General features: G+C 60.0%; 106 protein-coding genes (1 of these 106 cut by a window edge). 43 read left to right on the top strand and 63 right to left on the bottom strand.

Going from position 1 to position 113,039, the window contains the following annotated elements:
• The 3 genes from ltnD to B9Z47_RS01040 form a co-directional block, all read right to left on the bottom strand.
• A protein-coding gene (gene ltnD, locus B9Z47_RS01050; RefSeq protein ID WP_108329414.1) for an L-threonate dehydrogenase crosses the window boundary here: on the bottom strand, window positions 1–777 show its 5' portion. The gene continues 138 nt to the left of window position 1, outside the view; only the first 777 of its 915 coding nucleotides appear in the window; its start codon is at window positions 775–777; its stop codon lies beyond the left edge, outside the window.
• 52 nt (window positions 778–829) lie between these two features.
• Complete coding sequence (locus tag B9Z47_RS01045; RefSeq protein WP_108329413.1) at window positions 830–1,804, bottom strand: tripartite tricarboxylate transporter substrate binding protein; 975 nt, start codon at window positions 1,802–1,804, stop codon at window positions 830–832.
• 265 nt (window positions 1,805–2,069) lie between these two features.
• On the bottom strand, window positions 2,070–2,546 hold the full coding sequence (locus tag B9Z47_RS01040; RefSeq protein ID WP_108329412.1) for an OsmC family protein: 477 nt from the start codon (window positions 2,544–2,546) through the stop codon (window positions 2,070–2,072).
• 1,080 nt (window positions 2,547–3,626) lie between these two features.
• On the opposite strand from B9Z47_RS01040, the gene B9Z47_RS01035 reads away from it, so the two are divergent.
• From B9Z47_RS01035 to B9Z47_RS01025, 3 genes are read left to right on the top strand one after another with little or no spacing between them, the layout of a single operon-like run.
• Window positions 3,627–4,466, top strand: coding sequence for a class I SAM-dependent methyltransferase (locus B9Z47_RS01035; protein ID WP_233253601.1), 840 nt, complete (start codon window positions 3,627–3,629; stop codon window positions 4,464–4,466).
• Between the two features lie 13 nt (window positions 4,467–4,479).
• The gene (locus tag B9Z47_RS01030; protein WP_108329411.1) at window positions 4,480–7,698 is read left to right on the top strand and encodes a 4Fe-4S double cluster binding domain-containing protein; all 3,219 of its coding nucleotides are present in this window, start codon (window positions 4,480–4,482) and stop codon (window positions 7,696–7,698) included.
• A gap of 21 nt (window positions 7,699–7,719) precedes the next feature.
• Entirely contained in the window at window positions 7,720–8,439 is a 720-nt protein-coding gene (locus tag B9Z47_RS01025) for an SDR family NAD(P)-dependent oxidoreductase (RefSeq protein WP_108329410.1), read from the top strand.
• 114 nt (window positions 8,440–8,553) lie between these two features.
• On the opposite strand, the gene B9Z47_RS01020 is transcribed toward B9Z47_RS01025, so the two are convergent.
• Complete coding sequence (locus B9Z47_RS01020; protein WP_108329409.1) at window positions 8,554–8,871, bottom strand: NIPSNAP family protein; 318 nt, start codon at window positions 8,869–8,871, stop codon at window positions 8,554–8,556.
• A 175-nt stretch (window positions 8,872–9,046) separates the two neighbouring features.
• On the opposite strand from B9Z47_RS01020, the gene argE reads away from it, so the two are divergent.
• Window positions 9,047–10,267: an acetylornithine deacetylase gene (gene argE / locus B9Z47_RS01015; protein WP_108329408.1), complete on the top strand. Its 1,221-nt coding sequence runs from the start codon at window positions 9,047–9,049 to the stop codon at window positions 10,265–10,267.
• A gap of 47 nt (window positions 10,268–10,314) precedes the next feature.
• A complete protein-coding gene (locus B9Z47_RS01010; protein ID WP_108329407.1) occupies window positions 10,315–11,283 on the top strand; it encodes a tripartite tricarboxylate transporter substrate binding protein in 969 nt (322 codons plus the stop codon).
• Between the two features lie 51 nt (window positions 11,284–11,334).
• Here B9Z47_RS01010 and B9Z47_RS01005 read toward each other — a convergent pair whose 3' ends face one another.
• From B9Z47_RS01005 to B9Z47_RS00990, 4 genes are all read right to left on the bottom strand, one after another.
• Window positions 11,335–11,778: a universal stress protein gene (locus tag B9Z47_RS01005; protein WP_108329406.1), complete on the bottom strand. Its 444-nt coding sequence runs from the start codon at window positions 11,776–11,778 to the stop codon at window positions 11,335–11,337.
• Window positions 11,779–11,937: 159 nt separating this feature from the next.
• Window positions 11,938–12,669: a cytochrome b/b6 domain-containing protein gene (locus B9Z47_RS01000; RefSeq protein ID WP_108329405.1), complete on the bottom strand. Its 732-nt coding sequence runs from the start codon at window positions 12,667–12,669 to the stop codon at window positions 11,938–11,940.
• A gap of 26 nt (window positions 12,670–12,695) precedes the next feature.
• Window positions 12,696–13,202 carry a diheme cytochrome c gene (locus B9Z47_RS00995; protein ID WP_108329404.1) on the bottom strand — a complete coding sequence of 169 codons (507 nt, stop codon included), beginning with the start codon at window positions 13,200–13,202 and terminating at the stop codon, window positions 12,696–12,698.
• Window positions 13,203–13,269: 67 nt separating this feature from the next.
• Entirely contained in the window at window positions 13,270–13,695 is a 426-nt protein-coding gene (locus tag B9Z47_RS00990) for a DUF1924 domain-containing protein (protein ID WP_108329403.1), read from the bottom strand.
• Window positions 13,696–13,865: 170 nt separating this feature from the next.
• On the opposite strand from B9Z47_RS00990, the gene B9Z47_RS18820 reads away from it, so the two are divergent.
• From B9Z47_RS18820 to B9Z47_RS00975, 3 genes are read left to right on the top strand one after another with little or no spacing between them, the layout of a single operon-like run.
• Window positions 13,866–14,276, top strand: a complete 411-nt coding sequence (locus tag B9Z47_RS18820) for a PepSY domain-containing protein (RefSeq protein ID WP_233253600.1) — start codon at window positions 13,866–13,868, stop codon at window positions 14,274–14,276.
• Window positions 14,277–14,320: 44 nt separating this feature from the next.
• Entirely contained in the window at window positions 14,321–14,980 is a 660-nt protein-coding gene (locus B9Z47_RS00980; protein WP_108329402.1) for a response regulator transcription factor, read from the top strand.
• A complete protein-coding gene (locus B9Z47_RS00975) occupies window positions 14,977–16,434 on the top strand; it encodes a sensor histidine kinase (protein WP_108329401.1) in 1,458 nt (485 codons plus the stop codon). Before B9Z47_RS00980 ends, B9Z47_RS00975 begins: the two co-directional genes overlap by 4 nt.
• Window positions 16,435–16,711: 277 nt before the next feature.
• Here B9Z47_RS00975 and B9Z47_RS00970 read toward each other — a convergent pair whose 3' ends face one another.
• The 6 genes from B9Z47_RS00970 to B9Z47_RS00945 form a co-directional block, all read right to left on the bottom strand.
• Window positions 16,712–17,290: a YceI family protein gene (locus tag B9Z47_RS00970; RefSeq protein WP_108329400.1), complete on the bottom strand. Its 579-nt coding sequence runs from the start codon at window positions 17,288–17,290 to the stop codon at window positions 16,712–16,714.
• Window positions 17,291–17,349: 59 nt separating this feature from the next.
• On the bottom strand, window positions 17,350–17,916 hold the full coding sequence (locus tag B9Z47_RS00965) for a YceI family protein (protein ID WP_108329399.1): 567 nt from the start codon (window positions 17,914–17,916) through the stop codon (window positions 17,350–17,352).
• Between the two features lie 24 nt (window positions 17,917–17,940).
• Window positions 17,941–18,483, bottom strand: a complete 543-nt coding sequence (locus B9Z47_RS00960) for a cytochrome b (protein ID WP_108329398.1) — start codon at window positions 18,481–18,483, stop codon at window positions 17,941–17,943.
• 21 nt (window positions 18,484–18,504) lie between these two features.
• On the bottom strand, window positions 18,505–19,290 hold the full coding sequence (locus B9Z47_RS00955) for a dioxygenase (protein ID WP_108329397.1): 786 nt from the start codon (window positions 19,288–19,290) through the stop codon (window positions 18,505–18,507).
• A 326-nt stretch (window positions 19,291–19,616) separates the two neighbouring features.
• On the bottom strand, window positions 19,617–20,507 hold the full coding sequence (locus B9Z47_RS00950) for an NAD(P)-dependent oxidoreductase (protein WP_108329396.1): 891 nt from the start codon (window positions 20,505–20,507) through the stop codon (window positions 19,617–19,619).
• A gap of 18 nt (window positions 20,508–20,525) precedes the next feature.
• The gene (locus B9Z47_RS00945; RefSeq protein ID WP_108329395.1) at window positions 20,526–21,959 is read right to left on the bottom strand and encodes an aldehyde dehydrogenase family protein; all 1,434 of its coding nucleotides are present in this window, start codon (window positions 21,957–21,959) and stop codon (window positions 20,526–20,528) included.
• A gap of 78 nt (window positions 21,960–22,037) precedes the next feature.
• On the opposite strand from B9Z47_RS00945, the gene B9Z47_RS00940 reads away from it, so the two are divergent.
• The 4 genes from B9Z47_RS00940 to B9Z47_RS00925 all read left to right on the top strand — a co-directional run bounded on the left by B9Z47_RS00940 (window position 22,038) and on the right by B9Z47_RS00925 (window position 25,727).
• On the top strand, window positions 22,038–22,925 hold the full coding sequence (locus B9Z47_RS00940; protein WP_108329394.1) for a LysR family transcriptional regulator: 888 nt from the start codon (window positions 22,038–22,040) through the stop codon (window positions 22,923–22,925).
• 92 nt (window positions 22,926–23,017) lie between these two features.
• Window positions 23,018–24,454 carry an NAD-dependent succinate-semialdehyde dehydrogenase gene (locus B9Z47_RS00935; RefSeq protein ID WP_108329393.1) on the top strand — a complete coding sequence of 479 codons (1,437 nt, stop codon included), beginning with the start codon at window positions 23,018–23,020 and terminating at the stop codon, window positions 24,452–24,454.
• Between the two features lie 14 nt (window positions 24,455–24,468).
• Window positions 24,469–25,125 carry a pyroglutamyl-peptidase I gene (pcp, locus tag B9Z47_RS00930; protein ID WP_108329392.1) on the top strand — a complete coding sequence of 219 codons (657 nt, stop codon included), beginning with the start codon at window positions 24,469–24,471 and terminating at the stop codon, window positions 25,123–25,125.
• Window positions 25,126–25,298: 173 nt separating this feature from the next.
• Window positions 25,299–25,727, top strand: coding sequence for a c-type cytochrome (locus B9Z47_RS00925; protein WP_108329391.1), 429 nt, complete (start codon window positions 25,299–25,301; stop codon window positions 25,725–25,727).
• On the opposite strand, the gene B9Z47_RS00920 is transcribed toward B9Z47_RS00925, so the two are convergent.
• Window positions 25,696–26,763, bottom strand: coding sequence for an oxygenase MpaB family protein (locus B9Z47_RS00920; RefSeq protein WP_108329390.1), 1,068 nt, complete (start codon window positions 26,761–26,763; stop codon window positions 25,696–25,698). The two genes, B9Z47_RS00925 and B9Z47_RS00920, sit on opposite strands and share 32 nt — an antisense overlap.
• Window positions 26,764–26,952: 189 nt before the next feature.
• Between B9Z47_RS00920 and B9Z47_RS00915 the strand changes: the two genes are divergently transcribed.
• The gene (locus B9Z47_RS00915) at window positions 26,953–27,570 is read left to right on the top strand and encodes a hypothetical protein (protein WP_108329389.1); all 618 of its coding nucleotides are present in this window, start codon (window positions 26,953–26,955) and stop codon (window positions 27,568–27,570) included.
• A 3-nt stretch (window positions 27,571–27,573) separates the two neighbouring features.
• On the opposite strand, the gene B9Z47_RS00910 is transcribed toward B9Z47_RS00915, so the two are convergent.
• Together B9Z47_RS00910 and B9Z47_RS00905 are read right to left on the bottom strand one after the other, a co-directional pair.
• Window positions 27,574–28,101: a lipocalin family protein gene (locus B9Z47_RS00910; protein WP_108330010.1), complete on the bottom strand. Its 528-nt coding sequence runs from the start codon at window positions 28,099–28,101 to the stop codon at window positions 27,574–27,576.
• Window positions 28,102–28,234: 133 nt separating this feature from the next.
• Window positions 28,235–29,029, bottom strand: coding sequence for an SDR family oxidoreductase (locus B9Z47_RS00905; RefSeq protein WP_108329388.1), 795 nt, complete (start codon window positions 29,027–29,029; stop codon window positions 28,235–28,237).
• Window positions 29,030–29,100: 71 nt separating this feature from the next.
• Here B9Z47_RS00905 and B9Z47_RS00900 point away from each other — a divergent pair, with 71 nt between their 5' ends.
• The gene (locus B9Z47_RS00900; protein WP_108329387.1) at window positions 29,101–29,973 is read left to right on the top strand and encodes an oxaloacetate decarboxylase; all 873 of its coding nucleotides are present in this window, start codon (window positions 29,101–29,103) and stop codon (window positions 29,971–29,973) included.
• Between the two features lie 27 nt (window positions 29,974–30,000).
• Entirely contained in the window at window positions 30,001–31,020 is a 1,020-nt protein-coding gene (locus B9Z47_RS00895; protein ID WP_108329386.1) for a tripartite tricarboxylate transporter substrate binding protein, read from the top strand.
• A gap of 28 nt (window positions 31,021–31,048) precedes the next feature.
• On the opposite strand, the gene B9Z47_RS00890 is transcribed toward B9Z47_RS00895, so the two are convergent.
• Window positions 31,049–31,822, bottom strand: coding sequence for a FadR/GntR family transcriptional regulator (locus B9Z47_RS00890; RefSeq protein ID WP_108329385.1), 774 nt, complete (start codon window positions 31,820–31,822; stop codon window positions 31,049–31,051).
• Window positions 31,823–32,035: 213 nt separating this feature from the next.
• Here B9Z47_RS00890 and B9Z47_RS00885 point away from each other — a divergent pair, with 213 nt between their 5' ends.
• Entirely contained in the window at window positions 32,036–33,736 is a 1,701-nt protein-coding gene (locus tag B9Z47_RS00885) for an FAD-dependent oxidoreductase (protein ID WP_108329384.1), read from the top strand.
• An 18-nt stretch (window positions 33,737–33,754) separates the two neighbouring features.
• The gene (locus tag B9Z47_RS00880) at window positions 33,755–34,009 is read left to right on the top strand and encodes a DUF2783 domain-containing protein (protein WP_108329383.1); all 255 of its coding nucleotides are present in this window, start codon (window positions 33,755–33,757) and stop codon (window positions 34,007–34,009) included.
• A gap of 323 nt (window positions 34,010–34,332) precedes the next feature.
• Here the strand turns inward: B9Z47_RS00880 and B9Z47_RS00875 are convergent, their stop codons facing one another.
• From B9Z47_RS00875 to B9Z47_RS00855, 5 genes are all read right to left on the bottom strand, one after another.
• Window positions 34,333–35,100 (bottom strand): IclR family transcriptional regulator, encoded by a 768-nt coding sequence (locus B9Z47_RS00875; RefSeq protein WP_108329382.1) that lies wholly within the window; start codon window positions 35,098–35,100, stop codon window positions 34,333–34,335.
• 80 nt (window positions 35,101–35,180) lie between these two features.
• Complete coding sequence (locus B9Z47_RS00870) at window positions 35,181–36,152, bottom strand: tripartite tricarboxylate transporter substrate binding protein (protein WP_108329381.1); 972 nt, start codon at window positions 36,150–36,152, stop codon at window positions 35,181–35,183.
• A gap of 10 nt (window positions 36,153–36,162) precedes the next feature.
• Entirely contained in the window at window positions 36,163–37,770 is a 1,608-nt protein-coding gene (locus B9Z47_RS00865) for a bifunctional 3-(3-hydroxy-phenyl)propionate/3-hydroxycinnamic acid hydroxylase (RefSeq protein WP_108329380.1), read from the bottom strand.
• Entirely contained in the window at window positions 37,767–38,636 is an 870-nt protein-coding gene (locus B9Z47_RS00860; protein WP_108329379.1) for an alpha/beta fold hydrolase, read from the bottom strand. The genes B9Z47_RS00865 and B9Z47_RS00860 overlap by 4 nt, the downstream gene beginning before the upstream one ends.
• A gap of 7 nt (window positions 38,637–38,643) precedes the next feature.
• Window positions 38,644–39,189 (bottom strand): VOC family protein, encoded by a 546-nt coding sequence (locus B9Z47_RS00855; RefSeq protein WP_108329378.1) that lies wholly within the window; start codon window positions 39,187–39,189, stop codon window positions 38,644–38,646.
• Window positions 39,190–39,616: 427 nt separating this feature from the next.
• Between B9Z47_RS00855 and B9Z47_RS00850 the strand changes: the two genes are divergently transcribed.
• Window positions 39,617–39,925, top strand: a complete 309-nt coding sequence (locus tag B9Z47_RS00850) for a c-type cytochrome (protein WP_108329377.1) — start codon at window positions 39,617–39,619, stop codon at window positions 39,923–39,925.
• A 10-nt stretch (window positions 39,926–39,935) separates the two neighbouring features.
• On the top strand, window positions 39,936–41,270 hold the full coding sequence (locus B9Z47_RS00845; protein ID WP_108329376.1) for an FAD-dependent oxidoreductase: 1,335 nt from the start codon (window positions 39,936–39,938) through the stop codon (window positions 41,268–41,270).
• Window positions 41,271–41,294: 24 nt separating this feature from the next.
• Here the strand turns inward: B9Z47_RS00845 and B9Z47_RS00840 are convergent, their stop codons facing one another.
• The 5 genes from B9Z47_RS00840 to B9Z47_RS00820 all read right to left on the bottom strand — a co-directional run bounded on the left by B9Z47_RS00840 (window position 41,295) and on the right by B9Z47_RS00820 (window position 46,833).
• Window positions 41,295–42,206 (bottom strand): ribose-phosphate diphosphokinase, encoded by a 912-nt coding sequence (locus B9Z47_RS00840; protein WP_108329375.1) that lies wholly within the window; start codon window positions 42,204–42,206, stop codon window positions 41,295–41,297.
• Window positions 42,207–42,219: 13 nt separating this feature from the next.
• Window positions 42,220–43,830: a thymidine phosphorylase family protein gene (locus B9Z47_RS00835; protein WP_369911569.1), complete on the bottom strand. Its 1,611-nt coding sequence runs from the start codon at window positions 43,828–43,830 to the stop codon at window positions 42,220–42,222.
• Window positions 43,831–43,896: 66 nt separating this feature from the next.
• Window positions 43,897–45,096, bottom strand: a complete 1,200-nt coding sequence (locus B9Z47_RS00830; RefSeq protein WP_108329374.1) for a Bcr/CflA family efflux MFS transporter — start codon at window positions 45,094–45,096, stop codon at window positions 43,897–43,899.
• A gap of 1 nt (window position 45,097) precedes the next feature.
• The gene (gene metW / locus B9Z47_RS00825; RefSeq protein WP_108329373.1) at window positions 45,098–45,682 is read right to left on the bottom strand and encodes a methionine biosynthesis protein MetW; all 585 of its coding nucleotides are present in this window, start codon (window positions 45,680–45,682) and stop codon (window positions 45,098–45,100) included.
• Window positions 45,679–46,833: a homoserine O-acetyltransferase gene (locus B9Z47_RS00820; RefSeq protein ID WP_108329372.1), complete on the bottom strand. Its 1,155-nt coding sequence runs from the start codon at window positions 46,831–46,833 to the stop codon at window positions 45,679–45,681. The genes metW and B9Z47_RS00820 overlap by 4 nt, the downstream gene beginning before the upstream one ends.
• Before the next feature lie 189 nt (window positions 46,834–47,022).
• On the opposite strand from B9Z47_RS00820, the gene B9Z47_RS00815 reads away from it, so the two are divergent.
• Complete coding sequence (locus B9Z47_RS00815; protein WP_108329371.1) at window positions 47,023–47,838, top strand: formate/nitrite transporter family protein; 816 nt, start codon at window positions 47,023–47,025, stop codon at window positions 47,836–47,838.
• A 176-nt stretch (window positions 47,839–48,014) separates the two neighbouring features.
• On the opposite strand, the gene B9Z47_RS00810 is transcribed toward B9Z47_RS00815, so the two are convergent.
• Complete coding sequence (locus B9Z47_RS00810) at window positions 48,015–48,581, bottom strand: TMEM165/GDT1 family protein (protein WP_108329370.1); 567 nt, start codon at window positions 48,579–48,581, stop codon at window positions 48,015–48,017.
• A gap of 170 nt (window positions 48,582–48,751) precedes the next feature.
• On the opposite strand from B9Z47_RS00810, the gene B9Z47_RS00805 reads away from it, so the two are divergent.
• Together B9Z47_RS00805 and B9Z47_RS00800 are read left to right on the top strand one after the other, a co-directional pair.
• Window positions 48,752–49,954, top strand: a complete 1,203-nt coding sequence (locus tag B9Z47_RS00805; protein WP_108329369.1) for an ammonium transporter — start codon at window positions 48,752–48,754, stop codon at window positions 49,952–49,954.
• Window positions 49,955–50,183: 229 nt separating this feature from the next.
• Complete coding sequence (locus tag B9Z47_RS00800; RefSeq protein WP_108329368.1) at window positions 50,184–50,723, top strand: RNA-binding protein; 540 nt, start codon at window positions 50,184–50,186, stop codon at window positions 50,721–50,723.
• 99 nt (window positions 50,724–50,822) lie between these two features.
• Here the strand turns inward: B9Z47_RS00800 and lptC are convergent, their stop codons facing one another.
• From lptC to B9Z47_RS00785, 3 genes are read right to left on the bottom strand one after another with little or no spacing between them, the layout of a single operon-like run.
• On the bottom strand, window positions 50,823–51,434 hold the full coding sequence (gene lptC / locus B9Z47_RS00795; RefSeq protein ID WP_108329367.1) for an LPS export ABC transporter periplasmic protein LptC: 612 nt from the start codon (window positions 51,432–51,434) through the stop codon (window positions 50,823–50,825).
• On the bottom strand, window positions 51,431–52,009 hold the full coding sequence (locus B9Z47_RS00790; protein WP_108329366.1) for an HAD family hydrolase: 579 nt from the start codon (window positions 52,007–52,009) through the stop codon (window positions 51,431–51,433). The genes lptC and B9Z47_RS00790 overlap by 4 nt, the downstream gene beginning before the upstream one ends.
• 1 nt (window position 52,010) lies before the next feature.
• Complete coding sequence (locus B9Z47_RS00785; RefSeq protein WP_108329365.1) at window positions 52,011–52,988, bottom strand: SIS domain-containing protein; 978 nt, start codon at window positions 52,986–52,988, stop codon at window positions 52,011–52,013.
• Between the two features lie 138 nt (window positions 52,989–53,126).
• Here B9Z47_RS00785 and B9Z47_RS00780 point away from each other — a divergent pair, with 138 nt between their 5' ends.
• The 3 genes from B9Z47_RS00780 (at window position 53,127) to B9Z47_RS00770 (ending at window position 56,289) form a co-directional block, all read left to right on the top strand.
• Window positions 53,127–55,112 (top strand): monovalent cation:proton antiporter family protein, encoded by a 1,986-nt coding sequence (locus B9Z47_RS00780; RefSeq protein ID WP_108329364.1) that lies wholly within the window; start codon window positions 53,127–53,129, stop codon window positions 55,110–55,112.
• 3 nt (window positions 55,113–55,115) lie between these two features.
• Complete coding sequence (locus tag B9Z47_RS00775; protein WP_108329363.1) at window positions 55,116–55,670, top strand: adenine phosphoribosyltransferase; 555 nt, start codon at window positions 55,116–55,118, stop codon at window positions 55,668–55,670.
• An 82-nt stretch (window positions 55,671–55,752) separates the two neighbouring features.
• The gene (locus B9Z47_RS00770) at window positions 55,753–56,289 is read left to right on the top strand and encodes a 2,4'-dihydroxyacetophenone dioxygenase family protein (protein WP_108329362.1); all 537 of its coding nucleotides are present in this window, start codon (window positions 55,753–55,755) and stop codon (window positions 56,287–56,289) included.
• Between the two features lie 95 nt (window positions 56,290–56,384).
• Here B9Z47_RS00770 and B9Z47_RS00765 read toward each other — a convergent pair whose 3' ends face one another.
• The 12 genes from B9Z47_RS00765 to rpmH form a co-directional block, all read right to left on the bottom strand.
• The gene (locus tag B9Z47_RS00765) at window positions 56,385–57,344 is read right to left on the bottom strand and encodes a branched-chain amino acid ABC transporter permease (RefSeq protein WP_108329361.1); all 960 of its coding nucleotides are present in this window, start codon (window positions 57,342–57,344) and stop codon (window positions 56,385–56,387) included.
• 4 nt (window positions 57,345–57,348) lie between these two features.
• Complete coding sequence (locus B9Z47_RS00760) at window positions 57,349–58,233, bottom strand: branched-chain amino acid ABC transporter permease (protein ID WP_108329360.1); 885 nt, start codon at window positions 58,231–58,233, stop codon at window positions 57,349–57,351.
• 36 nt (window positions 58,234–58,269) lie between these two features.
• On the bottom strand, window positions 58,270–59,484 hold the full coding sequence (locus tag B9Z47_RS00755) for an ABC transporter substrate-binding protein (protein ID WP_108329359.1): 1,215 nt from the start codon (window positions 59,482–59,484) through the stop codon (window positions 58,270–58,272).
• A gap of 25 nt (window positions 59,485–59,509) precedes the next feature.
• Entirely contained in the window at window positions 59,510–60,220 is a 711-nt protein-coding gene (locus B9Z47_RS00750; protein ID WP_108329358.1) for an ABC transporter ATP-binding protein, read from the bottom strand.
• Window positions 60,213–60,989 (bottom strand): ABC transporter ATP-binding protein, encoded by a 777-nt coding sequence (locus B9Z47_RS00745; protein WP_108329357.1) that lies wholly within the window; start codon window positions 60,987–60,989, stop codon window positions 60,213–60,215. Before B9Z47_RS00745 ends, B9Z47_RS00750 begins: the two co-directional genes overlap by 8 nt.
• Window positions 60,990–61,313: 324 nt before the next feature.
• Entirely contained in the window at window positions 61,314–62,096 is a 783-nt protein-coding gene (locus tag B9Z47_RS00740; RefSeq protein WP_108329356.1) for an SDR family NAD(P)-dependent oxidoreductase, read from the bottom strand.
• 51 nt (window positions 62,097–62,147) lie between these two features.
• Entirely contained in the window at window positions 62,148–63,125 is a 978-nt protein-coding gene (locus B9Z47_RS00735; RefSeq protein WP_108329355.1) for a fatty acid desaturase family protein, read from the bottom strand.
• Window positions 63,126–63,251: 126 nt separating this feature from the next.
• The gene (mnmE, locus tag B9Z47_RS00730) at window positions 63,252–64,664 is read right to left on the bottom strand and encodes a tRNA uridine-5-carboxymethylaminomethyl(34) synthesis GTPase MnmE (protein WP_108329354.1); all 1,413 of its coding nucleotides are present in this window, start codon (window positions 64,662–64,664) and stop codon (window positions 63,252–63,254) included.
• Window positions 64,665–64,726: 62 nt separating this feature from the next.
• Window positions 64,727–66,421: a membrane protein insertase YidC gene (yidC, locus tag B9Z47_RS00725; RefSeq protein WP_108329353.1), complete on the bottom strand. Its 1,695-nt coding sequence runs from the start codon at window positions 66,419–66,421 to the stop codon at window positions 64,727–64,729.
• Window positions 66,418–66,690, bottom strand: a complete 273-nt coding sequence (yidD, locus tag B9Z47_RS00720; RefSeq protein WP_108329352.1) for a membrane protein insertion efficiency factor YidD — start codon at window positions 66,688–66,690, stop codon at window positions 66,418–66,420. Before yidD ends, yidC begins: the two co-directional genes overlap by 4 nt.
• Window positions 66,687–67,124 carry a ribonuclease P protein component gene (locus tag B9Z47_RS00715; protein WP_108329351.1) on the bottom strand — a complete coding sequence of 146 codons (438 nt, stop codon included), beginning with the start codon at window positions 67,122–67,124 and terminating at the stop codon, window positions 66,687–66,689. The genes yidD and B9Z47_RS00715 overlap by 4 nt, the downstream gene beginning before the upstream one ends.
• Before the next feature lie 67 nt (window positions 67,125–67,191).
• The gene (rpmH, locus tag B9Z47_RS00710; RefSeq protein WP_005798102.1) at window positions 67,192–67,326 is read right to left on the bottom strand and encodes a 50S ribosomal protein L34; all 135 of its coding nucleotides are present in this window, start codon (window positions 67,324–67,326) and stop codon (window positions 67,192–67,194) included.
• Between the two features lie 241 nt (window positions 67,327–67,567).
• Between rpmH and dnaA the strand changes: the two genes are divergently transcribed.
• The 5 genes from dnaA (at window position 67,568) to fghA (ending at window position 75,069) form a co-directional block, all read left to right on the top strand.
• A complete protein-coding gene (gene dnaA / locus B9Z47_RS00705) occupies window positions 67,568–68,968 on the top strand; it encodes a chromosomal replication initiator protein DnaA (protein ID WP_199226232.1) in 1,401 nt (466 codons plus the stop codon).
• A 149-nt stretch (window positions 68,969–69,117) separates the two neighbouring features.
• Window positions 69,118–70,227, top strand: coding sequence for a DNA polymerase III subunit beta (gene dnaN, locus B9Z47_RS00700; RefSeq protein ID WP_108329349.1), 1,110 nt, complete (start codon window positions 69,118–69,120; stop codon window positions 70,225–70,227).
• Between the two features lie 86 nt (window positions 70,228–70,313).
• A complete protein-coding gene (gyrB, locus tag B9Z47_RS00695) occupies window positions 70,314–72,917 on the top strand; it encodes a DNA topoisomerase (ATP-hydrolyzing) subunit B (RefSeq protein WP_108329348.1) in 2,604 nt (867 codons plus the stop codon).
• A 206-nt stretch (window positions 72,918–73,123) separates the two neighbouring features.
• Window positions 73,124–74,245 carry an S-(hydroxymethyl)glutathione dehydrogenase/class III alcohol dehydrogenase gene (locus B9Z47_RS00690; protein ID WP_108329347.1) on the top strand — a complete coding sequence of 374 codons (1,122 nt, stop codon included), beginning with the start codon at window positions 73,124–73,126 and terminating at the stop codon, window positions 74,243–74,245.
• Entirely contained in the window at window positions 74,242–75,069 is an 828-nt protein-coding gene (gene fghA / locus B9Z47_RS00685) for an S-formylglutathione hydrolase (protein ID WP_108329346.1), read from the top strand. The genes B9Z47_RS00690 and fghA overlap by 4 nt, the downstream gene beginning before the upstream one ends.
• A 148-nt stretch (window positions 75,070–75,217) precedes the next feature.
• Here fghA and B9Z47_RS00680 read toward each other — a convergent pair whose 3' ends face one another.
• Both B9Z47_RS00680 and B9Z47_RS00675 read right to left on the bottom strand, forming a co-directional pair.
• Window positions 75,218–76,246 carry a type II toxin-antitoxin system HipA family toxin gene (locus B9Z47_RS00680; RefSeq protein ID WP_108329345.1) on the bottom strand — a complete coding sequence of 343 codons (1,029 nt, stop codon included), beginning with the start codon at window positions 76,244–76,246 and terminating at the stop codon, window positions 75,218–75,220.
• A gap of 93 nt (window positions 76,247–76,339) precedes the next feature.
• Complete coding sequence (locus tag B9Z47_RS00675) at window positions 76,340–76,708, bottom strand: helix-turn-helix domain-containing protein (protein ID WP_108329344.1); 369 nt, start codon at window positions 76,706–76,708, stop codon at window positions 76,340–76,342.
• 295 nt (window positions 76,709–77,003) lie between these two features.
• Between B9Z47_RS00675 and fic the strand changes: the two genes are divergently transcribed.
• Window positions 77,004–78,128 (top strand): protein adenylyltransferase Fic, encoded by a 1,125-nt coding sequence (gene fic, locus B9Z47_RS00670; protein ID WP_108329343.1) that lies wholly within the window; start codon window positions 77,004–77,006, stop codon window positions 78,126–78,128.
• Between the two features lie 85 nt (window positions 78,129–78,213).
• Here fic and B9Z47_RS00665 read toward each other — a convergent pair whose 3' ends face one another.
• The 3 genes from B9Z47_RS00665 to B9Z47_RS00655 form a co-directional block, all read right to left on the bottom strand.
• Window positions 78,214–78,645: a hypothetical protein gene (locus tag B9Z47_RS00665; RefSeq protein ID WP_146185739.1), complete on the bottom strand. Its 432-nt coding sequence runs from the start codon at window positions 78,643–78,645 to the stop codon at window positions 78,214–78,216.
• Window positions 78,646–79,052: 407 nt separating this feature from the next.
• Entirely contained in the window at window positions 79,053–80,114 is a 1,062-nt protein-coding gene (locus B9Z47_RS00660; RefSeq protein ID WP_108329341.1) for a Fic family protein, read from the bottom strand.
• A 192-nt stretch (window positions 80,115–80,306) separates the two neighbouring features.
• Window positions 80,307–80,768, bottom strand: a complete 462-nt coding sequence (locus B9Z47_RS00655; RefSeq protein WP_108329340.1) for a DUF3427 domain-containing protein — start codon at window positions 80,766–80,768, stop codon at window positions 80,307–80,309.
• Between the two features lie 439 nt (window positions 80,769–81,207).
• Here B9Z47_RS00655 and B9Z47_RS00650 point away from each other — a divergent pair, with 439 nt between their 5' ends.
• The 6 genes from B9Z47_RS00650 (at window position 81,208) to B9Z47_RS00625 (ending at window position 92,718) form a co-directional block, all read left to right on the top strand.
• Window positions 81,208–81,957 (top strand): macro domain-containing protein, encoded by a 750-nt coding sequence (locus tag B9Z47_RS00650; protein ID WP_146185738.1) that lies wholly within the window; start codon window positions 81,208–81,210, stop codon window positions 81,955–81,957.
• 145 nt (window positions 81,958–82,102) lie between these two features.
• A complete protein-coding gene (locus tag B9Z47_RS18815; RefSeq protein ID WP_108329338.1) occupies window positions 82,103–84,004 on the top strand; it encodes a hypothetical protein in 1,902 nt (633 codons plus the stop codon).
• A complete protein-coding gene (locus B9Z47_RS00640) occupies window positions 84,001–85,527 on the top strand; it encodes a hypothetical protein (RefSeq protein ID WP_108329337.1) in 1,527 nt (508 codons plus the stop codon). The genes B9Z47_RS18815 and B9Z47_RS00640 overlap by 4 nt, the downstream gene beginning before the upstream one ends.
• Window positions 85,524–90,977, top strand: a complete 5,454-nt coding sequence (locus B9Z47_RS00635) for an FtsK/SpoIIIE domain-containing protein (protein WP_369911561.1) — start codon at window positions 85,524–85,526, stop codon at window positions 90,975–90,977. Before B9Z47_RS00640 ends, B9Z47_RS00635 begins: the two co-directional genes overlap by 4 nt.
• A 50-nt stretch (window positions 90,978–91,027) precedes the next feature.
• Window positions 91,028–91,504, top strand: a complete 477-nt coding sequence (locus B9Z47_RS00630; protein WP_158271594.1) for a GIY-YIG nuclease family protein — start codon at window positions 91,028–91,030, stop codon at window positions 91,502–91,504.
• Complete coding sequence (locus tag B9Z47_RS00625) at window positions 91,504–92,718, top strand: DNA sulfur modification protein DndB (protein ID WP_108329335.1); 1,215 nt, start codon at window positions 91,504–91,506, stop codon at window positions 92,716–92,718. The genes B9Z47_RS00630 and B9Z47_RS00625 overlap by 1 nt, the downstream gene beginning before the upstream one ends.
• Window positions 92,719–92,770: 52 nt before the next feature.
• Here B9Z47_RS00625 and B9Z47_RS00620 read toward each other — a convergent pair whose 3' ends face one another.
• From B9Z47_RS00620 to B9Z47_RS00600, 5 genes are all read right to left on the bottom strand, one after another.
• Window positions 92,771–93,610 (bottom strand): phosphoadenosine phosphosulfate reductase family protein, encoded by an 840-nt coding sequence (locus tag B9Z47_RS00620; protein WP_108329334.1) that lies wholly within the window; start codon window positions 93,608–93,610, stop codon window positions 92,771–92,773.
• Complete coding sequence (locus tag B9Z47_RS00615) at window positions 93,603–96,950, bottom strand: ATP-binding protein (RefSeq protein WP_108329333.1); 3,348 nt, start codon at window positions 96,948–96,950, stop codon at window positions 93,603–93,605. The genes B9Z47_RS00620 and B9Z47_RS00615 overlap by 8 nt, the downstream gene beginning before the upstream one ends.
• Window positions 96,943–97,872: a DUF4007 family protein gene (locus tag B9Z47_RS00610; protein WP_108329332.1), complete on the bottom strand. Its 930-nt coding sequence runs from the start codon at window positions 97,870–97,872 to the stop codon at window positions 96,943–96,945. The genes B9Z47_RS00615 and B9Z47_RS00610 overlap by 8 nt, the downstream gene beginning before the upstream one ends.
• 239 nt (window positions 97,873–98,111) lie before the next feature.
• Window positions 98,112–98,888 carry an HNH endonuclease gene (locus B9Z47_RS00605; protein WP_108329331.1) on the bottom strand — a complete coding sequence of 259 codons (777 nt, stop codon included), beginning with the start codon at window positions 98,886–98,888 and terminating at the stop codon, window positions 98,112–98,114.
• A 25-nt stretch (window positions 98,889–98,913) separates the two neighbouring features.
• Entirely contained in the window at window positions 98,914–99,336 is a 423-nt protein-coding gene (locus B9Z47_RS00600) for a hypothetical protein (RefSeq protein WP_108329330.1), read from the bottom strand.
• A 136-nt stretch (window positions 99,337–99,472) separates the two neighbouring features.
• On the opposite strand from B9Z47_RS00600, the gene B9Z47_RS00595 reads away from it, so the two are divergent.
• Window positions 99,473–99,967: a chlororespiratory reduction 6 domain-containing protein gene (locus B9Z47_RS00595; RefSeq protein WP_053169143.1), complete on the top strand. Its 495-nt coding sequence runs from the start codon at window positions 99,473–99,475 to the stop codon at window positions 99,965–99,967.
• A 21-nt stretch (window positions 99,968–99,988) separates the two neighbouring features.
• On the opposite strand, the gene B9Z47_RS00590 is transcribed toward B9Z47_RS00595, so the two are convergent.
• Window positions 99,989–101,044 (bottom strand): STAS-like domain-containing protein, encoded by a 1,056-nt coding sequence (locus B9Z47_RS00590; protein ID WP_108329329.1) that lies wholly within the window; start codon window positions 101,042–101,044, stop codon window positions 99,989–99,991.
• 63 nt (window positions 101,045–101,107) lie between these two features.
• Between B9Z47_RS00590 and B9Z47_RS00585 the strand changes: the two genes are divergently transcribed.
• Window positions 101,108–101,404, top strand: coding sequence for a hypothetical protein (locus B9Z47_RS00585; protein ID WP_108329328.1), 297 nt, complete (start codon window positions 101,108–101,110; stop codon window positions 101,402–101,404).
• A 39-nt stretch (window positions 101,405–101,443) separates the two neighbouring features.
• On the top strand, window positions 101,444–101,653 hold the full coding sequence (locus B9Z47_RS00580; RefSeq protein ID WP_146185737.1) for a hypothetical protein: 210 nt from the start codon (window positions 101,444–101,446) through the stop codon (window positions 101,651–101,653).
• A gap of 16 nt (window positions 101,654–101,669) precedes the next feature.
• Here the strand turns inward: B9Z47_RS00580 and B9Z47_RS00575 are convergent, their stop codons facing one another.
• The 5 genes from B9Z47_RS00575 to B9Z47_RS00555 form a co-directional block, all read right to left on the bottom strand.
• Window positions 101,670–102,434 carry a nucleotidyl transferase AbiEii/AbiGii toxin family protein gene (locus tag B9Z47_RS00575; protein WP_108329326.1) on the bottom strand — a complete coding sequence of 255 codons (765 nt, stop codon included), beginning with the start codon at window positions 102,432–102,434 and terminating at the stop codon, window positions 101,670–101,672.
• Window positions 102,427–103,224, bottom strand: a complete 798-nt coding sequence (locus B9Z47_RS00570; RefSeq protein WP_108329325.1) for a DUF6088 family protein — start codon at window positions 103,222–103,224, stop codon at window positions 102,427–102,429. Before B9Z47_RS00570 ends, B9Z47_RS00575 begins: the two co-directional genes overlap by 8 nt.
• Before the next feature lie 249 nt (window positions 103,225–103,473).
• Window positions 103,474–103,896: a DUF3293 domain-containing protein gene (locus B9Z47_RS00565; protein ID WP_158271593.1), complete on the bottom strand. Its 423-nt coding sequence runs from the start codon at window positions 103,894–103,896 to the stop codon at window positions 103,474–103,476.
• Window positions 103,897–103,930: 34 nt separating this feature from the next.
• Complete coding sequence (locus B9Z47_RS00560) at window positions 103,931–104,611, bottom strand: hypothetical protein (protein ID WP_146185736.1); 681 nt, start codon at window positions 104,609–104,611, stop codon at window positions 103,931–103,933.
• 111 nt (window positions 104,612–104,722) lie between these two features.
• Window positions 104,723–104,992 (bottom strand): hypothetical protein, encoded by a 270-nt coding sequence (locus B9Z47_RS00555; RefSeq protein WP_108329322.1) that lies wholly within the window; start codon window positions 104,990–104,992, stop codon window positions 104,723–104,725.
• Between the two features lie 369 nt (window positions 104,993–105,361).
• Between B9Z47_RS00555 and B9Z47_RS00550 the strand changes: the two genes are divergently transcribed.
• Window positions 105,362–106,783 (top strand): Fic family protein, encoded by a 1,422-nt coding sequence (locus B9Z47_RS00550; protein ID WP_108330007.1) that lies wholly within the window; start codon window positions 105,362–105,364, stop codon window positions 106,781–106,783.
• A 6-nt stretch (window positions 106,784–106,789) separates the two neighbouring features.
• Here B9Z47_RS00550 and B9Z47_RS00545 read toward each other — a convergent pair whose 3' ends face one another.
• Window positions 106,790–107,470 (bottom strand): metallophosphoesterase, encoded by a 681-nt coding sequence (locus tag B9Z47_RS00545; RefSeq protein ID WP_108329321.1) that lies wholly within the window; start codon window positions 107,468–107,470, stop codon window positions 106,790–106,792.
• 121 nt (window positions 107,471–107,591) lie between these two features.
• Entirely contained in the window at window positions 107,592–108,680 is a 1,089-nt protein-coding gene (locus B9Z47_RS00540; protein ID WP_108329320.1) for an alkene reductase, read from the bottom strand.
• 211 nt (window positions 108,681–108,891) lie between these two features.
• Here B9Z47_RS00540 and B9Z47_RS00535 point away from each other — a divergent pair, with 211 nt between their 5' ends.
• Window positions 108,892–109,503: a PolC-type DNA polymerase III gene (locus tag B9Z47_RS00535; protein WP_108329319.1), complete on the top strand. Its 612-nt coding sequence runs from the start codon at window positions 108,892–108,894 to the stop codon at window positions 109,501–109,503.
• Between the two features lie 142 nt (window positions 109,504–109,645).
• On the opposite strand, the gene B9Z47_RS00530 is transcribed toward B9Z47_RS00535, so the two are convergent.
• Window positions 109,646–110,113, bottom strand: a complete 468-nt coding sequence (locus B9Z47_RS00530; protein WP_108330006.1) for an Lrp/AsnC family transcriptional regulator — start codon at window positions 110,111–110,113, stop codon at window positions 109,646–109,648.
• Between the two features lie 102 nt (window positions 110,114–110,215).
• On the opposite strand from B9Z47_RS00530, the gene mdeB reads away from it, so the two are divergent.
• A complete protein-coding gene (gene mdeB, locus B9Z47_RS00525) occupies window positions 110,216–112,852 on the top strand; it encodes an alpha-ketoglutarate dehydrogenase (RefSeq protein ID WP_108329318.1) in 2,637 nt (878 codons plus the stop codon).
• Window positions 112,853–113,039: the final 187 nt, after the last annotated feature.

Genomic DNA, 113,039 nt, shown 5'->3' with positions numbered 1-113,039 from the left:
GCTGGCACGCGCCATGTCGAGCACGATGCCCAGATCCTTCACAAAAATGTCCACGGCCGACAGCGGTGTGTAGTCGGCCGCCAGCACATGGGCCATGCGGTTTTCAAACATCCAGCTGTTGCCCGCGCTGTTGGTGATCACCTCGTACAGGGCGGCCGGGTCCACACCCTCGCGCATGCCCAGCGCCATGGCTTCGGCAGCGGCCGCGATGTGCACGCCCGCCAGCAGCTGGTTGATGATCTTGACCTTGCTGCCCGCGCCTGCGCTGTCGCCCAGCTTGTAGACCTTGGCGGCCATGGCGTTCAAGAAGGGCTCGGCCACGGCATAAGCCTCAGGCTTGCCCGCGGTCATCATGGTCATCTGGCCAGAGGCGGCCTTGGCCGCGCCGCCCGAGATGGGCGCGTCCACATAGCGCAGGTCCATGGCCTCCAGCCGCGCTTCGAGTGCCACCGACCAATTCGGGTCCACGGTGGAGCACATCACGAACACGCTGCCCGGCTTCATGCTGGCCGCGCAACCAGACATGCCATCGGGGGTGGTGCCGTCGCCAAACAGCACGGCTTCGGTTTGTGCGGCATTGACCACCACCGACACCACCACGTCGCACGCAGCACCCAGCGAGGCCAGCGAGTCGTGCGCCGTGCCGCCCGCATTCGTGAACGCCTCGGCCACCTCGCGGCGCACATCAAACACCTGCACGCTGTGCCCAGCGCGGCGCAGCGATGCGGCCATGCCCGAGCCCATGGCCCCTAAACCGATCAATCCTACTGTCGTCATGTCATTTCTCCAGAGTAAAGCGCCCAACGCGCATGTAGTCCCATTGCGGGTGTCAATCCAGCGTGATCTTGGCGAAAGCCGCCACTTTTTTCCACTGCGTGGTGTCAGCCTGCATAAAACTGGCCAGGCCTTGGGCGTTGGCCCAAGCGGGCTCTGCGCCGGCTTTGAGCATGGCCGCCCTCACCTCGGGCTGGCTGGCCACACGTTCCAGCGCTTGTTCCAGCTTTTGCGCAACCGGTACAGGCAGGCCCGCAGGCGCTGCCACACCGAACCAGGCAAACACCTGGTAGCCCTTCATGCCCGCTTCTTCCATGGTGGGCACATTGGGCAAAGCGCTGCTGCGCTGGGGCGTGGTCACGGCCAGGGCTTTGAGCTTGCCGCCGTTGATCAGGCCCAGCGCCGAGGGCAGGTTGTCGAACATCATGTTCACTTCGCCCGCCATCAAGCCCGTGAGACCTGCGGCCGCACCCCGGTAAGGGATATGTGTGACGAACGCACCCGACTGGCTTTTGTACAGCTCGGCGCTCAGGTGCAGCGAGGTGCCCTGCCCGTTCGAGGCGTAATTGAGCTGACCTGGTTTGGACTTGGCCAAAGCCGTCAATTCAGCCAGGCTGTTGATGCCCGCAGTCGGGTTGACCACCAGCACATTGGGCACGCGGCCCAACAACGCCACCGGGACAATTTGCTCGGGCTTGTAAGGCAGTTTGCTGTACAGCGCCGGGCTGATGGTGAGCGGGGGGGAAGCCATGAGCAAGGTGTAGCCATCGGCCGCCGCACGCGCCGCCTCGGCCGCACCCAGATTGCCACCCGCACCGGGCTTGTTGTCAATGACGATGGGCTGGCCCAACTCCAGCGCCAGTTTGGGTGCGACCAGCCGGGCCATGTTGTCGATCAGACCGCCGGGCGGAAAAGGCACCACCAGCTTGATGGATCGGGCGGGCCAAGTTTGGGCCGAAGCGGTGTTGGCCAGAAATGGCGAGGTGGCGACCAAAGCAGCGGCCGCTGCGATCCAGTTTCTGCGTTGCATGGGGTGTCCTGATGCGAATTGATCAGGTCATCATACAAATTTTGAATGGACTTCGCATCAGGGAGATCACGGGGCAAGTGTGGGTGTGGGCACATTTTGGGCATGGGTCAACGACGGCTCCCAGCCTGAACCAGTGATCCATCCAAAATGGGGGTGCCGTCAATTTCTAGGGTCTGCTTGAGGCTGGGAGCAGACATTCAATCGTCGCAAGTGACTGTCCACGGCCGACTCGTTGCGGACCTTGGAAGGCGTTATTCGTAAAGGCTTATCGGGCGACTACAGTGAAAGTCGGCTCATAGCTCACGGGAAAATTAACTGATCGAGCAATAAAGCAAAAGTCATGAACTTTATGGTGAAGTTCGCCAGCAAATTCCAAATCTGCGCCTTCTTGCACCGAAATTTTCGGACGGAGAACTGCAGCAAGAAACCGTCCTGCTCCATTCGGCAGAGTCTCGCCATGGCCAATCGGATCGTCACGGTAGCCTGTAACAACGATCCCAGCATTGCTCGCAAGGTGTAAATACCAAAGCATGTGGCATGCGGACAAAGCCGAAATCAGGAGATCTTCAGGATTCATCTTGGCTGGATCACCACCAAGGAGAGGATCATTCGAACAATGAATGATGTCCTTGCTGGGCAAGGCAATATCCCAAGTCCGGTCGTAACTTTTGTAAGCGCGAGTTCCTTCTCCCCGGTTTCCAGTCCAGACAATCGACGATGCGAAATCGTGTAGCTTTGCCATGTCTTGTCCTTTTCATTTGCAGCAATAGTTTCCAACTACTTTGGTTTATAGCTTAGTCCATGCCGTATCGAAGGGGCCTGTCCACCCGATCTCGCTGCGGCCTGCCGGAACTTCCGGTTCTGACCTACAGCTGCAGCTCCGCTTGCAACGATCGCTGACCGCAAACGCTGCAACGCAGGCACAGCTTTCGTTGGCTTCCAAGCCCGAAGGCGTGAGCCCAATAGCTGACATGTCATCGAGTTTCAGCAACGCACGTCATGCCCACCCAAGCACCACATCGGGCACGCACGAGCGGGTTGACAGGCCCCCAAACGCCAAGCCCAACTTGACGTTGGGGTTGGCTTGTCTCAATTGACAATGGCTTGAGAAACCAGATTTTTCATCAGTGTGCGATAGCTGGCACGCAATAGACTGGGGGACTGTGTCATCTAGACAGCGCACAATTTTTCTTTGGGTTCAGCCCAGAAAAATGTCCCTGCAAATCCAGCCCACATGAACTCGCCTGCCGAGCCATGCACAGTGGCAATACCGCAAGCAGCAGCCATTTATGCCCACACTGCCAGCACCGCCCTGGTCATTGCCTGGTGTTTTGGAGCCGTCGATCAAAACGTTGGGCGCACCCGTCAACGGGTCCTTGGCAAACGCCTCAGCCAAACGCGATGCATTGGCCGCAGGTACATGAAACCTGTGTCCTTCATTGATCAAAAGGGACACTGGGACGAAAAACCTTGGCTTTGGTTTACGCGTCTTTGACGGTGTATTGGCGGTGAGTTCGCCACAGGCCATGCCCGAGGTGTGCCTCAACAAGTCTTCAATCGTGGGCGCACTTTTGGCGGGCACCCTTTTGAAGGTCACTGCACCCGATACGGGATGGACGGAACGCCCTCCGAGTAGACCCGCTTGCCATTGCGATCAATCCTGCTGGATCGGGCCTTGGCAACTGGCCGGTGTGGATCGACACAGCCGGTCCTGTCACCCCCACAGCTGCCTTTGCTCAGAAATCCGGTACCCTCCAAAACCTCAGAACACCCTTGCCCTGTCCGGTTCCGCCCATGCACCGATTCACCCGCGTTTGGCCCCTTGTGGCCATGTTGCTGCTGCAAGCCTGCACCAGCCTGCACCAGCCTGCCGCCCGAAACCTACACCCCCAAACTGGGACAAATGGGCAAGGATGTGATGTGGCTGCCCACCCGTGATGAGTTGGTCATCCAAATGCTGACGGCCGCGCGGGTTGGCCCCGATGACGAAGTGGTGGACCTGGGCGCAGGAGACGGCAAGATCCCGATCGCGGCGGCGCGGCAGTTTGGGGCGCGGGCCTGGGGCATTGAGTACAACAAAGACCTGGCCGCACTGGCTCAGCGCAACGCGCAGCGCGCGGGGGTGGCCGACCGGGTGCGCATCGTGCACGGCGACATCTTCAAAGAAGACTTTTCCAAAGCCACGGTGGTCACCCTGTACCTGCTGGAAGAGTTGAACGCGCAGCTGCGCCCCACGATTTTGGCCATGCGCCCGGGCACGCGGGTGGTGTCCAACACCTTCTCGATGGGCGACTGGGAGCCGGACCAGGTGATCCGTGTGGGCACGAACACCGGCTATTTCTGGACCGTGCCCGCCGTGGTGGCGGGCCAGTGGACGCTGCAAGGTCTGGACCGCCGTGGCCCGGCGCGGCTGCAGCTGACGCAGCGGCACCAGCGCGTGGGCGGCACCCTGGCCTGGGGCGCGCAGGTGCAGCCCGTGCTGGGTGCCCGCATGGACGGTGCCGATTTGCATTTCAGCTTCGTCAATGGCGACGGGCAGTTGCAGGCCGCCAAGCTGCAGGTGCAAGGCCAGACCCTGAACGGCGAGCTGGTCGGGCCTTACGGCATGGTCGAGGTGCAGCCCGAGGTGGTGAAGGTTTTGGGTCAACGGGTTGGTCATTAAAAGGACTCTGAGCATGCGCTTGTTTTCGTACCGCGACCGCCCCGTGCACTTGGGGCCCTACCCGCTGGAGCGCCTGCGCCGCACCACCGCAGCCCCCGACGACAGTGCGCTGCCGCCCATGCAGGCATTGCGTTTTGCGCACGACGACCCCGAGTCGATGGCCCATGCCATGGCGCGTTACATGGCCATGTTCGACCTGGTGCGCGATGGGGCCGTGAACCCGCAAGTTGGCGAGATCCCGGCCGAGCCCGACGAACGCGCCCGGCACCTGAAGGCCGCGGGTTATTACTTTGACGCCTCGATGATGGGCATTTGCGCGCTGCCCGCGAGCGCCTGGTTGGCCGAGCCGATCCGCAACCCCGCCGTGCCTGCCTTGGGCGAAGAGTTGGCACAAAGCCAGCCCGCCAGTTTTGCGGCGGGCATGGACATGATCTTGGCCGATGTGCTGGAGTCGGCCCGCACGGTGCATGGGCCGATAGCGCACCACAGCCACGCCATCGTGATCCTGGTGGAATTTGCGCGGGACCCGAAACCCGATGAGCCCGGCTGCGACTGGCTGGCCGGCACACAAGCGCCCCGCGCCGCTGTGCTGGCGGCGCAAACGGCCGTGCTGCTGTCGAGTTATTTGCGCATGCTGGGCCACGAGGCCCGCGCCCACAGCGCCAGCTGCAGCGATGTGGACTTGGCCCGCCTGGCCTTGGCCGCAGGCCTGACCCTGCCCGATGGCGGCAACCCCTATGTGGGCCAACGCTATGCCCTGGCCGCCGTCAGCACCACTTTGGCGCTGGCCCCGGATCAGGCTCTGGCACCCCAGCAAAACCGCTGGCAAAGCCACGGCCCCGCCTGGTGGCTGGGCCAGGGCACCTTCAAAGGCGCATTCCACCGCGACGCTTATGCCCGGCGCGAGTTTCGCCAAGGGGCGCACCCGTTTGAAACGCTCAAACGCCAAGACACGCCCACCACCTTCATCGACCACGACCGGGTGCCTCGATTCCCAAAGCGGGCCGACTTTTTTGCACGCGCCTTGTTTGGCGACCTGGGCAAGTCGGTGCAAGACGACGCCAAGAACGCGCACTACGTGATGAAAAGCCCCATCGGGGCCTGTGCCCGTCGGGCACTGGGCGCATTGCTGCTCTTGCAGTTTGGCCCGGCGCGTGGCCCAGTGGCCACCAGCACTCAAGACCCGCAGCGCAACGCCGACAAGCTCAAAGCCGCTTCTTACTATTTGGGCGTGGACGCGGTGGGCCTGTGCGCCGTGCCCGAATGGGCCTATTACTCGCACGACGCGGGCGGCAACCCCATGCCGGCCTACCACGCCAACGCGCTGAATTTGTTGATCGACCAAGGCCACGAAACCATGGAAGGCGCGAGTGGCGACGACTGGATTTCGGTGGCGCAGAGCATGCGGGCTTATTTGCGGTTTTCGTTGATGGGCGGCATCTTGGCCGAGCAGATTCGGCGGCTGGGTTATTCGGCCCGGGTGCATTCGGTGCTCGACGGCGATGTGCTGCAGCCGCCTTTGTTGCTGCTGTCGGGTCTGGGCGAAGTCAGCCGCATTGGCGAGGTGATCCTCAACCCGTTTTTGGGCCCGCGCCTGAAAAGCGGCAGCGTGACCACCGACATGCCCATGGCCCCCGACCGGCCCATCGACTTTGGCTTACAAAGCTTTTGCGAAAGCTGCAACAAGTGCGCCCGCGAATGCCCGTCTGGGGCCATCACCGCAGGCCCCAAGCTGATGTACAACGGCTACGAGATCTGGAAAAGCGACGCCGAAAAATGCGCCCGCTACCGCATCACCAACGCGGCAGGCGGCATGTGCGGGCGCTGCATGAAAACCTGCCCCTGGAACCTCGAAGGCCTGCTGGCCGACAGCCTGTGGCGGCAAGTGGCCATGAAGCTGCCCGCCGCCGCACCGGCGCTGGCGCGGCTCGATGACCTGCTCGAGCGCGGCAGCATCAACCCGGTCAAAAAATGGTGGTGGGACATCGAGCTGGACAAGCGCACGGGACGCTATGTGCAAGCGCAACAAACCCACCAGCGCAGCCTGCAAAAAGACCTGGCCCTGCGCTACGAAGACCAGACCCTGGCCGTGTACCCGGCCGACAAAATGCCGCCGCCTTACCCGGTGACCTACCCGGTCAACCGCGAAGAGGGCATTGCCCGCTACCAGGCCTTGCTCACGCCCGCGCAATACCAAGCCCGCTTGGCAGCAGGCCAGACCGAGGGCTTGGCCCCAGGGCCGCAGCCCTTGCCGGCCGAGCCCCCCGTGTTTCCGGTGGTGCTGCACAAACGCGAAGAGATGGCCGAGGGCCTGGCGCGTTACGAGTTCAAAGCGCCCGATGGCCGCGAGCTGCCTGCCTTCACGGCGGGCGGGCACATCGACGTGGTGATCGCCCCCGAATACCAGCGCCCCTACAGCCTGGCGGGCGACCCGGCCGACCGCAGCCGCTATGTGCTGGGCGTGCTGCGCGAGGCGCCCGAAGCTGGTGGGCGCGGCGGCTCGGCGCTCATGCACCGGGCCTTTCGCGAAGGACGCCGAGTGTTTGTCTCGCGTCCGGTCAACCACTTTGCGCTGCACGAAGACGCCACCCACAGCTGGCTGATGGCCGGGGGCATTGGCGTGACGCCCATGATCGCCATGGCGCACCGGCTGCACGCTTTGGGCAAGCCTTTTGACTTTCACTACAGCGCAGCCAGCCGAAAGACAGCGGGCTTTCTGAAAGACCTGGCCCAAGCGCCCTGGCGTGATCGGGTGCAGTACCACTTCAAGGACGAAGGCCAGCGCGCTGACTTGATGCAGCTGCTGCCTGAGTTTGCGCCGGGCATGCATGTCTACACCTGCGGTGCGCCGCGCTTCATGGACGGCGTGTTCGAGGCCGCCACCGCACACGGCTGGCCGGGGGACGCCCTGCACCGCGAATACTTCAGCGTGCCCGAAGCCGATGCCTGGGTGAACCAGCCGTTTGAGCTGCTGTTGCAAAAATCAGGCCGTCGCCTGCAGGTGCCCGCCGAGCGCAGCGCCACAGACGTGCTGGCCGATGCGGGCCTGGCCATCGATGTGAAATGCAGCGACGGCCTGTGCGGGGTGTGTGCTGTGCCTTACGATGCCCAGGCGTCAGGCGAGGTAGAGCACCGCGACTTTGTGCTCAGCCAAAAAGAGCGGCAGCACAAAATCATCCTGTGCTGCTCACGCGCCAAGCAAGCAAAGGGCATCATTGCCCTGGATTTTTAAAAACGACAAGGGAGTGATTTCATGGACACGGTCAAAAAAGTTTTCATCACCGGCGGCACCAGCGGCATTGGCGCGGCCATTGCCCGGGCTTTTGCCGCCACCGGGGCCAGCGTGACGGCCACCGGGGCCACGCCGGCCGAAGTCGAGGCGGCGCAAGCCTTGCCCGCCAACCGCCTGATCGCCTTTCATGTGCTGGATGTGCGGCACTCGGAACATGTGCGTGCCCATGTGGGGCAATTCACCGCACTGGATGTGCTGGTCAACTGTGCGGGCGTGATCCAGCGCGGCGTCGAGCACGACCCCGAGGCGTTTGCGCAGACGGTGGACATCAACCTGAACGGCACCATGCGCGTGTGCGCTGCAGCCCGCGAGGGCCTGAAGGCGCGCCAAGGCTGCATCGTCAACACGGCTTCGATGTTGAGCTTTTTCGGCAGCGGCCTCACGCCGGGTTACAGCGCCAGCAAGGGCGGCGTGGCGCAACTGACCAAGTCGCTGGCCATTGCCTATGCGGCCGACGGCATCCGTGTGAACGCGGTGGCACCGGGCTGGATCGCCACGCCCTTGACGCAAGCCTTGCAGGACGATGCCGCGCGCAACGCCCAGATCGTGGGCCGCACGCCCATGGGCCGCTGGGGTCAGCCCGAAGATGTGGCCGACCCGGTGCTGTTTTTGGCCAGCCCGGCGGCACGCTTCATCACGGGCGTGGTCCTGCCCGTGGATGGGGGTTACCTGATTCAGTGAGGCCAAAGGGCCTGAGCTGTCGGTGCGGCCTCCTGTGCCGAACGAGGTGTGAGGTCCGGTGACCCAGCGGGATGATGGGCCCTCCAGCGGCTCAGGGCTCTGGGGCTCAACGACTCAAGGCTGCGGCCCCCAGGGGGCCGACAGCATGAGCTTGTTGTTTTGCTCACGCATCAGCGGGCGGATCTTGGCGGCAAAGGCCATGAACTCCGGGTCGGCAAACACCCCGGCCCAAAACGCGCGGCGGTCGGCGTCGTCGTCGAACTTCCAGACATGGATCAGCTCATTCAATGCGCCCACATCGCCCGTGAAATAGCCCACCAGTTTTGGCGGGTGCTTGGACAGCACAGGCCAGCCCTCGTTTTTGTAGTGCGAGATGACTTCGGACATTTTTCCGACGATCACGGAATAGGTGCGCAGCTCATAAATGGCCATGAATAACTCCAGAGGTTGAATGACCCGCTCACTGTAGGCGCGCCCAGCCCCAGCGCATGTCGGCAAGGCGACGCCCTGTCGGGTTTAGCCCGAGGCCCAACAGGCCCCTGGCCCTGTAAGATCAAAATTTCCGCCCTGCCTGAGCATCCCCCTCACTTTTTGACGGACTTCCCCCATGAACGCCCCGCTTCCTCACGCCGCCCTGTCCTCGGTTCAGGCCGCCAACCTGGCCGCCCTGCCCCTGATTGAAAAATGGATTGCCTTTGCCACCGTCTCGCGTGACAGCAACCTGGCCTTGCTGGACTGGACCGAGGCTTACCTGAAGGACTTGGGCATTGCCTGCAGCCGCACCTATGACGACAGCGGCCAAAAAGCCAACCTCTGGGCCACGCTGCCTGCGCACGACGGCGAAACCCAAATCGGCGGCTTGGTGCTGTCGGGCCACACCGACGTGGTGCCGGTGGACGGCCAGCCCTGGGACACCGACCCGTTCAAGGTCGAAATCATCGGTGACAAGATGTTTGGCCGCGGCGTGACCGACATGAAGAGTTTTGGTGCCACCTGCCTGATGATGGTGCCCGAGCTGCTGAAAAGAAAACTCAAGCGCCCGATTCACCTGGCTTTCAGCTACGACGAAGAGGTGGGCTGCATTGGCGTGCGCCGCATGATTGCCGACATGCAGGCCCAGGGTTTCAAGCCTGCAGGCTGCATCGTGGGCGAGCCCACCGGCATGCAGGTGGTCATTGCGCACAAGGGCAAGCATTCGTACAAAACCACGGTGCACGGTTTTGAGGCGCACTCCTCGCTCACGCCGTTGGGTGTGAACGCGGTCGAGATCGCCTGCGAGTTTGTGGCCAACCTGAAAAGCATGCACCGCGAGCTGGTGCAAAACGGCCCGTTTGACCCCATTTACGACGTGCCCCACACCACCATCCACACCGGCGTGATCGCAGGCGGCACGGCGCTCAACATCATCCCGCGCCAGTGCGAGGTGACTTGGGAAATCCGCCACCACCACATGAACACGCCCGAAGACCTGTTTGCACGGGCCAAAGCTTTTGGCGAAAGCCTGGTGCCCGCCATGCAGGCGGTCGCACCCGATACGGGCATCACGCACGAACTCAAATCGGTGTTGCCCGGCTTTGCCACAGCGGCCGACAGCGAGATCGCGCAGCTGTGTTTTGACTGCGCCGAGGTCGACCCGGCCAGTGGCGCGGGCAAGGTGTCGTTTGGCACGGAAGCTGCTCTGTTTCACCAAGCGGGTGTGCCCACCATCGTGTGCGGCCCCGGCCACATTGCGCAGGCGCACCAGCCCAATGAGTGGGTCACGCTGGAACAACTGGCTTGGTGCGAGCGCTTCATGCGCCGCCTGGCTGACCGGGTCTGCATAGACTGATCGCGGCCTGACTTTCAACGGACAGAAAACATCACAAGGAAACACACATGATTCAACGGCGTGAACTTTTGGCGTCCAGTCTGGGCACGGCCTTGCTGTCGGCGGTGGGCCTGGCCCAGGCCCAATCCACCAAACCGGTGCGCATCGTGGTGCCCTTTGCAGCGGGTGGCGTGCAGGACATCCTGGCCCGCGCCCTGTCGCAGGAAATGGGGGCCGCTTTGGGCCAGACGGTGATCGTGGAAAACCGCGCCGGTGCGGGCGGCACCATTGGCACGGGCTATGTGGCCCGCGCCGAGGCCGATGGCACCGTGATGGTGGCCGCAGCCGCCAGCCACAACATCGCCGGATCGCTTTACACCAAGCTGGCCTACGACCCGCAAAAGGACTTCACACCCCTGGGCCACATCGGCAGCGCCAGCTATGTGCTCATGGTGCACCCCGACGTGCCCGCCAAAACAGCCGCCGAATTCATCCGCCATGCCAAAGCCAACCCCGGCAAGATGAACTACGCCACGGCCGGTGTGGGCAGCGCCACGCATTTGTCCATGGCTTACTTCAATGGCCTGGCGGGCATCGATGTGGTGCACATTCCGCTCAAAGCCACGGGCGAGGCGATCAACGAGGTCATTTCCGGGCGTGCCCAAGCGGTGATTGCCGCCAGCATTGGTGCGCTGGCGTTTGCCAAGGACAGCCGCATCCGCTTGCTGGGCGTGACCTCGCCCAAGCGCAGCAAGTACCTGCCCGACCTGCCCACCATTGCAGAAAGCGGTTTGACGGGTTACCAGTTCGATTCGTGGTTTGGTTTGCTCGGCCCCGCAGGCGTGCCCGCAGAACAGGCCACCCGCATCCACGCCGCCGTGAGCAAGCTGCTCAAGGACCCGGTGATCCTGGAGCGTCTGGACAAACAAGGCATCGAGCCACGCGACCTGAGCAATGCCGACTTTGCCAAACTGCTGGCCGCCGACTATGTGCGCATGGCGCAGGTGGTCAAGGCCTCGGGCGCGAAGATCGACTGACAACTGGGGGGGGCGCCAGCAGCCCGACTCCCGCAAATGCCGGGTGAGGGCTCAGTCAAAGCCCCGAACCAACAGCACCGGCACGGGGCAGGTGTGCACGATCTGTTCGGAGCCACTGCCCAGCAACACCCGGCCAATGCCGCGGCGGCCATGGCTGCCCACCACCACCAAATCGCCACCCCAGTCGGCGACCGCATCGGCCACCGAATGGCCCAGGCGCTGCCCCACCCGGTCCACCAGCACGGTGTCGGCGGCCACGCCCAGTTTTTTCGCGGCCGCCAGACCGTCCTGGAGGATCTTCTGCCCCGCCTGCCGCGCTTGCTGAATCAGCTCCCCCGAATACTCATACCCACTCAGCAAGGACAGCTCGTCGATGCAATGCAGCAGGCGCACATGGGCCTGGGCGTCCTGGGCCAGGCGCAAGGCATAGTCCAATGCTTTGTTGGAAGTGTGGCTGCCGTCGACCGGCACGAGGATTTTTTGAAACACGGGCATGAAGTTCTCCAGGGATGAAAGTGCGGGCGCGCGGTTCACGCCCAAGCCGCGGCCCCGAACCAACGCCGGGGCACACGGGCTGCTTCATGCTAGAAAAAGTCGCCCGGCCTGACCATCTGCCTGTGGATGGATGCGCCTATACCGGGCTATGCCTGCACGTCAGCGCCAGGCGATGACAAGCTCCCAGCCGAGGTAAGCCAACACACACAAGAGCAACAGCACCGCCAGCCAGACCCGGTTGTGCGCGATCAGGTCGGGGCCCCGGCCTTCAAGGCGTCCGGTGAGCATGGGCAGGGCCAGGTTCTTCTGACGCCAGAAACTTTGACCGGCCAGCAGCGCCAGATGCACCCCCACCAGGCTCAGAGCGGTGTTGCCAAAAAACTCGTGCAGCGATTCAAACACTTCACCCCCCCAATCGCCGCCCCATTCGTGGAAAGTGCCGTAACCGGTCAGGGTCAGTGGCAGCACCACCGCCAGCAAGGCCACCAAGGACACCGCCATCAAGAAAACGGGGGCCTGACGCCAGGCCACGGTTGGCTGTGCGCCACCGGGCGTCCAGGCGGCCCGAACGGTTTGGAGCCAAGCCCAGGCACCACTGACTTTGCGCCCCATCGTGCTCAGGCGGTAAGGCCTGGGACCCACCAGGCCATAGACCACCCGAAAGGCCAGCAAACCGGCCACGGTGTAGCCCAGCACCACATGCACCAGACGCCAGTGTTCGCTGTCGGCACTGAGGTAGGCCCCGACAAAACTCAGGGCAAACAGCCAGTGGAACATGCGCATGGGCGCATCGTTGACCAGGCGACCGCGCCCCGGGGGTGCGGTGGGGCCGTTGGCTTGGGCTTCGTGGGCTGGGGCTGGGCCAGGACGGGGAGAAGTCAAGGTGTTCATCAGGTGCTTTCAGGTTCGGTGATTTTTCAGTCGTTCCAGGCGCGGCTTTGGCGAGCGCTCAGGCCTGCGGGGCGCTGCAGGCGGTCGTCGTCAAAAAAACCCTGCTCGGTGCCGGTGTGGCAGGCGGCGCAGTTGGCGGCGGACTTGACGCTGGGCAGTTGCCAGACAGCCGCTTCGATCTTGCGGTGCTTGCGCTCGAACCAGGCCGATTTCGTCAGTCGGTCTTGCGGCGGCGCTTCGCTCACGCGCTTGTAGGTGCCCGCGTGGGTTTGCAGCCACTGGCCGATTTCGGCCACCGTTTTGGCATCCAGCGAGGCGTCGCTGCCATAGTGTTGGTCCAGCCCCTTCATGATGCGTTGCCACGATGGGGCGGGCAGCATGCCGGGCGGGTAGGCGATGTGGCAGGCCGCACATTCGGCGGTGTAAGACGGCAGGATCTTGGCGGGCATGCGCGAACCATCGGCGTGCGCGCTGGTCAGGCCCAAGCCGGCCAGCGCGATGCAGGCCAGGGTTTGCAGGATCGGGCTGCGCATGGCCCGCTGTGGTGGGTTGAAAAGTGTGCTCATCGGAGGTGCTTTCATCATGGGCGCTGGGGGCGCTTCAGGGTTTGAGGCTGGTCAGATAAGCCAGCACATCGGCTTTTTCCTGCGCGCTGCATTCGCGGCTGAGCACGTCCTTGCAGTTGCGTTTGAACCACTTGTCGACTTTGGCCGTGTCGGTGAAGGCTTTGGCATTGAAAGCCGGAGCCAAAGGCGCGATGGCTTTGCCCGTGCTGGCGTGCTTGCCCTGGGCGGTGGGCGGCGTGCCGTGGCACGAAGCGCAAGACCATTCGCCGCCTTGGCGTTGATTGAACAAGGCCTGGCCCCGGTCGACCTTGGCCGGGGCACCGGCTTGCGCCGTCCAGTGGCTCAGCTGCTGGGCTGCGGTGGTGTCGGCGGCGTGGGCTGAAAAAGCGGGCAGCGTGCACAGGCCCACCAGCGCCCAAAGGCGGCCGGTGGCCCATGTTGAGGGGGGCAAAAGGCGCATGTATTTTCTCCATTCAAAGGTTCAAGCTGAGGGGCTCGGCGTGAGGGCTCAGCGTGAGAGGCTCAGCGTGAGACCGCGACGTGTTGGCTTTATTGTGTAAAAGCCCGTTTGAACGCCAGCTGAAGCGCTTGTTCATCGTCTGTTCAGATTTCGTGCGGGACAATGGCGGTGTGAAAACCCCATTGCAAACCGCCTCCTTCTGGCCATCACGCCGTGTGGGCGGGGGTGTGAGTGGGGCTGTGCGCGCCTGGCGGCGCGTGTGGTCGCGAAAGGCTTGGCGTCTGGCTGCATGCGCGGGGCTGGCCCTGTGCGCCATGGGCCTGCACGGCGTTGCGGCGGCCAGCAACAAGGGCGACCACGAACGCGCCTTGCAGGCGGTGCAGTCGGGCCAGGTCTTGCCGCTGGGCAAAGTGCTGGCACTGGTGGAGCGCGAGCATCCCGGCCAGGTGCTGGAGGTGGAACTGGAAAGCCACGACCGGCAGTGGCAATACGAGATCAAACTGCTGCAGCCCGATGGCCGCCTGATGAAGCTCAAGGTCGATGCCCGCACGGGCGAGGTCTTGAAGCACAAAACCCGTTAAGAACTCCCTTGAGAACTCCGTTGAAAAACCGTTGAGAAAGACCCATGCGCATCTTGCTGGTTGAAGACGAACCCACTTTGCGTGAGCAACTGCGCGCCGGTCTGGCCGAGGCTGGGCATGTGGTGGAACAGGCCGACAACGGGCGCGATGCCCACTTCATGGGCGAGACCGAAGACTTCGACGCCGTGGTGCTGGACCTGGGCCTGCCGCTGATGGATGGCCTGACGGTGCTGCAGCGCTGGCGTGCGCAAGGCCGCAGCATGCCGGTGCTGATCCTGACGGCGCGTGACAACTGGCACGACAAGGTCGCGGGCATCGACGCCGGGGCCGACGATTACCTGACCAAGCCTTTTCACATGGAAGAGTTGCTGGCCCGCTTGCGCGCCCTGAACCGGCGGGCCAACGGGATGGCCTCTGCGGTGCTGCGACTGGGTGAAGTGGCGCTGGACACGCGCAGCGGCCGCGTGACCATGCAAGGCCAGACCGTGGCCCTGACCAGCCACGAGTACAAAGTGCTGGACTACCTGATGCACCGGCCTGACGCGGTGGTCTCGCGCAGCGAACTGATCGCCCACATTTATGCGCAGGACTTTGAACGCGACTCCAACACCATCGAGGTGTTTGTGGGCCGGCTGCGCAAAAAGCTGCCCGCGCTGACGATCGAGACCGTGCGCGGTTTGGGTTACCGCTTGGTGGTGGCATGAACAGTGGGCGGCCTTGGCGGCTGGGGGGCTGGGTCGGTTCCTTGCGGTTTCGCTTGTTGGCCGCTACCTTGATCGGTTTATCGCTGGCCATGGTGCTGGCGGGCGTGGTGCTCAACGGCTTGTTCCACGACCATGTGATGCGCCAGTTTGAAAAAGGCCTCACCCAGCAGCTGGACCAGTTGACGGCCCGTTTGAGCTTCGATGCACAAGGCCGCGCCGAGCTCGACGCACAGGCCTTGTCCGACCCACGCTGGCAGCGCCCTTATTCGGGTTTGTATTGGCAACTCGACGATGTGACGGTCACCCCGGTACGGCCGGGCGTGCTGCGTTCACGCTCCTTGTGGGACACACGGCTGGCTTTGCCGAGCGATGTGTTGCGCGATGGCGAAATCCACGCGCACGAATTGCCCGGCCCCGGCGACAGCCGCTTGCGCGTGCTGGAGCGCACGGTGCGGCCCGAGGCTGTGGTGGGTGACGGTGTGCGCTGGCGCCTGAGCGTGGCGGCCGATCTGAAAGACACGCACGAAGCGGTGGCGGGTTTTCAACGCGTGCTGGTGGCCTCGCTGGCGGCGCTGCTGGTGCTGCTGCTGGCAGCGGCTTGGGCGCAAGTGGCTTTGGGCCTGCGCCCTTTGCGGGCTTTGCAGCGGGGTTTGCAAAACTTGCGCGACGGCCGCGCGCCACGGCTGGCGGGTGATTTTCCGAATGAAGTGCAACCGCTGGTGAACGACTTCAACAGCGTGCTGGACCGCCACGACGAGGTGGTGGGGCGTGCGCGCACGCAAGCGGGCAACCTGGCCCATGCCCTCAAAACCCCGCTCACCGTGCTGGACCAGGCTTCGCGCCAAACCGAGACGGCGGGCCTGGCCGCGCTGGTGCGCGAACAGGTGCAGCTAGCCCGGCGTCACATCGACTGGCACCTGGCCCGCTCGCGCATGGCCGCATCCACCGGCCTGCCCGGTCAACGGGTGCCGGTGGTCCACACGCTGCAAGGCCTGGTGCGCGTGATGCAGCGCGTGCACGCCGAGCGTGAACTGACCATTACGCTGGAAGATGCCGACGAGCGCGTGCAGTTTGCCGGTGAAGCGCAGGACCTGCAGGAGATGCTGGGCAATGTGCTGGACAACGCCTGCCAATGGGCACACAGCGCGGTGCGCATTCGGGTGCAGCCCGTGGCCGGCATGGCTTCAGGTGCGATGTCGGGCGGAGTGTCAGGTGCCGCTTCAGGCATGTGCCGTGTGGCGATCGAAGACGATGGCCCCGGCATGCCCGCCGAGCAAATGCCCCGCGTCCTGCAGCGCGGCGTGCGCCTGGACGAATCGGTGCCCGGCAGCGGCCTGGGCCTGGCCATCGTGCGCGAGCTGGTGGATTTGTACGGGGGCGAGCTGCAATTGCAAACCCCGGCACAGGGCCGGGGTTTGCAGGTGACGCTGACCTTGCCCGCAGCAGCCGCGTGACAAGCAGCCCCGGCCTGCGTGCAAGGCGGCTAAGGATGGGCGAAGGTCTTGGAGGCTTGTGCGGCAAAGACGCTGCGCATGACCCCAGGAAGATCGCACCCGCAGACCACGCCCACATGAGGGTCGGCTGGCGGACATCGCGGCCAGGGACTGCGCCTGCAAGCGAAAGTTCAAGCGCTCGCCCTAACGCCTAACGCCTAACGCCTAACGCCTAACTCTCGACTCTCGACTCTCGACTCTCGACGCTAGACGCTAGACGCTCAACGCCTAACACCTCTCAGGGTGCGATGGCCTCAATGGCCACGTCGATGCGCACCTCGTCACCCACGTAAGGTGCGAATTTGCCCGCGTTGAACTCGGTGCGCTTGATGGTGGTGAAAGCGTTGGCACCCAAAGCTGGCTTTTTCATCATGGGGTGGGGCATGGCCTGGAAGCTGGTGACCGTGAGGGTCACGGGCTTGGTGATGCCTTTGATGGTCAGGTTGCCTTCGATGGCTTTGGGCTTGTCGCCTTCAAACACCACTTGGGTGGACTTGAAGGTGGCGGTGGGGAACTTCGCGGTGTCCAGGAAGTCTTCACCCTGGATGTGGCCGTTGAAATCAGCAAAACCGGTGTTGACCGTTTTCATGTCGATGGTGATGTCGACCGAGCCGGTTTTGGCCGCTGCATCCAACACCACTTTGCCACTGGTGTTGGTGAAACTGCTCAACTGGGTCGAGTAGCCAAAGTGCGAGTACGAAAAGCGCGGGAAGGTGTGCGAGCCGTCCACGTTGTAGGTCACGGGTGCGGCCAGGGCCGAGCCTGCGGCCACCGATGCGAAGGCCAAAGCGGCTGCGATTTTTTTGAACGATGTCATGGGAAAACTCCTGTTGAAAAATTGAGTGGGTTAAAAGGGGCGGAATGCCTTGAGCGGCTTCATTTGCCCAGTGTTGTGGTGATGGAAAAATGGACCTGAATGTCGTTGGCCACCACATCGAACTTGGCCCACATGCCTTCGCCGATGCTGTAGTCCGCACGCTTCATGCTGAAGCCGCCCGTCAGCAAGCCGTCTTTGCCTTGTGCGGTGTGCTTCATCGGGAACTTCACATCGCGGCTCAGGCCTTTGATGCTCAACGTGCCCTGCACTTCGTACTGGTTGGGGGCGGTTTGCTTGATCTGCTTGGCGACAAAACTGGCTTTGGGGAAAGCCGCCGTGTTGAACCACGATTTGGTCACGACTTCGTCGTCGGCTTCGCTGGAACCTGCGTCCACGCTGGCCAGCTCGACGTCAAAGCTGGCCTTGGCTTGTTCGGCTTTGGCCGGGTCGAAGTTCACCTGCGCGGCAAACTTTTTGAAGCGCCCGTCCATGGCCACGCCCATTTGCTTGTAGCTGAACGTGACGCTGCTTTTGGCCGGGACGATGGCGGTGTAAGGCACGGCCTGGGCCTGCAAGGCCAGCGCACTGGCGCTCAAGACAAGCAGGTTTTTCAAAACGGTGTTCATGTGGATTCCTTGAAACTGGGGGCATCAACGGGCAGGCAGCATGCGGCGCAGCGTGTCGTCTTTGTGAAAGAAGTGATGGAAGAACGCTGCTGCGGCGTGGCCTGCGATCAGCAGCAGCAAGCCGATGCTCAGGGCTTCGTGCAATTCGGCCAGGCTTTTGCCCAGTTCTTTGTCTTTGCCAATCAGGTCGGGGATGGGCAGCACACCAAACCAGACGGTCTGCACGCCCTTGGCCGAACTCATCAACCAGCCGCTCAAAGGGATGGCGATCATCAAGGCATACAGCGCAAAGTGACCGGCGTGGGCGGCCCATTGCATGGGGGCGGACATGTGGTCCGGCATGGCGGGCGGGCGGTGCGTGACGCGCCAGACCAAGCGCAACCAGACCAGTGCGAACACGCTCACGCCCGCCCATTTGTGCCAAGAGTAATACTGCAGCTTCTCGGGTGACAGAGGCAGGTCGCTCATGTAAAAGCCCAAGGCCAGCAGGCCGAAGATCATCAGGGCCATCAGCCAGTGCAGGCTTTTGGCGGTGCGGGTGTAATTCAGTGGGCTGGGCGTGTTCATGGGGTATTCCTTGGATCAATTTCAGTGGAATGTGTAGCCATCCATGGCGATCACATGGTCACTGATACCCCGGAAAAACGCCTGCGGCTGTGCGCCATCGCCCGCAGCGCCCAGGGCGATGAACAGCGGCAGCAGGTGCTCGTCGCTGGGGTGGGCACGCTGGCCAGAGGCTTGCTGGCGGTAGGCCAACAGGCCGGGCACATCGCGCTCGGTCATGTGGGTGTGAATCCAGTCGGCGAAGGTCTGCACATAAGCGGGTGTGGCACCGCCTTGCATGCGCACCACCATAAAGTCGCGCAGGTTGTGCGTGATGTTGCCGGAGGCCAGCACCAAAATGCCTTGCTGCGCCAGACCGGCCAGCGCCTGGCCTACGCGGTAGGCATGCTCGGGGCCCAAGTGACTTTGCACCGACAGCGGCACCACCGGCACGTCGGCGTCGGGGAACATCTGCCGCAGGGGAATCCACGCGCCGTGGTCCAAGCCACGCTGGGCGTCTTGCGCCACGGGCAGGCCAGCCGCTTGCAGGGCGGTCACCACTTGCGCGGCCACCTCGGGGCAGCCGGTGGCGGGGTATTGCATTTCGTACAGACGCGGGTCAAAGCCGCCAAAGTCGTGGATGGTCTCGGGCCGGGTGGCAAAACCGACCGTGGGCACCGCCGTTTCCCAGTGCGGGCTGACCACCACGATGGCGCGGGGCGTCCCCAGTTGCGCCGCCACCTGCGTCATGGCCCCGCCCGCCGCACCGGGATGCAGTGCAAACATGGGGGAGCCGTGGGGCACAAACAGGACAGAGCGTGGGGCGGTCATGGTGGTGGGCAATGAAAAGTTCGGTACAAGTCCGGGTTAAAGGGGTGGCGCCAAAACAGGTTGGTGTGCCACCGATGGATCGAACTTTAGGTGCTTCAATCGATTCGAAAAAGTAGCAAATCTACAAATGCTTGTTGCATTGATTGCAACAATTGATGGGCGCAACAGTTTTTTTGGTGCTGAATCAGCAGCAGGCTGCCCCTGCGCGGGATGCCGGTATCAGTAGGAGGCCGCCCCTGCGGCCGAATGCGTGCAGAGCCTTCGGCGCAGATTCGCGAGCGGGGGCTCGCTCCCACAATGAACTTCTGGGCGCGGGGGGGGCGGCTTCAGGCCTTGAGTGCGCCCTTGGCCAACTGGCCCACCAGCTCGGGCAGCAGGGTTTGCGGGTCGACTGACTGGCAGGCCGCAGCCAGCGTGGCCTGCATGGCTTGGGCGGCGGCGTCGTGCGAGCCGGTTTCGCGCGCCATGTCGGCGTAGTAGCCCAGGTCCTTGAGGGCGTTGCCCATCGAAAACCGCAGGCCCGAGGTTTCGCCGCGCAGCAGGTAGGGCTTGAGGCGCTCGAGCGCCGCGCCCCAGCCACCGCCTTTTTCCAGAACTTCGACAAACACCGCGTCGTCGATGCCCGAGCGGCGTGCGCAGGCGGCCGCCTCTGCCAGCAGCGTGACCGAGCCGAGCGAGACGAAGTTGTGCAGCAGCTTCATGCTGTGGCCGGCGCTCACGCCACCGGCATGCACGATGTTTTCGGCAAAGGTGGACAGCAGGGGGCGCACTTCTTCCAGCAGCGCCGCATCACCGCCGATCAGCAGGTTCAGGCGGCCTTGCATGGCCTCGTTGGGGGTGCGGGTCATGGCCGCGTCCATGAAACGCACGCCACGTTGGGCCAGCGTGGCCGCCACCTGCTGGGTGGACGCGGGGATGCTGGTGGAGCAGTCGATCACCGTCATGCCTGCGCGCAAGCCCGCCAGCAAACCCGTGTCACCCGCCAAAATGGCTTCGACCTGGGCCGAGCCGTTGACGCAGAGGATGACGATGTCGCTGGCTTGGGCCACCGCCTGCGCGGTGGGTGCGGTTTGGGCGCCTGCGGCGATCAGCTCGGCCAGTGGCTGGTTGCCCGGGTGCGCCATGGCCGTGAGCGCGAAGCCTTTTTTGACGATGTTGGTGGCGATGCCCAGGCCCATCAGGCCCAGGCCGATCATGCCGATGCGGGGGTTTTGCATGTGAGGCTCCAGCGGCGTTCAGCCGTGCTTGATGGTGACGGTCTTGAGCGTGGTGAAGCTGTAGAGCGCTTCGAAGCCTTTTTCGCGGCCATGGCCGCTGGCCTTGACGCCGCCAAACGGCAGCTCGATGCCGCCGCCCGCGCCATAGTTGTTGACGAAAACTTGCCCGCTTTGCAGGCGACGCGCCATGCGCAACTGGCGTCCGCCGTCCTGCGTCCACAGCGCTGCGGCGAGGCCGTATTCGGTGCCGTTGGCCAGTTCGATGGCGTGGTCTTCGTCGTCAAAGGGGCTGATGGCCAGCACCGGGCCGAAGATTTCTTCTTGCGCGATGCGGTGTTCGATCGGCACGTCGCGGATCAGCGTGGGCACTTGATAGAAACCGCCTTGGGGCGCTTCGGGCACCAGCTGGCCTTGCGCGGCGATCGGCAGGCCGTCGCTCTTAGCCAGTTCCACAAAGCTGCGCACGCGCTGCATTTGCGACTCGCGGATCAAGGGGCCGCAGTTGAGGTCCATGATGGCGGGGCCGGTTCGGGTCGCGGCAAAGGATTTCGCCAGGCGCTCGACCACCGCTTCGTACACCGGGCGGTGCACCAAGGCGCGGCTGCCGGCAGAGCAGGTTTGCCCAGCGTTTTGCACGATGGCGTTGGTCACCACGGTGGTCATGGCGTCCATGTCGGCATCGCCAAAAATGATCTGTGGCGACTTGCCGCCCAGCTCCAGCGTGACGGGTGCATGGTGTTCGGCCGCCGCCTGCACCACCAGCTGGCCCACACGGGGCGAGCCGGTGAACGACACATGGTCCACACCCGGGTGCCGCACCAGCAGGTCGCCCGCCTCGTGGCCGTAGCCGGTGACGATGTTCAGCGCCCCGGCCGGGAAGCCGACCTCGGCGGCCATCTCGGCCACACGCAGGATCGACAGGCAAGCGTCTTCGGCGGGCTTGACCACGCAGGCATTGCCCACCGCCAGCGAGGCCGCCACGCTGCGGCCAAAAATCTGCAGCGGGTAGTTCCAGGGGATCACATGGCCGGTCACGCCAAACGGTTCGCGCAGGGTGAAGACGGTGTGGCCGTTGTAGAAGGGAATGGTCTCGCCCATGAGTTTGTCGGCGGCCCCGGCATAGAACTCGAAATAACGCGCCACGGCCGTGACGTCACCGCGCGCCAGCGTGGTGGGTTTGCCGCAGTCGCGTGACTCGATGGCGGCCAGCTCGTCGATGTGCGCCAGCATGTGCTGTGACAGGCGGTGCAGCAGGCGGCCGCGCTCGGTGGCGGTCAGGCGGCCCCAGTCGCCTTGGAAGGCGTCGCGGGCGGCGTGCACGGCGCGGTCGATGTCGGCCGCGTTGCCTCGGGCAATGGCGTCGTACTGTTCGCCGGTAGACGGGTCGATCACCGGGATGTCCTGCCCAGATGCGGGCGCGACGTGCTGGTTGGCGATGTAGTGCAGTTTCATGGGGCCGATCTCCGATATTTTTCATTCAGTTTACCGCTTGCATTCGGACCACCTTGTCTTGTTGCAGAATCAGCAACAATGGACAAGCTCGATGCAATGCAAATCTTTGTGCGTGTGGCCGAGGCGGGCACCTTCACCGCCGTGGCCGACCAGCTGCAGGTGGCCCGCTCGGTGGTCACGCGCCAGATCGCGGCGCTTGAAAAGCACCTGCGCGTCAAGCTCATCACGCGCAGCACCCGCAGCCTGACCCTCACGCCCGCGGGTGCGGCCTACCTCGAAAAGTGCCGTGTGATCCTGAACATGGTGGACGCCGCCGAATCGAGTCTGGACGAAGAAAAAGCCGTGCCGCGCGGACGCATTCGCCTGGGCCTGCCCCTGAGTTTTGGCCTGCAGCGGCTGATGCCCGCTCTGCTGCAGTTTGCCAAGGCGCAACCGCACATCGAGCTGTTGATGGACTTTTCGGACCAGCGGGCCAACCTGATCGAAGAGGGCATTGACCTGTCGATCCGCATCACCGCCGACCTGCAGCCCGGCGACATCGTGCGCAGCCTGGGGCATTGCCGCTTGCTGACGCTGGCCTCGCCCGCCTACCTGTCTGAGCACGGCAGCGTGCGCCACCCCGAGGCGTTGCGTCACCACGAGTGCCTGGTTTATTCCATGAGCCCCAAGGGGGCGAGCTGGCCCTACCGCGTGCAAGGCCAGTTGCAGTCGTTTGCGGTGCGCGGCCGCATCCAGGCCAACAATGGCCTGGCTCTGGTGCAGGCCACCGCACAAGGCATGGGCATCACCTTGCAGCCCGACTTCATTGCCGAGCCCTTTTTGCAAAGCGGCGAGGTGGTCGAGATCCTGCAGGACTTTGAAGCCCCACCGCTGGGCATTTACGCCGTCTTGCCCAGCAACCGCTACATCCCGCACCGAGTGAATGTGCTGATCGAGCACCTCTCGCTTGCCCTGCAAGGGGCATGACCCTTCATCCCGTGCCGTGTCACAGTGTTGACGGCACGCGCCCGGTTTCCCGCCACAATGGCTTTTTTGTTTGTTTGCCCACTGGACGCTTTATGACTTACCCCCACACTCAACTCTTCATCAACGGCCAATGGTGCGATGCCGAAGGCGGCCGCACCTTGGCCGTGTTCAACCCCGCCACCGGCACCGAAATCGGCCGCCTGGCCCATGCCGGCATCCCCGACCTGGAGCGGGCCGCACAAGCCGCGCAAAAGGGTTTCGAGTTGTGGCGTGACACCCCAGCCAACGAGCGCAGCGCGATCATGCGCAAGGCCGCTGCGCTGATGCGCGAACGCGCCCCGCAAATTGCCGAACTCCTCACCCAAGAACAAGGCAAGCCCTTGGCCGAAGCCAAGGTCGAGGCCATGTCGGCCGCCGACATCATCGAGTGGTTCGCCGAAGAAGGCCGCCGCGTGTATGGCCGCATCGTGCCGCCACGCAACATCCAGGTGCAGCAGCAAGTCCTCAAGTTGCCCGTGGGGCCTGTGGCCGCCTTCACGCCCTGGAACTTTCCGATCAACCAGGCCGTGCGCAAGATGTCCGCCGCTTTGGCCACGGGTTGCTCCATCATCGTCAAAGCGCCCGAAGAAACGCCCGCAGCGCCCGCCGAGCTGATCCGCGCTTTCCATGATGCGGGCGTGCCTGCGGGCGTCATCGGTCTGGTCTACGGCACCCCCGCCGAAATCTCGAACTACCTGATCGCGCACCCGCTGATCCGCAAGATCACCTTCACCGGCTCCACGCCTGTGGGCAAGCAGTTGTCTGCCCTGGCGGGCCAGCACATGAAGCGCGTGACCATGGAGCTGGGCGGCCACGCCCCGGTCATCCTGGCCGAAGACGCCGACATCGCCCTGGCCTTGAAAACCGCGGGCGCGGCCAAGTTCCGCAACGCGGGCCAGGTCTGCATCTCGCCCACCCGCTTTTTGGTGCACCACAGCATTGCCGACGCCTTTGCCGAGCAGTTTGCCGCCCAAGCCCAGGCCCTGCAGGTGGGCGACGGCATGGCCGCAGGCACGCAGATGGGGCCGCTGGCCAACGATCGCCGCCTGGCCGCCATGCAGGCCATCGTGCAAGACGCCCGTGCCAAAGGTGCCAAGGTGCTCACGGGCGGCGAGCGCATTGGCACGCAAGGCAACTTCTTTGCGCCGACGGTGCTCTCGCATGTGCCGCTGGACGCCGATGTGGTGGTCAACGAGCCCTTTGGCCCGATCGCCGCGATCCGCAGCTTCGAGAAGATCGAAGACGCCATTGCCGAAGCCAACCGCCTGCCCTTTGGTCTGGCCGGTTACGCCTTCACCAACTCCATGAAAACCATGCACCAGCTCAGCCAGCGCCTGGACGTGGGCATGCTCTGGGTCAACCAACCCGCTGCGCCCTGGCCCGAGCTGCCTTTTGGCGGCATGAAGGATTCCGGTTACGGCTCCGAAGGCGGCCCTGAGGCGCTGGAGGCTTACCTCAACACCAAAACCGTGTCGATCTTCAACGCCTGAAAGGCCCGGCGCTCATGCGTGTCCTGGTGACGGGTTTCGAGCCCTTTGGCGGGCAAAGTCTCAACCCGTCCTGGGAGGTGGCCCGTGCCTTGCAGGGTGCGGTGATCGCTGGGGTGCAGGTCACGACGGTGCAGCTGCCTTGCGTGTTTGCGCAGGCGCTGCCCGCTTTGCAGCAAGCCCTGGCACAGCACCGCCCCGATATCGTGCTGGCGCTGGGCCAGGCCGAGGGGCGCTGTGATTTCTCGGTCGAGCGCGTGGCCATCAATGTCATGGACGCCCGCATCCCCGACAACGCGAGGGCGCAGCCCATCGATGTGCCGGTGATGGTGAACGGCCCTGCGGCCTACTTCAGCACCTTGCCCATCAAGGCGCTGGTGGCGGGTTTGAAGGCGGCCGGTTTCCCCGCCTCGGTGTCGCAAACGGCGGGCACCTTTGTCTGCAACCAGGTGTTTTATGCCTTGCAGCACACGCTGGCCGGGCGTGGGGTGCACAGCGGCTTCATGCACTTGCCCTTGCTGCCCGAGCAAGCCGCCTCATGGAAAGGGCCCACTCTGCCCAGCTGGCCTGCCAGCTTCCAGACCGCAGGGGTGCAGCATGCACTGGCGTTGCTGGTGGCGCACCGACAGCAGGGGCTGGGCGATGCCGCAATCAGCGGCGGCACACTGAACTGACGCCCCCTGCAGCACCCTGGCCAGCCAGCGCACGAACCGTCGCCAAGGCCCTCTACCAAATCCCGGTACATGCTTACCGGTAGCCCTATGCCGGCGATTTGGCGCGACAGCACACAGACCCTTGGCCCCGGTTTTCCGATGATGGCACTTGTTTCAGAGGAACAGGAGCCAACATGAAAAACCACACCATCAGCCAGGCGGTGATTGCCAGCCTTCTCAGCGTCACGGCCGCATCGTGGGCGCAAACCTCGGTGGGCCTGGGCCGCGCCGACTACAAGGACAACTGCGCCAGTTGCCACGGTGCAGCGGGCAAGGGCGATGGCCCGGTCCACTCGTTTTTGGTCAAGCCCCCCGCCGATCTGACCACGATCGCGCAGCGCAACGGCGGCAAGTTTCCGCAGGAGTTGATGTGGGAGGTGATCGATGGCCGCTGGTCGGGCGAGTCCGGGCCACACGGCTCGCGCGAGATGCCGGTCTGGGGCAACGAGTTCAAGGCCCGCGCCATGACCCACCCCAGCGACTCGCCGCGCACCGCCGAGTGGTCGGCACGCAACCGCATCGTGTCCTTGCTCAAGTACCTGGAGACGATTCAGCAGCCTTGAGTCCGAGTGACATGCGCTGGCGGGCACGGGCCGCCACGCCCGTGTCGGCAAAGGCCCAGGCCAGCGATGCGCCCATGCCCTGCAAGGCGGTGCGCACGGCGGCCTGTTGCAGCGGGCAACTGCGCTCACGCTGCAGCAGGTCCAGGGCCCAGTCGGGCAGCATGTCAAAAGCGGCCCGCACGATCAGGCTGACCAGGGGTCGGTCCATGGGCGCGCATGGGTAATGCTCGATCAGGGCCACCGTGTCGCGTGTGCGCTCGTCCACCCGCAGTTCGGGCCGGTAAGCCTGCAATTGCGTCAGGGCCTGATGCCGTGTCAGGGGCAGGTCGTGAGCACCCAGGCGCTCGCCAATTTGCGCCATTTCGGCAAAGTACAGGTCTTGTCTTGCCGTGGGCAAAGGCTGCAAAGACAGGTCTTGGTAAGCCCGCAAAAAGCTGGTCGTCTCGCCCAAATGCACCCAGCGGATCAGTACGGGGTCGTTGGCGACATAGGGCGTGCCATCGGGCAAGGTGCCGCGAATTTGCGCGTGGATGCGGTTGACCCGCTCGATGGTCTGCAAAGCCGCCGCCGTGCCACCGTAGGTGGTGGTGGCTACAAACAAGGCGGTGCGCCCCAGCCGTGCCTGCAACTGGGTGCGAAAACTGGAGTGGTCCCACACGGCGGCCAGCGCCCTCGGGTGCAGGGCCTGCAGCAGCAGCGACGACAACCCCCCGGTCATCATGGCCACAAAGTGCGCATGCACCTGCCAGGCGGCCGAGTCCGGGCCGAACAGGCCGGGGTCGCCCGCAGGCTGCAAAAAGTCCCGGGCATCGCCTGTGGCCCCGGTCATGGCCCGCACGCGTTGGCCCAGCTGGTCTTTGAGTTGGTTTACCAACTGCGCGTGCCAGGGCGCTCCCAGTGGGTGCCAGGCGTCCAACGCCGCGTACAAACTGCCACTCAAAGCGCCACACAAACCGCCGCTCAAAGCGCCGCTCAGGCCTTGCCCCACGGGCGTGCGCCGTGCCAACGGTGATTGGAAAAAAGAAGGTCTGACCATGGTCCATTGGTTCGCAAAATCAGCAGTGTGGTTCAGCGGGCGCTGCCGTGCAGGGTCCGGCGCAAAGGCCTTGGCCGCAGCTCACCCAATCTGCCCGAATAACCCGGCACAAAACAAGTCCATTGCACATCGCGGGTGTCTGCCGCCAGGCTGCATGACCGAACATGTCGGGCTTATTTGGAGACCCCTATGGCCTGGCTGGACTTTTTGAAAAACGGCAACGAACTGAGTGAATTGCTGATCGAGGGCAACAATCCCTACGGCGCGCAGCTGCTCAAGCAAGCCGATGTGGACCAGATGCGTGACCACATCCAGCCCGATGAACGGGTGTTGGGCTATGTGCTGGGCCGTGTGGTCCTGGCCGGGCGTGGTCTGTGGTTGTTGACCGACCGGAACCTGCTGATTTCAGAAAACGACACCGGCACGCTGGTGCACCACTTCGCCCTGAAGGACATCACCGAAGCCGAGTGTGTCAAGGGCAAATACGGTTACACCCTGCGTGTGACGGCCGCAGGCCAGCAACGCAGCGTGTACGGCGCATCAAGCCACCTGGCGGCGGTGTTTTACCGGGCGCTGGGTCAAAAAGCGCCTTGCAGCCCGGTCTACAAACCCACCGCGTTGGACGCAGACGATGTGGCCGAGGTGGTGCACCATTTCTCGGATGCCGCACTGCGCCTGCAGCCGGTGGCCTTGGTCAACGCCGATGCCCGCGCCCTGATCGCCCAGTTGGCGCAAGACGCCGCCCAACAAGGCTGGCTGCAGGCCAGTGAAGCCCAACAAGTGCGCGAGGCCGAAGCGGCGCACTGAAACTCAACGCCGGCTGGGCTCGATTTTTTTCAGGTCGAAGCCCAGGGTTTCCAGTTTGCCCAACAGGCTCAGGTAGGTTGCCGTAGACATTTGCGGCGAACGCGACAAAACCCACAAGTACTCGCGTTTGGGCTCACTGACCACCACCCATTGGTAGTCCGGGTCCAACTCGACGATCCAGTAATCGCCCCACACCAGCGGAATGAACGACAGCCACTCGGGGGCAAAGCGCACCTTCAGTTGCGCTGACGTGGGCCCGCCGATTTGCCTGGCCGCGCCCAGTGCTTCGCTCCACTCGCCTTGGTCAGTTTTGCAGCGGTTGAGCACCTGCACCCGGCCGTCGGCTTGCAGCGTGTAGGTGGCCTGCGTGCTGCTGACGCATTTCTTCTGGAACCAGTTGGGGTATTTGGCGATTTCGTGCCAAGTGCCCATGTAACGCGGCACATCCAGCGAGGGCACGGTTTGCAAGGGCTCGGGTTCGGCTTGCGCCGCCGCCATCACGGCCAGCCCAGCCAACAGGGCAAAGGCCATGCATTGGCGGGAGGTATCCAACAGGCGCTGCGCCCGTGTTTTGGCAATGGTCATGGTTTTGCGGGTTTCAAAAAAGTGGAAATGGGAGTCGGCAGGCTCAGCATGACACAGGGGCCCTGTCGGCGTCTGTGGGTTACACCACGATGGGGTTCAGTGCCCCGTCCATGCTCATGCAAATGCCGGTGATGTAACTGGCTTTGGGCGAGGCGAGAAACAGCACCGCGTTGGCAATTTCTTCGGGATCGGCCATGCGACCGAGCGGAATTTTGGCCACCGATTGCGCCATCACCTCGTCCGGGTTCAAGCCTTGCGCACGGGCGTCAGCGGCAAAGCCCTCGTGCAGTCGATCGGTCAAGGTCAAGCCCGGGTTGACCGCGTTCACACGGATGCCTTGCGCACCGTAGGCCGCGGCCAGACCGGCGCTCACCAGCATCAGTGCCGCATTGGCCGCACCGCCGGGCAGGTGGACCGGGCTGGCCACCTTGCCGCCGTTGCCCACCACATTCACCACCGCGCCTTGGCCGCGTGCGGCCATGCGCTGGAGGGTCGGGGTGATCATGTGGATGTAGGTGAAGTACTTGGCCTGCATCGCATCGGCAAAGGCCTCGGGTGTGAGTTCGGGCGCGGGCGTGCGCTTGGCCGCCCCCGCCGAATTGACCAGCACATCGACCGGCCCGAACGCGGCTTCAGCCGAATCCAGCGCGGCGAGCGCGGCCGATGCGTGGCGCAAATCGGCGGCCACGGTGTGGATGCGTGCACCGGGACTGGCGGCCAGCAGCTGCTGCTGCGCCCTTGCCAAGTTGCCCACATCATGCGAGACCAGGCTCACGCGGGCGCCCTCTGCCAGAAAGCCCTGCGCGCAGGCCAGGCCAATGCCCTTGCTGCCACCAGTGATGAGGATGTGTTTGTCGCTTAGGTGCAGGTCCATGGGGTGCTCTTCTGCTGAAATGGAAAATTCTGATCTTCACTATTTAATCACTCTGACCCAACCTTTGCGCCATGACTTCCAAAACCACTGCACTGCGTGCGCGTTTGAACCAGCCCGGCCTTGTGGTCGCCCCCGGTGTGTTTGACATGGTCTCGCTGCGCTTGGCCGACAGCTTTGGCTTTGATGCGCTGTACATGACCGGCTACGGCACCGTGGCCTCGCACATGGGTCTGCCCGACGCCGGCCTGGCCACCTACAGTGACATGGTGGGCCGCGTGACCGCCATGGCCGGTATGGCCCGCACGCCCCTGATTGCCGATGCCGACACGGGCTATGGCGGCTTGCTCAACATGCGCCACACCATCCGGGGTTACGAGGCGGCGGGTGCTTGCGCCATCCAGCTCGAAGACCAGGAGTTCCCCAAAAAATGCGGCCACACGCCAGGCCGCCGCGTCATTCCCATGGCCGACATGGTGCGCAAGATCCAGGTGGCGGTGGATTCGCGCGACTCCAAAGACTTTTTGATCATCGCCCGCACCGATGCCCGCACCACGCTGGGCCTTGATGAAGCGCTGCGCCGGGCCGAGGCTTATGCCAAAGCCGGTGCCGACATTTTGTTTGTCGAGTCGCCCGAGTCCGAAGAAGAAATGCGCCGCATTGGCCAAAGCTTTCAGCTGCCGCTGGTGGCCAACATGGTGGAGAAAGGCCGCACCCCTGTGCTGACCCGCCCCGAGCTGGAAGCGCTGGGTTACAAGATCGCCATCTTCCCGGTCACCGCCTTGCTGGCAAGCGTGCAGGCCATGACGCAGGTGTACCAGCAGTTCAAGGACACGGGCTCATCGGCCAAGGGCACCACGCCTTTGTACGACTTTGCCGATCTGACCCGGCTCATGGGTTTTGAAGATGTGTGGGCTTTTGAAAAGCACTACGCTGAACCCGATTGATTCCCCCTGAAACCCTTGGAGACAACGATGCAAAACAAGAACACGACAGGCCGCCGCCCATGGCTCAAAGCTGCGCTGAGCACCGGCCTGATGGCTGCAGCATGCGGCGGTCTGACCCTGAGCGCTGGCACGGCAGCGGCGCAAGCGGCCTACCCCGCCAAACCCATTCGCTTGGTGGTGCCCTTTGCGCCCGGCGGCGTGACCGACACCAGCGGCCGCCTGATCGCCGAGCAACTGTCCAAGCGGCTGGGCCAACAGGTGATCGTGGACAACAAGCCCGGCGCTTCGGGCAACATCGGCACGCAAATGGTGGCCGCAGCCGAGCCCGATGGCTACACCTTGCTGCTGGGTTTTGACGGCACCTTGGTCATCAACCCGCATGTGTTTCCCAAAGTCGGTTTTGACACCGCCAAAGACTTCGCCCCGATCGGCAAGATTGGGGATGCCATTTTGATTTTGGTGGCGCACCCGGGCGTGACGGCCAAGACACTGAAAGATGTGATTGCCTTGTCCAAAACCCAGTCGGGCGGCTTGTCGTACGGCACATCCGGCACGGGCGGCACGCCGCACATCGCGGGTGAATTGCTCAAACAGCGCACGGGGGCCAACCTGACGCACATCCCCTACAAAGGCGGTGGCCAGGCCATGACCGATTTGCTGGGCGGCACCATCCCGCTGGTGTACACCGCCGTGGCGGGGGCGATCTCGCACGTCAAGTCGGGCAAGCTGCATGCGGTGGCCGTGTCCAGCGCGCAGCGTGCGCCGTCCATGCCCGATGTACCGACTTTCATCGAAGCAGGTGTGCCCGATTTCGACATCAACTCCTGGGTCGGTTTGCTGGCCCCGGCCAAAACGCCCCGAGCCATTGTGGACAAGCTCAACACCGAGCTGAACGCGGTGCTGAACGACCCGGTGGTGCGCGAGCGCCTGAACACGCTGGGCATCACCGCCAGCCCCGGCGGCCCTGAGAAGTTTGGCCGCGACATGGCGCGCGACCTGTCGCGCTACGCGGCGGTGGTCAAGACGGCCAACATCAAGGCCGAGTGATCGCCCCCGGGGCAGAATGCCCGGGCGCTCAGCTGCGCAGCCCCTTGACCAAGGGTTGCGCCAGCCGTTCACCTTCCTGCACCCAGAACGACGGGTCAGCGTTACGAATGCGGTTGATGGCGTTGCCCATGTGCGTGGCGGCCGCTTGCCGGGCTTGGTCGGGGTCACCGGCTTGCACGGCCTGCAAGATGGCTTGGTGTTCGGACTGCACTTCGGCCGCAAAGTCGACCCGCCGCGCTTCGTTGGCCCGCGTGACTTGCGTGGCCCCATGCACAAACTGGCTCAGGTATTCCAGCGTCTGGATCAGGAAGGGGTTGCGCGTGGCTTCGGCAATCGCACGGTGGAAATTCACGTCCTCGGCCACACCGTTGCCACCCGCCTTCACCGCGTCATGCAGGGCCTGGACGGCTTTTTCGATGCGGCGGATGTCGCTGGCGCTGCGCCGCTGTGCGGCCAGTGCGGCCACCTCGGCCTCCAGGGCGCGGCGCACTTCCACCATCTGAATGACCGCCTCCTGCGAGGCCGCGTGCTGCGCCTCGAAGTGCAACGGTGCAATCGGCAACGTGGGTTTCACAAACACCCCGCTGCCCTGGCGCGAGTCCACCAGCCCCACCGATTTCAGGCGCGACACCGCTTCGCGCACCACGGTGCGGCTGACCTGAAACTGCTCGACCAACCGCGCCTCAGTGGGCAACTTGTCGCCGGGTGCCAGGCGGCCCTGCTTGATTTCGGCGCTCAGTTGTTCGGCCACCTGATCGGACAGGCGGGCACCGCTGGAGACGGGGGTGAAGTTCTGACTCATACGCTTGTCATACAAAAAACAAGTTCAGCTTAACTTGTCTGTCGACTTCTGGCTGTCACGCGGACGGGAGCCCGCCCATCGGGGTCAACTTTGCCCGGACATTGCCAGCCACAAGACCCTCGCTTAGAATTACGTTTAGGTAAATTCATTTATCCATAGTAAATTCATCCTGAGCACCCCAAGGTGCTTTCTGACCATTTTGGAGCTCGTCACATGGGTGCTTACGTCAACCCGATCTATCCCTACAAGTCGCCTGCCGACCTGATGGCCACACCGCCGCAGCGCAAACCGCTGATCGTCATTGGCGCAGGGCCGGTGGGCCTGGCTGCTGCCATCGACGCCCGCCTGCAGGGCTTGGACGTACTGGTGCTGGACGACGACAAAACCGTCTCGGTCGGCTCGCGGGCGGTCTGCTACGCCAAGCGCTCGCTCGAAATTCTGGATCGCCTAGGCATTGCCGACCAAGCCTGCGACATGGGCGTGAGTTGGAACATTGGCCGCACCTTCCTCGAAGAAGACGAGGTCTACCAGTTCAACCTGGTGCCCGACGCGGGCCACAAGCGCCCCGGCATGATCAACCTGCAGCAGTACCACGTTGAGGAAATGCTGATTGCCCGAGCTTTGGAACTGGGCGCTGACATCCGCTGGCAGCACAAGGTCACCGCAGTCACCCGCCATGACGACCATGCCACCCTCACCGTGGAAACGCCCGACGGCACGTTCGAGATCGAAGCGGACTGGCTGGTGGTGGCCGACGGTGCGCGCAGCCCGATCCGCCGCCATCTGGGCCTGGACATCGAAGGCCGCGTGTTCCAGGACCGCTTCTTGATCGCCGACGTGATCATGAAAGCCGACTACCCGGCCGAGCGCTGGTTCTGGTTTGACCCGCCGTTCCACCCCAACCAGAGCGTGTTGCTGCACAAGCAAAGCAACAACGTCTGGCGCATCGACTTTCAGCTGGGCTGGGATGCCGACCCTGAAGAAGAAAAGAAGCCCGAAAAAGTCATTCCGCGCCTGCAAGCCATGCTGGGCGACGACCGGCCTTTTGAGCTGGAGTGGGTCAGCATCTACACCTTCCAGTGCCGCCGCATGACCGACTTTCGCCATGGCCGCGTGCTGTTTGTGGGCGACGCGGCGCACCAGGTCTCGCCCTTTGGCGCACGCGGGGCCAACTCGGGCTTTCAGGACGCGGATGATTTGATGTGGAAACTGGGCTTGGTCATCAAGGGCCAAGCCAGCGAGAAACTGCTCGACACCTACGCGCACGACCGCCAGTTTGCGGCCGACGAGAACATCATGAACTCGACCCGCTCGACCGACTTCATCACGCCCAAGAGCCGCACCAGCAAGACCTTTCGCAACCAGGTGCTGGCGCTGGCCAAGCATTACCCGTTTGCGCGCAAGCTGGTGAATTCGGGCCGCTTGTCCATGCCGTCTTTCCTGACCGAATCGGTGCTCAACACGCCCGACACCGACGCCTTTGAAGGCCAGATGGTGCCCGGCGCACCGATGGACGATGCCCCCGTGCAAGTGAACGGACAAGACGCCTGGCTGCTCGACCAAGTGGGCAAGGGCTTTCAGCTGCTGCTGTTTGTGGACGCTGTGCCTTCGCCCGAGGTGCTGGCCCAACTCCATGCCCTGCAAGAGTCCGGTGGGAGCGTCACTCCGGGCGCGAAGACCCGGCCCTTAAAAGTCACGCCCCTCATCGTCGCATCCAGCCCCCTGAACATCCCGGGCATCCATGTGATCGTCGACAGTCAAGGCCTCGTGGCCAAGCGCTACGACGCCCAACCCGGCACCACCTACCTGCTGCGCCCGGACCAGCATGTGGTGGCCCGCTGGCGCAAGCTGAACGCCCACGCCGTGCAGGCCGCATTGGCCCGCGCCCTCGGAAGCCAGATCGGCCAGGCCTGAACCGTACCAAGGACTGACATGAACACCGACACGAACACCGACACAACCACCGCCCTGAAAACAGAACCCAACTTCCACGAAACAGGCCGCCGCTTCTTCCGTGACTTCTCACCTGGCGACGAGTTTTATGAACACCTGATCGAAGCCCACAACGGCCTGAGCGACGAACAAAGCGAAGCGCTCAATGCCCGCCTGATCCTGCTGCTGGCCAATCACATTGGGGACTTGAGGGTGTTGCGGGAGGCGTTGCACGTTGCGCGTCAAAGCGCCTGAGGACGGGGTAGCGTTGCAGCGCGTTGGATAGCTCTGCATGGCGCTGCAAGTGAGTCATTCAACCAGCAGTCAAAGTAGGCGGGTAGAGGAGTTGTTGCTGGGACCCTAAAAAAATCAGAACTCTGTGGGTCAATTTCGATCAAAGTACAAGGTTCAATGAGCCACGCCAACAACGCTTAATGATTGAGTCGGATTGAAATTTAATGAAATCAGTCACTTACGTTATGGTGCCCCACCATCATCAGTGAGTTTCAGCAGATGGCGGTTATCGAATTCGTTGGATTGAATAGCCCCGTTGCAATTCTCAGTAGGGCGGTCTGGTCTCAGTCACTGCGATGCCTCGTGATGACCTTGGCAGTTTCCAGCAAGGCGTCGCGCATCTGTTCCAAATCTTGCGCGCCCACACGAAATTTGGGGGCGACCATTGACAGACAATGCTTCACTTCATGGCCTGTGATGATCGGGACAGACACGCCGACCACCCCCTCATCGCGCTCTTCATCAGAATAGGCGTAGCCTTCGTGGGCAATTTTCTTCAGTTCGTAGAGCAAGGCATCTTTGTCAACGATCGTGCTGCTGGTGTAAGCATGTGGTCTGCTGAGGGACCATACTTGGCTGAGCTTTTCCGGTGAGGCATAGGCCAGAAACAGCTTCGCGCTCGCTGTGGCTGGCCAAGGCAAGAGGCTACCGCGAGTCGATGCCAAGCGTATCCGTTGCCGACTCTCAATGCGTTCCAGTGTGACCACATCGAAGTCGACCAGCTCATTGAACAGTACCGTTTCATTGAAACGGTCGGAGAGTTTGAGCATTTCCTCGCGCGCCAACCCGAGGTAGCTGGTTGTTGCCCTGCCGACACTTGCCAAAACTTGAATCTTTGGACCGAGCCTAAAAGAGCCATCTCCGTCTTCAAGAATGAGTTGGCTATTTTTTAGTGAGCCCAGATACCGGTACACCGTACTTCTGGGCATGTCCATTTTTTGCGCCAGTTCAAGCGCTGTCCAGGCAGGCTTTTCGTAGCTGAACAAAAGCAGAATCTCAATGACGCGGTCAGCGGTGGAGTTTGCCAATGAGGGAATCGCCGGGGCATGCATGATTTCTGTGTCCTTGTTTTCAGGTCGCCGTCATGGTAACTCGGACCCATGCGCTAGATATGCAAGTCCCGGCCCGTCAACTATTTCTTGTTCTTGTAAATTCTCTCTAATTTGTCAGCTTCCTGGGAAATCAAGGTCGCGAAGTGTTCTCGCGATGCCGGGGCGGGATACATGCCAGTGGCTTTGATTTTCTGAGCAAGCTCTGGATTGGCCAATGCTTTGTTCAAGGCATTGTTGAGCAGCACTAATTTTTCTCGCGAAGTGCCCTTGGGCGCGAGGAGTCCCATCCAGCTTTGAATGGCGAAGCCGGGATAACCTGTTTCGGCAATCGTGGGTATGGTCGGTGCCAAGGGATCACGTACGGGACCCGAAACAGCCAATGGCGTTGCACGCCCGGCTTTCTCCATTTGAATCCCTGCGCCAATGGTGGCAAACGCCAAATCAACATCACCTGCCTGGAGGGCAAGCGTTGCAGGACCCGATCCGCCATAGGGCACTTCAATCAACTCGTAGCCACCCATCTGCTGCATGTTCAAAAAAGCAAGGTAATGAGGACTGCCTTCGCCCAGCATGCCTGCGCTCATCGCGCCGTTCATCGATTTGGCTTTGGCCGTCAACTCCTGCATCGATTTGATACCGCTCTTCTTGGACGCCAGCAAAACAATTTGCAAGTTGAGAACTTGACCCACTGACTCAAAATCCTTGAGAGATTCATAGGGCAGTTTGTTGGCCAATTTTCCCAAGCGGTTCATCGCTTCGTTGATCGAATGAAAGTCCGTTACAAACAGCAAGGTATAGCCATCTGCGGGAGATTTCGCCACTTGGCTTGTGCCGATCACGCTGCTCGCACCCGCCTTGTTCTCGACAATGATGTTCTGACCCAAAATGTTTCCCATCTCTGTGGCAACGAGTCTTGCTGCCACATCGCCACCTCCGCCCGGTGCCAAAGGCACAACCATGCGTATGGGCTTGTTTGGATAGTCCTGCGCATGTGCGCTCAGGGACAGGCATGCGGCGATGGCCGCTGTCAGCAGGTTTTTGATCAGTTTCACAAATGTCTCCTTATTTCATCAACTTGAGCAAGCTTTCGACCGTTGTGTTCAGCTCCTGGGCTGAACTCACCGCCGCCACGTACCGGTCTGGCCTGAGCACAACGAATTGCCATTGGGGATTTCTGAGCAGCCAGTCGCGAAATTTGCCTTGCATGTCTTCCGCATCCAGCGATCTGGACTCAGGAGTTTTTACATGGCTTATTGATTTCGATGGACGGATGTACAGCGTCTGAAATCCCGCTTGTCGCAACTCTTCGGCATTGCGCAGGTTCAGCACTTCGGCGGGATCTTTGTTGATCCCAATCACACAGAAATTCGGTCCGATCAGATCGTCCATCTTCACCGCAGAACCATTGGCTTGCAATGTGGGTTGCATGAACAAGCGACCTACCGGGTTGTCCTTGCGGGCCACGTTCTCCGGATGATGCAAAACGATGCCATTGACATAGCGTGACATCGGTTTGAACTTCAGCTGCAACACATACTCCTTCGCACCTGGCAAGCTCTGGATGGCGCGAAAAAAGATGTCCCGGAATAATTCTGTAATACGACTGTACGGCTTGTAGAAGGAGCCAATCCAGGTTGCAAAGTTCACCATGGCCAAGGCATGCTCACGGCGTTCGCTGTTGTAGCTTTCCAAAATATGGGGGCTGACCTTCTTTTGGACGACCCAGGCCAACTTCCACGCGAGGTTGGTCGCATCGCGCAGACCCGAGTTCATGCCTTGTCCAAAAAACGGGGGCTGCAAATGAGCGGCATCGCCCGCGAGAAAAACCCGGCCAACCTGAAACTTTTCCGCGATGCGTGAATGGTGCAAGTAAATGCGTGCACGTTTCATTTCCGGCAATTGGTCGAAGTCTTTGTAATGAAGACGCATCAACTTCTCAATATTTTCTGGCTTGAGCACATCTTCATCACGTTCATCGCGCTTGAGTTGATACTCCAGCCGTCGATAACCATAAGGAAGATGGATGGAGATGCTGGGCCTGTCAGGATGACAGTGAATCGCCGTGTAGGGCGCATACAGCGGATCGTTCAGCACATCGATGACCAACCATTTATTGGCATGCGTCTTGCCGATCAGCTTCACATCGATCAAGTCCCTGATCGTGCTGCGCCCTCCGTCTGCACCTACGGCATATGCCGCCTCAATGTTGAACTTCTTTCCGCTGCTGTCTTTCGCCTGCAGCAAGACACCCGATGCGTTCTGCTGAAGGCCTTCGATCTCCATACCCAACTCGATGCGCACATTCGGGTAACGCTGCAAGCCTTTGCGCAATGTGACTTCCGTCAGTGGCTGAATGAAGAGATTGCGCCGTGGCCAACCATACGGCTGTTCGGCTGGCGCCACCTCGGCGAAGCACCGGCCTTTGGAGTTGTAATAACGCGCAGGTGCGTTTTGAACCATGTCATCCAGAAGCGCTTGTGTCAGACCGACACCTTGCCATGAACGCAGTGCCTCGTCGTCGGCGCCTACCGCACGCGGGTAGTCGAGCACCTCCAGACTGCGTTCGATCAACAGTGTGCTAACGCCATAGACACCCAGGTAGTTGGCCAGAGTCACGCCACACGGCCCCGCTCCGACAATGACAACGTCGGCTTTGATTGTTTCGCTCATGGTTTGTGCTTGTTCAGGAAATGGATGAAATGGCGGTTGAAGGTGTCGGGATCTTCAAAATGCGGCCAGTGGCCAACGTTCGGCATCTCGACATATTCCGCGTGTGGCATCAGCTGGGAAACTTTTTTCGCCGTCTCCAAATATTCGTCCTTGTCCTCTAAAGAGGCAATGACCAGTACTGGCACCTGGATGCTTGCCCACTGTGCGTCTGCGATCAGGTTTTTCTGCCGAATTTCAGGGTCTTGCAAACACAGGATGTGCATCATCGCCATCGGCATGTCAGGCTGCTGGTATATCCGCTGCCGCACGGCAATGATGTCCGGGATTCGGTTGGCCTCGTCGTGGATCAAATGATCAAAGATGGGCTTGATGTTTTCCCATGTGGGTTCATCAACAGCCTTGGTCCGTGCGCCCTTTATCCGGTTCATGTTGGCGGCATTGGCAAAGTAACCCGCTGCAGACAACAGGGTGATTGTCTCCAAACGTTCTGGATGGTTCAGCGCCAGACGCGCTGCCACCCACGATCCGAGCGAACAACCAATCACGCTCGCCTGCGTGATTTCTATGGCATCCATGAAGTCTTTGACATGCTGGGCATACACGTCCGTTTCATAGGGCATATCAGGCTTGTCGGTGTAACCGCAGCCAATCATGTCGATCGCGTAACAATCGAAGTGCTTGGACAGGGGGCCGAGATTCTCTGCAAACCCCTCCCAGCTGCCCGCTGTACCGTGCAGCATGATGACGACCGGTTTGCCCTTTTGGCCAGCGTGCGCGTAACGCGTGCGGATGTTCTTGACTGAAATCCACGATTGCTCAAATGGCACATCAATCAGTGCTGTCCAGATGCTTCTGTAGTTGTTCATGTGATGGTCATCCTTTTAGTTTCTGACGCATTTCTTCGCGCCACATTTCCAAGGGCACGCTGCCAGGCAATGCATCTGCATACCGCTGGGTATCCGCCAGGATCTTTTCTTCAGGCTCCAGCAAGTCAAGCGGCGCGCGCCATGGCTGATGCACTTGCCAAGGCGTGACGGCATAGATTTCGATTTTGTTGCCTTCAGGGTCAAAGAAATAGAAGCTCCAGCTGTTGCCATGGTGGCGCGGCTCCATGCCTTCCAATGAGTGCGGAAGGAGCATCTCGTAATAGGTCTTGAGATCTCTGAGGCTGTCCATGCGAAATGAGATCTGGTTGAGGGTGGTTGCCCCATCCATGACCCGCGAGGGCACATGCGCCAGCACAACCTGATGGTGCTCATTGTCGGAACGGGACAGGAACGTCAGTTCCGTTCCATTCAAGACCCCCTGATCGACAACGATCAAACCCAGGTACTTGGTATAGAACGCCTTCATGACTTCCATGTTTTTGACGTAGACCCCCGCATGGGTCAGTTGCGCATTTGGAATTTTCAATTTCAAATCTTTCTCATTTAATGGGAATAAAGTTCATTAAATGGGAATTATCATAATTTGTCTGACACCATCTCCATCTAGGGCAAACCCTTAGGTGGGATTTGATGGGCCAATCAGCATGCTGAAATGTCGTGCTTCAAAGAGTGCGGCACACATCGGTGAGCGCACAGACGATCAGCTGCTTGATCCGACTGACGCAAAGGCCAGCAGTGGCACTTTGGCCTGAAGCTGCACATTGGCCTGGACGGTCATGAGTGTCAAGAAACGGGTTGCCGCCACGCGTTTTTCAGACCCCATGTCTACCATGAGCCTCCCTGAGAACGCGTCCTAAACGTCACCACTGCGCTCGCTCCCCATTGATTTAAATCAACGCTTGCGGCGCTTATATTCGTCAGAATTGATAAATACGAAAATATTTATCAAAGGACGCACCATGCACACACGAACATGGATTTTGGGCGCATTGACAGCCTGGGCTTTTTTGCTGCCCGCAACCAGCCCGGCTCAGTTTGTCGCCAACGATGCCCGCCTGCTGGCATCGGGATGTTTTCAATGCCATGGCACGAACGGCAAGAGTGGGGCCTTTGATGCCTTGGCTGGCGATGGCAAGCAGGACATGCTCAACAAGCTCAACGACATGCGCAAAAAGTCGGCTGGCTCCAGCATCATGGTCCCACATGCCCGTGGATACACCTCGCAGCAATTGGACATGATTGCCGATTACTTCTCCAAACAGAAATAAGGGGACAGCCATGACAAGTCCATTTGATTTTTCGCTCAGCCGCAGACGCCTTCTGACCGCCATGGGTGCGGGGACCGCATTGGCCACCACGTTCCCGGCCTTTGGCTTGGCAGCCCCCACTAAAAAAATTGTGGTCATCGGTGGCGGCATGGCCGGTGCCACAGTGGCCAAATACCTGCGCCTTTGGAGCAACAAGACCGTCGATGTGACGATCGTTGAACCTTCGACCACCTATGTCTCCAACATCATGAGCAATCTGGTCGTCACAGGCCAGTACCTGCCTTCCCTGCTCAACTACAACTGGAGCAAGCTCGCCACCAATTACGGCGTGAAAATCGTCAAAGGCAGCGTCACCGGCGTGTCCGCCAATGGTTCAGGCTGGAATGTCAACGTGGCAGGACTGGCCACACCGCTGAGCTGTGACCGCGTTGTGGTCGCCCCCGGCATCAGCTTTGACACCGTACTGGACAACATCGCCCAACCCACGGCGGTCCTGCATGCTTGGCAAGCAGGCCCTCAAACAACCCAGTTGCGCGATTTGCTCTTCGCACTGCCACCCACGGGCACCTTCATCATGAGCATTCCGCCGGCACCTTACCGTTGCCCCCCCGGTCCTTACGAACGCGCTTGTGTGATTGCGGACTACCTCAAACGGAACAAGCCGGGCGCACGCATCGTGGTGCTCGATGCCAACCCCGATGTGATGGCCGAGCCGGCCAATTTCAAAAATGCCTTCAGCACCTTGTACGGCAATAACTTGACTTACCTGGCGGGGCGAAAAATCAAATTCATCACGGCTGGCACCGCCAACTACAGCGGAACGGTGACGGTGGACATCGTGGGCACCGGGTTTACCGAAAACCATGCCGGTGATTTGCTCAACATCATCCCAGCCCAGAGGGCCGGCTTGATCGCGCAAAGCATGGGCCTGTGTGACGACACGGGGTTCGCACCCGTCAATGGCGTCTCTTTCGAAAGCACGATCAAACCCGGCATCCATGTGATTGGTGACGCGGCTAAAACGTCTTTGCCCAAAGCAGGTCACGTCGGCAATCAAGGTGCCAAGATTTGCGCGGATGCCATCTTGCGCCTGTTTGCCAACCAGCAACCCTATGCCACGCCGACGGCGAATTCCGCCTGTTACTCGCCCCTGAGCAACACGCTGGCCTCTTGGCTCACAGCGGTTTACCAGTACGAACGACAGCCTGATTCGAGCTGGAAGTATGTGGCCCGGGACCAAATCAGCACCCAAACTGGGCCGACCGAAGCCCATGGCGCGAGCACCGGAAATTTCACCAAAATGTCCACTTGGTACAAAACCTTGATGACCGAAACTTTTGCGTGATGACGCCACCATCGCCGGAGCGTTTCACCTGTCCAGAACGCTTCCGGCCGGTTCACATGCCCTGAGCGCTTGCGCCAGCATCGACGCCAATCCCACCACATTGCTTTCATGCGCCACGCTGTCCGTGCTCCAGAACTCGCCCACGCCAGCTGCATGGATGCGCTGCAGCGCATCGCCTGCCAGCAGGGCGTGCGTCACGGCCACGTCCACGCTGGCCGCGCCTGCGGCCAGGGCCAGCGCGGCGGCGGTGGCCAGGGTGTGGCCGCTGCTGGCCACGTCGTCCAGCAGCACCACGGCCTGGCCGCGCAGGTCGCATGCGGGCAGCGCGATGCGTACAGCGCGGTCGCCTAGGCGCTCTTTGCTGCACACCGCATGTTGAAGGCCGTGGGCAGCGGCGGCTTGGGTGACCCATTGCGCTGATTCGCTGTCGGGCCCCAGCAAGAAAGCGCCGGGGCGGTGCTGCGCAATCCAGTCGCCCAGCAGCGGTGCCGCGCTGAGCGCGATGGCCTGATGGGCGGGCACCGCTTCGGCCAGGGTGGTCACCCGGTGCAGGTGCGGGTCCACGGTGATGACCGCGTCAAACATCGTGGCCAGCCAGGTGCCCACGATGCGCTGGCTCACGGCCTGGCCTGGGGCAAACGCCATGTCTTGCCGCATGTAGGCCAGGTAGGGCGCGACCAGGCTGAGGTGTTGTGCGCCCAGTTGGCGTGCGGTGGGCGAGGCCAGCAGCAGCTCGGTCAGTTTGTCATTTGGCTGGTGCAGGCTGCGCAGCAGCACCACACGCGGGGGCAAGTGCGCGGGCAGGGTCAGCTGGGTTTCGCCGTCGGGAAAGCGGTGGCGTTCTACCCGGTGCGGCACCAGCCCAGCGGCCTCGGCCAGGCGCAAGGCAGTGGGGGTCTCGTCTTCAAAGTAGAGCAATGCACCGCGTTCAGACATCCGCACACCTTCTTCAAAACTCGACAAACACATGCGGCACTTCATCGGCCTGACCCAGGGTGTAGCCGCTGGCTTTGCGGCACAGCTGCGCGGCAAATTCCAGATCGCTCGGGTAGGCGGCGTGCACGCGAAACAAAGGCGCGCCCTGTTTGACGCTGTCGCCCAGTTTGTGCAGCAGGTCCACCCCGGCGCTTTGCACTTTGGGGGCTCCGGCCATGCGGGCCACGCGGGCGATCTGCAGGTTGTCGATGCCGATCACCACGCCGTCGGCAGGGGCGCACACCTCCAGCGTGAGTGCGCCCAGCGGCGGGTGGTTGTGGTCAAACGGGCGTGCGCCTTGGGCGTTGATGATGGCCTGCATGCGGCTGAGCGCTCGGCCGGAGTCGAGGATGTCGCGTGCGATGGCAAAGCCGTCGCCGCCGCGCACATCCGGGCTGGCTTCGATCAGGCGACCGGCCAGCCGCAGCGATTTTTGCCGCAGGTCGTTGGGTGCACGCGGGTCGTTTTCGAGCACGCGCATCACGTCGCGCGCTTCGAGCATGGGGCCCACGCCCTGGCCCACCGGCTGGCGGCCGTCGGTGATCACCACTTCAAGCGACAGGTGCATGCGAGAGGCCACGTATTCAAACAACCGGCGCAGGCGCTGCGCTTCGGGCATGGAGCGCACTTTGGCGGTGGGGCCAATCGGGATGTCGAGCACCAAATGGGTGGAGCCCGCCGCGATTTTTTTGGACAGGATGGACGCCACCATTTGCGCGGGAGAGTCCAGCGACAGCGGCCGTTCGACCGCGATCAGCACATCGTCCGCGGGCGACAGATCGGCCGTGCTGCCCCAGGCCAGACAACCCCGGTGCGTGCGCACGATCTCGGCCAGCTTTTCAAAAGGCAGCTCCACATCGGCCAGCACTTCCATGGTGTCGGCCGTGCCTGCGGGCGAGGTGATGGCGCGAGACGAGGTCTTGGGGCACAGGATGCCGTAGGCCGCCAGGATGGGCACGACCAGCATCGAGGTGCGGTTGCCGGGGATGCCGCCGATGCAGTGCTTGTCGACCACCAGCGGCTCGCGCCAGTCCAGCCGGCGACCAGCTGCCACCATGGCTTCGGTCAGGAAGTAGACCTCTTCGCGGTCCATCTCGCCCCGGTTGGTGGCCACCACAAAGGCCGTGAGTTCGATCTTGGAATAGTGGTGCGCGGCGATGTCCTGCACGATGGCGTGGAAGTCTGGCTTGTCCAGCCGCTCACCGTTGATCTTGCGAAACAGCGCTTCCATCGATGCGGGCGGCTCGGCCTGAGAGACCGATGCGGTGTGCCCGTCAGGGATGCCCAAATGTTGGAAGGCGTCTTCGGACAAGCCCACTTCGCCGCAGGCCACGATGCTGTCGTCGTCCACCACATTGAGTGTGGCCAACACATGCCGCCCATTGGCCCGCACTTGTATTTTGGACAGCGCTTGAAAGCCCTCGGCGCGGTAAATGGCGCAATTGCGGTTGAGGTAGGCCACGTTTTCGCGGTAAGTGTCGATGGCCACACGGCGCAAGGACAGGGGCGATGCCCGTTCTGCAGTGCTGGCAGGCGAGGCGTTGGTGGCAGACAAGGTGAGGTTGGTTGGGGCAGGAGTGTCCATGGGTTTCAGCCTACACCGAAAACGCCCGCTGCGGCAGACCTGCCTGGCATCAGGCCTTGCAGTGGCTCAATGCCTGCGCAGAAAAAACTGCGCTGTCGCGCCGGTCAGGGCAAACGCCAGCATCATCCAGCCCAGGTTGACCGCGCCTTCGTGCGGCACCAGGCCCACCAGATAACCCCCGGTGGCCCCGGTGAGCTGCTGCATCAGGCCAGCCACGGCAGCGGCCGATCCGGCCAGCGCGGGCAGCACGCCCACGGTCCCCGCCAGCGCAGGCGGGTTGAGCAGGCCATGGCCAAAGCCCAGCAAGAGCAGCGGCAGGGCCACAGCCAAAGCCGTCTGCACGCCAAACAGCCCCAGCGCCAGCATCACGACCAGGCCGCCCAGCGTCAGGGCCTGGCCCCAGGCCATCACGCGCGATTCGCCCGCCTGCGCAATCAGCCGCGACGTCATGAAGTTGCCCAAAATGTACGAAACGGGTACGGCCATGATGAACCAGCCAATCCCGTCCGGGCCGATGCCGTAACCCTTGAGCACGATGGGTGCCCCGGCGAGGAAGGCATAAAACGTGGCGGTGGTGGCGGCGAGGATGGCGACGTACAGCAAAAAACGCGGCTCTCGCAGCAAACGGGCGTAGGCGCTGAGCATGGACCGCAGCCAGTGGCCCGGTGCAGGCGCAGGTTTGGCCACACGCGGCAAACCCAGCCATGCGGCCACCAGCAGCACCGCCGCCAACACCGCCAGCAGCACGAAGTTGGTTTGCCAGCCGTAACGCACATGGATCTGCCCGCCGATCAGCGTGGCCAGCGGCGGGCACATGCCCAGCGCCATGCCGATGTAGGCCATGACACGGGTGCGCTGTGGCCCGGTGAACAGGTCTTGCACCATGGAGCGGCTGACCACCATGCTGGCCGCGCTGCCCGCGCCTTGCAGCACACGGGCAGCGGTGAGCGTGGCGATGTCGGTGGCCAGTGCGGCCATGACCGAGGCCAGCCCCGCCACCACCAGGCCCAGCATCAAAATGGGTTTGCGTCCATGCCGGTCAGACAGCGGGCCGTACACCAGCTGCAAAGCGCCGTAGGCGACCACATAGCCACTGAAGGTCAGCTGCACATCGGCCTGGCGGGTGTTAAAAATGGTGCCCCACTCCTGCATGGAGGGCAGGCACAAGGTCATGGCCAAGAGGCCAAAGGAGATTTGCGCCAGCAAGTTGGCGATCAGCCAGGGGCTGTGGGCGGGCGAGCCCATCTTGGCTTGTGCGGTCTGCATCTCAGCCGCGCTGCAGCTTGTAGACCGCCGTGCCTGCCATCAGGTTCGGGAAGTGGCGCACTTCCTGGCCGTTTTGCAGACCGAAAGCGTCCACCACCTGCAAGTGGTTTTTGCGGACCAGGTCGCCAAAGTCGGCAAAGGTGCCCACGCGGATGTTGGGCGTGTCGTACCACTGGTAGGGCAGGCGCTTGGTCACCGGCATGCGGCCTTGCAGCACGCTCAGGCGGTTAAACCAGTGCGCGAAATTGGGGAAGGCCACAATGCCCACGCGGCCCACGCGCACCGTCTCGCGCAGCATGGTTTCGGCGTTGCGCAGGTGTTGCAGGGTGTCGATTTGCAGCACCACGTCAAACGATTGGTCGGCAAACAGGCTCAGGCCTTCGTCCAGGTTCAGCTGCAGCACGTTCACACCGCGCTTGACGCACGCGTGCACATTGGCATCGTCCAGCTCCACACCGTAGCCAGTGCAACCATTGTGTTGTTGCAAATAAGCCAGCAAGGCGCCATCGCCGCAGCCCAGGTCAAGCACGCGGGCACCGTGGGGCACCAGCCGTGCAATGGCTTGCATGATCAAGGGGTCGCTCATGCGGCACCTCCTTCGTTCAGGGCATGGGCCATGTTGTCGAAGTACGAGCGCACCACGTTCAGGTAACGCGCATCGTCGAGCAGGAAAGCGTCGTGCCCGTGCGGTGCGTCGATTTCAGCGTAGCTCACGTCGCGGCGGTTGTCGAGCAGGGCCTTGACCATCTCACGGCTGCGGGCGGGCGAGAAGCGCCAGTCGGTGCTGAAGCTGACCAGTAAAAATTTGCAGCTGGCGCGGGCCAGCGCTTTGGACAGGTCGCCGCCAAAGGCGCGGGCCGGGTCGAAGTAATCCAGCGCCCGGGTGATCAGCAAATAGGTATTGGCATCAAAGTACTCGCTGAATTTGTCGCCCTGGTAGCGCAGGTAGCTTTCAATCTGGAACTCGACTTCTTGCGTGGAGTATTTGTAGCCCGTGGCGTTGTGCGTGACGGCTTCGCGCAGCTCGCGGCCAAATTTTTCATTCATCACGTCGTCGCTCAAATACGTGATGTGGCCGATCATGCGGGCGATGCGCAGGCCGCGCTTGGGCACCACGCCGTGTTCGTAAAAGTGGCCGTCATGAAAATCAGGGTCGGTCACGATGGCGCGGCGTGCCACTTCGTTGAAGGCGATGTTCTCGGCATTCAGGTTGGGCGCGCTGGCCACCACCACCGCATGCTTGACCCGCTCGGGGTATTGCAGCGTCCAGCTCAGGGCTTGCATGCCGCCCAGGCTGCCACCCATCACGGCGGCCAGTTGTTCAATGCCCAAGGCGTCGAGCAGTCTGGCTTGCGCGTTGACCCAGTCTTCGACGGTGACCACCGGGAAGTCTGCGCCGTACACGCGTCCCGTGTCGGGGTGGGTGTTCATGGGGCCGGTCGAGCCAAAGCACGAGCCCAGGTTGTTCACGCCAATCACGAAAAATTGATCGGTGTCCAGCGGTTTGCCGGGGCCGATCATGTTGTCCCACCAGCCCACGTTTTTTGGCTGGTCGGCATAGACGCCGGCCACATGGTGCGAGGCGTTCAGGGCGTGGCAGATCAGCACGGCGTTGGACTTGTCGGCATTGAGCGTGCCGTAGGTTTCGTAGCTCAGCGAATAGCCACGGATGGACGCACCGCTTTGCAAAGGCAAAGGGGCTTCAAACAGCATGCTTTTGGGCTCGGCGATCAGCATCGAAAGTGTTCAGGTGTTCAAAAAACAAAACCCGGCTTCGCAGTCAGCTGGGCCGGGCTTCAGTGGGTTGAAACACACGCCATTTAGCTGAATTTCGGAACTCTGGTGGTTCCGGCGCCCGCAATCGGGTTCAAATCGGCGCATGGGGCGAGTATAAGGGCGAAGGCCCGGTCCATGTCAGGAGCACGCATGTCAGAACTTTATGGCTCGGACGCCTACAGTCCGGTCGAAATCGCCCGCCGCGTCGAGGGGGTTGGCGAAGCCAAGGCCCGCATGGCCGCGCTGCCGCTGGCTTTGCTGGGCGTGCTGGCCGGGGCGTTCATTGGCTTGGGGGCCATGCTGTTTGTGCTGGTCAAGTCCGACCCGACGCTGGGCTTCGCCACAAGTGCGGTGCTGGGCGGTTTGGTGTTCTCGGTGGGCTTGTTCATGGTGGTGGTCGCCGGGGCCGAGTTGTTCACCGGCAACAACCTGATAGTCATGGCCTGGGCCGATGGCCGGGTCAGCGCGGCGCAGGTGCTGCGCAACTGGGGCATCGTGTGCCTGGCCAATTTGGTGGGTGCGGCCGCTCTGGCGCTGTTGGTGTTCGCCAGCGGCCATGCCAACCTGAATGGCGGGGCGATTGGGCACAAGGTGGTTCAGATCGCCGTGGCCAAACAAGAGCTGCCATTTGTCACCGCCTTGCTGCGCGGCGTGTTGTGCAATGTGCTGGTCTGCATGGCCGTGTGGATGGCCATGGCCGGGCGCAGTGTGGTCGACAAGGCCGTGGCCGTGATGCTGCCGGTGATGGCGTTTGTGGCGGCTGGTTTTGAACACAGCATCGCCAACATGTATGTGATGCCGCTGGCCATGCTGCTGCAGCACGGCGGCCTGACGGGCTACCCCGCCGTCACCTGGAGCGGCATGCTGGGCAATCTGCTGCCCGTGATCCTGGGCAATATTCTGGGCGGTGCTTTGCTGGTGGCCGGGGTTTACCACGTCATTTACAAGCGCCCAGTGCCTGCTTGAACCCATGGGGTTCGTTGGATTTGTAGGTCGGCACCTTCAGGTCCGATATGGTCCTCACTGGTGCTGGTGATCTTGAATTCGCCCTGGCCCCATGTCGGGGCTGAAGCCACCGACCTGCTGACGATGCGTCAGGCCATGAAGGTCATGAGAGCGATGCCGTGAGCCATCAAGCCCCGTTACGTGCCCCAGCCCGACAGGGCGATCACACCCAAAATCGCAAAGATCACGGCCGAGACGATGTGCACCATGCGCAGCGGCACGCGCTTGGTGATGGCATCGCCCAGCCACACCACGGGGGCGTTGGCCAGCATCATGCCCAGTGTGGTGCCCGCGACCACCATGAACCAGGCGTTGTATTGCGCAGCCAGCATCACAGTGGCGATCTGGGTTTTATCGCCCATCTCGGCCAGAAAGAAAGCCACTACGGTGGTGAGGAACACGCCCATGCGCGGGGCGCTGTCGCTGTCTTCGTCGTCGAGTTTGTCGGGGATCAGCATCCACACCGCCATGGCGATGAAGGACGCACCCAGCACCCAGCGCAGCGCGGTCGGTCCCATCATGGTGGTGACCCAGCTGCCCACGGCACCGGCCAGGCCATGGTTGGCGAGCGTAGCCACCAGAATACCCAGCACGATGGGCCAGGGTTTGCGAAAACGGGCGGCCAGCACCAGCGACAACAGTTGGGTTTTGTCACCCATTTCGGCCAGGGCCACGATGCCGGTAGAGACGAGGAATGCTTCCATGTGAATATGCAGTGCAGAACTTCAAAAAAAGAAGAATCTTACGTGAGCGCCCTGAAAGCCCTTTGTTGACGCGCATTGATTGAGGCCTATTTCTTGCTTTTGTTTGGTGCATAAAAGGCTTTTGAGCCCTTTATGCACCAAATCAATTCAAAAATCCTCAAGAGACGTTCATGGAAGCACTGAAACAGGGCGCAGACGCGCTATTTATTTTGTTGGGCGGCATCATGGTGCTGGCCATGCACGCCGGTTTTGCCTTTCTGGAGCTGGGCACGGTTCGCAAAAAGAACCAAGTCAATGCGCTGGTCAAGATCCTGGTGGATTTTTCGGTGTCCACCGTGGTTTATTTTGTGGTGGGTTACAGCGTGGCTTACGGCACCACATTCTTTGTGGGGGCAGAGCAACTAGCTGCCAAGAACGGGTATGACCTGGTCAAATTCTTCTTTTTGCTGACCTTCGCCGCAGCCATTCCCGCCATCATTTCGGGCGGCATTGCCGAACGGGCCAAGTTCTGGCCCCAGCTGATCGCCACCGCCGTCATCGTGGGCTTTGTTTATCCCTTCTTTGAGGGCATTGCCTGGAACCAGCACTTTGGCGTGCAGGCTTGGATCAAGGCGGTCACGGGTGACGAGTTCCATGACTTTGCCGGCTCGGTGGTGGTGCACGCCATGGGTGGCTGGATCGCACTGCCGGCGGTTGTGCTGCTGGGTGCGCGTTACAACCGCTACCGCAAGGACGGCCAGGTCTCGGCGCACCCGCCGTCGAGCATCCCGTTTTTGGCCTTGGGCTCCTGGATTTTGATCGTGGGCTGGTTTGGCTTCAACGTGATGAGTGCCCAGACGCTGGACAAGATTTCTGGCTTGGTGGCGGTCAACTCGCTGATGGCCATGGTCGGCGGCACGCTGATCGCCTTGGTATTGGGCAAAAATGACCCGGGTTTTGTGCACAACGGGCCCTTGGCCGGTTTGGTGGCCGTGTGTGCAGGGTCTGACTTAATGCACCCTTTTGGTGCACTGATCACGGGTGCAGTGGCTGGTGGTTTGTTTGTGATCATGTTCACGCTGACCCAGAACAAATGGAAGATCGACGATGTTTTGGGCGTTTGGCCTTTGCATGGGCTTTGCGGCGCATGGGGCGGCCTGGCTGCGGGCATTTTTGGCAGCCACGCCTTGGGCGGGCTTGGCGGCGTCAATTTCACGGCCCAGCTGATAGGCACCGCTTTGGGGGTCCTATGGGCATTGCTGGGCGGGCTGTTGGTTTACGGTATTTTGAAAATCTCTTTGGGCCTGAAACTCAGCCCCGAAGAAGAATATGACGGTGCGGATTTGACCGTGCACAAGATCAGTGCCACGCCAGATCGGGAGGTCAGTTGGTAAAAACACCCACAGCGTGTGACAAAGCCCACACTGGCGGGTTTTGAAGGGATACCCCTTGCACTGTTTTTGGTTTTATGGCGCATAATGATTGAACTTCACTGTAAAAAATGGTGAAGTAATGTTCGCGGTGACCAGATCAGTTTCGCTTCCCTTCCGATGTTTTCAGGTTTGTTGAATGCGCTTTCGGAGCTCCATCGCTTTTATCTCTGTGTTTTGAGGAGTCCCTTTCATGGGCAACAAACTTTACGTCGGCAACCTGCCTTATTCGGTTCGCGACGGCGATCTGGAACAAGCTTTCGGTGAATTCGGTGCTGTGACCAGCGCCAAAGTCATGATGGAGCGTGACACTGGCCGCTCCAAAGGCTTCGGCTTTGTGGAAATGGGCAGCGATGACGAAGCCCAAGCCGCAATCAACGGCATGAATGGTCAGCCTTTGGGCGGCCGTAACGTGGTCGTGAACGAAGCACGCCCCATGGAAGCACGTCCCCCCCGTTCCGGTGGCGGCGGTTTCGGTGGTGGTGGCGGCTACGGCGGCGGTGGTGGTGGCGGCTACGGTGGTGGTGGCGGCGGCGGTCGTCGTGAAGGCGGCGGCGGTTACGGCGGCGGCGGCGGCGGTGGTCGTCGCGAAGGCGGCGGCGGCTACGGTGGCGGCGAAGGCGGCGGCGGTGGTTTCCGCAGCCCCTACGGTGCTGGCCCACGTGGCGGCAGCGGCGGTGCTGGTGGTGGCGGTCGCCGTGAAGGTGGCGGCGGCTACGGCGGCGGTTACTGAAATCATTTCAGGCTGATTTCAAAGTCAGCCGGTTGAAAAAACAAAGCCCTGCTATGCAGGGCTTTGTTGTTGGTGGCTACGTGACCAACGTGGGTGGTGTCATGGCTTGCCAACTGAAGGTGCCAGCACCGAACGAACACGCCCCTTGAGTTCGTATTGACCATTTCGGATGTCAAAGTCCATGGTCTGCGCATTGAACAGATCCTTGCCTCGCATGATTTCCACCGGCAAAGTCGAAATAACACGCTCCTCGTCCATCCACGCCGTCAGGGACTCACCCCTGAGTTGGATCTGTGGTCCAGTCCGATCGGCTTTTCTGACCGCTTGGGCATCGCCCATCAAAGTCACACGGTGATCGTTTTCGCTGGAGACGCCTTTTTGGGCCTGTGCCCTGAATTGGGTTCCCGCTTCGTTTTGCGCATAGATCCGAATCTCCTCAATATGCAACTCCTGACGCGCTGGGAAATGTGTGGCATTGGCACCCGTGATTTCACGGGTCAGGCGGCCTGAGGCATCGAAGGATTTGACGGTGAATTTTTCAAGCCGATAGTCGGGATCTTTGCGCAGCAACTTGTCCATGCCTTGTGGCAATATCTCAGGCATGCTTTGCACCAACCACCAACTGCCCAATGCCAAAAAAGCAAAAATGATCAAGGGCAGGTACAAAGTCAGTCGGTCCAGAGTGCGCCGGAAGGGGTCCAGCCAGCTCATGCGGAAGCACCAGGATGGTCGTTGACCCCCACTTGCGCCAGCAAGCGGGCGTAATGACCCCCAGCCACCAGCAACAGGTCGCAAAATGCACGGGCGGCACCATCGCCGCCTCGTTCGCATGTGATGTGGTGTGCGATGGCTTTGGCCTGCGCGTGTGCGTTGGCTGGGGCACAAGCGAAAGCGGCACGCTGCATGACGGGCAAATCTGGCCAATCGTCACCCATGGCGGCGGCGTGCGTCCAGTCCAACTTCAATTCACGCAAAAAGGCTTCGGCAGCAGGGCGTTTGTCTTCGGTTCCGAAGCGGGCATGTGTGATGCCCAGCGCTTTCAGACGCAACCGCAAGGGGGCCGAGTCCCGCCCCGTGATGACCACGGGTGTGATGCCCGCTTTTTGCAACAGTTTGAGCCCTTGGCCATCCAGCGTGTTGAAGCGCTTGAGGGTCTCGCCGGCTTCTGAAAAATACAGACCGCCATCGGTCAACACGCCATCGATGTCCAAAAAAGCCACGCGAATGCCTTGCGCCTGCAAGAGCAATTCAGGCGGGTAATGCAAAGCTGGGCTAAAGGGTTGCATGTCAGATCACCTTGGCGCGCATCAAGTCATTGGAGTTGATCGCCCCGCACAGGAGACCTTGCGCATCGACCACCAAAATGCTGGTGATGCGGTACAGCTCCATCATTTCAGCGGCTTCGACGGCCAATGCATCTTGCCGGATGGTGCGTGGATCGGCGTGCATCACATCGCAGGCCTTGAGGGCGCGCAAGTCAACCCCTTTTTCAATCAGGCGTCGCAAGTCGCCGTCGGTAAACACACCCAGTACGCGACCATCGACATCGGTCACCGAGGTGGCGCCCAGGCCTTTGCTGCTCATCTCGCGCATGAGTGCGGTGAACTCGGCATCCGGGCTGACTTGGGGCACATTGCTGCCTTTGCGCATCACATCGCTGACATGCGTCAAGAGCTTGCGCCCAAGTGAACCACCGGGATGGCTGCGCGCAAAGTCTTCGGGCTTGAAGCCCCGGGCATCCAATAAGGCCACGGCCAGCGCATCGCCCAAGGCCAACTGGACCGTGGTGCTGGCGGTCGGGGCCAAGTTCAGGGGACAAGCCTCCTTGTCCACCGAGCTGTCGAGCACCACATCGGCATGGCGAGCCAACGACGAGTTCAAACCGCCGGTCATGGCGATCAGGGGGACGCCCTGGCGTTTGAGCACAGGCAAGATGGCAACCAGCTCGTCGCTTTCCCCACTGTTGGAGATGGCCAGCACCACATCGACTGTCTTGATCATGCCCAAGTCACCGTGACTGGCCTCGGCCGGGTGCACGAACATGGCCGGCGTGCCTGTAGAGGCCAGCGTGGCCGCAATCTTGCGCCCAATGTGACCACTCTTGCCCATGCCCGTGACCACGACACGGCCTTGTACGCCCAGCATCATGTCCACGGCCTGCACAAAGTCCACATCCAGCCTGTCCTTGAGTTGGAGCAAAGCGGCGGCCTCAATGTCGAGGGTGGCGCGGGCCAGTTGAAGTGTTTGTAGTGGGTTTGCAGGCATGCGGCATTTTATCGGTCCGTACGCGCCAGCATCGGGTCCCATCAAGGTACTCCCTTTTTTGCCCACCTCCAAAGCGTCACAGGTGGCAATCCCACAGAAGTGCACTCGAACGACACATGGGCTTGGTACCATCGAAACATGAATGCTTTGGAGCTGACCCTCTTGTACCTTTTGGCCGCCGTGCTGGGCGTGGTGGCTTGCCGCATGCTCAAACTGCCCCCCATGCTGGGCTATCTGGCGGTGGGCGTGGTGATCGGCCCCAACGCGCTGGCGCTGGCGCAAAACTCCGATGGCGTGAAGCACCTGGCCGAATTTGGCGTGGTGTTCCTGATGTTCGTGATTGGGCTGGAGTTCAACTTGCCCAAGTTGCGTTCCATGCGCAAGCATGTGTTTGGCCTGGGCCTGCTGCAGGTGCTGCTGACGCTGGTGATCGTGACGGTGTTTTCCCTGTTTGTGACCACCATGGCCCCGACACTTTGGAAGATGGAGTGGCAAACCGCGCTGGCGCTGTCGAGTGCCATGGCCATGAGCAGCACGGCGATCGTGATCAAACTGGTGGCGGACCGTCTGGAGCTGGAGTCCGAACACGGCAAGCGGGTGATTGGCGTATTGCTGTTTCAGGATTTGGCCGTGGTGCCCCTGATCGTGATGATTCCGGCCCTGGGTGCGCCTGCCGAAGAAATGTTCTCGGCCCTGTTGCTGGCGGCGGGCAAGGCCACGGTCTTGATCACCTTGCTCATGACCGGTGGGCAAAGGGTCATGCGCTGGTGGCTCACTCTCGTGGCGCGGCGCAAAAGCGAAGAGCTGTTCGTGCTGAACCTGCTGTTGGTCACGCTGGGCCTGGCGTGGATCACCGAGATGGCGGGTCTCAGCCTGGCACTGGGGGCCTTCATAGCGGGCATGCTGATCTCAGAAACCGAATACAAGCACCAGGTGGAACTGGACATCCGGCCATTTCACGACGTGTTGCTGGGCCTGTTTTTCATCACCATCGGCATGCTGCTGGACTGGCGCATCGTGGTGGAACGGTGGCCCTTGGTGCTGCTGCTCACCACTTTGCCGGTGCTGTTCAAGCTGGGGCTGGTGACCGCACTGGCCAAGCTGACCGGTGCCCCCCATGGCGTGGCCTTGCGCACGGGGCTGTACTTGGCCCAGGCCGGTGAATTCGGCTTTGTTCTGCTCACGCTCGGATCACAAAACCAGCTGATTCCGCCCGCACTGCTCAATCCGGTACTGGCCAGCATGGTGTTGTCGATGCTGGCCACCCCTTTCATCATCATGCACAGCGACCGCATTGTCCTGAAAGTCGTCGCCAGTGAATGGCTGCAGCAATCGCTGCAAATGACCACCATTGCCCGCAAATCAATCAACACCAGCAAACATGTGATCATTTGTGGCTATGGCCGCTGCGGCCAGAACTTGGCTCGCATGCTGGAAAAGGAAAACATCCCCTACATGGCGCTGGACCTGGACCCGGACCGGGTGCGGCAGGCCGCTGCGGCAGGCGACTCGGTGGTATTTGGCGATGCCGGACGGCTGCAATCGCTGATGGCCGCGGGCCTGGCGCGCGCCAGCGCGGTGGTGATCACGTACCTGGATGTGCCCGCAGCCATGAAGGTGCTGGACCACACCCACAGCCATGCGCCGCAAGTGCCGGTGATCGTGCGCACGCAGGACGATCTCGACCTGGAAAAACTGCAGCTGGCAGGGGCTACCGAGGTCGTGCCCGAGGCGCTGGAGGGGTCGCTCATGTTGGCCAGCCATGCGCTGGCGCTGGTGGGCGTGCCCATGCGGCGCGTGATCCGCATCGTGCAAGACCAGCGCGACGCACGTTACAACCTGCTGCGCGGATATTTCCATGGTGCGGACGACGACACGCTGGACGAAATCGACCACGATCGTTTGACCACCGTGGGGCTGCCCTTGGCTTCCCCTTGGTTGGGCAAGCAGATCAAGGACCTGGCTTTCCATGCCATGGGCGTGCGCGTGGTGAACCTGCGCCGCGCCAATGGTCAGTCAGAAAAAGTGACCGATGACACCGAGCTATTCTCGGGTGACACGCTGGTGCTGTCGGGAAAATCCCAAACGTTGGCGGTGGCCGAAGAGAAACTTTTACGAGGTTGAGGCATGGACGATTTGAACGTCAACGACTATTTGAAAAGCCATATCCGCACGGTGCCCGATTGGCCTGCGCCGGGCGTGCAGTTTCGCGACATCACACCGCTGTTGCAAGACCCGCGTGTGTTCCGTGTGCTGATCGATGCTTTTGTGCACCGTTACATGCACCCGGCCTTGCGCCCTGACGTGGTGGCGGGGCTGGATGCGCGGGGCTTCATTCTGGGCTCGGTGGTGGCCTACGAGCTGGGGCTGGGTTTTGTGCCCATCCGCAAAAAGGGCAAGCTGCCCTTCACCACGGTCGAAGAAACCTACGAGCTGGAATACGGCAGCGCCACGGTAGAGCTGCACACCGATGCCGTCCAACCCGGTCAGCGTGTGGTGCTGATCGATGACCTGATCGCCACGGGCGGCACCATGATGGCGGGCAAAAAGCTGCTGGAGAAACTGGGGGCCACCGTGATCGAGGGTGCCGCCATTGTGGATTTGCCCGAGCTGGGGGGGTCTAACCGGATTCGGGCCGCGGGTTTGAAGCTGTTCACGCTGGTGTCCTTCGAGGGACATTGAGGCCAGCGGGCTGTCACGCACGGCGCTGACAAGGCGCCTGGACCGCTCTAAGCTGGTGTTTTCCACTTGGCCGGTCCTACCCATGAGCTCCAACCACACCCCGCCAGCGGCCGCCGATGACCGCGTTCCCTATGCCAAACCCCAGCCCTGGGGCATGGCTCCCGACATGGTGGTGCACAACGTTCAGACCGAAGACGAACGCCTGTGGGCCCCGGTGGGTCCGGGCATCTGGTCACGACCGCTGCACCTGAATGTGAGCGGCGGCTTTTATGTGCACCTTCTCAAAGTCAAGCGCTCGGGTCTGCTGCAGCGTCACCGGCATTCGGGCATGGTGCATGCGCATGTGCTGCGCGGCAAATGGCTGTATCTGGAGCACGACTGGGTGGCCGAAGAAGGCAGCTATGTGTTCGAACCCCCTGGTGAGACCCATACGCTGGTCGTGCCCGACGACTGTCAAGACATGGTGACCTTGTTCACCGTGCATGGCGCATTGATGTATGTCGACACGCAGGGCAACGCCATCGGGTATGACGACGTATTCACCCGGATCGAGAAATACCGCGCCCACTTCGAAGCCGTCGGGCTGGGGGCGGATTACGTGAAGAACTTCATGCGCTGAAGCGCGCATTACAGACAAGAAAGACAGTCCAAGAAAAAAACCGCCTGTCAGGGCGGTTTTTTTCTTGGGGCTTCACTTTCAGGTGAGCACCGAACTCAAAGTGGTTTCTTGAGCCAGTTGGCGATTTCGCCCACGATGCCTCGGCGGAAGGCCAGCACGCAGATCACGAAAATCACCCCCTGGATGATGGTGACCCAAGCACCCAACTGGGCCAGGTAGTTTTGCATGCTCACGATCACAGCCGCGCCAACCACAGGGCCAAACAAGGTGCCCAAGCCACCCACCAGCGTCATCAGCACCACTTCGCCCGACATGGACCAGTGCACGTCTGTCAAAGAAGCCAGCTGGAACACCAGCGATTTGGTGGCACCCGCCGTGCCGGCCAATGCGCCGGAAATGACGAAAGCGATCAACTTGTACAGATCGGTGTCATAGCCGAGCGAAATGGCGCGGTCCTGGTTCTCACGGATGGCCTTGAGAATTTGACCGAAAGGCGAGTGAACGATGCGCCAGATGAAAGCAAAACCTGCCAGAAAGATGGCCAGTACGAACATGTACATGGTGCTGTTTTGTTCGAGGTCAAAGACGCCGAACAATTTGCCACGCGGCACGCTCTGGATACCGTCTTCACCGCCGGTGAAAGGCGTTTGCAGGTAGAAGAAGAACACCATTTGCGAGAACGCCAAGGTGATCATCGCAAAGTAAATGCCTTGTCTGCGGATGGCGAGCATGCCGGTTACCAGGGCCAGCAAGGCAGAGCAGCCTGTGGCAAACAACACGGCCAGTTCGGGGTTCCAGCCCCAGACCTTGGCGGCGTGCGCGGCGGCATAACCGGCGGTGCCCAGAAACATGGCATGGCCAAACGACAACAGGCCGCCAAAGCCGATGAGCAAATTAAAGGCGCATGCAAACAAGGCAAAGCACATGACCTTCATAAGAAAGACGGGATAGACCCAAATGGGCGCGATGACCAAGGCCAGCACCATGATGGCAAAGGCCACCCACTGGTGCGTGAACGACTGGGTCTTGAAAGAGGGCGTCGAGACAGTGGTCATGGTCTTACTTCTGGGTGCCGAACAACCCGGCTGGCTTGATCAGGAGAACAATGGTCATGATGATGAAGATCACCGTGCTGGAAGCTTCCGGGTAGAACACCTTGGTCAGGCCTTCGATCAGGCCCAGACCGAAACCGGTCAGGATGGCCCCCATGATGGAGCCCATGCCGCCAATCACCACCACGGCAAACACCACGATGATGATGTCGGCACCCATGGTCGGGTTGACTTGGTAGACGGGTGCAGCCATGACGCCGGCAAACGCCGCCAGACCGACGCCAAACCCATAAGTCAGGGTGATCATGCGCGGCACGTTGATGCCGAAAGCCTGCACCAGGCTCGGATTTTCTGTTGCGGCACGCAGATAGGCCCCGAGTTTGGTCCGCTCGATCACGTACCAGGTGGACAAGCAGACCACCAACGAAGCCACGATGACCCAGGCGCGGTATTTGGGCAGGAACATGAAGCCGGTGTTGAATGCGCCCTGGAACACTTCGGGCACCGGATAAGGCATGCCCGATGAGCCGAATTCGTGGCGGAACAAACCCTGAATGATCAGCGCCAGACCAAAGGTCAGCAGCAGGCCATACAAATGGTCGAGCTTGTACAGCCGTTTGAGCATGGTGCGCTCAATGACCATGCCGGTTGCGCCCACCAGGATCGGCGTGACGATGAGCGATGCCCAGTAATTGATGCCCAGCTTGGTGAGCGAGAGATAGGCCACGAAGGCACCCAACATGTACTGGGCCCCGTGGGTGAAGTTGATGATGTTCAGCAAGCCGAAAATCACGGCCAGACCCAGTGAGAGCAGTGCGTAAAAAGAGCCGTTGATCAGCCCGATCAGCAATTGCCCGAACAGGGCTTGCGAGGGTATGCCAAAGATTTCCATTGTGGTGTTTCGACTTGCTTGAACAAAAGGACGGGATTACTTCTTGACCAGAGGGCACTCGCTCTCGGCCAAGGGGCGGAAGGCCTCGTTGGCAGGGATCGTAGCGACCAGCTTGTAGTAGTCGTAAGGCCCCTTGGACTCGGCAGGCTTCTTGACCTGGAACAAGTAGGCGGGGTGCAGTTTGCGGCCATCAGGACGCACGCTGCCTTTGCCGAACAAGGGGTCATCTGTGGGCAGCTCTTTCATCTTGGCGGCCACTTTGGTGCCATCGTCGGTTTTGGCTGCATCCACAGCCTTCAGGTAGTGGATCACGCTGGAGTACACACCGGCTTGCACCATGGACGGGTATTTGCCGCCGTTGGCTGCAGCAAAGCGCTTGGTGAAGGCTCGGGTGTTGTCGTTCAGGTCCCAGTAGAAGGTTTCGGTCAGCATCAGGCCTTGTGCGGTGTTCAGACCCAGCGAGTGAACGTCGGGCAGGAAGACCAGCAGACCGGCCAGGTTCTGGCCGCCTTTGGTGATGCCGAATTCAGCGGCTTGCTTGATCGAGTTGGTGGTGTCGCCACCGGCGTTGGCCAAACCGATGATCTTGGCTTTGGAGGCTTGAGCCTGCAGCAGGAACGAAGAGAAGTCCTGCGATGGGAAAGGTGTGCGGACTTTGCCCACCACCTTGCCGCCGTTCTTGACCACCACGGCTTCGGTGTCACGCTCCAGGGCGTGGCCAAAGGCGTAGTCGGCGGTCAGGAAGAACCAGGTGTCACCACCGCTTTTGACAATCGCCTTGCCGGTGCCGTTGGCCAACATCCAAGTGTCATAAGCCCAGTGGATGGTGTTGGCGTTGCAGGCCTTGCCGCTCAGGTCGGCAGTGGCCGAACCGGAGTTGACGTGCAATTTGCCCTTGTCAGCAGAAATCTTGGCAATGGCCAGGCCCACCGAGGAGGTGGGCACGTCGGCGATCATGTCCACCTTGTCGGTGTCGTACCACTGGCGTGCAATGTTGGAGCCCACATCGGGCTTGTTCTGGTGGTCAGCGCCCACAACTTCCACCTTGAGGGTGCTCTTGGTCGCCTTGATGTAATCCTCGACGGCCATCTTGGCGGCACTCACGGAGCCGGGGCCGGTGATGTCGGAGTACAGACCCGACATGTCGTTGAGCACGCCAATCTTGACGATGCCGTCAGAAATTTGGGCTTGTGCACCGCCAGCAAAAGCGCAGGCAGCCATGGCAGCCAGAGAAAGAAGTTTGCGTTTCATCGTGTTGTCTCCAGTTAGAAAAAAATCAGACACCCAGGTACTCGTGCAACATGCCCATCTTGGAGGACAGCTCTTGCGAGGTAAAGCTCTCCACCATCTGACCATGCTCCATCACATAAAACCGGTCGGCCAAGGGCGCGGCAAACCGGAAGTTCTGCTCGACCATGATGATGGTGAAGCCCTTGGCCTTGAGGGCCGTGATCATGCGGGCCAGCGCCTGCACGATGACAGGTGCCAGGCCTTCGGAAATCTCGTCCAGCAACAAAAAGCGTGCTCCGGTGCGCAAAATGCGACCCACAGCCAGCATTTGCTGCTCACCGCCCGACAGGCGGGTGCCGGGGCTGTTGCGCCGCTCCAGCAAGTTGGGGAACATGTCGTAAATCTCCTCGACCGACATGCCGTTGGGGGCAATGACGGGCGGCAGCATCAGGTTTTCTTCGCAAGTCAGGGCCGAGAAAATACCCCGCTCTTCAGGGCAATAACCCAGACCCAATTTGGCGATCTGGTGCGGTGCCCAGTTCACCGTCTCCTGGCCCTTGATGGTGATGGAGCCGGTGCGGCGTCCCACCAGACCCAGGATGGATTTGACGGTGGTGGTGCGGCCGGCACCGTTGCGGCCCAGCAGCGTGACCACTTCGCCTTCGTTGACGGTCATGTCCACCCCGTGCAGGATGTGCGACTCGCCGTACCAGGCTTGCAGGTTGCTGATGCGCAGGAATTCTTTGGATTCAGCCATGAGCCCCCTCCAGCTGGTTGTCGGTCGTGCCCATGTAGGCTTCCAGCACTTGGGGATTTTGCGAAACCACGGCGTAAGGTCCTTCTGCAATCACTTGTCCGCGCTGCAAGACACTGATGGTGTCCGCAATTTTGGACACCACACTCATGTTGTGCTCCACCATCAAGATGGTGCGGTTGGCACCCACCTTCTTGATCAGCTGCGTCACGCGGTCCACGTCTTCGTGGCCCATGCCCTGTGTGGGTTCGTCCAGCAGCATCAGCTCGGGGTCCATCGCCAAGGTGGTGGCAATTTCCAAAGCGCGCTTACGGCCATAGGGCAGCTCCACCGCAGTCAGGTCGGCCATGTTGCCCAAATCGACCTGGTCGAGCAATGCCATGGCCTTGTCGTTGAGCTGGTTCAGACTGCGTTCGGAGCGCCAAAAGTGCATCGAGGTGCCCGTGGCGCGTTGCAGACCAATGCGCACGTTTTCCATCACTGTGAGGTTGGGGAAAGTGGCCGAAATCTGGAAAGACCGCACGATGCCGCGACGCGCCACCTGGGAGGGTTTTTCTGGCGTGATGTCGTGCCCGTTGAACAGGATCTGTCCACGGGTCGGGATCAGGAACTTGGTCAGCAGGTTGAACACGGTGGTTTTGCCCGCGCCGTTGGGGCCGATGAGCGCATGGATGTGACCACGCTGCACATTCAGGTTGACACCATTGACGGCAACAAAACCTTTGAACTCCTTGACGAGATCGCGGGTTTCAAGAATAAATTGGCTGGACATCTGGACTGCTCTGTTTCATTGGACTGCGAAGCTCTGGAAACCAGTCGCTATTGTGCGTATGGCCTGCGCGTTAAGTGTCATGGTTATCCCGTGGTTTGTCCCACAAGTGTCTACAACGGTCCATCACTGCGCCGTCCGCCCAACTACCGTCTTGGCAGAGACAGGTTCGTATTGTCTAAATGCCCGTGTTATTGACCAGGATATTCGGACCACCCCCGCGCAGTGGCCTGCCCTGATGGGGTGTTTCCTTCCTGGCTTGACGCATCCATGGTGCGCAGTGACCGCCATGTCCTAGCGGCAGTCGAGCAAGGTACGGCCATTCACTCAACTCAGAACCATGCCGCCATCCACATGGATGCTCTGCCCCGTCATGCCACTGGATTCGGATGAACCCAAGTAGACCGCAAGACCCGCGATCTCAGTCACGTTGAGGATCCGGCCCAGAGGCACCCGTGTCAGTGCAGCCTTGACCATTTCTTCGCCGGTCATGCCCGCGCTTTGGGCAACTTGAGCCTTGAGTTCTTCCACCATGTCGGTCTGCACAAAACCGGGGCAGATCGCGTTCACCGTCACGGCGTGCGGGCTGGCCTCCAGCGCCACACAGCGCGTCAGACCAACCACCGCATGCTTGCTCACGTTGTAGGCCGACTGGTTGCGCGAACCCCACTTGCCTGCGGTGGAGGCGATGTTGACGATGCGGCCGTATCGACGCGCTTGCATACCCGGCAAGCAGGCCTGCATGAAATGCAACACGCCAAACAGGTTCACATCGAGCATGTCCTGAAAATCCTGCGGCGCGTAGTCGAGAAAGGGCTTGGCCCGGTATACCCCGGCATTGTTGACCAGCACATCGACACGCCCAAAGTGCTGTTCAACTTGCGCCACCGCGGCCAAGCAGGCGTCGCGGTCCGTCACGTTAAGAGCCAAAGTCATGATGCGCTCGGTCGGCAAGTTCAAGCCTTGCTTGATCTCCTGCAAGCGCTTCACGTCGGTGGCGATCAGGCACAGGCTGGCCCCTGCGGCCGCGTAAGCCTCGGCAATCGCACGGCCAATGCCGCGACTGGCGCCCGTGATGATGGCCACTTGTTGGTCAAGACGGTGTGACATGTTCAATCCTTTGAAAATGCGATTCAGCTCAAGGGGATCAAATGGTGGCCATCAGATGAGTTGCGCACGCTTGCGTTGATGGCCCGGCGAGCCTGGGTCGGCATCGTCATGCGGTTTGGAAACCGCTTTGCGCAACACCGCCAGATAACCTTGGGCCACCTCCATGCGCGGACCGAAACCTTGCTCGATCAGCAGGCGGTGCGCCGCAGGCAACTTCCAGCAAGGCGTGAAGACAAACAGGTGGTGTTCGAGGTGGTAGTTGACCCAATAAGGGGCCAACACCATGCGCATGCCCCAATTTGTCAGCGTCGTGCGTGTGTTGCGCAGACGGTCGTTGTTGTCGCCCACCACCGCATGCTCGGCGATATTGCGGATGCGGCTGATCACCTGATACCACGTCAGCAAAGGCAGCAGCCACAAGGCAAAGTAAGCCCACCACACGCCCGCTGCAGCTGTGGCGGCAAAGATGACGAGGTTGGTCAACGCAAAGTATTTTTCTGCCTGAAACAGTTTTTTCAAACGCTGCCAGCGGCTCGGGTCCTGGCCCATTTCCATGCGGAAAAATTCCATGCGCCGCTGGTAGCCAGTCATACCCAAAATGTCGCGCCGCATCTTGCGCCAAAAGCTTTGACGGGTGATCGGAAAGGGGGCCGACAAAATCAAGTCGGGGTCTTCGTCTTGCTGGGTGTGGCGGTGGTGGCTCAGGTGGTAAGGGCGGTACAGCGTGAGGCTCGCACCTACGGGCCAGCCACACAAAAATGCGCCCACCATGTCATTGAGTCGGGTGTTCTTGAACAGGGCTCGGTGCGCTGCATCGTGCATCAAAATTGCCAAGCCCAATTGCCTACCGCCAATGACCACGACCGAGATGATGAAACTCAGAGGATTGGGCCAAGCGATGAAAAATGCCATGGCCAACACCATGACGCCCCAAGCATGCAACACCAGATAAGCGCCCATCCCATCAGAACGGTCGCGTAAATACGCGTCTTGCTCGGCGCTGAGTGACGGTGGGGTGTTGGCGGTCATGGCAATGGGCAAGCAGTGACAAAAGCGTCATCTTGTGCCCAATTCGGCTTGGAAATAGTCTCTGTTGCGACCTTTTGGGGGCTTTCCCTGAAGGTTTGACGCGGCGTCGACACCCGCACCCGACGCTCACTTGCCGATGCAAAAACTCGAAAAAATCACGCCCAGCAGATCGTCAGCGCTGAACTCGCCCGTGATTTCATTGAGCGCGTTTTGCCCCAGCCGCAGTTCTTCGGCCAGCAGGTCCAGGTTTTGGGCTTGCGCTGCCAGGTGGGCATCGGCCATCTCCAGATGCTCGCGCACCCGGTGCAAGGCCTGCACATGGCGCTCGCGGGCAATGAACAAGCCTTCGCTGGCTTGTTGCCAACCCGCTTGTTGCAACAGTTGCTGGCGCAGTGCCTGCAAGCCTTCGCCTGTGCGGGCCGACAATGTCAGGCCGTTCTGCGGGGTGGGCACTTGCGCGGCGTCGGCCTTGTTCCACACATCGATCACCGACACGCTGGCAGGCAGGCGGCTTTGCAGGGCGGTTGCAATGTCTGTATCGGCCGTGTCGTAATCGGCCTGACCAACGCGCGTCAGGTCGTGCAAAAACAGCACCGCATCGGCGGCCTCAATCTGCCGCCAGGCGCGGGCAATGCCGATTTGCTCCACCTCGTCCACGCCCTCGCCTTCGCGCAGCCCTGCCGTGTCGATCACATGCAGTGGCACGCCTTCAATCTGTATGGTCTGCTGCACCACATCGCGGGTGGTGCCGGCAATCGGCGTGACGATGGCCAGCTCAGCACCGGCCAGCGCATTGAGCAGCGAGCTTTTGCCTGCATTGGGCTGGCCTGCGATCACCACCTTGATGCCTTCACGCAGTAGCGCGCCTTGCCGGGCTTTGCCCAGCACGGTGTGCAGCGCGGTTTGCAGTCGTGTCAGCTGCCCTTGGGCATCGGCCTTTTGCAAAAAATCGATTTCTTCTTCAGGAAAGTCCAGCGTGGCCTCCACCAGCATGCGCAGGTGGATCAGGGCATCGCGCAACAGGTGAATCTCTTTGGAAAAGTCACCCGCCAGCGAGCGACTGGCACTGCGGGCAGCCGCTTCGGTACTGGCATCGATCAGGTCGGCAATCGCCTCGGCCTGCGCAAGGTCGATCTTGTCGTTCAGAAAGGCACGCTCGGAAAACTCACCCGGCTGCGCCACGCGCAAACCGGCCAGACGCGGCTGGCCGGTGGCCGGGTCGGTCTCGGCCGCGGCTTGCAAGCAGCGCGCCACGAGCAACTGCAACACCACCGGTCCGCCGTGGGCTTGCAGCTCCAGCACGTCTTCGCCCGTGAACGAGTGCGGGGCCACAAAATGCAGCGCCAGGCCATGGTCGATGGGGCTGCCGTCGGCATCGGCAAAGGGCAAATAAGTGGCCTCACGCGCTTTCAGGTCGCGCCCGCACAAGGCCTGAATCAGCGAAGACAGGTGCCTGCCCGAGACCCGCACGATGCCCACAGCCCCGCGACCGGGTGCGGTGGCGATGGCAACGATGGGTTCTTGGTGGCGGGCAAGCATGGCGGTGAAAGATCAGACTGGGGTGAAGCAAAAAAAGGCCGCTTGCGCGGCCTTTAGGGAAGTTACTTGAACTTGGGCAGATTGAACTGCGGCGGCACGCCCATGCGGGTGTTGATCATCCACTGCTGTGCAATCGACAGGATGTTGTTCGTGATCCAGTACAGCACCAGGCCCGCCGGGAAAAAGAAGAACATCACCGAAAACACCAGCGGCATGATCCACATCAGCTTGGCTTGCATCGGGTCGGGTGGCGCGGGGTTGAGCGCGGTCTGCAGCAAGGTGGTCAAGGTCATGACCAGCGGCAAAATGAAGAACGGATCAGGTGCCGACAAGTCGTGGATCCAGCCGATCCAGGGCGCATTGCGCATCTCGACGCTGGACAACAGCACCCAATACAAGGCAATGAACACAGGGATCTGGATCATGATCGGGAAACAGCCGCCCATCGGGTTGACCTTTTCCTCGCGGTAGATCTTCATCATTTCCTGCTGCATTTTTTGCGGATCGTTTTTCAGGCGCTCGCGCATTTCCATGATCTTGGGGTTGATGGCTTTCATCTTGGCCATGCTGGCGTATGCCTTGGCATTGAGCCAGTAAAAAGCGATCTTGAGCAACAGCACCAACGCCACGATGGACCAGCCCCAGTTCTGGATGAAGCTGAACAGCTTGTCGAGCAACCAATACAAAGGCTTGGACAACATGGCCAGCCAGCCGTAGTCCTTCACCAGGTCCAAACCCGGTGCCAGGGCTTCCAGCACTTTTTCTTCTTGCGGGCCGCTGAACAGTTGTGCGCTCACGGTCTTCGACTGGCCAGGTGCCAGCTCTGCCAGCGGTGTGATCATGCCCACGGCATACAGGTTGGTGTCAACCTTGCGGACAAAGTTTTCGCGCTGAATGCCGTCGGCCAGCAGCCAGGCGGTGGCGAAATAGTGCTGCACCATGGCCACGTAACCATTGGGCGAGGACTTGTCGATTTCAGCCTTGTTCTTTTCGATGTCGCTGAATTCAACTTTGTGGTACTTTTTGGCCTCGGTGTAAACCGCAGGACCCGTGAAGGTGGAATAGAAAGACGACTCACCAGCGGGCTTGTTGCCGTCGCGCACCAACTGCAGGTACAGCTGAGGCGACACGTTGGTGGTGCCTGCGTTGATCACTTCGTGCTTCACCGCGATCGCGTAACTGCCACGCTGCAAGGTGTAAGTCTTGACCAGCTTCACCCCGTTCATCACCTCGGACTCGAAACGCAACGTCAGTTCGTTCTGACCGTCTTTCAGGCTTTTTTCGCCACTGAAACGCATGATGCTTTTGTGTGTCGGGAAATTACCGCCAATCAGGCCGGTTTGGGCGTTGTAGACACGCGTGCTGCTTTGGTCCAACAGAACAAAAGGCTTGCTGGTGTCCACAAAATCGTTGTGCTTGATGAACTCGCTGCGCGTGAGGTTGCCACCTTCAGTGTCAAAACTGAGCTTGAGCACATCGGTGACCACCTCGATCTTTTCGCTGACCAGGTTGGGCGTCGCGGCCGCGCCTGAAGGTACTTGTCCGGGTGTCACTGGCGCGGCGGTGGTGTTGGCAGAAGGAACCGCACTGGAAGCTTGCGCCGAACTGGCTGTTGCAGGGGTGTTCACGACGGCAGCCGCGCCGGGCTTGGGAAAGAACGTGGCAGGACGGCCGTTGTAGCCCTGCCACTGATCCCACAGCAAAACCATGGAAAAACCAAAAATCACCCAGAGGATGGTGCGACGGATATCGTTCATGAAGTCTTCTTTGACGAAGTAGGAGAAAACAAAGCCGTGAACAAACGCGGAGGCTGTTCTGGAATGGGGTCATCACCGCCAGCACACCAAGGGTGGCAACGCAGCAGGCGATGAAGGGTGAGATAACTGCCCGCGGCCGCGCCATGACGCTCCAGGGCCTGCAGCGAATAAGAGGAACACGTCGGCTCAAAACGGCAAGCTGATCCCAGCCAAGGGCTGAGCAGCAAACGGTACGCACGCACCAATCCCATCAGCAACCTGCGCATCATGCGGTGGTCTCCTGACGTGTGGCACGCTCAAACAATTGCACAAGTTCAAGACGCACCGCCAATTTCAGGGCTTCGGACGTGGCACTGATGAACTGTTTGCGATCAAAGCCAGTGCGCAAGCGCACGACATGCGATGCCAAAGGCAAGCGATCTCGGTAATTGGCGCTCACGTTGTAAATTTGTCGCTTGATCGCATTGCGGGTCACGGCCCGTTTGGCCCAGCGCTTGGGCACCATGGCCCCCAGCCAGACATCGGCCAAGTCAAAAAGGGCCTGCTCCGGTGAAGGTGCAGGCCCGACTTGCTCGGCTTGTGCGAGTAAGGTCTGAGCTTGAGGAGTGAGCACCAAGCGGTGCAACGCAAAATGCGCTGTGCGCGAGACTGTGCCACCAGCCAGTGTGGCCTGAAATTGTGGGCGTGTTTTTAGACGCTGCACGATGACCAGGCCCCAGCTTCAACCGCCTGCAGTGACATCAGGCCACCGCCAGACGGCCGAATGGACATTAGACAGCCAGACGCTTGCGGCCCTTGGCGCGGCGTGCGTTGATCACGGCACGGCCACCACGGGTTTTCATGCGAACCAGGAAACCGTGTGTACGGGCGCGACGTGTCTTGGATGGTTGGTAGGTGCGTTTCATAACTGTTCCTTTGTGCCCTAGGCCATGAATCAGCTTTGGACGAAACCCAAGATTATCGCAAACTTTCGCAAGCACGGCAAATCAACTGTATTTAAGGCCATCAGGGTGTCCCCGGGTTCCAACCGGATCGATGTGGTTTATGATCGCCCTCCCGACCCGATTCGGCATGTGGATAAGCTCTTGATAAACCAGCATATCCCCCCGCCTTTGATCCCCACTGTCCACAAAAAACAAATACAACATGTCCGAGGGAATCTCCCCAGAATTTCAGATGGATGCAGGTCACGCCTTATGGCAAGCCTGCGTTGAAGAACTGTCACGCGAATTGCCAGAGCAGCAGTTCAACACCTGGATCAAACCACTGACCGCACAGGTCTCTGAAGACCAGCAAACCGTCACTTTGTTCGTGGCCAACCGTTTCAAACTGGATTGGGTTCGCGCTCAATACGCCAGCCGCCTGTCCGTCATGCTCGAAAGCTTGCAGGGGCATCCGGTGAAAATTGAGTTAGCGATCACTCCGCGTGAAAGCGGCACGAGACAACAAAAAGCCTCGACCCCTTCATCGATGGAAGCCCCCCAGCAGATGGCGGTTGTGGTGGACGAACCGGTCACCAACACCTTCCGCAGCCGGCTCAACAGCGCCTTGACTTTTGACAACTTGGTCGAAGGCACGGCCAACCGCATGGCGCGAGCCGCCGCCATGCATGTGTCGGGCTCGCCGGGGCATCTTTACAACCCCTTGTTCATCTACGGTGGCGTCGGTTTGGGCAAGACCCACCTGATGCACGCCATCGGCAACAAACTGCTGGCCGACCGGCCCGAATCCAAGGTTCTCTACATCCATGCTGAACAATTTGTGTCGGATGTGGTTAAAGCCTACCAGCGCAAGACTTTTGACGAGTTCAAGCACCATTACCATTCGCTCGATTTGCTGCTGATTGACGATGTGCAATTCTTTGCCAACAAGGACCGCACGCAAGAAGAATTCTTCAACGCGTTCGAAGCTTTACTGGCCAAAAAGTCCCACATCGTGATGACCAGCGACACCTATCCGAAGGGCCTGGCCGACATCCATGAACGTCTGGTCTCGCGCTTTGATTCGGGCCTGACGGTGGCGATGGAGCCGCCCGAACTCGAAATGCGGGTAGCGATTCTGATCAACAAGGCCATCAGCGAAGGCAGCGAGATGCCCGAAGAGGTGGCGTTTTTTGTGGCTAAAAACGTACGCTCCAACGTGCGTGAACTCGAAGGCGCGTTGCGCAAAATTCTGGCGTATTCGCGTTTCAACCAGAAGGAAATCTCCATCCAGCTGGCCCGCGACGCCCTGCGCGATCTGCTGTCCATCCAGAACCGACAGATCAGTGTGGAAAACATCCAGAAAACGGTGGCCGACTACTACAAGATCAAGGTCGCTGACATGTACAGCAAAAAGCGCCCGGCCAGCATTGCCCGGCCACGGCAAATTGCCATGTACCTGGCCAAGGAAATGACCCAAAAGAGCCTGCCCGAGATCGGCGAACTGTTTGGCGGGCGTGACCACACGACGGTGCTGCACGCTGTGCGCAAAATCAGCGCCGAGCGCCAGCAAATGACCGAGCTGAACCAGCAGCTGCACGTGCTGGAGCAGACCTTGAAGGGCTGAAACGCCATGCGTTGTTGCTTGTTCTCTGGATTTCGCCGATTTGACCTGTTTTCAGGCTGTTTTGAGGCCCAAAAACAGCGAAAATGCATGCTGTTAATGACATCGGCTCAGCTGCGTGCTGACCCTGAAACATCACCAAAGGTAGACAAATGATCGTGCTGAAGGCCACCCAAGACAAATTGCTGTCGGTCCTGCAATCCGTGTCCGGCATTGTCGAGCGCCGCCACACCCTGCCCGTGCTGGCCAACGTGCTGATTCGCAAAACCGGCCACGCCGTTCAGCTGACCACCAGCGACCTGGAAATCCAGATCCGCACCACGGCCGAGATGGAAGGCGACCCCGGCGACTTCACCACCACCGTGGGTGCCCGCAAACTCATCGACATCCTGCGCACCATGCCCGCTGACCAAACTGTCAGCCTCGAATCGTCGCAATCCAAGTTGATCCTCAAAGGTGGCAAGTCCAAGTTCACCTTGCAGACCTTGCCCGCAGAAGACTTCCCTCTGGTGCAAGAAGCCGCCAGCTTTGGCCCCGTGTTCAGCGTGCCGCAAAAAACCCTCAAGCAATTGCTGGGGCAGGTCTCGTTTGCCATGGCCGTGCACGACATCCGTTACTACCTCAACGGCATCTTGTTCGTGGCCGAAGGCAACCGCCTGAGCCTGGTCGCCACCGACGGCCACCGCCTGGCCTTCACCGCCGCCACGCTCGACGTGGAAGTGCCCACCAAACAAGAAGTCATCTTGCCGCGCAAGACCGTGCTCGAATTGCAGCGCTTGCTGTCCGACGCCGATGGCGCGATCGAGATGCAATTTGCCAACAACCAAGCCAAGTTCAGCTTTGACGGCATGGAGTTCGTGACCAAGCTGGTCGAGGGCAAGTTCCCCGACTACAACCGCGTCATCCCCAAAGGCCACAGCAACAACCTGACCCTGGGCCGCCAAGCCCTGCTGTCTTGCTTGCAGCGCACCGCCATCCTGACCAGCGACAAGTTCAAAGGCGTGCGCCTGAACCTCGACCCCGGCAGCCTGCGCGTGGCCTCGACCAACGCCGAACAAGAAGAGGCCGTGGACGAACTCGACATCGACTACGGTGGCGACAGCATCGAAATCGGCTTCAACGTCACCTACATCATCGACGTGCTCAGCAACATGGGCCAGGACATGGTCCGCATCGATCTGGCCGACGCCAACAGCTCGGCGTTGATCACGATCCCCGAGAACGACAACTTCAAATATGTGGTGATGCCAATGCGCATTTGAGGCCTGGCCCCGACAGGCAATTGACCTTATCGAAACCCGCGACCCCTCGCGGGTTTCGGCCATTCAAGCGACAGAGAAAATTGAACATGACCGACGACATCAACCCCAGCGAAGAAGCTTTCACCACCGCGCAACCCAAGATCGACGCCCACCAAGCGGGCGCATCCGAAGGCTACGGTGAAGGCTCCATTCAGATTTTGGAAGGCCTGGAAGCCGTGCGCAAACGCCCCGGCATGTACATCGGCGACACGTCCGACGGCACGGGCTTGCACCACCTGGTGTTCGAGGTCGTGGACAACTCGATTGACGAAGCGCTGGCCGGTCACTGCGACGACATCGTCGTCACCATCCACTCCGACAACTCCATCAGCGTGACCGACAACGGTCGCGGCATCCCCACGGGCGTGAAGATGGACGACAAGCACGAGCCCAAGCGCAGTGCTTCAGAGATCGCTTTGACCGAACTGCACGCGGGTGGCAAGTTCAACCAGAACAGCTACAAAGTCTCGGGCGGTTTGCACGGTGTGGGCGTGTCGTGCGTGAACGCCTTGAGCAAATGGCTGCGCCTGACCGTGCGCCGCGAAGGCAAAGTGCACCAGATCGACTTTGCCAAAGGCTTTGTGCAAAACCGCTTGATCGAAACCGTCAGCGGCGTTGAAGTCTCGCCCATGCGCGTGACCGGTGCCACAGACAAGCGCGGCACCGAAGTGCACTTCTTGCCCGACGTGGAAATCTTCACGCAAAACACCGATTTTCATTACGAGATTTTGGCCAAGCGTCTGCGTGAGTTGTCCTTCCTGAACAACGGCGTGCGCATCCGCCTGAAGGACGAGCGCAGTGGCAAAGAAGACGACTTCTCTGGCGCCGGTGGCGTCAAGGGCTTTGTGGACTTCATCAACGCCAACAAAAAGGTGTTGCACCCCAACGCTTTCCACGCCAACGGCGAACGCCCGGCCGACAGCTACGGCGGCATTCCCGGCACCAGCATCGGTGTGGAAGTGGCCATGCAGTGGAACGACGGCTACAACGAGAGCGTGCTGTGCTTCACCAACAACATTCCGCAGCGTGACGGTGGCACCCACCTGACCGGCCTGCGCGCTGCGATGACCCGCGTCATCAGCAAGTACATCGAGAAAAACGAGATCGCCAAAAAGCAAAAAGTCGAAGTCAGTGGCGACGACATGCGCGAAGGCCTGTGCTGCGTCTTGAGTGTGAAAGTGCCCGAGCCCAAATTCTCCAGCCAGACCAAAGACAAGCTGGTGTCCAGCGAAGTGCGCGCCCCGGTCGAAGACATCGTGGCCAAAGCGCTGAACGACTACCTGGAAGAGCGCCCCAACGACGCCAAGATCATCTGCGGCAAGATCGTCGAAGCCGCCCGCGCCCGCGAAGCCGCCCGCAAAGCCCGCGAAATGACACGCCGCAAAGGCGTGCTGGACGGCATGGGCCTGCCCGGCAAACTGGCGGACTGCCAAGAAAAAGACCCGGCCCTGTGCGAAATCTACATCGTCGAGGGTGACTCCGCTGGCGGCTCTGCCAAGCAAGGCCGCGACCGTAAATTCCAGGCCATCCTGCCCCTGCGCGGCAAGATCCTGAACGTCGAAAAAGCCCGCTACGAAAAGCTGCTGACCAGCAACGAAATCATCACGCTCATCACCGCCTTGGGCACCGGCATTGGCAAGGCCAGCGCCGAATCCGGCAAGAGCGGCACCGACGACTTCAACGTCGACAAACTGCGCTACCACCGCATCATCATCATGACCGACGCCGACGTGGACGGCGCCCACATCCGCACCCTGCTGCTCACCTTCTTCTACCGCCAGATGCCCGACCTGGTCGAGCGTGGCCACATCTACATTGCCCAGCCACCGCTCTACAAAGTCAAGGCCGGTAAAGAAGAGCTGTACCTCAAAGACGGCCCGGCGCTCGACGGCTTCTTGCTGCGCATCGCGCTCAAAGATGCCAGCATCAGCACGGGTGGCGCTGCGCCCCAAGTGCTGACTGGCGAGACGCTGGAAGCACTGGCCCGCAAACACCAAGTGGCCGAACACGTCATTGCACGCTTGTCCAACTTCATGGACGCCGAAGCCCTGCGCGCCATGGCCGACGGCGTGTCACTCAACCTGGATGGCATGGACCAAGCCGCTGCATGCGCCCCCGCGCTGCAAGCCAAGTTGCGCGAACTCAACACCACCGGCATTCCGGCCGAAGTGACGGCCGAGTTTGATGTGCGCACCGACAAACCCATTCTGCGCATCAGCCGCCGCCACCACGGCAACATCAAGAGCAGCATCATCACGCAAGACTTTGTGCACGGTGCCGACTACGGCGCTCTGGCCGAAGCGGCTGAGACCTTCCGCGGGCTCCTCTCCGAAGGCGCCAAAGCCCTGCGCGGCGAAGGCGAGCGCCAGAAAGAAGAAAAAGTCAGCGACTTCCGCCAAGCCATGCATTGGCTCATCAGCGAAGCCGAACGCACCACCAGCCGCCAGCGCTACAAGGGCTTGGGCGAGATGAACCCCGCCCAGCTGTGGGAAACCACCATGGACCCCACCGTGCGCCGCCTGCTGCGCGTGCAGATCGACGACGCCATCGAAGCCGACCGCGTGTTCACCATGCTCATGGGCGACGAAGTCGAGCCACGTCGTAACTTCATCGAAGCCAACGCGCTGCGGGCGGGGAATATTGATATTTGATCAATCTTTAGATGTACCCATAACCTGAGAAAAAAGGGGCCCATAAGTTGTGAAACTGATGGGCCCCTTGTTTTGCCCCCCCCAATTCGGCCTTTTGAGCTTCCTCAAAGTGCAGCAGAATGGATTTTTCTGCTTTCTTATAAAGAAGCCATTTATTGCAACTCACGCACTAAGTTGGCCATCTTTCACACCCCCCAGGAGCCTTTATGAAATCTCGCGCCGCCGTCGCCTTTGAAGCTGGCAAGCCTTTGCAGATCGTCGAGATCGACGTCGAACCGCCGCGCAAGGGCGAGGTGCTGGTCAAGATCACGCACACCGGCATCTGCCACACCGACGCGTTCACGCTCTCGGGCGAAGACCCCGAAGGGCTGTTTCCGGTCGTGTTGGGCCATGAGGGCGCGGGCATTGTGGTCGAGGTGGGCGAGGGTGTCACCAGCGTCAAGCCCGGCGACCACGTCATTCCGCTCTACACCGCCGAGTGCGGGGAATGCCTGTTTTGCAAGTCGGGCAAAACCAACCTGTGCGTGGCCGTGCGTGCCACGCAGGGCAAAGGCGTCATGCCCGACGGCACCACGCGCTTTTCTTACCAAGGCCAGCCGCTTTACCACTACATGGGCTGCTCCACCTTCAGCGAATACACGGTCGTGGCCGAAGTCTCGCTGGCCAAAATCCGGCCCGACGCCAACCCCGAGCAAGTCTGCCTGCTGGGCTGCGGCGTGACCACCGGGCTGGGCGCGGTCAAAAACACGGCCAAGGTGCAAGAAGGTGACACGGTGGCCGTGTTCGGCCTGGGCGGCATTGGCTTGGCCGTGGTGCAAGGCGCCAAGCTGGCCAAGGCCGGGCGCATCATCGCCATCGACACCAACCCGGGCAAGTTCGATCTGGCGCGTACCTTTGGCGCGACCGACTGCGTCAACCCCAAAGACCACGACAAGCCCATTCAGCAAGTCATCGTCGACATGACCGGCTGGGGCGTGGACCACAGCTTTGAATGCATTGGCAACACCAACGTCATGCGGGCCGCGCTCGAATGTGCGCACCGCGGTTGGGGCCAATCAGTGATCATCGGCGTAGCTGGTGCGGGCCAGGAAATCTCCACCCGCCCCTTCCAGCTGGTCACTGGCCGACGCTGGCTGGGCACCGCCTTTGGCGGCGTCAAAGGCCGCAGCGAAGTGCCCGGCATGGTGGACGAGGCCATGGCCGGACGCATCGCGCTGGCCCCGTTTGTCACCCACACCATGGGGTTGAGCGGCATCAACCACGCGTTTGACTTGATGCACCACGGCGAGTCCATCCGCTCGGTAGTGCACTTTGAAGGCGGCGAATGAAACGCATCGAACAACACGCCAGCTCTGGCGGTCGGCAAGAGGTCTGGACGCATGCGTCCAGCACATTGTGTTGTGAGATGCGCGTGGCGGTGTACTTGCCCGAGGCAGCGCTGCGCGGCGAGCCATGCCCGGTACTGTATTGGTTGTCGGGCCTGACCTGCACAGAGCAGAACTTCATCACCAAAGCGGGTGCACAGGCCCACGCGGCGCGGCATGGCGTGATCGTGGTGGCACCCGACACCAGCCCACGCGGCGAAGCCGTGGCCAACGACGCAGCCTACGACCTGGGCCAGGGCGCAGGCTTTTACGTCAACGCCACCCAAGCCCCCTGGGCCGCGCATTACCGCATGCAGGACTATGTGGCCGACGAGTTGCCCACTTTGATCGAGCAGCACTTTTCCGCCAGCGATTCACGCGGCATCTTCGGCCATTCGATGGGCGGGCACGGCGCACTGATTACCGCGCTACGCCATCCGGACCGCTACCGCAGCGTTTCGGCGTTTTCACCCATCGCCGCGCCATCGCATGTGCCCTGGGGCCAAAAGGCCTTGACTGCCTACCTGGGCGCAGACCCCCAGGCGTGGCGTGCATGGGATGCCACAGAACTGGTGGCCACTGCGCGAGAGGAAAAGCTGCATCTGTTGGTGGACCAGGGTGACGCCGACGAGTTTTTGCCGCAACTTTGCCCCGAACGGTTGCAAGCGGCCTGCGAGGCAGCGGGCCATCCGCTGACGCTGCGCATGCAGCCGGGGTATGACCACAGCTATTACTTCATCGCCACGTTCTTGGGCGATCACTTTGATCACCACGCCCAATATCTGTAGTCCTTCAGGGTGGTCATGATGCGATGAGTGGCTTCATTGACATCCTGGTTGATCCATGTTGCTGCATGACATGGGTCCGGGGCGTTAACAGAGTGGGTTGAGATGGCCCACTCCTGATGGTTAGAGGCGTAAATTGCGCATCAACATGTCATTTTTGAGGCGTGCAGCGCGTTTCATGGCCTTGCCAAGCCTCATGTGCACTGAACGCAGAGGCCGTGAGTTCGATATCTGCCCGAGAAATGCGGACTTGGCTGGCTACATCGCGCCAAGTACCCACGACATCCATCACCTCGTCTACGATGTGCCGCCCTTGCACTGCCGTCAGGCCGTAAAACGAGGCTGTATTCAACGCAGTGTGTAAGTCAGGACGGTTGTCCATATCGTCAATGTTCAGCACATGCTCGGCTTTGTCGATGTTCGGGTTCACATCAAACGCGGGTGCCAAACGCCAGCCCGTTGAGCTCAACACAAAGCCGTGATTGCGCAAATGGTCGTCCCGATTGCCTACCGCCACATTGAACACCACGCGCCTGAACAGCTGAGACAGATCAGATTGAACAGTCTCTGCATCGCCACTGGCCCGCAGAAACTGCGCCAATTCCAGATAACTACAGCCCTCGCTTTGCTCCTTGCGCAGCAGCGTCATGGCCGATGCATAAAACCGCCGCTGACCACCGACACGGTCGAAGCGCTGCACACAAAAAGTATGAAACTCACCACCCAGGCGCAACAGCTTTGCAGCAGGGACATCGATGCCTGCACGTTGGGCCATTTGATGTGTGGCGAACTCCCAAGCCCCGACATCACGGTCATCGTCACGCGCCGGAAATTTGCCAATCCAAAGAGAACCGTCCAGCTCTGAGAAGTTGGCTTTGGGCCGAGCGCCCCCCAACGAAGCACCCGGTGCCACCAGAACGGTTAACCATTTGCGCAAAGCATCGAGATCGTCAATGCGCTTATGAGTCAGTTGCCAAGCCACCTGCTCCAGTTCGCGCAACGTGGTCACGGGTGGCGCTGCAAAAGCATCGTTGCCCAAAAACGCTTGCGTGCCAGATGGGCGAAACCGCAAAGCCCCTTGCCGGGTCATGTCCTGCACGCCAATCAAAAAATCCCACGCATAAAGCGTTTTGGCCGGACGCTTTTGGTCCTTTGCCAGCAAGGCCTCGCGCCGTTTCATCAGCGTTTGTCCCCAGCGGTCGGGTGATGAGTCGAGAAACACCCCAAAGTTGCCCAGCTCCCAACCAGACCTCTAGCCCATCGAATGGCCCCGTCATGGCTGCCCCTCAGAAGTGCTGTTGGCAGCGTCGGTGGACAGCACGTTGGCACGGCGCTGGCGTCGCGCTGCGGGCGATGGGGCCAAAGCCAAATCCTGCAGCTTGCGCCCCACTTTGTCGTCGGCGGCCAAGGCATTGAAATCTGCCTGCAGCCCGAGCACCGCCAGCACGCGCAGATAAGTGCCCAAAGTTGCACCCGCATCACCGGCCTCGACCTTGTAGACCGAAGTGCGCGACATGCCTGCCCGCTGCGCCACCACAGCCGTGCTCAGTTTGCGGCGCAAACGCGCCAGCCGCAGGCGCTCGCCCAAGGCGGTGAGCAGCGTTTGCTCTTGGGGGAAAACAATGGGTGACTTGCTTGGCATTTAGCCATTATGGACAAAAACTGTAACTATTGTCCATTTTGGACAAAAACTAAGTTACGCCGCTACTTCATTGACATCAACTCGCTGCGGGCGGGGAATATCGATATTTGATCCATAAAAGCCCTCATGTTGTCAAAACCCTGTTTTGGCGACATGACAGGGGTGACGTGTACTCGGCAAGAACATGAGGCTGCTCTCATGTTCGAAAAATTGAATTATTGCGACACGTTTGCTTGACGTGTCGCTCATGAGAACATATTCTTCAAACATGTTTCAATAATTCAATTTCAAGTACATGTACGACATCGAAACCGTTTGGCAGCCAGACCGGGCGCACAACCAGTTACCGACACTGCCTCCGGGGCACGACCTGGAAAGCAAAGCAGTGCTGCGTGCCTGCATTACGGCCCGCGCTGCATTGGCCGAGCTGAAACAAGCCGCCGAGCTGATCCCCAACCAGACCATGCTTATCAACACGATTCCGCTATTGGAGGCCAAAGACAGCTCGGAAATCGAAAACATCGTCACCACTACCGACCAGCTGTTTCAACACGTTGATGGTGATGGGCAAGCCGATCACGCCACCAAAGAAGCCTTGCGTTATCGAACCGCACTGCACCATGGCTATCGGTCACTCCAATCCAAGCCACTGTGTACGGCCACTGCGGTTGAAGTGTGTCGCACCCTCAAAGGTGCAGACATGGATATCCGGCGTACACCCGGTACCCAACTGGCCAACGACCGAACGGGCGAAGTGATCTATACACCGCCGGAAGGGGAAGACCGGTTGCGGACCCTGCTGGCCAACTGGGAACGGTTCCTGCACAACGAAACCGAACTGGACCCATTGATACGAATGGCCGTTGGGCATTACCAATTTGAAGCCATTCACCCCTTCACGGACGGCAACGGACGCACAGGCCGTGTCATCAACATCCTCTTTCTGATCCAGCAAGAGTTGTTGAACTTGCCCATCCTCTATTTGAGTCGGCACATCATCGCGAACAAAGCCGACTATTACCGCCTTTTGCTGGAAGTCACGCGGGACCAAGCTTGGGAGCCTTGGGTCTTGTTCATGCTCAAGGCGGTGGAAGAAACATCGCGATGGACCACTGGAAAGATCGTGGCCATCCGGCAATTGGCCGAACACACCACCGAACACGTACGGCTGAGCTTGCCCAAAATCTACAGCCGCGAGCTGGTGGATGTGATCTTTGAACAGCCCTACTGCCGAATTGGCAACCTCGTGGACAAGCAGATTGGCCAAAGGCAAGCCGCATCGCGGTATTTGAAAGAGCTCGTGGCCTTGGGCGTGCTGCGCGAGATGACTTATGGGAAAGAAAAGCTCTTCATCCACCCCAAACTGATGCAATTGCTCAGCCGGGACAGCAACGAATTTCAGTTTTATGAAACTTTCTGACCCCGGCGTGCTGACTGAGGGCGAGGAGGTTTACTCGTCTGAAGCATTTCGAAAATAGCCCCGGGTTTCGTAGTCGCCAAATGGATCAAACACCGCGCTGCTCACTCAAGTGGTTGGCCATCAGGCGCGCCATCTGACGGCCATTGATCAAATGTTTCTTTTTCAGCGCGACCAAGAGCTTGCCGGTTTCATCCAGCGTGACATCGTCGCCCGATGCCCGGGTAACCGCCTCTGCCCATGGGTCCAGTCCAGTGCGTTTGAAGTGCACATTGCATGACATGGCAAAACGCTTGACAAACACGCTCACATTTTTCAGCGGCAATGCATTCAAGTCTTCGGGCAAGGTGATGGGCTTGAGGGGATTGGACTGGGTTGTTGCAAGGGGTGCATCTTTGGCCCCCGCCCGTACTTTGGTGTAAATCCCGGAACTCACCCGAACCAACAAGCCCTCCTTGATCAACGCCTTGTGCGGAGCGCTGATAGTTTTAACGGCATGAGAGGGTGCTTTGTCTGGCATGACCTGATTGTGCCGTCAGACCCTGAACGCAGACGGCCACCTTTTAGGCCATCGGCTGCCTTTTTGTAGGAGCCCACCCCGTGGACGATGGGCGTGGGACACGCCCTCAACTTCGCCCTGCAAACCATCGCCCACAGGGGTGGGCTCCCACACCAACGAAAAACTGCCGCCCACATGCAGGGCCAGCGATGCACCCGTCAACCCACCCCACTTTGCAGCCCAAACACAATGCTCATGGGCCTGCTGCCCTGGTGCGACTGGTAGCGCACCCTGCCGTGGTACGTGAAGGGTGCGGCCTTGCCGACGGCCAGCTTGGTGTCGCGCACAAAGAGATGGATGTCGATGCCTAAAGCGGCGTGAATTCCGTCGCTGACTCAGGTGTTGAAGTTTGCCACCAGCCCCATCACTCATTTCAAGCCGTACCACACACCGCGTCCGCTACCGTGCTGCTCCAGATGGTTGCGCTCGGCGAGGTCGCGGAAATGCAGCTTGAGGGTGTTGCGACTGGCACCCGTCAATTGGATGGCATCCATCATCGTGACGCGCCCGTGCTCTCTGGCGAATTCCACGATCTGCAGTGACAGCTCGGGCAGGGTGGCCAGCACGATCTTTTCGCGCTCAACCTTCTTCTCCAGGCGCCGCACCTGCTCTGCCAGCGAGCGCAAGAAGAACACCAGCCATGGCTGCCAGTTGGGCGCATCCGTGCGGATGGTTCCTTGTGTCTGGCGCAAGGCCAAATAATAGGCTTCCTTGTTCAGCTCGATCACGCTCTCCATTGAGCTGTACGGCACATAGGCGTATCCGGCCCGGAGCAGCAGCAGGGTTGTCAACACCCGACTCAAACGTCCGTTGCCATCTTGAAAAGGGTGAATTTCCAGAAACACAACGACGAAGATCGAGATGATCAACAAGGGGTGCAGCTTTTCCGGTACCAGCGACTTCTGCAGCTCGTCATTCACCCATGACACCAATTGAGCCATCAGCTGTGGCGTGTCAAATGGCGTGGCGGTTTCGAAGACGATGCCAATTTGTGCACCGTTTTCATCGAATGCGGCGACGCTGTTTGAATGGGTCTTGTACTGCCCCCGGTGGCGAGCATCCTTTTCGCTGTGGGTCAGCAGAATCTGGTGCAGTTGCTTGATGTGGTTCTCGTTGAATGGGATGTCTTGCCACGAGCTGAACACCATATCCATGAGTTCAGCGTAACCGGCCACTTCCTGTTCGTCGCGTGTGTCGAAGGACTTGATGGCCAGGTTGGAGAGCAACCGCTCCACCTCGCGGTCAGTCAGCTTGCTGCCTTCTATGCGGGTGGACGAGCCGATGCTCTCGATGGTCGCCACCCGCCGTAGCGCCAAAAGACGCTCGGGTGCCAGCGTTCCCAAAGCACGCCATGCGCCCTTGAATTCGTCGATCCGAGCAATCAGGCTCAGGATTTCGGGTGTGATCTGGAGGGTGTCTGAACGCAACATGAAACCATTATTACACCCATTAACACCCATTTAGAATGCGCATCCTGTGAATGGATTGAAGTTGATACCCAGTGTGGCATGCCGAGTGATCACATCAACGCAACCAATTCGCCCTGCAAACCATCGCCCACAGGGGTGGGCTCCCACACCATCAAAAATCGCCGCCCACATGCATGGCCAGCGATGCACCCGTCATGCCGCCCCACTTTGCAGCCCAAACACAATGCTCATGGGCCTGCTGCCCTGGTGCGACTGGTAGCGCACCCGGCCGTGGTACGTGAACGGTGCGGCCTTGCCGACGGCCAGCTTGGTGTCGCGCACAAAGAGGTGGATGTCGATGCCTAAAGCGGCGTGGCGGATGATTTCGTCGCCGCGTTTGCTGGTCGGGTCGGTGGCGTTCTGGCTTTGCCAGTGAAAGTGCGTGTCATCGATCCAGTGGTCCATGTACTTGTGCTCGTCAGCCCGGCCTTGTTTGTTGAGCGTGACCAGAAGGATGTGCGCCTTTTTCTGGGCCAGCACCACATGGCCGACATTCCAATTGCCGGGGTTGTAGGCCTCGCCAAACAGCGCCGGAATGTCTTCGCGCATGAAAGACTCACCGAGCGCCAGATCCAGTGGATCGATGATGTTGCGCAGGCGTGCGAGCGTGCGCATGTCGTCGGTGGCCGTCAGGTCGTCGTAGTCCGGGTTGTTGGCTTTTGGTCATGGCCGTGGTCTCTACTTCGCGCAAGAGCGCATGCAAACGATCAGCCGATCAACTCGGCCCACTTTGCAACCGCAAAACCACGGTGATGGGTTGATTGCCTTGGTGGGTTCGTAGATGGCGCGAGCACATTCTGCAAATGGTTTGTACGTTCATACAGGTCGGTAGGCTCAAGTCCTGAGCTTGCAACCCGGCAGGATGCAGGCTGTGGCAAATCTATTCAATTCCAAATAACGGACTCAATTGGGTGGCAAATAGCAGCAACATGCTCGGTAAGGCGGTGTGCGTTGTTTCAAATATTCACCAACGGGTGAATCATGAAGGCGAATTTTTGTGAAAACAAAGTTAGTATTTGTAAGAGAAATTTAAAAACAAACCGAAAGAAGCACCTTGTCATCCATTGACGACAATTTTTTGATGATGATCGCTGAAGACATTGTGAGCACTGACCTCACAAGCCTGTCGGGTGTGGATGCCGTGGTGACCTCTGTCAACAATCGCCTACGGCATGGTTCTGGTGTCGCTCGGACCGTTAGCCAACTGGCAGGGCCAGCCTATGACAAAGCATGCGACCGCCTATTGCGCGCCCGTGACCAAGTGCCCTTGACACTGGGCACTGCACACCTGATGACCGCAGGTAACTTGGCGAGCCAAGGTGTCAAATACATCGTCAATGCCTGTGCCATGGGTTACACCCCACAAAAACAAGTCATACCCGCAACGTTCAGAACGCTGACCGGAGCCATCATGGCCAGCCTAGATGAAGCAAATAACGCGGGCTGTGAAAGCATTCTGATCCCACTCATGTGCGCTGCATCTGGCGGGCTGTCGGCAATTGACGCGGCCAAGTGGACGGTGGAAACAATTTACAAGTGGGCGGCGTACAACCCGGGAGGATCACTCAAGCGGGTGTTTTTCAATGGCTACGACTTCAGAGCCGATCAACACCATTGCTACGAGCAAGTGTGGCGGGATGCAATGGACCTGCGCATGCAGCCACGTCAAACCAAGCGTTACCTAGACTTGTTGCAAGTCGCGCGGGATGAGTTGCTGAGAATCGACTACAACATGCCGTTTTCGGTCAATGGGACCATCATCAGTAATATTAATCAGGCGCTGCACGCTAGTGGGTATAGCTGAGGTGGTGTATCTATATTTTTGATAAATTGGCAGTATTGAAATTAGCACGATTGAATCGATTGACAGAAAAAAATTCGTATTCTTTGAGCTCTAGTCTTAGAGACCCTCAACAGTCCAAAATGAAAAAACAAATCGGAATCGCTTTATGAACACACCAGTAGCGGCAAGATTGCAATCGGCCGCACCGCCTTCAAGCGCATGGGTTCGCTTTTTGCGCTCATACGGACCAACACCCAACAACCTGACTCTCTTCGATGAGTTTGTTACAGACAACTTGATCAAGGCTAAAGTCAAGCCAATTACGCTATCGAGCCCACAGCTTGAAAAGATCAAGGAACGTGTCAGCTCTGGAGAACCCGGCTCTATCTTGATTGCTGGAACAGCAGGTGATGGCAAGACTTACCACTGCCGTGGCCTCTGGACTTATCTCGGCGGCGCAGAGAAGGATTGGGTGTCCAAGACCACGGTAAAACACTTGAAACTTGTCGATGGTCGCAAGGCGATGTTCATCAAGGATCTCAGCGAGCTAACCGACGAGGAAAGCGATGGCGCGCTCACACTGATGGAAAAGTCCGTGAGCGGGGAGGAGTCTAAAACATTTGTCGTGATAGCCGCCAACCACGGACAGATCCTTGAACGCCTTCGCGACTTGGGCAAACGCCAAGGCCGACCTCATCCACTGCGTAAGCCAATTCAAGACGCTTTCTTGCAGTATGGGCAGCCTCCAATAAGCCTTTCCATTTTCGATCTCAGCCGAACTACGCGTCGCGAGTCACTCAGCGAAGTACTTAAAGCTGTTGCGGGGCATCAGGAGTGGGAGAACTGCAAGCAATGTTCACTTCAAGCTGATGGTCGCATATGCCCCATTTATGAGAACCGTACCAGGGCGCTAAGTGAGCACGACAACGGCTTATTCGCCAGGCGCCTCGGAGATATCGTCGAGGTCTCGCGCCTCAACGGCTGGCATTTGCCAGTGCGTGATTTGCTCACGTTGGCCTCCAACATCATCCTGGGGCATGAAGATACGAAGCTTGCGAAGGAAGGGCTAATGGCCTGCTCCGACGTAGCCAAAATTCAAGAGAAGGGGGCTATCGAGGCGGCAAGCCTCTACGGCAACGTCTTCGGCACTAACCTGCCTCTTCGAAGGGCGATGAGCCGGCCTGTATTCAGAGCTCTAGCGTCCTTTGGCGTGGGGACGGAAACTACCAACTCCGCCGATGGCCTTGTGGTCTATGGTGCCGACGATCCCAAGCTAATGGATGCATTCAATCGCTTGCTGGGCAGCGATGTGGTTTACGGTGCAACGCAAGGATACTTGGCATCCTTGCAGCGCTACCTGGAAGGCGATGAGGCGGCACGCATCGACAACGGAGCGCAAGAGTTTCTCGACCGGCTTAAAACCCAGCGCCGACGCTTGTTTTTCACCATTCCCGATTCGGAGAATGAATACAACCATTGGTTGATGACGGCTTTCCGGTTTGCGGGCGATTACCTTGAAATGACCGACTTGTTAGCGGAGGGGAAAGGCGTCAGCGAGAGCACACGCTCGAGGTTGGTTCGAGGACTCAATAGGGTCATGACAGGCCTTTTGATCGAGAACAACGACAAGTTGTTCGTCGCAAGTTCCGGAGGATTCACTCAGTCCCGCATCAGCGTTCTGTGCGATACCGAAGCAGCGGCTCGTCGATCTGGCGGCGTGGGCATGCGCATCAAACTGGGCCCGCTGACGGAGAGAGTGACTCTCGATGTGGCTTTAGCCCCCGGAGAAAACCACTCGGCAAGCTTAACGCTATCTCCTATCCGCTTTGAGTTTTTGTGCCGCGTGGCCGAAGGCGCGTTGCCAGGCAGCTTCTCAAACGAATGCCTCGAAGACATGCTGGCCTTCAAGGCCAAGCTTTTGCGCAAGGCGGAGCTGCTCAGGGCTGACCGGCTTGCCGAAGACGAAGAACCGGGCGTGGACGATGGAGCTCTGACGCTCAACTTCATCGAAATGGAGCAAAACGGTCATGGGTTCTCCCGGCCAGTCACTGTGAGGGTCGGCGCATGAGGCAAGTCATCGAAGGCGTCGATTTCGCGGTCGACGAACACATCTGGGGGCATCGCCTCTACGACGAGCAACTGCCGCATCTGGCCGTGTTGGAGTTTCTTGGCGTCCTGGGCTCCAATGCCGACAAACCACTTCGCGAAGTGGTGGGGCAAAAAGTCCGTTATCGCCCACAGCGCCAAATCAGGCTCCGAGGTCTGCTCTTCAACAATCCGTATGTCGAAGCCGTGCGCGAACGGTCCATTTCCGACGAGGACAAATGGGCCCTGTGGGGGGAGCGCTTTGCCGTCGATGCCGAGCAGCTCGGTGATGGCGACATGTCCTATCTGCGGACAGTGTTCAACAGTTTCGACGACTTCGCGAAAGCCATTGAACTTTTGCGCTCGTCCTCGTTTGAGGCACAGAGCAACAAGCGGTGGAGCTCGAAGTTCGTGTTCCCCTTTGGTCCTGATGCAATGTATGAGGATTTGCGCATCGATGCTGATGGGGGAGCGTCCAACGACCGACGCTTCTTCGCGCGCAGTGGCGAGCTTCTCTATTTGATGCTCTGCCGCGCTAAGCGAGGTCCAGAGCTCGGCGATCAGTTGATCAAGCGTCTTTTTGATGCCACGGCTCCTATGAACCGGTTGGTGAAGGCATTGCAGGGCAAGCCCCAACACGCTAGCGACTATCGAGATGTCGGCTACTTGCCACATGCGAGCCACCCACGATTTGATCGCCTATGCGACGACTGGCTCGCGATCCTCTCGCGCGACATGCCTGTCTACGACGCCTTGGAGCATCTGATCACCAGCGCGGGGTTGAACTTGCTGCTGTATTTTCTCGAATGCGGCAAAGACCAGGTTAGGGACGCCGAGCACCTCGAGATCATCTGCGAGATCGTCTCGCGCGAACGTACCAAGGTTAGATCCCTATCAGGCGACTCGTATCGATACAACCAGGCGTTGTCATTGCGGGCTGTCCGCACCGCGGTGGAGGACATTCGCCTGACAGATGAATGGTTAGCAGCAACTCAGTCGCAAGATCAGAACGGGGGGTGCGCCGCGCTTTTGCGCTCTAGGTTTCAATGGCCGCCAGCCGATGGCGGCGACGATGGCGATTCGGTCAACTCCACAGGAGAGCAGCTAATCCGAACTCTGGTCGACAAGGCGGAGTCACGCCATGAGCAGCACGTTGGAAAGATTCATGCGGCATGGTCTCGCGCGATTGGACTCAGCTCGCGCAGACTTTCGCGCCGAACCCGCTACGCCCCCAATGATCGTTTACTCAAGACCTTGGTTGTGACGATGGTCGACGAACGCATGCAGTTCGACGATTTTCTTAGCGAAGCCCGAAGGCGCTATGGCCTGGTGATTGGCGATGCCGAAGGCATTCGCCTGGTGACGGAAAAGCTGGTCGATCAAGAAGCGCTCAGCGAGAACCGGGGCAATTTGGAAGCGCGGCTGGTCGGGCTTGGCCTGGTCCGGCGCCTGTCAGACTCCTGCTCCTTTGTTGAAAACCCATTTGTCGACGAAGGTGCCGCATGATGCAAGCCGATCGAATCATCGGGCGCGTGGCCGCCTCTATTCTTTCCCAGCGCCTTGCTGACGCCCGGCAAGCTGATGGAACCCTACCTGATTCCGCTGCACTTTTTCGATTGGACAAGCTTTCCTCGGGCCAGATCGCGGCCATCGTCCGCGAAATACTGAACAACCCCACGCTCTCGGCCCAAGTGGATTTGCAGATCCCGGCGGCCCTTGTCGAAGGTGAAGATTTGCCCGAGGAGGCCTTGACCACCATGCATGCCGGGCGGGCTCGAAACACCGGCACAACTAAGGAGGCGCTGCTGACCGCTAATGGCAATGAGCAAAACGTTGCTGACACGTTGGGGTATGTCACCGCACTCGGTGCCAAGGAACTGCGCTCCAACGAGGTGGCTTGGGTCGAGGCGACATGCCATGTGGCCTCCATCGCACCGACCTTCGAGGATCGGTCCGTGTTCAAAGCTGCTTTGCGTGGATTGATCGCTGTCACCGACTTATCGCTCATTCAGCTTGGCGAGTTTTGTTCCAAGATCAGCGAGGCATCTCATCCTGCGAGGGGCCTACCCATTCGAAACGCGATCGGCTGGTCGCTTCCTTACGTGGGGCTTCCGCGCGATTCGTCATTCTTCGCTAGCGCCAAGACATACGGCCAGGCGGTTGGCCCTTGGCGCAAGGCATTCGAGAAGCTCCTCGCTCAACGGGCTCCATTGTTGGCCAAGCAACGCTCCAATGGTCAGCCCATTGACCCCGAGGACATGCGGCAGCGCCTGATTGAGAACAGCGCGTCGATCGACCCCGCCGCGCAACCTACCTTGGAAGCCTTCATCAACGCGCCGTTGGGTGACGACTCCATCACCTGGGATGTCGCCCAACTTGAATGGGAAGAGCACGGCGTCCACTTCATTTTCGAAAAGCCGCGCGAGCGCCAACAAGGCTTGGCCGAATCCACGATCTATTTCTTTGAGCACGACTGCACCGATACTGAAGTGTTGGTTGAAGGGTGGCGCAAGCATCTCGAAGACCTCAAAACCCGCGAGCGGAGGTCAGACTGGAACGAAGAGGATGAGGAGTTCTTCGAGCTTCATCGCCGATACATCGAACAGGACACCAAGCTCCATGCCCGTTGGGAAAAGATCATCTTTGGCAAGCCGATCGATTGCACGGACTTCTTCGAAGGTATCGTGAGCGTCGCACATCAGCTTGTCGCCTCGTCCGCGCCATCGACCAAGGAGCGTTTTCTTCGCTTGACCGTCAACAAGGGTCGCACTGTGTGGCGTGAGCGCTTCAATCACGACGTGGGCTCCTACTTCTCCGCCATGTATCGAGGGCTCAAAGAGCTCCTGGGATCGAAGGTCCAGTGGCGCGTCGAGAAGATGGGCGTGGCCAACTTGCCCGATCCGCTTTTCCGATACCCCGATTTTTTCGAATGGGAGCGGACCAACCGCAAAGACAAGCCCAAGCCGGTCACTTCCGTTGCTAAACAAGCGGTCCAGATCAAATTCGAGGTCGCTTTGGTAGAGAAGTCGGGCGATAAAGAAGAGGTCATTGGCAAGACTCAACTGCTCTGGAACTACAAGCCGCAGTCGATTGGCCTTTCGCTTGTCGATGACATGCTCCGTCTCAAAGAGAAAGGATCGGTAGGCAGCACCGAAGTGCCGCGCCGATTGGTGAGCAAGAAGGGTGGGGTGCAGAGCGTCTCGCTTTTGGATACCACCACGCTTGAGGCCACCTTCTCGCGGGACGCAGGCTCGCTCGTGCCACCACCCGCTAAGTTGCGAAGCCTTCGCGCTGAGATCAAACGTCGCATAGACGATCTCGCCGATGAGGGCCGCTTATCCACCGAGCAGCGCGACATCTTGCGCGGCGCGTGGAAGTCGTTCGAAGAGGACTACATCAAGGCGATCGATGACTTCATCAAAGTGGGCCTGCACGGGGAAGCCGTCATGCGCCAGGCCGAGACCTTCGGGGCGTTGCTGCGAGCCCTGGCGATCCACGCCCGCGGCGATGTTTGCCGATCCCGCCTGGTCTCCGAGGTACTCACCATCGGCACCGTACGCGTGTCAGGTGAACAGCCTTGTTTGATCATCCCGCCCTGGCATCCGGAGCGGATGAAGGCCTTGGCGGTCAAAACTCGTCGCGTCGCAGGCTTGGTTACCCATATCCTAAGCGGCGAAAACGTGATGTTTGGCGATCGCGGTATCTTCTTCCGCGAGTTTGCGGAAGAGCTGGCTCATCCCTACTACCCCGAGATCGCCCTGATCAACCGCAACGGAGCGCCTCTGCTGGTGTCTGAAAGCAGCACTGTCAACGGATATAGCCTGATGGAGCGGCCAATTCGCGGCGACGAGGACACGTTGACCGATGTCGATCCATCCTCTGCGGCGAAACAGGTGCAAGAATTATTGGGCCGATACGTCGGTTTGCAGCCACATGAGGCAAGCAATTTGAGCGTGTTGCTGTACAACGCCGATGCTGCTGCTCTGCCTCTGGCCGTGGTTCGCGAGCTGTCCAGTGTCCAAGCTGATTCTGATTTCCAGTGTGGCGTCTCGGTGCGCCATCGCGATCCGGCCAAACTTCGCCGTGTCTACGCGGAGTTGGTCACCAAGGCTGGCGATGATCCTGATTTGCCCGTCGTCAGCGAGACCTCGGAGAACTTCATCTCCAAGCTGCGCATCTCGGTGGTTCCAGCATCGGCGACGCCCACTAAGGCGAGCAACTCATTCCGCCCTTACGACATCGCATTTCTGCACGACGTGGTTTCGCGCACGGCCGGGGCCGAGTGGATTCCAGTGGACTGGACAAACGACAGGCCAAGCCTCGAGCACGCGCCATCGCGTTGGTCCTATCGAAGTGTCTCCGGCGAAAACGAGTTGAAGTCCACGACTTTCCTGACCTGCCCGCGCCAAACCGCTTCGGGTTGGGCCTATATAGGTGCGGTGGGCACGGTAGTGCGTCAGAGCGATTTGGTCGAGGGCCAAAACTTCCTTCCGGCCCGTCGTATTTCGTTGCAGAGCGACACTTTGAAGGAGACTCTCGACGACGCTCACGCCCTTGCGGAGTGGGTCGCAACCTACGACGACCTTCTTGACAAGCGACAGTTGCAAGCTAATGGCATAACTGTCGTGCGCTATCGGCGCGCCTCCACCAACGGCCGAAACATGATCGTCAGCTCGACCTCCGAGTTGCGGCTTTTGGGCGTGCTGGCTCGTCGCCGTCTTTCTGAGCTGGGCCTATCGCTGACTCCTGAGCAGCTTGTCGAAGTCGGCGACCGAATGAAGAAGGATGCGCTCTCAGTCTCGGGCGATATCGTACTTCGTGCGGCAAAACGCGGCGTCTCCGCTGGAGAGATGCTGGGGCTGGTTTTGAGCCGTTACCTCCTGGACCACGAATTCAAGAAGATTTCGGGATCGGGCGCTCGCCAGTCATTCAATGTTTACTTCCTGCTTGATGACTATGCCGACTGGCTTGCACAGCGCGAAAGCCGAATCGCAGACATCTTGGGCCTTTGCGTCGAAGAGCGCGACGGCGTACCGCATTTGCATGTGGCTGTGATCGAGTCGAAGTACGTGACTAGCTCAGCCGAGGCCGAAGCGAAGCGGTCTTCCAAAGCCCAGCTCATGGCGACACTTTCGACGTTCCGCGAGGCCCTCTTCGGAGATCCCGGACGATTGGACCGGGATGTCTGGCTTGCTCGCCTGGCTGACCTGCTGATTGATGCTGATATTCCTCCCGGCTGCGCAGGCTTGTTGGAGCGCGCTCGGGCGGCTCTGCGCGATGGCGAGGCTCAAATATCCCTTCGTGGCTATTCGCACGTCTTCGTCCACAACGCGGACGCATCGGTGAGCCATGCTGCCGCCTCCGAGCAGATCCTCGTGGATCAAACCGACGGTATTCAAGCCTGGCAGGAGGTGTTTGAACGCACCGAGCTGCGCAGCCTCGTCGAAGCCTACGCGTCAAAGAGCGACCCGGCACTCATTCGGGTCAAACTTGGCCCAGAAGAGCCCTGGGCAAGTTCCTCCCCGCGTCCACCTGCCGCCCGCGTGGCATGGACCTCGATGATGGATATGCTGGCATTAGGTACGGAGCAGGCCATTGAGGATGTGCCGACAGTGCACAGCAGCTTGGGGTCCAGCGAGCCCACGGAGGCTGTGCCTGCGCCTGAATCTACGCCACCATCGACATCCGAAGTACTGTTGCCGGGTGCGGATGCGACAGCGCCTGCTCAAACAGCAGTGGTACCAGCCGACCCTGTTGCTCCGACGTCGATTGGCCACAACCTTGCCGCTTTGATCGCTTCAAAGGTCGGTGGTCAAGTGGGTGCGGTCGATGAGCGCGAAGCGTGGGCTGACGAGACCACCAAGAAGCTCAAAACGGCGCTCAATAGCTATGGCCTGCAAGCTGCGATCCTTGGAACGCGTCTGACCCCAAATGGGTGCCTTGTGAGGCTCGCCGGTTCAGACCGTTTGCGAGTTGAGGACATCGAGGCGAAGCGCACACAGCTCTTGACCACGCATGCGATCAATCTGGTGACGGTGCAGCCCAAACCAGGCGAAATCGTGGTGACGATCGCCAGCGCCAAGCGTCAGTCGGTGTCTCTTTGGGATCTGTGGTCTCGTCGCGGTATCAACCGCAACGCGGCTGGCATTAACACCTCGTTCGTGCTTGGCCTCCAAGAAATCAACGGCTCGCTGTTGTATCTCAACCTCGGCGGCGAATACGGTGGCCTGTCCTCCCATGAGCCGCATTCGCTTGTGGCGGGCGCTACAGGCAGCGGAAAATCAGTTTTGCTTCAAGCGATCCTGCTTGATATCGCCGCGACTAATTCCAAAGACCTTGCACAGATCATCCTGATCGATCCCAAGATGGGCGTGGATTACTCGGCTCTGGAGGACCTTCCTCACATGAGGGAGAAGATCATCGTCACGCGTGAGCGTTCGACGGAGGTTCTCAGCGGGTTGGTCGATGAAATGGAGCGGCGCTACACATTGTTTGCCGCCGCTCGTGCTCGCGATCTGACGACCTTCAACGCCAAGAGCCTCCCTGGTGAGCGTTTGCCGATGTTGTTCCTGGTCCACGACGAGTTTGCGGACTGGATGCTAGACGACGGCTACAAAGGGGCAGTGAGCGCCGCGGTGCAGCGGCTTGGCGTCAAGGCGCGAGCCGCGGGCATCCATTTGATCTTTGCCGCGCAGCGTCCTGATAAGGATGTCATGCCCATGCAGCTTCGCGAAAACCTTGGCAATCGCTTGATCTTGAAAGTGGCCAGCGAGGCAACCTCCAAGATCGCATTGGATCGGCCGGGAGCGGAGCTGTTACTTGGCAAGGGGCACCTAGCGGCCAAGCTCAATGGTGAGCAAGGCCTTGTATTCGCCCAAGCCCCATTCTTGTCGGATCAAGAGATCGAAGCTGCCGTAGCCGCCATTTGTCGCGATGCGGGGGGGAAGGGAAGATGATGCTTCCAGGAGCCCCTGGGTCCGCCCTGCCGAGTTCCCTAAGCGCAGGTGTGCACCAAGATATTTTGGATCTAGCCTTCCTTGGCTTCCACAATGTCGACATGCTCTTCTTTCCGCCTGCCTGGCAGGCTGCCCCAGATATTCCATGCCATTGGACTTGCAGCGACTTCCCCCCGAACCCCAGAAGTAGCATCCCTAAGAAGCCGGGCGTCTATGTGTTTGTAGTGTCGACTGAAGTTTTTAACTTCCCATGTGCCAATGGACTGTTCTATATAGGTAAGGCCACCAATTTGTATGAGCGAATCGGTGCCTATATCGGGGATGAGAACAGGCGCTTTTTGAATGCAACGCGTCCATTGGTGTGGAAGATGCTCAATCTGTGGAGTGGGCATCTGAAATATTTCTACACGACAACGACCGATGTGGCGGCTGCGGAGCATCTGGAGAGGCAAATGACGAACGCACTGCGTCCGCCATTCAATCGGCAATATGACGCGACAATCAGCAAATCAATGAGGGCGTTTTAATGAAGACTGCAACATTGCTTCCAGCCCTGCGTTCTCGCGTAGGCGACTGGAACTACTACGTCACCACATTGAGTTTTGAAGAAGTCGCAGCTCTGATCAAAGCGCCTGATGAAATTCACGAGAGAAAGAAGCTGGCCGAATGGATTCAGCGCGAAGCGATTGATTCTCATGCGGTGGCTATCGCACAATACATCGTAGGCAATCCGCAGCGTTTCCTTGGGTCTTTGATCGTTGGCGTCTATGGTGGCGCGCCCAATTGGACGCAGCTCAATGTGAAAGTGCCCGATGACGAAGGCATCTCCAAAGACCAGCTCGCACGCATCGAAGGTAAGCTAGGTCTTCTTAGACTCTCCGGAGCTGAAAACCTCTTCGCTATTGATGGTCAGCATCGAGTCGCGGGTATCAAGCTCGCGCTCGAAGGCGAGGAGGTTGCGGAGCAGATTGACGACGACAGTGTCAGCGCGATCTTTGTGGCCCACGATCCCAAGAGCGAAGCGGGTAAGCAGCGCACACGTCGACTGTTCACCACTGTGAACAAGAAGGCCCGGATCATCTCCAAGTCAGCAAAAATTGCGCTCGATGAGGATGACGGCTTCGCAATCGTCACTCGCAGATTGATCGATTCGCATTGGCTTTTCGAGGATGCTCGAAAATTCGTCCTCTATACCAGTGGTGGCTCTATCCCCGCCACAGACATGACCTCGATCACAAGTGTTGTTGGTTTGTTTGAAATCGTCCGCGACTTGTATGGTGGAAGTCTGAAAGAGTTTGAGGAAGCGCGTCCAGATGAAGACTCATTGACAGAGCACCTTGAACTCTGCTCGGAGTTTTTCAATCAACTACTGGCGCAGATTCCTGAATACAAGGCGGTCTTTGTCAGCGCAAAGGCCCGGCCTGGGGACTATCGCAAATCGGATAAGAATCACTTGCTCTTTCGTCCAATCGGACAGAGAGCATTTGCCCGCGCAGTTGAGTTCCTTGTGTCGCGTGGTGACACTGTCGCTGCTGCAATGAAGAAGTTGCGCAGTGCCGAGCTCTACATCCAAGAGGCGGCGTGGCACTACATCGTTTGGAATCCCGTCGATGAGACGATGATTACCAGCAAAATTCTTCTTGCCGAGGCGCAACTCCTAAGTTTGGCTGGCCAACCACTTAGGAATAAAACGATCGCCAAGAAGCTAGCCGAATTGCTTGCATCGGTTGCCGAGGAGTAAAGCTTCGGCCAGGTTTCAACTGGCCAGGCAACGTCGGCTTTTGAAAGTCGCCTCACTTGTGGCAAACGACGCAGGCACCACCGCCTTCGTCTTCGCCAAACAGATCGTCGAGGTCTTCGATGTTCTCGATCGGTCGTAATGGGTTAATCGGCTTGTTGGCTAGCTCGCGCTGCTTTCTGCGTTCGTAGTCGGTAACGATCTGGATCACGCGGGCGGGCTTTTCAAGTTCGCCTAGCGGCTCCCCCTGAGTCCATGTGAAGGGCGACCCGTGTTCCAACGCGTTCTTCTCGTATTGCTTCGCTTCTTCGAAGGCTTCAGGGTGACGCTCTTTCAACCGAACCCACTCGATCTTCTGCTGGAAGAAGCAGAAGGTGCAGCCACTGCGCGAGCGCCAATCGTAGTATTTCGGGATGCCGACTCCTGAGGAGTCCAGGATGTCGAACACACCACGCTTGTCGATACCGCCTTCGCGGAAAGGCAATTTGACCGTCAAGTTCTCATGCTTGGAGGTATACCCCTCCCGATACTCTTCGTCGGAACGGATCGCCACGTAGGAGGTGACCTTGTCGCCAGCGGCGAGCATGGGTCGAATCCAAGCTTCGAAAGGGGCGAGCTTAAGTTGGCGGGTGCACCAACGAGTCTGTGCCGAGGGCAGAAAGTGGTGATATTCACGCAACCAAAAATCAAAGTCGCGCCGCGGATTCAGACGGGCGATAGGCTTGCCCAGAAAGCCCTCGAGGCGACCTAGGAACTCATACACCTCGGGAAGCTCTTTGCCTGTGTCGGTAAAGAAGTAATCGACATCGAGGTCGGGGTAATGCTGTCGAACATAGACGGCAAGAGCCGCGCTGTCCTTACCACCGGAAATCCCCAATACATGTCGTTCAACCATGTGACGTCTCCTTGCGTTCTTCCTCTTCGACTGTGAGGCGCATACCGGCTTTTGCCAGCGCGGCCAGCAGTACATCTATGCTGTATCCCTCGCCTTTGAGCGTTTCGGCCAAGCGACCCGCCATCAACTCAACCTCTTGGCGATGGCTGTCCGAGATAGAAAAAGATCTGGTTACTGTGCGCGTCTCAGCGCCGGCTCCAATCACCACCGCAAACGCCTCGCTGGTGGGTTCACGCCCCTTGACAGACACGAAGGCTTCGGCCTGTCGGAACCTCAATGCAGCTTGCGCTATTTCGAGCAGTGCATGGTCGATATCACGGTCATTCCAGTCGCGCGGTGGCTTGTTGGCTGCCAAGCTCAGGATGCCCTCAATGCTTTCCTTGCTTCCATCATGCTTGGCCAGGCGCGTGGCGAATGCGTCCTGTCGGAGATCTCCAGTCACCCCAGCAACGGCCTTCGCGCGTGCCTGCAATCGATCCCAGCGACCGTATGGCGCGTCCAAGGCTTCGAGCATGGTCGATTGGATGCGATTGAGCAAGGCGTCGTAGGCCCCGGCGATTTCGATGATGGGGCCGCGAAGAGCTTCAACGTAGGTTTGGCCACTTTGGTTTTCTAGGAGCGCCGCCAAGTCGATGAAGAGAACTTTATGCGGATCGCTTGCCTTGAGCAAAGTATCCCTTACGGCTCTGGCCTCGTGGCTGATCGTGTGGGTGCGTTGGCTCCATGCGGACAATCCGAACACTAGTGCGACCAACCCACGAGCTGCTTCGAGTGGGTCGCGAGCACTCGCCGACGCCCCCACTTCCGTGAGGATCTGGGCGATGCCTGCCAGAATGCTGCTCTTTTGTTCGTCGATGACAATCCAGCGCATCGAGAAGTTCGATGGATCTTGCAGATACTCGTCAAGATCCGCTTCGTCGACGCGCGGGATGAATATGTTGTTCTTGTATAGGGCCAAGTTGGCTTTGTGCGCCATCAAGAATGCAGTGAAGATCACCGGCATGACCCCTTTGCGGACTCCGAAGGGTGGTGCGGCCCACATGTCCTGTATGTCCCTGACATTGACGCGAGTGTTTGCGTCGGCAAACATGGCGCGGGTTTCTCGCCACAGATTGACGAACGTTGAGGCGTACTCTGTATTTGGCTCCATGAAGCGCCAAGATCCATGGGCGTGTTGACGGTGAAGTCCGGGACCGCTGCCGCCGCCCAACAAGGTCGCGTATAGGCCACGCTCTGCTGGGTAGCCTTCGATGCCCAAATTCTCGGATTCTTCGTTTGCCAGCATGCGGTAGAGCAAATCTCGCCGAGCTTTCACGCTGTTGCTCGATGGGCTCTCACGGTTAACAAGTTCACTCCATAGCTCGGGCGCTGAATGGAAGACCTTATCGGCGAAGTTCGAGGCCAAGGGCGCGAGTTTTATACCGCGTTCAAATTCTTGATCTCCTGCAACCCATTTGGCATTAGCCACCGCTTCGCGAAGCTGGTCCTCCAAATTTGCACGGACAGCAGAAAGACGAGCCTGGACTTCACGACGAGCCACTGGATCGCCATTGAGTTCGTGCCGTGACTGGACGCTTTGAAGCGCCAACAGCTCCGCGCCGAGTTCCTCGATGCGGGCATGGTTTTGAGGCAAGCCCACCACGATTGGCCAAGGCTCGACATAAGAGTATTCGCGGCACTTGCGAAGTGAGACGTTGTTGTTGGAGCCCGGACCTGGCAAGGCAAGTAGGAGAAGGCCGAATTCGCCGCCTTTGGGTTTAAATTTGGCTGCTATCTTGGGTGCATCGTCCAGGCGGCACAGCGCCATGCTCATCCAACGCATGGTGCCCGTGTCGTGATAGTGCCGCTTGGCGATCACCGGGTAAAGATTGGTGAGGCTTTCGAGGAGATCGAAGTCTACCCCTGGCATCGTGGCTCGAGCTTGGTTCGTCGCGCTATCGATATCGAAATCGGAGCCCTCGAAAACCGACCATGCTCCGATGTGCTTCTTGAAGAGAGCGACCCGCCACAGCGAGAGTTGATCAAGGGCGCCGGCGACTTTGTCGCGTAAATCAGACGGCACTAACTCTTCGAGCACCTTCGTCTCGGCTGCGAGTCCCGATCCGTTCCGGAACAAGTCGATGACGGCGATGTTCTTGATCAATGAGACATGCAGTGGATCAGTCGATTTGGCCTCGGTGCGCTCGACGGCCTCCACTGCCTGAGCCCATCGGTGGCCATCATTGGAGGCCAAGATGGCTGGCTCCAAATTCGCCCTCAGGTATTCCCAATAGTCGTTGGGGCGATACGAAGGTGAGTTGAGTTTGCTCGTTGTTTCCAAATAGGAGCGAAAGCCATGAGGCTCGACCGACGCCAAGAATCCAAACGTGCTGCGTTCGTTTTGGCCAAACTGTCTCTTGGAGATCGGGCCTAGCAATGCAGCCATGGCCGGGTGAATAGGCCAGCAGGCCTCCAAAGCCTTCGCGAAACCATCACCTACCGCAGGCCGTCGAGCCTTGATCGAGTTGGCGATGACCACGCACGCCGGTGCAATACGGGACAAGGTGTCCTCGGATTCGATCGCACGTCCGATAAGCTCTACCACTTCGTCGCTCGCTGCGACCAGCGGGATGTCCGAGAAGCGGCCTTGAATCTTGGCCCAGTCATCGCGCGTGTCGATGCCAAGGCGCGCCGCGTATTGGCTAAACGACTGATGGAGGATGCCAATGATGACGACGCGTCCCGAGGTCCGGGCGGCGGCCTCCGCCAGCTCTTGAAAGAAGTAGACATCATCCCCCGAGCCCAAGGCGGATGCCTCCAGGAACTTGCCCATCTCGTCGATGATGATCACGATGCCGTCGTGCTTGCGGCTATCCGCGTACTCGCAGATCTCATTGATCAGCGTGGCTCCCGAGACTTTTCGCCCATCATGGTTGAGGCCCAATGCTTTGCGAAGGCCCTTCGATAATTCGCCAATGACGCTGCCGCGCTTGCCGACGATGGGGATAGTTAGCCAGCCGTTTTTGTAAGGAAGTGCGCTATCGAACGTGGGCACTCCTTGGAGTTGAAGCGCCTCCCGTGCTTTGCGCCGCAGGATTTTGTCGGTGCTCAGAGCGCTCGCGAAAGCCACGGCGAGCGACGACTTGCCGCCGCCGAAGGGGCCAGTCCATGTGAAAGCGCGTTGGTTGCTCTCCAAAAGTTGTTTGGACATGCTCTGCAAGACCGCCTGAGCAGTCCCATGGCATATGTAGCCATCTAGAGCGTCATGCCGCCCCAAGTCAATATCGATCTTTATGGAGCGTTGATAGTGGCGTGATATCCGAACCATATCCGACAGTTTGATGTCCGCTTGGTCAGGCATATGCTTTTTCAATCATTTGGTCGCTGAGCTTCTGCGTGAGCTCGCCTTTTCTGTGAACTTGGCGCAGACCGGCGGTGTCTGTCCATGAAAGCTCTTTTCGGGTGACCTCTTCGAGGCGCAGCAACCGCTCCGCAACCGAGTCCTCATCCAACTTGAATACGCGTCCCGGCGAACCTTCGCCGTAGGCGATCGCTTCGAAGGCCAAGGAGCTCAATCCCGGCGCGGTGCTTTTCCAAAAATCAATCAATGCATAGGCGAACATGCCGTCATGCAAGGTGGGCTTGGGGCCCCTTCGAAAGGAGAAGTGCCCTTTTCGTTCTTCATTGATCAAGCCCAATTCGCCAAGCATGGGTTCCGCATAGTCCTCGGGCGAACCTCCGGCCGACCGAGGGGCATAGCCTCGGATGCAAGTCTCGATATCACGCGAAATCGTAGCCATAGAGAGTTTTCGATTGGGGTCAAGAGAGCGGGCGTATTCGACCAAGGGGGCTTCAAGGTCTTCGCGCGAAAAGGAGGGCAAAGTCACGAAATTGAATAGCCACCGCCAAGTGGTAGCGCGGTTCCCACGCCCGGCTAACCACCAATGCGCATACCAAGCCGTCGTGGGGTTTTCCGCGTAGGGGTCGAGGCCTTGGTCAGCCAAAACGGCTTTTGCGTGGTCCGTGATCACGTAAGAGCCTGCGGGGGCTCCTTCTTCGGTGATGACGTTGCATGCAAGCGCCCAATGGCGTATTGATGCGACCATGTTCTTGCCGACGCCGAACTCGGCGATGGCGTCTTCATTGGTGAAGGTGGCCTTGTGGATGTAGTCGAACGAATCGCCGCGGTCGTAGGCTTTTTTGAGCCACATTTGGCGCAGAGGAAACGTTTCGTGCCCTGAAAAGTGGGCTGTTGCGCCTTCGGATGATGTTTTTTTCCTCATGCGCGCGATTCTACTGGGGAACATCACCAGTGAAGAAAATTCGGTATGTGCCACATAAATAAAAGAATATTTTCAATTAAAAATGAGCAGGAAAAATTTCATATTTTGAGGTTAAGTGTATGATTTAAATAGATTTTTTGGTTTTTAATGCGGTTATTTTGCTGATTTCCATAGCTGCGAAGTAGCTGTCCATTGAGAGCAATCGTTGCATAAGTGCGCTTTCGCTAATTCACATCACCTCACAAAAACCCAAACCTCCTCGCATGCGCCTCCAAAAACGCGGGCGCAGGCCGAAAGCGTTCCGGCAGGCGAATCGCTTGGCCTTGGCATTGCGCCAAGCTGGTTTGTGCAAACGGGTCCAACTCGGCGTGACGCAGCGCTTCGCCCACGCGGATGGTGAAGTCCGGTAACACCGTGATCAGCCCTTGGTCATAGGCCCGGTCGTGCAGGGCCGACAGGCACAGGCCGTTGCTGGGGTTCAGGCGGTTTTGGGTGTCCATGCTCCACGGCACGATGTGGCTAGCCACCAGCAGCTTGGGCACGCGCAGGCCGCTCATGCAGCAAGTGGCGTTGTAGCTGGCCAAGATGGCGCGGCGAAACCGGGCTTGGTTGACGCGCACCTGCACGATGGCCGTGGTTGTTTTGCCTTCTGCAATCTCGGGCACTTCGTCCAGCACGTCCACAAAGGGCGGCAGGCCGTTTTGTTCTGCATAGTGGCCAAAGGACGTGGCCGCTTCGGTCACCACGGGGTCGTTGGCCGCCAAAAATTCGTTCCAAATTTGTTGGTCCAGCTTGGACGCATTGCCCATGCCGCGTCGGCCACTGGCCACAATTTGAGGGTCGAGGCTGGCCAAATTGACCAGCTTCATGGCCACAGCGCTGGCGGTGCGCCCCATCCACTGCGACAACTGCACGATGCGCGGTTGGTTGCGGTGCAGCTGCCCAAATGGCAGTTGCAGGTAAATGTGAAACGCCGCCAATGTTTCGTTGCGCGTCCAGTCGGTGGATCGTGGCATGTGTTGTTCTCCCTGACGGCAGATATTAGCTGTCCTCGTCCCACGGGATCGGTTTGGCTTGTCTGCGCAAATCGTTGGGGCGGGTGTTTTGCCGGAAGGTGTCGGGTGGCCTGAAGCATTCTTCGGGCGTCACCACATAGACCGTCCAATCGCCGTACAGCTTGCCGTCAAAGCACAGCAGGTCGCCGTCCATTTGCAGTTCCAAAAACGTGTCGTTGTTGCCGGTGAGCAAGTGGGCGTCGCTCGGGCTGGTGAACTGGACATGCACGTTGCAAGCGTAGATGGTGTGAACGTGTTGGAGCGGGCCAAAGGCGGGGCCATCAAAACCCCAGTCGTTCATGACTTGGTTGGGTGTGTCGCGGCCATGAAACAAGCCCAAATACATGCCGGGTTTTTGGGGCCGTATGCCGTAAACGGGTGCATCCGCTGCTTGTGCGTGCTTGGGCATTTCGCCTCCTTGCTGAAAAGGCGCTCAGCTTACGAACGGGGCGGGGTTTTGTGTACCAGGGCTTTGCCTGGGTTATCCAATGGTCCGTAGCGGCTAAAGTGGGGGCCGCTTTTCAGCCAAGACAAAATACCCGCCCATGACCCCACCCCGACTCGACCTGCGCAAAGGCGTGACCGACCCTGTTGTCCTGTTGATTTCCAGGCGGCAGGTGGAGCAACAAGATCTGGCTTCGGTGCTGGATTCACTCAAGGTGTTTACCGCCACGCGTGAAGACGCTTGGCTCTACCGGGGGCAGATGAGTCTGGTGGTGGACGGCTACAACCACGACCCGCGTGAGCTGGTGGACATTCCCGAGGTGCGCCACTTCCTCAAGCGGCTGGCCGCCCAGTGGCCTTACTGGGGTTTCTTTTTGAACCAGGTGGACGACAGCATCAAGATTTTGGGTTCGTGCTGCTGCGGCGTGGAGTTTCCCGGCCGTGGCGCGGTGCTCATCGATCCGGCGCTGCTGCCCGGCTTTTTGAACCAGGCCTTTGCAGGCATGAACGCGTTGTTCGATCAGCACGGTTTTCCCGAACACGAGCTGGAGGCCATGAGCATGGGCTTGGTGGCTTTGATTGCGCCGTCTGAGTGATTGGATCAGTCTTGAGTGGAATCAAGCCCCTCCAAACAAGCTCACGAGCTTGGCAACCTCTGGCGTCATGCCCATGGTTTTGAGCCGCACATGCGGGTGTGCGGTGGCAAAGACACGAAAAACTTCATCCACAAAGGCTTGGCCGACGTGGGCCACGCCTTCAAAGTCAAGCACCACGGTCTTGAACTGCGTGGCGCGGTTCATGACCCATTTGGCTTGCGAGCGAGAGACCAGCTCGCTGCTCAGTTGGGCCAGACGCACCGGGATTTCTGTGGTGTGAAAGGCTTCACCGGGCTCTGCATCGCCCACGTTGCTGGCTTCAAAGTATTTGAAATACACATCGTTGCTGGTGCGGGTGCTGTCCAGCGCCAGCGACATGCGCACCACGGTCTGCACCTGTGACGGCTTCAGTGCGGCGTTCACGTCGATCCAGTCAAAACGGGCCAAGGGGGTGCTGGCTTCGTTGGGGTCAAAACGCAGGCCACACGATTCGATGGCGAAGCTGTCCATCATGCGGGACGACACAAAAATTCCCATGCCCGAATGGCCTTGGGCCGCTGTGGTGAACTTGCCTTTGGCCAACTCCAAAATGGCCAAGCGTTCATCAAACAGGTGTGCAGATTCGGCGATTTTGTAAAAGATTCCCTCGCCGTCATCGGCCACCACCATTTGCAACTGGCCGTCTTGCAGGTGCATGCCCATGAGCACCTTCAAACCGTTGGAGTGGTCCAGCGCGTTGTTGAGCATTTTGGTGAATGCGGTGTTCACCAGGCTTTTGACGTTGGGCTTGAGGTCGCTCAGCAGGGGCGCAAGGCGTTGCTCCCAAACGGCCATTTCGCCGCCGCGCTGCAAAATGCTTTCGCGCTGCTGCACGCCCAGCCAAAAGCGCTTGTCACCCAGGCTGTAGGTTTGCCGCGTGCCTGTGCCGTGCCGCTGCAAATAGCCACTGTCGGCCAGCTTCTTGATGCGACGCGACACGGCCACCCGCGTCAGGCCGGTTTGCTCGGTCGCCACACTGGCCATGGCCCCACCTTGGGCGGCACAAGCGAGGATGATTGCATCGTTAAGGTCAAGCATTTGTATCTCTGAATGTAAATTTTGATTTTTAGATTGTATAGCTAAGATTATTTTATTGTTCTGTTGACATCGGAAAATCGGACCTGGCTGACGCTCAAGCGGCTGGCCGCCCAGTGGCCTTACTGGGGTTTCTTTTCGAATCAGGTGGACGACAGCATCAAGATTTTGGGTTCGTGTTGCTGCGGCGTGGAGTTTCCCGGCCGTGGCGCGGTGCTCATTGATCCGGCACTGCTGCCCGGCTTTTTGAACCAGGCCTTTGCGGGCATGAACGCGCTGTTCGACCAGCACGGTTTTCCCGAACCCGAGCTGGAGGCCATGAGCATGGGCTTGGTGGCTTTGATGGCGCCGTCTGATGAATAGGTGTTTTGTCGTCCCCACACCCAAGCCACAATCAGCGCCATGAAAAATCTTCGCATCCACAAGCTGGTTCAAGGTCAAGCCGATGATGCCGACCGGCTTGCCGCGTTACGACAAGCCGCCCAAGAGGGCATTGCCGACATCGATGCAGGGCGTTTCAAGGCTTTTGTCACCAAGCAGGAATTGCGCAAATACCTGCAGGCGATTGCAGGAAAAGCCCCGACGGTTATTCACCAAGCCCGTTATCGATAAAGCAGCCTTGCGTGCTTCAAGAGCTTGGCCGCATTTGCTGGACGGCCCTGATTTCGTAGTCGTTGATCAGCTTTTTGAAGTACTTGTAAATGTCGGCCATCTTCACATTCAGCTGGATGCTGGCAAAACCTTCATCATTTTTGTCCAGCGGGATCACGCCCGTGACCACGCTCTTGAAGTGTTCTGGGTCTTTGTTTCTGATGGGCTGATAGCTGTTAATGGCCAAAAAAATGTCGTCGAGTCTGTAGCCATGGTCTCTGGTGAGGACCATCAAATCGTAGAGGTCACGAGACTTCACGCGGTCATAGAGGACGAGGCTTTTCATGACAAGAAGCCCTTCAACGCTCAGCACATCAAAGCCTCCCTCAAAAACCGTCACCTTGGGGGCGGTCTTTAAGTACGCAATCTGCGCCTTGGGTCGGTCGCTTTCATAGCGGGAATGAAACGTGACCTTGGCTCCGTCAATCAGGTAATCCTGAATGTAGTGATCCAGGTTTTCTGACGTATTGATTTTGAATCCCAGCTTTTGTTCTGGTGTGATCAGGCTTTCAATCGTGGAGCCACTTGCAGCCAAATCATCCAGGAGTCCATCAATCGCTTTGATGGGCAATTTCTGTCCGAAGACATTGAAGTCCAGGTCTTCGCTGATCCGGTGTCCTATTTGCAATGCCAGGGCTGTGCCACCGACCAAGGTAAAGCCAGCCAGTCTGCAGTCGTCTTGGAGTCGGACGAAATTTTGCCGAGTCGCCTCTGGCATGAAATCCAGTTTGAGCTTAGGCATTCGATGGCTCCTTTGCTGCTCGCAAGCCTTTGCTGATGTTGCTCAGCATCCTGCTCACGCTGGCGCTGGTCATGGGCTCAAATGCATGCCGCTTGAAAACGCGCTTGACCTTGGGGACGCCGTAGTAAAAGCACAACCGAGCCACATCCTCGAACTTGTGTTTTTCGAGCACATGGCCGATCAACACATCGTCCTTGATGTTGGGGTTTGACCAGTCATAAGCGCCCGATAAACCGATCTTGACGGACTTGCGTGTCGCGTTGGCTTGGTGAATGACGGTGCGCAGCCACGCGGGGATCAGCGCTGCGTAGTTGTCCATTTCCCCTTCTGCCCAGTCACCCGTGGCACGCTGGATGTCCAGCGTTGTGAGGTTTTGCATTCCCCGGGTCCACAGCTCTAGCAAGATCCTGCCCTTGGGGCTGGCCGCAAGCTGGATTTTCCTTTGACTCATGCGGCGAAATTGCACGGTGTGCCCAGCGGCCTTGACGGTGCGTGTCAGACCCGAAGTGGGCACCACCAGCAGATCTTCTGCTCCTGCGGCTGGCGCAAGCCCTACTTTCTCCCCCGTTTTTTGTGCCATTGCATGGGCAATGGATTGTGTGTCCACACGCTGGCCCGCCGTCACATACAGCCCTCTGGCGACCCGCTCGATGAGCCCTGCCTTCATCATGCGAAAGAGCGCCTGGTCAACGGCTGCGCGACTCCCCAGCGACAAAAAGTCAACACTGGAGAAGACGGCCCCTGGGGGCTTGTCGGCGATGGCTTGCCTGATTTTTTCAGATGTTTGCATGTTAGAAATTATTGACGTTTTTCAACCAATGTCAATTATTTAAACGGTGCTCTTGAAAAATGCAGGCCCGATGATGATTGAATGAATGCTTTTTTTGTAGGAGCGGTGCCCTCGCCGAGATGGCATATCGCAGACCACTCCCCACCGCCCCGAGGGCGGGACTTCCACAGGGATAACAGGGCTGATCGCTGTGCCCTGGACCAGCCTTTCACTTCAGACTTCAAAGGGCCGGATCAATAAACGGCCACTTCAATCGGGCTGCATCAACGTCGGCACGGCTGTTTGATCGGCCCAGACAAAGGCCCATTGCTCATATTGACCCGCCAGCGTTTTGGCGGCTTCGCGGCCCATGTCCAGGATCAGCACGCTGGGTTCACCGGGCCAGCCATTGCCGGGGTGTTGCCCGATGCCATCGATGAAAGCCAGGCCACGTTGTGACAGGCTGGCTTTCATCGTGTGCTGTCGCGCTTTGTTCTCTGTGTCGCTCAGTTGTTGGGCAAACGGGTTCCATGCGGTGATGAAAGCGGCGCACAAGGCCTTGCGCTCGGCCATCAGCTTTTCAAGGTCGGGGCAAAACACGCCGATGTTCATCGTGAACGGCGGTTCATGGTGGACGATGTAGTGGGTTTCGGTGAAGGCTTCTATGAGGTCGGAGGGCAAGGCGTTGGTCATTTTGTCAATGGTTAACTGGCGAGGTTCAGGTAGGTTATTCCATATATCCCGTTGCAACTCGGCGGACTCTGCTCCAGTACTCCGCAACGTCTTGTCGAGTATTTTGAAGGGCGATCGAGGCATTTTTCAAGTCATCAATGTCTTTGTTGTCGCCACGGCTGGTGCGCCCCAACCAATGGCTGGCCTTGGCCAAATCAGCCAGTAACATATAAAACTCCATGTTTTGTTTGATCAAATAAATGCGGGCGGTTTTGTTGCTGTACCGGGCCATGACATTTTTAGGGCCGAGCACAATCGTTGGGTCACCTCTTTCTTGCAAACGGTCCAGAAAGTTTGCCCACGCATCGTGGCAGGTGCACATGATCTGGATGATTTCAAAGTTGCCCGTTTCGTATGTTTCGCGGCCAAGACGCATGTATTCACGCTCAATTTTTTGGCGGGCGTTGTGTAGGTCAGACTCCAAATCGTCGAGCATGCGGTTCATTTGATCAATGGGGATGCCTTGGTTTTGGTGTGTGCCAAAAAGATCATCTTCATAAGAGATGAAGTCACAGCCGCATGCCTTGCAGTAGCGGTTGATGCGTTCGTCGTCGATGACGCATCCCGCCACATGAATTAACCCGTACTTGTGCGCTTCGATCGTTTCATGGCTAGGCTTGCCGTACGCAATCGGGACCGTTGCAACGCTTTTGCAAATGGGACAGTGGATAAACATGGTTGTCTTTTAGGTGAATGCACTTCGGCCAGTTGCCTGGCCGAAGCGGGTGGTCAATGATCATTCAAAGGGGCATGGTTGGCCTGCTGTGAATGTGCCGTTCGCGCAACATCAAGCGCCCGCAGAAAGCCGATTGGCCTCAGCGATGGCTGCGCGTCGGGCGGCATCAAACTCGTTGAGCTTTTGTTTCAGCTCGGGCAGGTGTTGGCTGACCAGGTCGGGTGTGCCGCCCTCAATTGAAGGGGCTGCACTGAACAAACCCGAGGCCGGGTTGTAAAAGCAGGGGGCGGATTCTGGCAGGAACACTTGGATCAGCCCCGAGCCTGGCACGGTCTGGATTTGGATGGTTTGGTTTTGCAGCGCAATGGTGGCGTAGGCCATGGTTTTTCCTTCTCCCGCAGACGATTGGAACGTCGGCGGCGTGCGGGATCAGGGCGCTGCGTGACGCTTTAGCCATGTATTTGTTGTGCGCCCAGGCAAGTGGTCTGGAATAAATCCGGCGCGGTGGGGATTGTAGTGTTTATTGGTTCATATTTTGAAGCTGCCAAGGACGAGTGCAGATGAAAGCAGGTTAGCGATGCCAAAGCACCCGTCAAAACAATCCGATTGAATTTGTGCGACATCATTTCACCCATTGCGCGACAGAATTGGTTTGACGCGCGACACGTTGCGCGACAAAATCAGGGTTAATATTGTCGCGCAACACCATTTGCACGACACAAAGAGTGCTCAGCCATGGAGGAGCCCAAGATGTCACGCACCCTGCCGACCGAAGAACTTCAGCTGATCACGTCCATCGTCGCGGCGCAGCCCGGCGGGTTGCAGATCGCTGAGATCGAAAAGGAAATTGAGCGTTTGCAAGGGCAGAAGCTCAACCGCCGTACTTTGCAGCGGCGGTTGCAAAAGCTCATTCAATCGAAACGTCTGACAGCTCAGGGAGAGAGCACGGCATGGCTTTACAAGCCTGCATTGGCGCAGGCGGGTGAATCGGCAGGTCTTGCCCCTGCGGCTTGGGTGGGGACGGCTGAGTCGGAGCTGTATGTCCACGTTTCCCCCGAGGGGGCTCGCATTCGCGATCAGGTGCGGCTGCCGCTGATGCACCGCCGCCCTGTGGGCTATCGGCGTGAGTTTTTAGAGGCTTACCAGCCGGGCCATACTTTTTACTTGTCGGCGTCATGGCGCAGCCAGTTGCACGAGATGGGCCGCACCGCAGCCAACGAACGGCCAGCGGGCACTTATGCCCGGGACATTCTGAGCCGATTGCTCGTGGATTTGTCGTGGGCATCGTCCAAGCTGGAGGGCAACACCTACAGCCGCTTGGACACTCAAAATTTGATTGAGCTGGGACAAATCGCGACGGGCAAGGACGCCATTGAAACGCAGATGATTTTGAACCACAAAGCGGCCATCGAGATGCTGATCGAGAACGCCGATGAGGTGGGCTTTGATGCGTTCACGTTCAAAAACCTCCATGCGGTGTTGTCACAGGATTTGATGCGGGACCCGCAGGCCAGTGGTCGGCTTCGGCGGCGGTCGGTCGAGATTTCCGGCACCGTGTTTCACCCCGCAGCTTTGCCACAAGTCATCGAGGATGGCTTTGAGCAATTGTTGAACAAGGCAGCGGCAATTCCCGATCCGTTTGAACAGGCTTTTTTTCTGATGGTGCAGTTGCCTTATTTGCAGCCGTTTGAGGATGTCAACAAACGCGTCTCGCGCATTGGGGCCAACATTTCATTGTTCAAAAACAACCTTTGCCCCTTGTCATTCGTTGATGTTCCGGAGCGGGCTTACGTCGAGGGCACTTTGGGCGTTTACGAGCTCAACGAGGTTGATTTGTTGCGCGATGTGTTCGTTTGGGCTTACGAGCGCTCTTGCCAGCGGTACTTGGCCATCACGCAAACCATGGTGGAGCCCGATCCTTTGAAGATCAAGTACCGGGAGTCGCTCATCCAGGCGGTGCAAGCCGTGGTGAAAGGACTGCTGCAACCCACGCCCGAGGTGATGGCCAAAGTGGCCTCAGGCATCGTCAGTGGGGCCGATCAAGCCGCGTTCATGCTGATGTTGACGGACGCACTGCGTCAGCTGCACGAGGGCAGCATTGCGCGATACCGCTTGCGCCGATCCGAATATGCGGCTTGGCAAGCTCGTTTAGCTGCAGGCGAGCAAGCCTGATCGCGCTCAAGGCCACGCCATCACGCCCCGCAGCCCCACCCCAAAGCTCTGAAAACCTTGCGCGTCCCATTGGGCGCTGCTGTCAATGTTGTCGTGTTGGTGGCCATGCACCGTCATGCGCACGCCCATGCGGCGGGCCAGTGTGTCCAGCTCTTTGAATCCGTGGTCGTGGTAGCCGGGCGCTTCGTGGGTGATGAGGATGTCGGCTTGCAGCGTGGCCAGTTGTTCCAGCTCGTCGGGGTAGATGCTGGACCAGTGCTTGAGGTGCACGCCGCCTTGCCAGCGGTCTTGGCGCGGGGTGACGCGGGCGTGCGCTTCGCGGTTGCGAAACTTGGGCGCTTGCTGGTCTTTGGGGTACCACACCGCACCGCGAAACACGCCGCCCAGCCCGGCGATGCGCGTGCCGCAGGGCAGCGTGACGACGCGGCCGTGCAGCTGCCGCTCGCTCACCTCGGGGTGCCAGACGTTGCCAAAGTTGTCTGCGTGGTCGGTGTCGTGGTTGCCGTGGATGAACCAGACGCGCTCCCAAATCGCTTGCAGCTCGATGTGCAGCGGCCGTGCAGGCTCCAGGTCGCCGAGCAGGATGACGGCACGGGCGTGGGTTTGCAAGGCGGCATCGATGATGTGCTGCCATTGGCCGTGCGGGTCGCCGCAGAAGAGGAGGGGGCCGGGGTGTCGGTGTTGCATCGGTTGGAAAGAATAACCCCGAAATTCAAACATCAGACGATGGATGTTCGGGGTTAAGGGGCTATTCGTGTGCATCTCGGCGGTCGAAGACCCCGATCCCAACTCTTAAAGACGCACGACCTTACATCGCCGGGTAGTCAATGTAGCCCTCAGGCCCCGGCGCATAAAAGGTGCTGGAGTTGGCTTTGGCCAGCGGGGCGTTGGCTTTCAGGCGCTGCACCAGGTCGGGGTTGGAGATGTACGCACGGCCAAAAGCCACGGCGTCGGCGCGGCCGGATGCGATGGCGTCGATGGCCATGTCGCGGGTGTAGCCGTTGTTGGCGATGTAGGCGCCTTTGAAGGCTTGACGTGCCCAGGCAAAGTCAAAGCCGGCCAGGTCGCGTGGGCCACCTGTGGAGCCTTCGACAAAGTGGATGAACGCAATGCCGCGCTGGTTGAGCGCTTCCACCAGAGGGCCAAACACCGCCTGGGGCTGGCTTTCGGCCGAGTCGTTGGCGGGCGAGACGGGCGACAGGCGAATGCCGGTGCGGCCTGCGCCGATTTCGGCGGCCACGGCGTCCACCACTTCCAGCGCAAAGCGGATGCGGTTTTGGGGCGAGCCGCCATATGCGTCGGTGCGCAAGTTGGTGCTCTCGCGCAAGAACTGGTCAATCAGATAGCCGTTGGCGCCATGGATTTCCACACCGTCAAAACCTGCCCGGATCGCGTTGGCCGCGCCTTGGCGGTATTGGTTGACCACTTCTTGGATTTCATCCTCGGTCAAAGCTTGGGGTACGGGGGCAGGCACTTTGCCGTTGCGGCCATAGGCCAAGATTTTGGGGGCCACGGCCGAGGGGGCTACGGGGTCCCGGCCACCGGTCAGGTCGGGGTGGGTGATGCGGCCCACATGCCAGATTTGCGCCACGATTTTGCCGCCCGCTTCGTGCACGGCCTGGGTGATGGGCTTCCAGCCTTCGACTTGCGCGTCAGAGTAAATGCCGGGTGTGGCCATATAGCCTTTGCCGCCGGGTGAGACCTGTGTACCTTCGCTGATGATCAGCCCCGCGTTGCTGCGTTGGCGGTAGTACGCGATGTTCATGGCGCTGCCGGGAATGTCGCCTGCGGCTTCGTCAGCGCGGCAACGGGTCAGCGGAGCCATGACCACGCGGTTGGCCATCTCGATGTCGCCGATGCGGGTGGGTTGGAAGAGTTGGGCAAGGGTGTCGGTCATGGGGGCTTGATATGGCAGAGGGTTAAAAAGAATCTCCTGATTATGGGCGGCCCCTGCGCAGCGTGTGTGGCCGAACACGACACAAGCCATGGGCTGGTGACTTGGTCTTTTGTAGGTCGGCCGGTACCGTCTGACCCACAGGTGCTGCCCAGTCAAAAAGGCTGCACCACACTGGGGATAATGGCAGTCCTCTTTGACACCGGACCACACCGTGAGCGCCATCGCCATCATCGACTTTGAAACCACCGGCATTTCTCCCAATATGGGCGACCGCGCCACCGAGGTGGCCATCGTCATGCTTGAAGGCGGGCAGGTGGTGGACCGCTACCAAAACTTGATGAATGCCGGGGTGCGGGTCAACAGTTTCATCACCCAACTGACGGGCATCACCAACGAGATGGTGCAGGCCGCTGTCCCGGCCGAGCAGGTGATGCGCGAGGCGGCCCGCTTTGTGGGCGGGCGGCCCATGGTGGCGCACAACGCGGCGTTTGACAAAAAGTTCTGGCAGGCAGAGCTGGCCCGTTGCGGAGAAGATGCGTCTCACCCTTTTGCCTGCACGGTGCTCCTGTCGCGCCGCCTGTACCCGCAAGCGCCCAACCACAAGCTGGGCACGCTGGCGGCGCTGCACCATTTGCCGTCGTCAGGCCGCGCCCACCGGGCGCTGGCCGATGCCGAGATGGCCGCACATTTGCTGGCGCAGATGCAGCACGACCTGAAAACCCGCTACGGCTGCACCCAGGCCGACCACGCTTTGCTGATGGGCTTGCAACGCACCAGCCGCCACATGGTGGGGCCGTATTTGAAGCAGCGGGCGCAGGGTTGAATAAAAGCGCATTTCAAGTCGCATTTAAACTCGCATTCAAAGTCGCAAAAAGATCGAGGAAACTCCTGAAAAATCCATATGCAACAAAGACTTGGGTGAATTTTCAAAGTCGCAAAAATAGCCGCAAAAATTGGCGCACATTTCACCCCAAACCCAGCGGCAACGCCGTTTTGTAGCGAACCTGCTTGAGCGCAAAACTGGAGCGGATTTTTTCCACACCCGGAATCGGTGACAGCTGCTCCAGAATGAAGCGCTCCAGCGCCGCCATGTCGCGCACTGCCACGCGCAGCAGGTAGTCGCTGTCGCCGGTCATCAAATAGCACTCCATCACCTCATCGTGCCGGGCAATGTGCGCTTCAAAGTCGGCCAGGGTTTCCTTGCTTTGGGTCTTGAGGCTGATGGAGATGAACACCGTCAGGCCCAGCCCCAGTGCCGCTGCACTGGCCAGCGCCACATAGCGCTGGATCACGCCGCCTGACTCCAGCGCCTTGACGCGTGCCAGGCACGGCGAGGGCGACAAGCCAATGCGTTTGGCCAGCGCCACATTGGACAGCGAGCCGTCGCGCTGCAGTTCGTCCAGTATCTTCAAATCCACGTTGTCCAGAACCATGTGCCGAATCCTTTGCATTTTCAGCATATTGTGCTGCAAATCGGCTTTTTCGTAATCCAAATACGCAGCACATGCGCCGCACTGCCCGGTACAGTCCCATGCATGAACGCACCTTTTGAACCCCTCTTGCACGCGCTGACACAGGCCCACGACATTGACCCCGAAGAAACCGCCGAGTGGCGCGAGGCCTTGCTGGCCCTCATCGGCACCCAAGGCCCCGAGCGTGCCCGGCAAATTCTGGACGAGCTGGCCGTCGTGGCGCGGCAGCAGCGCACGGGTTGGCAGCCCGAGCTGAACACGCCTTACATGAACACCATCGCCGTCGATGAGCAGTCGGTGTTCCCCGGCGACTTGGCCACCGAAGAGCGGCTGGTGGCCATCATGCGCTGGAATGCACTGGCCATGGTGGTGCGTGCCAACCAGGCTTATGGCGAGCTGGGCGGGCACATCGCCAGTTACGCCAGCGTGGCCGATTTGTTCGAAACCGGGTTTCACCACTTCTTCCACGCGCGCACCGAGCAGCACAAGGGCGACCTGGTGTTCTTCCAGCCGCACAGCGCACCCGGGGTGTACGCCCGCGCTTTTCTGGAAGGGCGCCTCACCGAGGCGGACCTGATGCACTACCGCCAAGAGATCACCGCACCGGACAGCGGCGCACGCGGTTTGTCGAGCTACCCGCACCCTTGGCTGATGCCCGATTTTTGGCAGTTCCCCACGGGCTCCATGGGCTTGGGGCCGATCAGCTCGATCTACCACGCCCGCTTCATGCGTTACCTGACGCACCGCCAGCTGCAGGACTGCAGCGGCCGCAAGGTGTGGGGCGTGTTTGGCGACGGCGAGATGGACGAGCCCGAGAGCATGAGCGCCCTGACCTTGGCCGCGCGCGAAAAACTCGACAACCTGGTGTGGGTGGTCAACTGCAATTTGCAGCGCCTGGACGGCCCGGTGCGCGGCAACGGCCGCATCATCGACGAGCTGGAGAAACTGTTTGCGGGCGCTGGCTGGAACGTGATCAAGCTGGTCTGGGGCAGCGACTGGGACGGTCTGCTGGCACGCGACACCTCGGGCGCTTTGCTGCGCGCTTTTGCCAACACGGTAGACGGCCAGATGCAGACCTTTGCCGCCAAAGACGGACGCTTCAACCGCGAAAATTTCTTTGGACAGAACGAAGAACTGGCGCGGCTGGCGCAGGGCATGACCGACGAGCAGATCGATCGGCTCAAGCGCGGTGGCCACGACATCGTGAAAATCCACGCGGCGTATGCAGCGGCGGCTGCGCACCGCGGCCAGCCCACGGTGATCCTGGCGCACACCAAAAAAGGTTTTGGCATGGGCAGCGCGGGCCAGGGCAAGATGACCACGCACAGCCAAAAGAAGTTCGACGAGCAAGACCTGATCGACTACCGCAACCGCTTTGACCTGCCGCTGAGCGACGAGCAGGCCAAGGGCTTGGCCTTTTACAAACCCACCGACGACAGCGCCGAGATGCGCTACCTGCGCGAGCACCGCGCCCGCTTGGGCGGCAGCTTGCCCAAGCGCGAGACCGCCTGCGACCGCTTACCCGTGCCCGCACTCGCCAGCTACGGGCAGTTTGCGCTGCAGGCCGATGGCAAGGACATGAGCACCACCATGGCCTTTGTGCGCATGCTGGGCAACCTGCTCAAAGACCCGCAGCTCGGCCCGCGCATCGTGCCCATCGTGGCCGACGAGGCGCGCACCTTCGGCATGGCCAACCTGTTCAAACAGGTGGGCATTTACAGCAGCGTGGGCCAGCGTTACGCGCCCGAAGACATCGGCTCGGTGCTGAGCTACCGCGAAGCCACCGACGGCCAGATTCTGGAAGAAGGCATCAGCGAAGCGGGCGCGATCGCCAGCTGGACGGCCGCGGCCACCAGCTACAGCGTGCACGGCCTGGCCATGCTGCCCTTCTACATTTATTACTCGATGTTCGGCTTTCAGCGCGTGGGCGACGCCATCTGGGCCGCCGCCGACCAGCGGGCACGCGGCTTTTTGCTGGGCGCAACCTCAGGCCGCACCACCTTGGGCGGCGAGGGCCTGCAGCACCAAGACGGCAGCAGCCACTTGGTGGCGGCCACCATCCCCAACTGCAAGGCCTACGACCCGGCCTTTGCGGGCGAGCTGGCGGTGATTCTGGACGCGGGCATGCGCGAGATGGTCGAGCAGCAAGCCGACGTGTTTTATTACGTGACCCTGATGAACGAAAACTACGCCCAGCCCAATTTGCCCGAGGGGGCTGAGCGTTGTGTGTTGCGGGGGGGTTACCACTTTGGCGCTTATGGTCCCACTGATGGACCCGCGAATGGTCCCACCGATGCTTCGGCGAAGGGCCAGCGCGTGACGCTTCTTGGCTCGGGGGCGATCCTCACCGAGGTCATCCAGGCCGCCGAGCAACTGGCCGCGCAGGGCGTGGGGGTGGACGTGTACAGCATCACCAGCTGGAGCGAGCTGGCACGCGACGGCATGGCGAATGAGGCCAGCGGCGATGCACCTTACTTGAGCCGCTTGCTGGCCCCCAGTGCGGGCCCCATCGTGGCTGCCAGCGACTATGTGCGGGCCGTGCCTGAGAGCGTGCGAGCCTACCTGCCCGAAGGCCGCCGCTACCGCACGCTCGGCACCGACGGCTTTGGCCGCAGCGACACCCGCGCCGCACTGCGCCGCTTCTTTGCGGTAGACGCGGGCAGCATCGCACAGGCGGCTTGGCGGGCGCTGGGGGAGTGAGGCTTCAAAGGTAGCGGGACGATCGTTTCAAAGCGCAGTGCCTTCAGGCCTCACGGGCCTGAAGGCACCGGCCCTGGGCGGCTTAACCCACGGCATATCTGCAGGCCGACAGTCCTGCGCTGTGTGCGCGGTTTCCGATCGTGATCGCGCACTTGCGACAACGCCATCGCAACCAATGGCCGCACCA

The organism is Limnohabitans sp. 2KL-1, from assembly GCF_003063435.1.
GTDB lineage: Bacteria > Pseudomonadota > Gammaproteobacteria > Burkholderiales > Burkholderiaceae_C > Limnohabitans_A.
This window is presented reverse-complemented; position numbering and strand designations above follow the sequence as displayed.

Coding starts and splice junctions, on each gene's coding strand:
- B9Z47_RS01045 (WP_108329413.1), bottom strand. CDS start 1,804: ATGCAACGCAGAAACTGGATCGCAGCGGCCGCTGCTTTGGTCGCCACC.
- B9Z47_RS01040 (WP_108329412.1), bottom strand. CDS start 2,546: ATGGCAAAGCTACACGATTTCGCATCGTCGATTGTCTGGACTGGAAAC.
- B9Z47_RS01030 (WP_108329411.1), top strand. CDS start 4,480: ATGCGCTTGTTTTCGTACCGCGACCGCCCCGTGCACTTGGGGCCCTAC.
- B9Z47_RS01025 (WP_108329410.1), top strand. CDS start 7,720: ATGGACACGGTCAAAAAAGTTTTCATCACCGGCGGCACCAGCGGCATT.
- B9Z47_RS01020 (WP_108329409.1), bottom strand. CDS start 8,871: ATGGCCATTTATGAGCTGCGCACCTATTCCGTGATCGTCGGAAAAATG.
- argE (WP_108329408.1), top strand. CDS start 9,047: ATGAACGCCCCGCTTCCTCACGCCGCCCTGTCCTCGGTTCAGGCCGCC.
- B9Z47_RS01010 (WP_108329407.1), top strand. CDS start 10,315: ATGATTCAACGGCGTGAACTTTTGGCGTCCAGTCTGGGCACGGCCTTG.
- B9Z47_RS01005 (WP_108329406.1), bottom strand. CDS start 11,778: ATGCCCGTGTTTCAAAAAATCCTCGTGCCGGTCGACGGCAGCCACACT.
- B9Z47_RS01000 (WP_108329405.1), bottom strand. CDS start 12,669: ATGAACACCTTGACTTCTCCCCGTCCTGGCCCAGCCCCAGCCCACGAA.
- B9Z47_RS00995 (WP_108329404.1), bottom strand. CDS start 13,202: ATGCGCAGCCCGATCCTGCAAACCCTGGCCTGCATCGCGCTGGCCGGC.
- B9Z47_RS00990 (WP_108329403.1), bottom strand. CDS start 13,695: ATGCGCCTTTTGCCCCCCTCAACATGGGCCACCGGCCGCCTTTGGGCG.
- B9Z47_RS00980 (WP_108329402.1), top strand. CDS start 14,321: ATGCGCATCTTGCTGGTTGAAGACGAACCCACTTTGCGTGAGCAACTG.
- B9Z47_RS00975 (WP_108329401.1), top strand. CDS start 14,977: ATGAACAGTGGGCGGCCTTGGCGGCTGGGGGGCTGGGTCGGTTCCTTG.
- B9Z47_RS00970 (WP_108329400.1), bottom strand. CDS start 17,290: ATGACATCGTTCAAAAAAATCGCAGCCGCTTTGGCCTTCGCATCGGTG.
- B9Z47_RS00965 (WP_108329399.1), bottom strand. CDS start 17,916: ATGAACACCGTTTTGAAAAACCTGCTTGTCTTGAGCGCCAGTGCGCTG.
- B9Z47_RS00960 (WP_108329398.1), bottom strand. CDS start 18,483: ATGAACACGCCCAGCCCACTGAATTACACCCGCACCGCCAAAAGCCTG.
- B9Z47_RS00955 (WP_108329397.1), bottom strand. CDS start 19,290: ATGACCGCCCCACGCTCTGTCCTGTTTGTGCCCCACGGCTCCCCCATG.
- B9Z47_RS00950 (WP_108329396.1), bottom strand. CDS start 20,507: ATGCAAAACCCCCGCATCGGCATGATCGGCCTGGGCCTGATGGGCCTG.
- B9Z47_RS00945 (WP_108329395.1), bottom strand. CDS start 21,959: ATGAAACTGCACTACATCGCCAACCAGCACGTCGCGCCCGCATCTGGG.
- B9Z47_RS00940 (WP_108329394.1), top strand. CDS start 22,038: ATGGACAAGCTCGATGCAATGCAAATCTTTGTGCGTGTGGCCGAGGCG.
- B9Z47_RS00935 (WP_108329393.1), top strand. CDS start 23,018: ATGACTTACCCCCACACTCAACTCTTCATCAACGGCCAATGGTGCGAT.
- pcp (WP_108329392.1), top strand. CDS start 24,469: ATGCGTGTCCTGGTGACGGGTTTCGAGCCCTTTGGCGGGCAAAGTCTC.
- B9Z47_RS00925 (WP_108329391.1), top strand. CDS start 25,299: ATGAAAAACCACACCATCAGCCAGGCGGTGATTGCCAGCCTTCTCAGC.
- B9Z47_RS00920 (WP_108329390.1), bottom strand. CDS start 26,763: ATGGTCAGACCTTCTTTTTTCCAATCACCGTTGGCACGGCGCACGCCC.
- B9Z47_RS00915 (WP_108329389.1), top strand. CDS start 26,953: ATGGCCTGGCTGGACTTTTTGAAAAACGGCAACGAACTGAGTGAATTG.
- B9Z47_RS00910 (WP_108330010.1), bottom strand. CDS start 28,101: ATGGCCTTTGCCCTGTTGGCTGGGCTGGCCGTGATGGCGGCGGCGCAA.
- B9Z47_RS00905 (WP_108329388.1), bottom strand. CDS start 29,029: ATGGACCTGCACCTAAGCGACAAACACATCCTCATCACTGGTGGCAGC.
- B9Z47_RS00900 (WP_108329387.1), top strand. CDS start 29,101: ATGACTTCCAAAACCACTGCACTGCGTGCGCGTTTGAACCAGCCCGGC.
- B9Z47_RS00895 (WP_108329386.1), top strand. CDS start 30,001: ATGCAAAACAAGAACACGACAGGCCGCCGCCCATGGCTCAAAGCTGCG.
- B9Z47_RS00890 (WP_108329385.1), bottom strand. CDS start 31,822: ATGAGTCAGAACTTCACCCCCGTCTCCAGCGGTGCCCGCCTGTCCGAT.
- B9Z47_RS00885 (WP_108329384.1), top strand. CDS start 32,036: ATGGGTGCTTACGTCAACCCGATCTATCCCTACAAGTCGCCTGCCGAC.
- B9Z47_RS00880 (WP_108329383.1), top strand. CDS start 33,755: ATGAACACCGACACGAACACCGACACAACCACCGCCCTGAAAACAGAA.
- B9Z47_RS00875 (WP_108329382.1), bottom strand. CDS start 35,100: ATGCATGCCCCGGCGATTCCCTCATTGGCAAACTCCACCGCTGACCGC.
- B9Z47_RS00865 (WP_108329380.1), bottom strand. CDS start 37,770: ATGAGCGAAACAATCAAAGCCGACGTTGTCATTGTCGGAGCGGGGCCG.
- B9Z47_RS00860 (WP_108329379.1), bottom strand. CDS start 38,636: ATGAACAACTACAGAAGCATCTGGACAGCACTGATTGATGTGCCATTT.
- B9Z47_RS00850 (WP_108329377.1), top strand. CDS start 39,617: ATGCACACACGAACATGGATTTTGGGCGCATTGACAGCCTGGGCTTTT.
- B9Z47_RS00845 (WP_108329376.1), top strand. CDS start 39,936: ATGACAAGTCCATTTGATTTTTCGCTCAGCCGCAGACGCCTTCTGACC.
- B9Z47_RS00840 (WP_108329375.1), bottom strand. CDS start 42,206: ATGTCTGAACGCGGTGCATTGCTCTACTTTGAAGACGAGACCCCCACT.
- B9Z47_RS00835 (WP_369911569.1), bottom strand. CDS start 43,830: ATGGACACTCCTGCCCCAACCAACCTCACCTTGTCTGCCACCAACGCC.
- B9Z47_RS00830 (WP_108329374.1), bottom strand. CDS start 45,096: ATGCAGACCGCACAAGCCAAGATGGGCTCGCCCGCCCACAGCCCCTGG.
- metW (WP_108329373.1), bottom strand. CDS start 45,682: ATGAGCGACCCCTTGATCATGCAAGCCATTGCACGGCTGGTGCCCCAC.
- B9Z47_RS00820 (WP_108329372.1), bottom strand. CDS start 46,833: ATGCTGATCGCCGAGCCCAAAAGCATGCTGTTTGAAGCCCCTTTGCCT.
- B9Z47_RS00815 (WP_108329371.1), top strand. CDS start 47,023: ATGTCAGAACTTTATGGCTCGGACGCCTACAGTCCGGTCGAAATCGCC.
- B9Z47_RS00810 (WP_108329370.1), bottom strand. CDS start 48,581: ATGGAAGCATTCCTCGTCTCTACCGGCATCGTGGCCCTGGCCGAAATG.
- B9Z47_RS00805 (WP_108329369.1), top strand. CDS start 48,752: ATGGAAGCACTGAAACAGGGCGCAGACGCGCTATTTATTTTGTTGGGC.
- B9Z47_RS00800 (WP_108329368.1), top strand. CDS start 50,184: ATGGGCAACAAACTTTACGTCGGCAACCTGCCTTATTCGGTTCGCGAC.
- lptC (WP_108329367.1), bottom strand. CDS start 51,434: ATGAGCTGGCTGGACCCCTTCCGGCGCACTCTGGACCGACTGACTTTG.
- B9Z47_RS00790 (WP_108329366.1), bottom strand. CDS start 52,009: ATGCAACCCTTTAGCCCAGCTTTGCATTACCCGCCTGAATTGCTCTTG.
- B9Z47_RS00785 (WP_108329365.1), bottom strand. CDS start 52,988: ATGCCTGCAAACCCACTACAAACACTTCAACTGGCCCGCGCCACCCTC.
- B9Z47_RS00780 (WP_108329364.1), top strand. CDS start 53,127: ATGAATGCTTTGGAGCTGACCCTCTTGTACCTTTTGGCCGCCGTGCTG.
- B9Z47_RS00775 (WP_108329363.1), top strand. CDS start 55,116: ATGGACGATTTGAACGTCAACGACTATTTGAAAAGCCATATCCGCACG.
- B9Z47_RS00770 (WP_108329362.1), top strand. CDS start 55,753: ATGAGCTCCAACCACACCCCGCCAGCGGCCGCCGATGACCGCGTTCCC.
- B9Z47_RS00765 (WP_108329361.1), bottom strand. CDS start 57,344: ATGACCACTGTCTCGACGCCCTCTTTCAAGACCCAGTCGTTCACGCAC.
- B9Z47_RS00760 (WP_108329360.1), bottom strand. CDS start 58,233: ATGGAAATCTTTGGCATACCCTCGCAAGCCCTGTTCGGGCAATTGCTG.
- B9Z47_RS00755 (WP_108329359.1), bottom strand. CDS start 59,484: ATGAAACGCAAACTTCTTTCTCTGGCTGCCATGGCTGCCTGCGCTTTT.
- B9Z47_RS00750 (WP_108329358.1), bottom strand. CDS start 60,220: ATGGCTGAATCCAAAGAATTCCTGCGCATCAGCAACCTGCAAGCCTGG.
- B9Z47_RS00745 (WP_108329357.1), bottom strand. CDS start 60,989: ATGTCCAGCCAATTTATTCTTGAAACCCGCGATCTCGTCAAGGAGTTC.
- B9Z47_RS00740 (WP_108329356.1), bottom strand. CDS start 62,096: ATGTCACACCGTCTTGACCAACAAGTGGCCATCATCACGGGCGCCAGT.
- B9Z47_RS00735 (WP_108329355.1), bottom strand. CDS start 63,125: ATGACCGCCAACACCCCACCGTCACTCAGCGCCGAGCAAGACGCGTAT.
- mnmE (WP_108329354.1), bottom strand. CDS start 64,664: ATGCTTGCCCGCCACCAAGAACCCATCGTTGCCATCGCCACCGCACCC.
- yidC (WP_108329353.1), bottom strand. CDS start 66,421: ATGAACGATATCCGTCGCACCATCCTCTGGGTGATTTTTGGTTTTTCC.
- yidD (WP_108329352.1), bottom strand. CDS start 66,690: ATGATGCGCAGGTTGCTGATGGGATTGGTGCGTGCGTACCGTTTGCTG.
- rpmH (WP_005798102.1), bottom strand. CDS start 67,326: ATGAAACGCACCTACCAACCATCCAAGACACGTCGCGCCCGTACACAC.
- dnaA (WP_199226232.1), top strand. CDS start 67,568: ATGTCCGAGGGAATCTCCCCAGAATTTCAGATGGATGCAGGTCACGCC.
- dnaN (WP_108329349.1), top strand. CDS start 69,118: ATGATCGTGCTGAAGGCCACCCAAGACAAATTGCTGTCGGTCCTGCAA.
- gyrB (WP_108329348.1), top strand. CDS start 70,314: ATGACCGACGACATCAACCCCAGCGAAGAAGCTTTCACCACCGCGCAA.
- B9Z47_RS00690 (WP_108329347.1), top strand. CDS start 73,124: ATGAAATCTCGCGCCGCCGTCGCCTTTGAAGCTGGCAAGCCTTTGCAG.
- fghA (WP_108329346.1), top strand. CDS start 74,242: ATGAAACGCATCGAACAACACGCCAGCTCTGGCGGTCGGCAAGAGGTC.
- B9Z47_RS00680 (WP_108329345.1), bottom strand. CDS start 76,246: ATGAAACGGCGCGAGGCCTTGCTGGCAAAGGACCAAAAGCGTCCGGCC.
- B9Z47_RS00675 (WP_108329344.1), bottom strand. CDS start 76,708: ATGCCAAGCAAGTCACCCATTGTTTTCCCCCAAGAGCAAACGCTGCTC.
- fic (WP_108329343.1), top strand. CDS start 77,004: ATGTACGACATCGAAACCGTTTGGCAGCCAGACCGGGCGCACAACCAG.
- B9Z47_RS00665 (WP_146185739.1), bottom strand. CDS start 78,645: ATGCCAGACAAAGCACCCTCTCATGCCGTTAAAACTATCAGCGCTCCG.
- B9Z47_RS00660 (WP_108329341.1), bottom strand. CDS start 80,114: ATGTTGCGTTCAGACACCCTCCAGATCACACCCGAAATCCTGAGCCTG.
- B9Z47_RS00655 (WP_108329340.1), bottom strand. CDS start 80,768: ATGCGCACGCTCGCACGCCTGCGCAACATCATCGATCCACTGGATCTG.
- B9Z47_RS18815 (WP_108329338.1), top strand. CDS start 82,103: ATGAACACACCAGTAGCGGCAAGATTGCAATCGGCCGCACCGCCTTCA.
- B9Z47_RS00640 (WP_108329337.1), top strand. CDS start 84,001: ATGAGGCAAGTCATCGAAGGCGTCGATTTCGCGGTCGACGAACACATC.
- B9Z47_RS00635 (WP_369911561.1), top strand. CDS start 85,524: ATGATGCAAGCCGATCGAATCATCGGGCGCGTGGCCGCCTCTATTCTT.
- B9Z47_RS00625 (WP_108329335.1), top strand. CDS start 91,504: ATGAAGACTGCAACATTGCTTCCAGCCCTGCGTTCTCGCGTAGGCGAC.
- B9Z47_RS00620 (WP_108329334.1), bottom strand. CDS start 93,610: ATGGTTGAACGACATGTATTGGGGATTTCCGGTGGTAAGGACAGCGCG.
- B9Z47_RS00615 (WP_108329333.1), bottom strand. CDS start 96,950: ATGCCTGACCAAGCGGACATCAAACTGTCGGATATGGTTCGGATATCA.
- B9Z47_RS00610 (WP_108329332.1), bottom strand. CDS start 97,872: ATGAGGAAAAAAACATCATCCGAAGGCGCAACAGCCCACTTTTCAGGG.
- B9Z47_RS00605 (WP_108329331.1), bottom strand. CDS start 98,888: ATGCCACGATCCACCGACTGGACGCGCAACGAAACATTGGCGGCGTTT.
- B9Z47_RS00600 (WP_108329330.1), bottom strand. CDS start 99,336: ATGCCCAAGCACGCACAAGCAGCGGATGCACCCGTTTACGGCATACGG.
- B9Z47_RS00595 (WP_053169143.1), top strand. CDS start 99,473: ATGACCCCACCCCGACTCGACCTGCGCAAAGGCGTGACCGACCCTGTT.
- B9Z47_RS00590 (WP_108329329.1), bottom strand. CDS start 101,044: ATGCTTGACCTTAACGATGCAATCATCCTCGCTTGTGCCGCCCAAGGT.
- B9Z47_RS00580 (WP_146185737.1), top strand. CDS start 101,444: ATGAAAAATCTTCGCATCCACAAGCTGGTTCAAGGTCAAGCCGATGAT.
- B9Z47_RS00575 (WP_108329326.1), bottom strand. CDS start 102,434: ATGCCTAAGCTCAAACTGGATTTCATGCCAGAGGCGACTCGGCAAAAT.
- B9Z47_RS00570 (WP_108329325.1), bottom strand. CDS start 103,224: ATGCAAACATCTGAAAAAATCAGGCAAGCCATCGCCGACAAGCCCCCA.
- B9Z47_RS00565 (WP_158271593.1), bottom strand. CDS start 103,896: ATGACCAACGCCTTGCCCTCCGACCTCATAGAAGCCTTCACCGAAACC.
- B9Z47_RS00560 (WP_146185736.1), bottom strand. CDS start 104,611: ATGTTTATCCACTGTCCCATTTGCAAAAGCGTTGCAACGGTCCCGATT.
- B9Z47_RS00555 (WP_108329322.1), bottom strand. CDS start 104,992: ATGGCCTACGCCACCATTGCGCTGCAAAACCAAACCATCCAAATCCAG.
- B9Z47_RS00550 (WP_108330007.1), top strand. CDS start 105,362: ATGTCACGCACCCTGCCGACCGAAGAACTTCAGCTGATCACGTCCATC.
- B9Z47_RS00545 (WP_108329321.1), bottom strand. CDS start 107,470: ATGCAACACCGACACCCCGGCCCCCTCCTCTTCTGCGGCGACCCGCAC.
- B9Z47_RS00540 (WP_108329320.1), bottom strand. CDS start 108,680: ATGACCGACACCCTTGCCCAACTCTTCCAACCCACCCGCATCGGCGAC.
- B9Z47_RS00530 (WP_108330006.1), bottom strand. CDS start 110,113: ATGGTTCTGGACAACGTGGATTTGAAGATACTGGACGAACTGCAGCGC.
- mdeB (WP_108329318.1), top strand. CDS start 110,216: ATGAACGCACCTTTTGAACCCCTCTTGCACGCGCTGACACAGGCCCAC.